Here is a 112,151-nt window from a genome sequence, read left to right on the forward strand (position 1 = left end):
AAGCGGAGATCCAGGCATGAGCACCCCGAACACGACCGGCAAGCTGTACGGCGTCGGGCTCGGCCCCGGCGACCCGAACCTCATGACGGTCGCGGCGGTCAAGGCCATCGCCGCCGCCGACGTCGTCGCCTACCACTCCGCCCGCCACGGCCGCTCGATCGCACGCTCGATCGCCGCCGAGCACCTCCGCGAGGACCACATCGAGGAGCGGCTGATGTACCCGCTCACGGTGGAGACCACGGACCACCCCGGCGGCTACCGGGGCGCCCTGAACGACTTCTACGAGGAGGCCTCGGCCCGCCTCGCCGCGCACCTCGACGCCGGCCGCACGGTCGCCGTCCTCGCCGAGGGCGACCCGCTGTTCTACGGCTCGTACCAGCACATGCACAAGCGCCTCGCGGACCGCTACGACACCACCGTCATCCCCGGTGTCACCTCGGTGTCCGCCGCCGCGGCCCGGCTCGGCGAGCCGCTGTGCGAGGCGGAGGAGGTCCTCACGATCATCCCCGGCACCCTGCCGGAGGACGAGCTGACGGCCCGTCTCGCGGGCACCGACTCCGCGGTCGTGATGAAGCTCGGCCGCACCTTCCCCACCGTGAAGCGGGCCCTGGAGCGGGCCGGCCGGCTCGACGACGCCCGGTACGTGGAGCGGGCGTTCATGGCGGGCGAGCGGACGGGCACCCTGTCCGAGATCGACCCCGAGTCGGTCCCGTACTTCTCGGTCGCCGTCCTGCCCTCCCGCATCGACCAGGAGCCTCCCGTACGGGAGCGGGGCGAGGTCGTCGTCGTCGGCACCGGCCCGGCCGGCGCGCCCTGGCTGACGCCCGAGTCGCGCGGCGCGCTCGTCAACGCCGACGTCCTCGTCGGCTACACCACCTACCTGGACCGGGTGCCCGAGCTGCGGCCCGGTCAGATCCGGCACGGCTCCGACAACAAGGTCGAGTCGGAGCGCGCCGAGTTCGCGCTCGACCTCGCCCGGCGCGGCCGGAAGGTCGCGGTCGTCTCCGGCGGCGACCCGGGCGTCTTCGCCATGGCCACCGCCGTCCTGGAGGTCGCCTGCGAACCGGAGTACGCGGACGTGCCCGTACGGGTCCTCCCGGGCGTGACCGCCGCCAACGCGGCCGCTGCGGCGGCGGGCGCCCCGCTCGGCCACGACTACGCCACGATCTCCCTCTCGGACCGCCTGAAGCCCTGGGGCGTCATCGAGGCCCGGCTGCGCGCCGCCGCCGGCGCCGACCTGGTCATCGCCCTCTACAACCCGGGCTCCAGGTCCCGTACGCACCAGGTCGCCGCGGCCCGTGACCTCCTGCTCGAACTCCGTTCGCCCGAAACCCCGGTGGTCGTCGCCCGCGACGTCGGCGGCCCGGAGCAGTCGGTGCGGGTGGTGACGCTCAAGACCCTGGAGCCCTCCGAGGTCGACATGCGCACCCTGCTCCTCGTCGGCTCGTCGCAGACGCGGGCGGTCGAGCGGGCCGACGGCAGGACGATCGCCTGGACGCCGCGGCGGTACGGCTGACCGCCCCGACGTCCGGACGAGGTCAGAACTCCTGCTGCTCGGCGCCGGGCGGCAGGAGGCAGGGGGTACTCACGACGAGCACGATCAGCTGGTCGTCCAGGTCCTCCGCGGAGACGGCGAAGCGCTGCTCCGGCTGCCTGGCGTCGACCAGGTTCACGGGGTTCTTGGCCGGGTCGGACCGGTAGCCCTGGATCTCGAAGCCCTGCTTCTGCAGCTCGTCCTTGATCGCGCGGATGCCGGCGGCCTGCCGGTCGCCGGGCAGCTTCGCGCGGAGGTTGTACCGCAGCGTGAAGCGGCCGTCCTTCGCCGACTCCCCGCCCTTGCCGAGGCAGTGGGAGAAGTTCGCCTGCCGGGTCGATCCGACGGGCTCCGCCCCGGCCGTGCGCGCCATGGAACTCGTCCAGTGCTCGGCCCACTCCTCCGCCTTCTGCTTGCTCATGCGGGGCAGCGGATCGTTCTTCGCTTCGTCGGACACACAGCCCCCCAGGAGCAGTACGAGAACAGGTACGAGGGCGAGCGAAGCCCTCCGGATGACGAGCCGGGTCACGGAACTCCTCAGGGTCACGGGTGTCATGATGCGGGACCGCCCTCCGGCTGCTTCCCGGCGATGATCCGTCCCTGATTCGCCAGGCTCTGGCTGTCGTCGTCCCAGTAGCCGCTGTGGCCGCTGGTGTCGACGTACATCTGCTGCCCGCCGAACGCGGGGTCGGCCGGGTTCTCGCCGAGGGTCTTGTCCGCGGCCCAGTTGATGACCTTGTCGTCCGGCGCCGCGCCGACCCAGAGCCGGTCGGGCGAGACGGTGAGCTGGTCCGCCCGGTCCACGTTGAGGCCCGGACTGCCGACGACGATCATGTCGTCGGTGTCCAGTCCCCGGCCGCCGGAATCGGCCGTGCCCACCATGGTGGAGCCGTAGCTGTGACCGATGACGGTCATGTGGGTCCGCTCGCCCTCGTGCGAGACGCGCAGACCGTGCGTGAAGTCGCGGAGGGTCTCGGCGTCGTCCTCGGCCCGGCCCGTCGTGGCGACGCTGCCGTCCACTTCGGGGGCGTCGTAGTCGAGCCACGCGATGACGGCGACGTCCTTGCCCTGGCCCGGGGTGCGCTCACCCGCCGCGTCCTGCATCTTCTCCGCCCGGCCGATCGAGTCGGTGAAGTTCTCGAGCTGGTTGTCCGTCCCCGGCACCGACACCGCCGTGTGCGCCGCCTTGTCCGGGTTTCCGACCGCGACGATCGCCCTGCCGTCCCCCTCCGTGCTGAAGCCCAGCAGGTGGAGCCGCTTGTGCTCCGGGGCCGAGTCCGACGCGTCCAGCCGGTCCTTCATCGCCTGCAGGCCCCGGTAACTGGAGCGGTCGTGGTAGCCGAGGCTCCCCTCGCGCAGCGCGTAGTCGTTGAGGCGCATGTCGAGCACGGTCCGGTTGGCCTGGTCGCGCGTGGTCACGGGCAGGCCGTCGAGACCGCCGACCTGCTCCGGGTACGCCGCCAGGTAGAGGCGCTGCTCCTCCTCGTCCAGACCCTTCCACCAGTCCGCCGAGCGCTGCGGGTCCGTGCCGTCGGGGATGTCCTTCTTGTCGATGCCCGCGAAGGCGGCGACACGGGCCGCGTCCTCCTGGGCATGGGCGCCGCCGTACCGCTTGTCGAGGTCGAAGGGGTCGATCTGGCGCAGCACTTCGGCGCCCTCGTTGCTCGCCGACTCCGCCTCCGCCACGGCCGCGTCGATCCGGGCGCGGAAACCGCCGAGCCCGGAGTTGGCGTCGCGCTGGATGTCCGCGTAGTCCGGGTCGTTGTGGTACTTCGGGTCCACGGCCTGCTTGGGCTCGACCCAGCCGTCGTCGCGGACCGTGTGGCCCGCGGCCTCCGCGTCGGCGACGGCGGCACGGAGCTTGCGCTGTGCCGCCTGCATCTTGGTGTTGAGGGTGTCCAGGGTGGTGGCGATCAGCTGGGCGTTGGTGCGGCCCGTGCCGAGCTTGCTCTCCGTGGCCTCCATGGCGTCGAAGCCGTACGAGGCGCTGGTGCCCGTCCAGCCCGCCCGGTGCAGCGGTCCGGTGACCCGCCTGCCGCTGCCCGTCTGCGTGTTCGTCAGGGCGCCGGCGAGCTTCTTCCACGAGCCGACGGCACTGTCCAGGTCCGCGAAGTCCTGCTTCATCAACTGGGCGAAGTGCTCCGTCACGGCGCCGTCACCAGCCCTGGAAGCAGGAGATGACGTCCTGCTCCATGACGTCGCGCCCGTCGGCGAGATGACGCATGCCCTGGGCGTGCTCGGAGAGCCTGCCCCGCAGGGTCTCCAGGGCCGTGCCCCAGCCCTCGCCCGTCTGCGACATGCGCGGGCCGACGGTCCACGGCCCGAAGGCCGCGGCGGCCGACGCCAGATCGGCGCCCGCCTTGCGCAACGGCTCCTGCAGGTCCGTCGCGAGACTGTCGGCGGCGCCGGCCGAAGCCCGCAGTTCCCCCGCCGAGACATTGAGATCCCAACCCATGAGTGCCCCCCGATACGCACGCCATGCTTCCGGTACCGGGCGAGAGTAGCCGACGTGACCCGGTCATCACCAAGAGCAAAGCCGGAACTGTGATCTAGCCGCTCACCATGCGGACGGGTGCGGCGACGTCGTTCGCAACTGCACCCGGGCTGCCCGCCCTTCGAGCTTCCCGGCGGGGGTCGGGCAGCGGTCAGTCGCGGGTGAACGTGCCGAGGCCCTCCTCGTCCAGGTACTCGACGCGGAAGGTCTTGCCGTCCGCGGAGAACGTGACACCGGTGAGGCCGACGGCGTTCTCCCCGCGCGTCGCGAAGCTGAAGGTGTCGCCGTCGTAGTGCGTGAGCCGGTACGACTGGGGCTCCGGGCCCAGGCGCAGCACCAGCCCGCCGTTCTCCGCGGCCACCGTCGCCCTGCCGTAGAAGTCGTTCCCGTACGTGCCGGTGTAGGCGCTGTTCGCCTTCGCGGGCGCCGCGTCGGCCGGCGGCTTCGCGAAGTCCGTGGCGGAGCGGCCGGCGTCCGCCTCCTGCTCGTACAGGGCGTTGACGAGCGGCAGCCAGTCCCGGCTCGGCTTCCCGTTCTGCGCGGTGTCGAAGAAGTCCAGGGCGACGGTGTCGGCGACGCCGACCGGGGCGCCGTTGGTGAGGACGACGATGCCGAGCTGCTCACCCGGCAGCATCGTGACGTTGGTGTGCGCGCCGAGCGCGAACGCTCCCGTGTGCGAGAGCCGCAGCCTGCCCTCGTCGTCGTACGACACGTTCCAGCCGAGGCCGTAGAAACCGGTCCTGGCGGCCGGTGCGTGCGCCGGGTTGGAGACGGCCTCGGGGTGGTGGGTGAGGTCGAGGGCGTCCTCGGCGATGATCCGGCGTCCGTCGAGCGAACCGTTGGCGAGCTGGAGCCGCAGCCACTTCGCCATGTCGGTGGCCGAGGAGCTGACGCCGCCGGCGGGGGACTGGGCGTCCGGGTCCCGCACGAACTGCGCCTTCCAGGTCCCGTCGGCCTGCTTGACGTGGCCGTGGGCCCGGTCGGGGTTCGTGACGAAGTCCTGGAAGCGAGAACTGGTGTCGTTCATGCCGGCGGGCTTGTAGAGGGTGTCCTCGGCGAGCTTCGCCCAGGACACGCCCTTCTCCGCGGCGACGGCCTCGGCGGCCCCCGTCAGCCCGAAGTTGGTGTACGCGTAGCTCGCGCGGAACGGCGCCAGGGGCATGTACCGCAGGTGGGACAGGATGTAGTCCTGGTCGTGGCCGAGGTCCTCCAAGAGGTCTCCCGCGTGGTCGGGGAGGCCGCTGCGGTGCGAGAACAGGTCGGCGGCCGTCATGTGCGAGGTCACCCAGGGGTCCTTCAGGCGGAACTCGGGCAGTTCGGGGTTGACCGGCTTCTGCCAGCCGTCGACACCGACCGCCCCGGAGACGACCGTGGAGGCGATCGGCTTCGACACGGAGGCCAGTTGGAAGACGGTGTCGGCGTCGACCTTGCCCTCCTTGCCGACCTCGCGCACCCCGTATCCCTTGATGTGGACGACCTCGTCCTTGTACACGACGGCGACGGAGACCCCGGGCACCCCGGTCTTCCGCATCAGCTCCGTGACGCTCGGGTCGAGCCGGTCCAGCGCCCGGTCCACGTCCGCCCGGTCGAGCACGGGCGGCGGCTGGGCCGGGGGCGGCTCGGGGGTGGGGGTCGGGGTGGGGCCGGTCCCGGAGGCCAGTCCCAGAACGGACACGAGCCCCGCTGTGACCAGCCATCGGACGGTATCCATCCCTCCATTGAACGCCGGAGGACAGCCGGTGTCGCATCGGGGAGGACGTGGAGGGACCGACGGGCGGAACCCACTGTCCCGGCCGGGGAACGCGATCGGGGGGACCGATCCGCGCGTCGCCCGAGTGGCGTCAGCCCCGCAGTACCCGGGCGGCGGCCTCCTCGGGGGTCGCCGCCACCGGTACGCCCTCCGGGACCGGAGGGCGGCGGACGACCACGACCGGGATGCCCGCCTCGCGGGCCGCGGTCAGTTTCGGGGCGGTCGCGGCGCCTCCGCTGTCCTTCGTCACCAGGACGTCGATCCGGTGGCGGGCCAGGATCTCCCGCTCGCCGCCCAGGGTGAACGGCCCCCGGTCGAGGAGGATCTCCGCGCGGGCCGGCACCGGGCCGTCAGGGGCGTCCACCGAGCGGACCAGGAACCACTCCGGGCGGTCGGCGAAGGCCGCCAGGCCCATCCGGCCGGTCGTGAGGAAGACCCGCTCGCCGAGAGCGTCGAGCGCCTCCGCCGCCGCCTCCAGGGACGGCACCGACACCCAGCGGTCACCCTCCTCCGGGACCCAGCCGGGGCGGCGCAGCGCGAGCAGGGGAACATGGGCGGTGGCGGCCGCCCGGGCCGCGTTGAAGCTGATCCGCTCGGCGAAGGGATGCGTGGCGTCGATGACCGCGTCCACGGCGTGCCCGCCGATCCACTCCACGAGCCCGTCGACGCCGCCGAAGCCGCCGATCCGCACCTCGCCCTCGGGCAGCCGGGGGTTCGCCACCCGTCCCGCGAGGGAGCTGGTGACCCGGACCTCGCCGTGCAGCAGTCCCGCGAGGGCGCGGGCCTCGGTGGTCCCCCCGAGAATGAGTATGTGCACAGGAGCCTCTTCGTGACTTCAGGCGGCGGGCGTGAGGCCCAACTCAAGCACACCGGCCTCCGTCCGGGCTGGACGACGGGTGCCTGCGCGACGGCGGCCACGACGGCCGCGTACACGGCCCTCCTGACCGGCGATTTTCCCGACCCGGTGACGATCACGCTGCCGAAGGGGCAGACGCCGTCCTTCGCCCTGACGGCGGAGTCCCTCGGCTCCGGTACGGCGATGGCGGCCGTGACGAAGGACGCCGGCGACGATCCGGACGTCACGCACGGCGCCGTGATCCGCTCGACGGTACGGCTGCTGCCGGCCGGCTCGGGCGTGGTCTTCCGGGCGGGCGAGGGCGTCGGCACGGTCACCCTGCCGGGCCTGCCCCTGGAGGTCGGCGAGCCCGCGATCAACCCGGTGCCGCGGCAGCTGATGCGGGAACACGTGGCGGAGGTCGCGGCCCGGCACGGCGGGAGCGGTGACGTCGAGATCACCGTCTCCGTCGACAACGGCGCGGAGATCGCCCGTTCCACCTGGAACCCCCGGATCGGCATCCTGGGCGGTCTGTCGATCCTCGGCACGACGGGGGTCGTGGTCCCCTACTCGTGCTCGGCGTGGATCGACTCGATCCGCCGGGGCGTGGACGTGGCCCGGGCGGGCGGTCTGACGCACGTGGCGGGCTGCACGGGCTCCACCTCGGAGCGGACGGTGGCGTCCCTCTACGACCTGCCGGAGATCGCGCTCCTCGACATGGGCGACTTCGCGGGCGCGGTCCTCAAGTACGTCCGCCGCCACCCGGTCGACCGTCTGACGGTCTGCGGCGGCTTCGCGAAGCTCTCCAAGCTGGCCGCGGGCCATCTGGACCTCCACTCGGCCCGTTCCCAGGTCGACAAGGGCTTCCTGGCGGAGCTGGCCCGTACGGGAGGCGCCTCGGAGTCCCTGGCGGCGGAGATCGCCGAGGCGAACACGGGCCTGGCCGCCCTCCGTCTCTGCGAGGCCGCCGGCGTCCCCCTCGGCGACCTCGTGGCGGCCCGCGCCCGCGACGAGGCCCTGGCGGTCCTGCGGGGCGCGCCGGTGGCGGTGGACGTCGTCTGCATCGACCGGGCGGGGACGGTGGTGGGCCGCTCGGCGGTGGCGGGACCGGGGGCGTGACCCCCGGACCTCGATGACGGGACCGGGGGCGTGCCCCCCGGTCCCGCCGCCTCCGGGCCCGTCAGGCCGTCGGGTAGCCGATCTCCCGTACGTCCTCCGCGAGGTCCGCGAGCGTCACCGCGGGGTTGAGGGTGGCGACGATCTCCGCCGTCAGCGGGCGCAGGGCGAGGACGTGCCGGACCGCCTCGATGTCGACCGGCCGCTCGTAGGAGTCCTCGGCGAACTCCGTGTACGCCTCCGCCGAGCGGTCCGTCAGCAGGTGGAGAAGACGCCCGGAACCGTCCGGGTCCTCGCGGTCCTCCAGGTCCGTGAACTCCACCGGGCCCGTGTGCCAGTCCGTGTCCGCCGGCTCGCGCCACAGACAGGCGGTGGTCACGTGGACCCCGTCCTCGTCGGTGAAGGCGGGCTCCGTCAGATACTCCCGGAACGCCTCCGGGACCCCGTCGATCACCCCGGGCCACGTCAGCCCGTCCGCGAGCTCCCCGAACGGGCTCAGCGGCGACTCGTGGTCGAAGACGCGGGCGAACGCCCCGGCCGGCGACAGGACGATCGTGTACTCGTCCCCCGAACCGTTCCTCATCGACGCCAGCTGCTCGGTCTCCGACCAGTGCGCGTCGAAGGAGTAGTACCGGCTTTCCCACTCCGGGCTCAGCACGGCCTCCACCATCGCGAGCCCCCGGCTGTGGTCGCGCAGTTCCTCGATACCCGGCAGCGCCCGGGCCACGTCGTAGACAGTCACGTCTCCATGAGACCGCACGCCTCCGGCAGCCGACATGCGGCCCCCGGGTCACGAACCTAGGCTTACCAGCACATACCCCCCGGATCGAGAGGGAGCCCCATGGCCAAGCGAGGCAACAAGAGGCGCGCCCGCAAGAAGAAGAACGCGAACCACGGCAAGCGGCCCAACGCCTGACGCCGGACGCCTGGCGTCGGTCGCCCGACGCCGGACGCCCGACGTCCACGCGCCGGGGCCCCGGGGATCGGACTCCCCGGGGCCCCGGCGCGTTCGGGTGCGGAGCGGCTCAGCAGACGTGGCGGTCGCGCGCCGGGTCGTACAGGTGGCTGTCGCGGAACTCCGTGGCGGCGAGGGTGCGGCCGACGAGGATGACGGCCGTCTTCGTGATGCCGGCCTCCTTCGTCTGCGCCGCGATGTCCTCGAGGGTGCCCCGCAGCACGATCTCGTCCGGACGGCTGGCCATGGCCACGACGGCGGCGGGGCAGTCGGTGCCGTAGTGGGGGACGAGTTCGGCGACGACCCGGTCCACGTAGCGGGCGGCCAGGTGGAGGACGAGCAGGGCGCCGCTGCGGCCGAGGGTCGCCAGGTCCTCGCCCTCCGGCATGGGCGTGGCCTGCTGCGCGATACGGGTGAGGACGACCGTCTGGCCGACCGTGGGGACGGTCAGCTCCCGCTTGAGCGCGGCCGCGGCGGCGGCGAAGGCCGGGACGCCGGGGACGACCTCGTACGGGATGCCCGCCTCGTCCAGGCGTCGCATCTGCTCGGCCATCGCGCTGAACACCGACGGGTCGCCGGAGTGCAGCCTGGCCACGTCCTGCCCGGCTTCGTGGGCGGCGGCGATCTCGGCGACGATCTGGTCCAGGTCCATCCGTGCCGTGTCGACGAGCTTCGCCTCCGGCGGGCACTCGGCGAGCAGCTCGGTGGGGACGAGGGAGCCGGCGTACAGGCAGACCCCGCAGGCCGCGAGAGTCCGCGCGCCGCGCACGGTGATCAGGTCGGCGGCGCCGGGGCCCGCGCCGATGAAGTAGACGGTCATCCCTCTTCAGAACCTTTCGTTACGGACCACTGGGTCACCGGCATCGCCTGGCGCCAGCCGGTGAAGCCGCCGACGGGGACGGCGGCGGCGACGGCGAGCCGGATCAGTTCGCCGCCGTGGCGGCGGTAGCGGTCGGCGAGCAGGGCCTCGGACTCGAGCGTCACCGTGTTGGCGACGAGCCGGCCGCCGGCGGGCAGCGCGTCCCAGCAGGCGTCGAGGAGGCCGGGGGCGGTGAGGCCGCCGCCGATGAAGACCGCGTCGGGGGTCTCCAGGCCGGCGAGGGCCGTCGGGGCGGGCCCGGTGACCACGCGCAGGCCGGGGACGCCGAGGGTGTCGGCGTTCCGCTCGATCCGGGCCGCCCTTTCCGCCGACTTCTCGACGGCGACCGCCCGGCAGGAGCGGTGGGTCCGCATCCATTCGATGCCGATGGAGCCGGAGCCGCCGCCGATGTCCCAGAGGAGTTCGCCGGGCGCGGGGGCGAGGGCGGCGAGCGTGGCGGCGCGGACGTACCGCTTGGTGAGCTGCCCGTCGTGCTCGTACGCCTCGTCGGGCAGACCGGGCGCGGCGCCGAGCCGGAGGGTGTCCGGGTCGCGCACGCAGTCGAGGGCGAGGACGTGCAGCGCGTCGGTCCGCTCGTACGGCCAGTCGGCGGCGGTCGCGTCGAGGAGCCGTTCGGCGGGCCCGCCGAGCTGCTCCAGGACCCGGACGCGGGTGCCGCTCCAGCCGGTGTCCCGGAGGAGGGCCGCGACCCGGGCGGGGGTTTCGGGGCCCTCGCCGAGGACGAGCACCCGGCGTCCCGGGTGGAGGGCGGCGGAGAGCGCGGCGAGCGGCCTGGCGACGAGGGAGACGGTCTCGACGGCTTCCAGCGGCCAGCCGAGCCGGGCGCAGGCGTACGAGACGGAGGAGGGGTGCGGGTGGATCCGGAGGCGGTCGGCGCCGACGGTCTCGGCGAGGGTGCGGCCGATGCCGTAGAAGGAGGGGTCGCCGCTGGCGAGGACGGCGATCGCCCGGCCCCGGTGGGCGGCGAGCAGTCCGGGGACGGCGGGCCGCAGCGGGGAGGGCCAGGGGATCCGTTCGCCGGGGCAGTGGTCACCGGGCAGCAGGTCGAGCTGGCGGGGAGCGCCGATCAGGACCTCGGCGGTGCGCAGGGCCCGACGGGAGCTCTCGGGGAGCCCGTCCCAGCCGTCCGCGCCGATTCCGACGACCGCTATCGCACCGTTCACGTCGGCGACTCTACGTGAGGGCCGTTTTCCGGCGGTACGTGGCGGGCCCCACTCGGACACCGTCCCGAATCCCGGTCGGGCACCGCCCCGGGCCCGCCCCGGGCGCCGCGGGTTCCGCCTACTTCTGGGCGTGCTGTCCCACGTAGAAGAGGATCCAGACGAAGCCGGCGAAGGCGTGCGTCGCGAAGACGTACACGAAGACGCGGAGCATCACGCCGCGCTCTTTCCAGCTCTCCAGATCGGTCATGCGTTCCAGGGTACGGGCGGGGGCGGCCTCGTCACGGGCCGGAATAGACGGGGTGGTGGCACCGTTGAGCCAGATAGTTTAAGCTTCAACCACTAGCCGCGAGGCACCAGGAACGCGAGAGGTGAGCACGATGCAGTTCGGGATCTTCACCGTCGGCGACGTGACGACCGACCCCACCACCGGCCGCACCCCCACCGAGCACGAGCGGATCAAGAACACCGTCGCCATCGCGCTCAAGGCCGAGGAGGTCGGGCTGGACGTCTTCGCGACCGGGGAGCACCACAACCCGCCGTTCGTGCCGTCCTCCCCCACCACCCTCCTCGGGCACATAGCCGCCCGTACGGAGAACCTGATCCTCTCCACGTCCACCACGCTGATCACCACCAACGACCCGGTGAAGATCGCCGAGGACTACGCGACCCTCCAGCACCTCGCCGACGGCCGCGTGGACCTGATGATGGGCCGCGGCAACACCGGCCCGGTCTACCCGTGGTTCGGGCAGGACATCCGGCAGGGCATCCCGCTCGCCATCGAGCACTACGCGCTCCTCCACAAGCTGTGGAGGGAGGACGTGGTCGACTGGGAGGGCAAGTTCCGCAGCGCCCTCCAGGGCTTCACCTCCACCCCGCGCCCGCTCGACGACGTCCCGCCGTTCGTCTGGCACGGCTCCATCCGCTCCCCGGAGATCGCCGAGCAGGCGGCCTACTACGGCGACGGATTCTTCGCCAACCACATCTTCTGGCCCAAGCAGCACACCGAGAAGATGGTCCACCTCTACCGCCGGCGGTACGCCCACTACGGCCACGGCACCCCCGAGCAGGCGATCGTCGGCCTCGGCGGCCAGGTCTTCATGCGCAAGAACTCGCAGGACGCGGTACGGGAGTTCCGCCCGTACTTCGACAACGCGCCGGTCTACGGCCACGGCCCCTCCCTGGAGGAGTTCTCCCGGGAGACCCCGCTGACCGTCGGCTCGCCGCAGGAGGTCATCGAGCGCACCCTGTCCTTCCGCGACTACGTGGGCGACTACCAGCGCCAGCTGTTCCTGGTCGACCACGCCGGACTGCCCCTCAAGACGGTCCTGGAACAGCTCGACATCCTCGGCGAGGAGGTCGTGCCGGTGCTGCGCAAGGAGTTCGCCAACCTGCGCCCAGCCGGCGTCCCGGACTCGGCGCCGCTCCACCCCGCCGTCCTCGCGTCCCGCACCGAGAAGGAGTCGTAAGCCATGCAGACCCTCAAGCTGGTCGCCGTCTCCGCCGGCCTCAGCTCCCCCTCCTCCACCCGGCTGCTCACCGACCGGCTCCTCCAGGCCGCCCGGTACCGGCTGGCCGAGCAGGAGTACGCCGTCGACGTCCAGGTCGTCGAACTGCGCGACCTGGCCGTGGACATCGCCAACAACTTCGCGACCGGCTTCCCCTCCGGGCGGCTCCAGGACGCGATCGACACGGTGACCGGCGCGGACGGGGTCATCGCGGTGACCCCGGTCTTCACCGCCTCGTACAGCGGGCTGTTCAAGTCGTTCTTCGACCTGATCGACCCGGCCGCGCTGACCGGCACCCCGGTCCTCATCGGGGCGACCGGCGGCACCGCCCGGCACTCGCTCGTCCTGGACCACGCCCTGCGGCCGCTCTTCGCCTATCTGCGGGCCCTCGTCGTCCCCACCGCCGTCTACGCGGCCTCGGAGGACTGGGGCTCGGGCGGCGACGCTTACACGGAGGGGCTCCCCTCCCGGATCACCCGGGCGGGGAACGAGTTCGCGGACACGGTCGCGGCCCGGCCGGCCGGACGGGTGGAGGACGACGAGGTCGTCCCGTTCGAGCGCCAATTGGCCGATCTGCGACTGGATTGATCCGTTTGTTACGTTGTGGGGGAGGGTTCCCGACAACGAACGGAGGTCGGCGATGGCCGGCAGGATCGTGGTGGGCGTGGACGGATCGGAGCCGTCCCTGAGGGCGCTGAAGTGGGCGGCCGGACAGGCCGCCCTGACCGGGGACTCCCTGCAGACGGTGATCGGCTGGGAGTACCCGGCCTCATGGGCGACGCTCATGCCGGGCGTACCACCGGAGTTCGACCCCGAGCGGCTCGCGAAGCAGATCCTCGACGAGTCGATCGACCAGGCCCTCACCCCGGGGGAGGCCGCCGCCGTCATCCGCACGGTCGTCGGCGGCAACCCCACGCAGGCCCTCATCGACGCGGCGAAGGGCGCGAGCCTCCTCGTCGTCGGCGACCGCGGCTACAGCGGCTTCAAGGCGGCCGTGCTCGGCTCGGTCTCCTCGCACGTCACCCAGCACGCGTCGTGCCCGGTGGTGGTCGTACGGGGCGAGCCGACGGACGGCTAGGTCGTCTCTTTCCGGCAAGATCCGGAAGAGACGGCCCAGCCGGCGGGCCGGACCCGGTGTCCTCAGGCGGGCACCACGTCCGCCACCACACACGCCACGTTGTCCGGGCCGCCCAGGTCCCGCGCCAGGGCGACCAGGGCCTCGGCCGCGTCGTCCGGGCCGACGGCCGCGGCGAGCGCGCGGTGCACGGCCTCGGCCGGGGCGACCGCGGAAAGCCCGTCCGTGCACAGCAGATAGCGGTCCCCGGGCCGCGTCTCGTGCACTCCCAGCTCCGGCTCGGGCGGCACGCCCCCGCCGTCCAGGGCCTTCAGGAGCAGCGCCCGGTCGGGGCGGTCCGCCGCCTCGGCCGGGTCCAGTTCGCCCGCGTCGACGAGGGCCTGGACCACGGTGTGGTCGCGGGTGAGGCGCACGAGCGTGCCGTCCCGCAACAGATACGCCCGCGAGTCGCCCACATGGGCGAGGGCGAGGCGTCCGCCCGTCCACACGGCCGCGGTCAGTGTCGTACCCGAGTCGGCCAGACCGGAGACCGCGCCGTCGGCCGTGCGCACCGCGTCCTCCAGGGCGTTGAGCACGTCCCCGGCACGTGCCGACGGCGCCGGCGGCGGTACGGCCCCCAGCGCGGCGACCGCGGCGAGCGCCGCGCGCGCCCCCTCGGGGCCGTACCCGTCGGCGACCGCCAGCAGATGCGGGCCCGCGTGGGCCGCGTCCTGCTGGGTGTCGCGGACCGAGCCGCGGTCGAGGCGTACCGCGGTCCGCAGCGCGAACGCGGGCGGGGCGGTCGGCCCGGCACCCGCTCCGGGCCCCGGCCCGGTGGCCGTCCCGTCGGTCGTCTCGTCGAACATCTCGTCGGTCGTCCCGTCGGTCATCTCGGTGGGTCCCTTCAGCCGGTCCACCAGGGAGGCCGCCAGGTCCCGGCGCGCCGCGGTCTCCGACTCGATCCGCGCCCAGTGGCCGCGGATCGCACGGGCCGCGGCCGCCGCGTCGGACCCGTACAGCTCGCAGACGCGTCCCACCTCGGCGAGCGGCATGTCGATCCGCCGCAGCCAGGCGATCAGCCGGGCCCGTTCGAGCTGCTCCGCGGCGTAGTAGCGGTAGCCGGTGAACGGGTCGACGCGGGCGGGCGGCAGCAGGCCGAGTTCGTCGTAACGGCGCAGCACCTTGGCGGAGAGCCGGGAGGCACGCGCGAAGTCCCCGATGGTCAGCATCGGCCCGGACACGGGCGGGGACATGGGCTCTTCGTCGCGCACGGCTCGATTCTCCTCCCTGAGCCGGGCTTTCCGCCCGGCACGGCCGATGCTGGGCCTTCCCCGCGGGGGAAGGTCAACCGACAGGGCCTGGGGGCGGCGCACGCCGTGCGCCCGGCCGACGCCCGGCGCATGATGCCCTCATGGACATCAAGCTGGAACTGATCGGCGTGCCCGTCACCGACATCGACCGGGCCAAGGCCTTCTACGAGCGGGTGGGGTTCCTCGCCGACCACGACATCCCGGTCAGCGAGGACATCCGCTTCGTGCAGATGACCCCGCCCGGCTCGGCCTGCTCGATCGCCTTCGGCAAGGGCATCACCGAGATGGCCCCGGGCTCCCTCGACAACATGCAGGTCGTGGTCACGGACATCGAGGAGGCGCACCGCGAGCTGACGGCCCGCGGGGTCGAGGTCAGCGGCATCGACGACCAGCCCTGGGGCTCCTTCGTCTACTTCGCCGACCCGGACGGCAACCGCTGGGCGGTTCAGCAGACCACTCCGCGGAACTCCTGATCACTTGCGGTTGTAGAGCCGCATGGTGACCGCGCCGAAGACGACCACGAGCACCGCCGACCAGCCGAGTGTCCAGGCGATGGCCGCGGCCGGCCAGTTGCCCGCCATCAGTTCCCGCACCGCCGTCGCCAGATGGGTCACGGGGTTGTTGTTGACGAAGGCCTGGAGCCAGCCCGGCATCGTCCTCGGGTCGACGAAGACGTTGGACAGGAACGTCAGCGGGAAGATCACCATCATCGACACGCCCATGACGGACTTCTCGCTGCGCAGCAGCAGACCGAACATGGTCCAGATCCACGAGAACGAGAACGAGAACACCAGCAGCAGCACGACCCCGAGCAGCACGCCCACGGCCCCGCCGGCCGCCCGGTAGCCGATGATCATGCCGACGGTCAGCATCACGGCGGAGGCGATCAGATAGCGCACGACGTCACCGAGGAGATAGCCGACCATCGGCGCGGGCCGCCAGATCGGCAGCGTGCGGAAGCGGTCGAAGACGCCCTTCTCGATGTCGGTGTTGACCGAGACCCCCGTGTACATCGTGATCATCACGACGCTCATCACGAGGATGCCCGGCAGCAGGAACTGGATGTACGAGGAGACCGAGCCGGCCAGCGCGCCCCCGAAGAGGTACGTGTACATCAGCACCATCATGATCGGGAACGCCGTCACGTCGAACAGCTGCTCCGGCACGTGCTTGATCTTCAGCATGGCCCGCCAGCCGAAGGTCATCGAGGCGGACAGCGCGCCGGGGCGCGGCGGGCGGGAGTGCCCCACCAGCAGCGCCGCGAGTTCGTCCGCCTTCGGCGCGACGAAGTCGAGCGTGTCGGTCGTGCGGGTGTCCTTGCCGGTGGTGACGGTGCTCATTCCGCCGGTCCTTTCCTGTCCGTCAGCGCCAGGAACACCTCGTCGAGGCTGGGCTGGCCGAGCGCGAAGTTGTCGACCGTGATCCCGGCCCTCGACAGCTCCGCGAGCGCCCGTGCGGCCTGCTCGGCGGCGCCGAGGTCCGTTCCGTGGCCGTTGACGGTCGCGGTGAGCGCGACGGGGTCGGGTTCGAGCTGCACGGACGCGTTCAGGGCGCCCTTGAGGACCCGCTCGGCCTCCGGCCGCTGCTCCGGGTCCCGGAGCCGTACGTGCACCGAACCCGAGCCGACGGAGGCCTTCAGCTCGCCCTTCGTGCCCTCCGCGATCACCTTCCCGTGGTCGATGACGGCGATCCGGGAGGCCAGCTGGTCCGCCTCGTCCAGGTACTGGGTGGTGAGCAGGACGGTGGTGCCCTGGGCGACCACCGCGCGGACGATGTCCCAGACCTGGTTGCGGCTGCGCGGGTCGAGTCCGGTGGTCGGTTCGTCGAGGAAGAGCAGGTCGGGGGTGTTGAGGATGGACGCGGCGATGTCGATACGGCGCCGCATGCCGCCCGAGTAGTTCTTGATCTGCTTGTCGGCGGCCTCCGCGAGCCCGAACGCGGCGAGCAGCTGCGCGGAGCGCTCGCGGGCGGCGGGCCGGGTGTGGCCGAGCAGCCGGCCGAGCAGGACGAGGTTCTCGGTGCCGGTCAGGTCCTCGTCGACGGAGGCGTACTGGCCGGTGAGGCTCACCCTGCCGCGCACGGTGTCGGCGTCCTTGACGACGTCCCTGCCGAAGACGCTGGCCCGGCCGCCGTCGGGGCGGAGCAGGGTGGCGAGCATCTTGACGGCGGTGGTCTTTCCGGCGCCGTTGGGACCGAGGACGCCGTAGACGGTCCCGGCGGGGACGCGCAGGTCGATGCCGTCGACGGCACGGTTGGTGCCGAAGACCTTGACCAGGCCCTCGGTCTCGATGGCGAGGTCGGTCATACCGTGTCTCCTCCAGGAGAAGCGGGCACTCCCACCCAGTCTCCGTCGCCCGGCGCGGTACCGCCAGACCGGAGGAACCACGGGCCCGGCCGGAGAGGCGGGACCGGCCGGAGGGACCGGCCGGAGGGACCGGCGGGCCGCCCTTCCCCGGGCGGATCCCGTCTCCCCCGCCCGGCGGAGGCGGACCGGCCGCCCGGGCGACGCCCGGTGCCCGGTCCCGGCGGGACGCTGGGACACATGATGAGAATCAAGGCCCTGCCGGACGTGCCCCGTTGGGCCGTCCTCGCCGCCCACGCCGTCCCCCTGATCGTCCTCCCGTCAGGGCTGTGGCGCCTCGCGCTCGTCGCCGGTCTCCCGGTCACGCAGGACGCCGAGCTCGGCACGATGGGCGTGGGGGAGTCGGTCTACGTGGTCTCCCTCAGCGTCGTGTCCGAGCTGCTGGCCTTCCTCACCCTGGGGCTGGTCCGGGCCTGGGGCGAGGTCTTCCCCCGCTGGATGCCGTTCCTCGGCGGGCGCCGGGTGAACCCGGCCGCCGCGACGGGCGCGGCCCTGGCCGGGGCGGCCGGGCTGTGCGCGATCGCCGGGTGGGGCGTGTACGCCTCGTACGCGGACCTGGGACCCGGCATCCCCGCCACCGCGACGCAGGACGCCCTGCTGATCGCCTGCTACGCGCCGCTCCTGGCCTGGCCGGTGCTGCTCACCGCCGTGGCGGTCGCCTATCGCAGGCGCCGCCGCGACGGCGGGAGGGGTCCTGCCGGGGGCGGGCCCCGTCAGTACGGCGCGGGCCGTCCGGCCGCGTCCTCGTGGGTGTAGAAGAGGTAGTAGGCGGCGGCGCCGTTGAGCGCCCCGAAGGCCAGTCCGAGTCCGCTGGACGACAGGATGCTCGCGCCCGACAGGCTGTAGAGGAAGCCGACCGCGATGCCCGTCAGGGCTGCCCAGGCGGCGGCCCGTGCCTCACGGAACAGGGCGTGGCCGTAGCGCCGGAGGACGTAGATCCCGCCGGCGAGCACAATGGCCGAGATCAGCCCGAGCCACAGCTGGCCGAGGGTCGTGGGACCGCCTTGGCGCGCGACGGTGGCCGCGTAGAGGCCGTACAGGACGCCGATCACGATCGGGGTGGCCAGGCCGTGGGTGCTGAACGGCTTCCGGACGGGTATCGCTGCGTGTGCGGCCATGGCAGGAGCTCCTTCGTCTCTCGCCCCCCTGCTGCTTCCCGCACCCTCCAGGGCACACCCGCGCCCGGCGCCCCGCAAGTGGATCAGGCGGGCGGGCCGGGCGGTGGGCGGTGGATCAGGCGGCGGGCCGTACCGCGACCGCGTCGATCTCGAAGAGCATCCCCGGCAGGGCGAGCGCCGCGACCCCGCTGAGGGTCTGGGCGGGCAGCCGCTCGCCGAAGTGGGCGTGCAGGGCCTTGCCGAGGACCTCCAGCCGGGCCATGTCGTGCTCGACGACGTACGTGCCGAGCCGGACGACGTTCCGCAGGCCGAGGCCGACGCCTTCGAGGGCGAGCCGCAGGTTGGTGAGGGAGAGCTCGACCTGGGCGGCGAACTCGCCGGGGACGGGGGCGCCGGTGGCGTCGGAGGCGTACTGGCCGCCGATGAAGACGAGCTCGCCGGGCGCGGAGACGGCGTGGCTGTAGCCGAAGGGGGTGGGGTCGTGGAGGGTGCCGGGGTTGGTGATGACCCGCTGGTCGGCGGCGGGGCTCCCGGCGGCCGGGGTGGAGGTCTCGACGGCGGTGGCGGCGGAGGTCTCGGCGGCGGCGGTGGTCGGCTGGGCGGTCATGACTGATCGTTCCTTCCGGAGAGTGCGGCCACCGGGCAGGCGGCCAGCGTGAGCGCGGCGCCCGCGAGGAGCACCGCGGTGAGGGAGTACGCGTCGGCCAGCAGCCCGCCGAGGAGGGCGCCGAGCGCGATCGCGAGGCAGAAGACGCTGACGTTGAGGCCGGTGGCGGTCTCCACGTCGTCGGGGGCGGCGGCCATGAACCAGGACTGCAGCGCGACCGGGACCCCGCCGTAGGCGAGCCCCCAGAGCAGCAGCAGTACGGCGCCGGTGGCGGCCGAGTCGCCCAGCAGGAAGCCGGCGAGGAGGACGGCGCCGAGCGCGACGGCGAGGACCGCGAGCGTGCGGCCCGGGGAACGGGCCGCCCGGGGGCCGGCCAGGAAGTTGCCGGCGACACCCGCGACGCCGTAGCCGAGGAGCAGGGCGCCGAGCAGCGAGCCGGAGATCCCGGAGTGATCGGTGAGCAGCGGGCGGACGAAGGAGTAGGCGAGGAAGTGGCCGGTGACGAGGGCGAGGGTGAGCAGGAGACCGGCCCGGACGCGCCGGTTGCGGCGGGGCATTGCGAGGAGGGCCGCCGGACCCGTACGGGAGCGCGTCCCGGCTCCCCCGTCCGCTCCGGATCCCGCTCCGGATCCCGCTTCCGCTCCCGCCCCGGATCCGCCCCCGGTTCCCGTGCCCGGCAGGCGGGGGAGCAGGGCCCGGAGCGCCGCCGCCGCGAGCAGGGCGAGGACTCCGGTGGCGGCGAACGCCCAGCGCCAGCCCATCCGTTCGGTCAGCAGGGTGCCGGCGGGGACCCCGATGACCGAGGCGGCCGAGACGCCGCCGAAGATCACGGCGGTGGCCCGTCCCACGGCCCCGGCGGGCACGAGCCGGGGTGCGAGGCCGCCCGCGAGCGCCCAGAAGCCGCCGATCGCGATGCCGAGCAGCACCCGGGCGGCGAGGACGGTCCCGAGGTGTCCGGCGAGGGCGGACACCAGGTGGGCGACGGCGGCGAGGAGCAGGAGTGCGACGAGGAGCGCCCGGCGGTCGGCGCCGGCCGCGCGGGCGGTGACGAGCGGTGCGGCGAGGGCGGCGACGAGGCCGGGCACGGTCACCATGAGGGCTGCCGCGCCCTCGGAGACGGAGAGGTCGGCGGCGGCCGGTGTGAGCAGTCCGACCGGCAGCAGTTCGGCGGTCATGACGGTGAAGACGCCGAGTGCGACGGCGGCGACGGCGCGGTGTCCGTTCCCCGCGTCCGGCACGCTCTCCCGTCGGCCCCCGTCGTTCTCGCGGCGGCCTCCGTCGCTCTCCCGTCGGCCGCTCTTCCGACCCTTCGCTAACTGGACATCAGACATCCAGAATATCCCCCTTCAGAAGCCCTCCCCGTGCGGTGAGGGCGGCCGTGTCAGACGTTGGCGAACCAGCGGCGGATCCGTTCGGGCGCGGCCGGCGCCTGGACCTCGGCCCGCTCCCGGACGTCGGCCAGGGTCTGGGCCATGAGCTCCATGCGCCAGGCGAGCTCGGCCCGGGCCATGGCCCCGGCGATGGCACACTCGGCGGCGTACGTCTCCGGCGCCCCCGCGCCGGGGCCCTGCTGCCGGATCTCGGTGCAGCGAAAGGCCTCGCCGGGGCCCTCGATCGCGGCGACGACATCCATGAGCGTGATGCGGTCCAGGGTGCGCGCCAGCCGGAAGCCGCCCTTGGGTCCGGAGACCGAGGTGACGATCCCGGCACGGGCGAGCGCCTGGAGCTGCTTGTTGAGATAGGCGGGGGGCAGCTCGTGATAGGCCGCGAGGCGCGCGGCGGTCACCGCCCGCTCGGGCCCGATCCAGGCCAGGTTCAGGCAGCTGTGCAGTGCCCATTCCACGCCGTCGCTCATCTTCATAACCTGGACTCTACATATCCAGAATAGAGCAGACAAGTGACCGGATGAGACCCCTGTCACACGCCCGTGACATGACCACGAAAGTCCCGTCGCACAAGATCCGTAACTTTGTTCTCACAGCCCGCCGAACCTCCAACGGCCCCACCCGAACGAGCAGACGGCATGCGGCTCTCCTCTTCCACACCTGCCTTCCAGGAGTCGTCATGCGCACCGCCCTCCGCACCGCCATCACCACCGCCGCCCTCGCCGGCGCGGTCCTCGCCCCGGCCTCCGGCGCCTTCGCCGCGACGCAGCCGGCCCCGGCCGCGACCCCCGCGGCGACGGGGACCCCCGTCGCCGCGGCCACCAGCGGGGCGCCCACCGCCAAGACGCCCGCCGGCGGGGCGCCGAAGGCCGAGAGCACCAAGGCCCCGGCGACGGAGACCACCACGCCGTCCAAGGACCGGGCCAAGGGCGAGGACGAGGGCAAGGGCAAGGACCAGGGCAGGGACGAGGCCGGCGGCACCGGGAACGGGGAGCTCGGCGAGCAGGGACCGGAGGTCACGGCCGGTGAGAGCCTCGGCCGCCGCCCGCTCGCCGACGGCGGCTACGCCGAGCTCTACCGCAAGAGCGAGGGCGTCTACCTCGCCGACCTCCACTCCCCCCGGGGCGAGGTCACGGGCCGTCTGAAGGCCGACGGCAGCGGCGCGGGCGACCAGTTCGGCACCGTCTTCGTCATCCTGGAGGCCGACGGCACCATCGCCTCGTGGCGCAACCCCCAGCCGGGCGGCGGCGACTTCAGCGAGGTCCGTGAGGGTTGCTCGGTGACCCGGTACGCCGCCGCTCCCTTCGAGGGCGTGTCCATGGCCCTGACGAACAGCCCCAAGGGCCCCGTCGCCAAGCTCAGCCAGAACGGCAAGGTCATCGCGGTCCTCGACCGCGCCCACGACACGGCCCTCTACGGCGGCGCCCGCATCAAGGGCCTGCTCGACCCGGCTCCGGAGCTGCCCATGCTCCAGATGCGGGTGCACGGCGGCCCGATCCCGTGGGACGGCCTGCGCTTCCCGGCGGTCCCGAAGGGCTGCGGCACCGGCTCGGACACCGGCTCGGGTACGGGCACGGGCTCGGGCTCGGGTACGGGCACCGGCACCGGCACCGGCACCGGTCAGGGCGGCACGGCACAGCACGCGACCCAGACCGGGGAGCAGGCGGCCACCGCCCCGCAGACCTCCGTCGTGCCCAAGGGCTCCGTCGCCGCCGGTGTCGAGCCGGTCGCCGCCGACCACACCCTCGCCTTCGCGGGCGGCGCCGCCCTGGCGGGCGCGGGCGCGGCCGGTGTCGCCCTGGCCCTGTTCCGCCGTCGCGGAATCGCCGCCTGACCCCGTACCGGGGCGCGGGCCGCACGCCCACGCCCCGGACCACGGACCGGTGCCCCGCCCTTCCCCGGGCGGGGCACCTCGCGTTCACGCCCTGTCGGCGCCACCCGCCCCGGCCGGCCCGGCCGCCGCGAGGGCCGCGAGCCGGGACAGGGCCTCGTCGAGCACCGCGCGCGGGGGTGAGGCGAGCCCGACCCGGATCGCGTCCGGGGCCGTTCCCGTACCCACCGCGAAGGCACTGCCCGGGGTGACCGCCACGCCCGCGCGTTCGGCGGCGGCGGCCGTGAAGGTCTCCGCCCGCCAGGGCGCGGGCAGCTCCCACCAGCAGTAGTACGCGTGCGGGGAGGTCCGCAGGACGTGCCCGGCGAGCCGCCGCCCGACCAGGGCGTGCCGGGCCGCGGTGTCCGCCCGCTTGGCCGCGACCGCCTCGGCGACCGTGCCGTCCCCGGTCCAGCGGGTGGCGGCGGCGAGCGCGAGACCGCCCGCCGTCCAGGCGCCGGAGCGCAGGGCCTCCGCCACGGCCGCGCGCAGCCGTCCGGGCACCACCAGGTAGCCGACGGTCAGGCCGGGGGCGAGCCGCTTGGAGAGGCTGTCGACGAGAAGGACCCGTTCGGGGGCGTGCGCGGCGAGCGGGGCCGGCGCGGCCGGTGCGAGGAAGGCCCAGGTGGTGTCCTCGACGGCCGTCAGGTCCAGCCCGCGCAGAAGCTCGGCGAGCTCGGCCCTGCGCCCCTCCCCGGCGGTCGAGGAGAGCGGGTTGTGCAGGGTCGGCTGGAGGTAGACGGCGGACAGCGGCGCCGCCCGGTGGGCCGCCGCGAGCGCCTCCGGCCGTACCCCCTCGGCATCGAGACCGAGCGGGACGAGCCGGATGCCGAGCCGCTCGGCCACCGCCTTGACCAGGGGATACGTGAGGGCCTCGACGCCCAGTCGGCCGCCGGGCGGGACGAGTGAGGAGAGCGCGGCGGCGATGGCCTGCCGGCCGTTCCCGGCGAAGAGCACGCTCTCGGGGTCGGGTGCCCAGCCGGGCCGGGCGAGGACGGTCACCGCCGCGTCGCGGGCCTCCGGGGTGCCGGTCGCGGCGGCGGGCCGGGTCACGGCCTCGGCCAGCACGTCGGGCCGGGCGAGGGCCGCGAGCGCCCGTGCCATCAGCTCCGCCTGGCCGTCGAAGACGGGGTAGTTGAGCTGGAGGTCGACGGGTGCGGCGCCGGTCGCCTCGGCGAGCGCGGGCCCCGGCAGCGGGGGCGCCGCCCGGACGAAGGTGCCGCGCCCGACCTCCCCGACGACGAGACCCCGGCGGGCCAGCTCCCCGTAGACGCGGATCGCCGTCGAGTTGGCGATCGCGTGCCGGCGGGCGAAGACGCGCTGCGGCGGCAGCCGGTCACCGGGGCGCAGGCGCCCGTCGCGTACGGCCGCCTCGACCCGGTCGGCGATCCTCCGGTACTCCTCCACGCTGCCCCGCCCCCGCTCGTCCCGCTCCACGCCGCTCCACGCCGCCCCACCGCTCCGTGGGCCGGCCCGCCTCGATTGCACCGAGAGCAAAGATCTTATTGCACCGAGCAGTTGGGGCTGCCTAGCCTGCGGACATGCCCGTCATCCAGACCCCCACCACCGGGATCCACTACGAGGACAGGGGCACGGGCCCCGTCCTCCTCCTCGTCCACGGCCACCCCTTCGACCACACCATGTGGCAGCCCCAGATCGACCGGTTCTCCCGCACCCACCGGGTGATCGCCCCGGACCTGCGCGGCTACGGCAGGACGCCGCTCGGCACCCCGCGGGACACCACCGGCGCGGACACCCGGCACGACACCACCGGCGCGGACACCCGGCACGACACGACCGGCGCGGACACCCGGCCGCGCGCCACCGGCCTCGGCGACTTCGCCGAGGACCTCGCCGACCTCCTCGACGCGCTGGACGTCCGGGACTGCGTCCTGGCCGGCCTCTCCATGGGCGGCCAGATCGCCATGGAGTTCCAGCGCCGCCACCCCGGACGCCTCCGGGGCCTCGTCCTCGCCGACACCTTCCCCGCCGCCGAGACCGACGAGGGCAGAGCCGCCCGGAACGCCATGGCCGACCGGTTCCTCGCCGGGGGCGCCGACGCCGTCCGGGAGTACGCCGACGAGGTGCTGGACCGGATGGTCGCCCCGTACAACACCCATGCCGCCCCGCACGTCCACCGCATGATGTGCGCCACCGACCCGGCCGGCGCCGCCGCGGCCCTGCGCGGCCGCGCCGAGCGCCCCGACTACCGGCAGACCCTCACCACCGTGCCGTTTCCCGCGCTCGTCGTGGTCGGCCGGGACGACACGTACACCCCGGTCGCCGACGCCGAGGACATGCACGCCCTGCTCCCGCACTCCACGCTCGCCGTCGTCGAACGGGCCGCGCACCTCCCCAACCTGGAACGGCCCGAGGAGTTCGACGCCGTACTGGCGAGCTACCTCCGTTCACTCATTCGGCCCATCTGAAGATTCGGAACCGCCCGAACGCTCCGACGATGGGGCCATGAGCCAGAACAGCGCACCCACCCGCCAGCCGAGCGCCTCCGGCGCCTGGGCCTCCGGCGGCACCCTCTTCGCCGGTGTCCTCATGCTGGTCACCGGCTTCCTGGACGTCTTCCAGGGAATCGCGGGTATCGCCGAGGACGACGTCTACACCCGCGTCGGCGACTACGTCTTCAAGTTCAACCTCACCACCTGGGGCTGGATCCACCTCATCCTCGGCGTCATCCTCGCCATCGTCGGCATCGGCATCCTCAAGGGCATGGAATGGGGCCGGGTCGCCGGTATCGCGCTGGCATCCCTGAACATCCTGTTCCAGTTCCTCTTCCTGCCGTACCAGCCGTGGTGGGCGCTCTTCTCGATGGCGATCTCGATCTTCGTGATCTGGGCGCTGGCCACGGACAAGGCCTACGGCCCCGACAACACGTTCTGAGGCCGGCCGATGAGACGCATCCCCACGCTCGCCCTCGGCCTCACCGTCACCGCCGCCGCGCTCACCGTCACCGGCTGCGACGCCGCCAAGGAGACGGCGGGCGGCATCATCTCCACCGCCACCGCGGCCGTGGCCTCGGCGGCGGAGCAGAAGATGAACGAGGTCAAGGACGGGGTCAACGCCACCGGTGACGTGACCGCCGGGCCGACGAGCACCGACGGAGACCGCACGGTCGCCCAGATCACGGCGACCAACCCGAAGGACCAGAACGCCGACTACACGGTCATGGTCACCTTCCGGGACACCGAGGGGAACTTCCTCGACACGGTCGTCCTCAGCATCGACGGCGTCCCGCCCGGCGAGTCCAAGACCGGTACGGCACGCAGCAATCGGACGCTCTCGGGCGATACGAAGGCAGAGATCGCGCAGGCCCTGCGACACTGACGGAGTGGACCGAGTCCTGACCGCAGAGCCCGTGAGCAGCAGCCCCGCCCCACCGACCCCCGAGCCTCCCCTCCGGCCCAGGCACCGCGTCACGGCCTGGGCCGCCGGACTGCTCCTGGTCGTCCCCGCCCTGATCGCGGCCTGCCGCGTCCTCGACACGGACGCGATCACCCCGGTCCCCCAACTCCTCTCCTTCCTCCCCTGGCTGACGGTTCCGGCGGGCCTCGCCCTGCTGCTCACCGTCGCCGCGCGGCGACGGGTGCAGGCCTTCGTGGCGGTCCTCGTCCTCGGCGCCACCGCCTGGAGCTCCGTGCCGTACATGCCGCAGGCCGTCATCCCGTACGGGCTGCCGCTGGCACAGGTGAGGGTCATCGCCTCCAACGTCGAATTCGGCCAGGGGACGAAGGCGTTGACCGAGGTGGTCCGGCGGGAGCACCCGCAGCTCGTCTTCGTCTCGGAGTGCGACCGCGCCTGCCGGGACACCCTCACGAAGACCTTCGCCACGGACCTTCCCCACTACGCCTCCGTCGACGGCGAGGGCTCGGTCGGCTCGATCCTGCTCAGCGCGTACCCGCTGCGCGACTGGCGGATGATCCCGGCGGCCATGGGCATGCCGGGCGCCACCGCCGACATCGCGGGCGTGGCCGTACGGCTCCAGCTGGCGCACCCGCTCCCGCCCCTGCCGGGCCAGGTCCACCTGTGGAAGAGGGAACTCGGCAGGATCGCGGACTTCGCCGCCGCCGACCCGGGCCCCACCCTGATCGCCGGCGACTTCAACGCCTCCCAGGACCACGCCTCCTTCCGCGCGATCCTCGACGCGGGATGGCTCCAGGACGCCTCCCGGCGGGCCGACGCCAGCCGCACCCCCACCTGGCCGATGGAGGGCCCCCTCCCCCCGTACGTCCAGATCGACCACGTCCTCGTCAGCGACTTCAGCGTCCGCGGAGTCCGCTTCCTCGACATCGCCGGCTCCGACCACCGGGCCGTCCTCGCCGATCTCGACCTGCGCGGCCCGCGCTGATCGGAGACGCTTGAGGACATGGAGAACGAGGAGATCCTGGACGACATCGGTGCCCTCGTCGAGGAGGAACGCGCCCTGCGCACGCGCGCGGGCGGCCTTCTCCCCGAGGAGCTGGCCCGTCTGGCGGACCTCGAGGTCCGCCTCGACCAGTGCTGGGACCTGCTGCGCCAGCGCCGGGCGAAATCGGAGTTCGGCGAGGATCCGGACACGGCGGCCCTCCGCCCGGCCGCCGAGGTCGAGTCCTACCGCAACTGACGGCGGCCCCCGCGGGCCCCTCCGCCGGAGGCCGGGACACCCCGGGTGACGGCGGCCCCCGCAGCCCCGGCGTCCAGCACCGGGCCCCCGCGCTCCGACGGTGACCGCCCGGCCCCGACGGCGACCGCCCGGTGCGCCCGCCGCCGAGTTGTGCCCGCAACGGTGGCGGGCGGGCCCAGTACGTTGGCCCCATGGCAAGACCCCGCTCCAGCCTGCTCGCCCCTCCCGCCTGGCTCACCGCCGGGCTCCGGCCGGCCCCCGTGCCCGTTCCCTGGGCCGCCGTCGGGCGGGCCGCCGTCGCCCTGTCCGCGCCGCTCGCCGTGGGGCTCGCCGTCGGGCAGCCCGCCTACGGGGCGCTCGTCTCCATGGGGGCGCTCTCCGGGGTCATCGGCGACACCGCCGACGCCTACCGGATGCGGGTCTTCAACATCGCCGTGCCGCAGCTCTTCGGAGCCGTCGGCGTCACCCTCGGGACCCTCGTCTTCGGGCACGGCTGGGTCGCCGTCGCCGTGCTCACCCTCGTCGCGCTCGTCTCCGGGATGATCTCCTCGATCGGGGCCGTCGCCTCCGTCTCCGGGCTCCTCCTGCTGCTCAACGCCGTCGTCGGCGCCGGACTCCCGATGCCCGACCCCTGGTGGAAGGCGCCGCTCCTGCTCACCCTCGGTGGGCTCTTCGTGCTCCTCCTCACCCTGCTCGGCTGGCCGCTGCGCCGCGCCGCCCCCGAACGCTCGGCCGTCGCCGCCACCTACCGGTCCGTCGCCGACCTGTACGAGGCCACCGGGACCTCCGCGTACGACGAGAAACGGCAGGCCGTCACCGCCTCCCTCAACCAGTCCTACGACCTGATCCTGGCCCGCCGTGCCCGACAGCACGGCCGCGCGCCCTCCCTGGTCCGGCTGCTCGCCCAACTGAACGTCGTCGTCCCGCTCGTCGAGGCCGCCCCCGCCGCCCATCTCCGGGCCCAGCTCCACGGCCCCCTGTCCGCCACGATCCCCGCCGCCGTGCGGGACCTCGCCGACGCCGTCGACGAGGGCCGCACCGGGGCGCCCGAACCGGATCTGCCGACCCCCGAGCGGCCCGCGGAGAAGGCCGTGGACCACGCCCTGCGGTACGCGGCGACCGTCGTCCACGAGGCCGAGCCCGACCCGGCCAACGTCGACGACCGGCTCGGCCGGCCCGCCGCGCTCCGGGTCCGCGTCCGCCGGACCACCCGGGCCGTCCTGTTCTCCGAGGCGTCCTGGCGGTACGGGCTGCGCCTCGCCCTGTGCATCGGGCTCGCGCAGGCACTCGTCTCGCTGATCGCCGTACCCCGCTCGTACTGGGTGGCCCTCACCGTCACCTTCGTCATGAAGCCCGACTTCGGCTCGGTCTTCTCCCGGGCCGTGCTGCGCGCCTTCGGCACCGCCGCCGGCCTCCTCCTCGCCGCCCTGGTCCTCGCCGAGGTCCCGCGCGGCTGGTGGGACGTGCCCGTCATGTGCGTGCTCGCCGCGCTCATCCCGGCGTTCTCCGCGAAGGGGTACGCCTTCCAGACCGCGGCCATCACCCCGGTGATCCTGCTGCTCTCCGACACCCTCAACCAGCAGGGCTTCGACCTGGTCATGCCCCGCCTGTACGACTCGCTGATCGGCTGCGGCATCGCGCTGATCGCCGGCTATCTGCTCTGGCCCGAGTCCTGGCACACCCGGATCGGGGACCGGCTCGCGGACGCCGTCGCGGACACCGCCGCCTATGTGGCCTGCGCCTTCACCGGGAACGGCGGGGATCCGGGGGACCAGGGCAGCCGGCTGCGGGCCCGGCGGAAGCTCTACCGCGATCTGTCGACCGTCCGCTCCGAGTTCCAGCGCGCCCTGACCGAACCGCCGCCCACCGGCACCCGCGCCGCCGCCTGGTGGCCGCTCGTCGTCGCGGCCGAACGGATCGTGGACGCGACGACGGCGGCCCGCATCCGGGTCGACCACGGCGCCCCCTCCCCCGATCCCGCGGAGGTCACCGCCGTGGAGCGCGAGTTGAGGGAACTCGCCGACGGACTACGGGGCACGGACACCCTCGTGGAGGTCCGCACGGAGCTCCACGGCGACGAGAGCGGAGTCCTGGAACCACTCCGTCAGGAGGTCCGCGCGGCCCGTGCGATCGCCGGTCCCGACCTGCGATAAACCTTCCTCCGGGGGCGTACGGGAGGACTTACCGGCGGTCACGGAACGGAACCCTCCCCACCGCCGTTACCGGAAGCCACCGGGGCGACTACGATGCGCTCGATCTCACCTGGATCCGCGCCCGCCGCCGTCGCGAACCGGCCCGGCGGACGGGCCACTTCGCCCTGCCTCACCCCCCGCGCCCCGAGGACCCCGCCATGCGCACCACGACGAACAGAGGGCTCCAGCCCAATGTCCTCGGCACCTTCGACACGATCGTGATGGCCGTCGCCGGCAGCGCCCCCGCCTACTCGATGGCCGCGACCACCGCCGTGCTCTTCGGCGCCGTCGGCTACGCCGGGCCCGCCGCCCTGCTCTACTGCGCGATACCGATGTTCGGCATCGTCCTCGCGTACGCCCGCCTCGGGCGGATCGACGTCAACGCGGGTGCCGGCTACTCCTGGGTGGGCCGCACCCTCCACCCCTTCCTCGGCTTCCTCTCCGGCTGGGCGCTGGTCTTCGCCGCCACCGTCTTCATGGTGGCCGGTTCGCTGCCCGCCGGCTCCCTCACCCTCGCCCTGATCGACCAGGACCTCGCCGACAGCACCCCGCTCGCCGCCGCCGTCGGAGCCGCCTGGTTCCTGGTGATGCTGCTGGTCGTCCTGGGTGGCGCCCGGCTCACCGTCCGGGCCCAGCTGATCATGTCGGGCGTCGAGATGGTGATCATCCTCGGCTTCGTCCTGGCCGCCCTGGCGCACCGGGGGCGGGCCACCGCCTTCGACTGGTCCTGGTTCGGCCTCGGCCAGTTCGACGGGCCGCAGGGCTTCGCCGCCGGCGCGCTGATCGCCGCGTTCTACTACTGGGGCTGGGACGTCACCAGCAACCTCAGCGAGGAGACCCGGAACAGCCGCCGCACCGCCGGACTCGCCGCGCTCGTCGGCGTCGGCTTCGTCTTCCTCCTCTTCGTGGCCGTCACCGTCGTCGTGAACGTGCTGCTGACCGCCGAGGAGATCCGCACCGCGGGACCCAACGTCCTCGCCGTCGTCGGCCAGGCGGTCTGGCCCGGCGTCGGCGGGAAACTCCTCGTCGTGGCCGTCCTGCTGTCCACCGTCGCCACCCTGGAGACCACCCTCCTCCAGGTCACCCGCTCGCTCTTCGCGATGGGCCGCGACCGGACCCTGCCGGCGCCGCTCGGCGACGTGCACCGCCGCTGGAACACCCCGTGGGTCGCGATCGTCGCCGTCGGCGGTGCCGCCCTGCTGATGTTCGCGGCCGCCGCGGCCGCCGGCTCCGTCCAGCAGATCCTCCGCGACGCCGTCTCCGCGATCGGTCTCCAGATCGCGTTCTACTACGGCCTCGCGGGCATCGCCGCGGTCGTCGCGTACAAGTCGGTGCTCTTCCGCTCCGTACGGAACCTGCTGCTCGGCGGCCTCTGGCCGCTGCTCGGCTCCGCGTTCATGCTCTGGACCTTCTACGAGTCCCTCGGCGAACTCTCCACCACCGCCCTCACCATCGGCCTCGGCGGCCTGCTCCTCGGCGTCGTGCCCCTGATCGTGTACTGGCGCAAGGGCAGCGACTACTACCGCCCGGCCCGCCTGGACGCGGTCCGCGCGATGGAGGCCGCCGAAGGCTCGGGCCCGGCCTCCCGCCCGCGTACGGGAACCCGGGACAAGAGCTACGCGACGGACTTCTGAGCACCGGACGAACCCCGGTGCACCGGATACCCCTCTCCACACTGGGGAGGACCGCACCGCGACACCCGCACCGGACGCCCCGCACGACCAGAACCACCCGCACGCCCCCGCAGGACCCGCACGCCCACGACTTCTGACGGCAGCCGAACCCGAAGGAGGCCCCCGATGGCCGTACGCCGCCGCTCCGCGCGCTCGGCACGCCAGGAGCGCTTCGCTCCCGACTTCGACCCGGACTTCGGGGACCGCGCCCTGACCGAGGCGCGCCACGACATCGTCATCGGACGCTGGCAGGGCGTACGGGACCTGCTCGCCGCCACCGGCGACCACTGGGCGCGCCGCACCCACCGACTGCGGCTCCTCTCGCACGCCGCCGCCGGCAGCTCCACCGTGGAGACCTGGCGGGCCGCCGAACCGGGCAACCCCGACGCGGCCGTGCTGCGGGCCGCGACCGAGGTGGTGCGGGTCTTCGACGCGGCCATCGCGGCCGGCCGGGGCGCCGCCGTCGAACGCGGCCGGATCGACGCCGCCGTCGACGCCTGCCGGGGCGCGGCCGAGGCCGCCCCCACCGACCCCATGCCGTGGGTGTCGCTGCTCTCGGTGGCCAGACTGTACGAGGGCGGGGTGCCGCGCCGGGAACTGCGCCACTGGTTCGACGAGTTGCGGCGCCGGGACCCGTACAACACCGAAGGCCACATCCAGGTGCTGCGCTACTGGTCGGCGCGCTGGCACGGGACGCACGGCAGCATGTACGACTTCGCCCGCGACGCGGCGGGCGTGGCACCGCCCGGCTCCCCCCTGCCCGTGCTCGTCCAGGTGGCCCGGGTCGAGGAGTACCGGTACATCGCGGACGGGGCGCTCGGGCGGGGCCCGGTGCGCGGCTTCGACCAGCACTGGAAGCACGAACTGGCGGTGACGGAGCTGCGCCGCACCCACGCCCGCTGGATCGGCGGCCGGGAGCCCGGGGCGCCGGTCGCGCCGGAGGAGGTCGGCGACCTCCACTTCCTGGTGCACGCGGCCTGTTACGCGGGCCAGGTCGAGATCGCCCGGGAGCTGCTCGGGATGCTCGGCGCCCGGGCCGCGTGGGTGCCGTGGGCGTACACGGGCGACCCGGAGGAGCAGTTCGTACGGTTCCGGGAGGGCCTGGGAGTGGAGTGACCGCGCGACCCCGCTCCCGGCCCTCGTGGCACTCAGACGCCGATGTCGCGGCCGTCCGTGCGCCACACGGCGACGACCGACGGACGGACGATCTTCCCGGGTCCGTCGGGCCAGACCGAGGCGGGCTTCTCGACGGAGGCCCCGTCGATCTCGCCCGGGTGCTGCACGGCGACCAGGACCCGGCGGTCCTGGATGATCGGGCCGCAGGTCTCGGCGCCCTTGGGCACGGTCAGGAACTGCTTGAGCTCACCGCGCCGCTCGCCCTGCGTGGCGACACCGAACAGGCCGTCGTGCGAGCCGAGCTGGGCGCCGTCCGTGGAGATCCACAGGTTGCCGTGCGGGTCGAAGGCCACGTTGTCCGGGCAGGAGATCGGGGAGACCTTCTCCTTGGGGTAGCCGGCGAAGTAGGTGGCCGGGTCGTTCGGGTCGCCCGCGACCAGGAACAGGCGCCAGGCGAAACCGTCGGAGGACGGGTCGTCCCAGTTCTCGGCGAGTTCGAGGATCTGCCCGTGCTTGTTGAGGTTGCGCGGGTTGGCCTCGTCGGCACCGGCCTTGCCGGGCTTGCCGCGGTCGGTGTTGTTGGTGAGCGCGACATAGACGCGACCGGTGCGCGGGGACGGCTCGACGTCCTCGGGCCGGTCCATCTTGGTGGCGCCGACCTTGTCACCGGCGAGGCGGGTGAAGACGTACACCTCCTCGGCGGTCATCCCGGGGACGTGCGAGACGTCACCGGTGGCGAGCGGGATCCACACACCGGAGCCGTCGAACTCGCCGTCGGCGGGGTGCTTGCCGGTGCCGTCGATCTCGGCGGCCGGGGAGTCGCCGGTCAGCTTGGCGACGTACAGCGTGCCCTCGTCGAGCAGGGTCAGGTTGTGCTCGCGGGCGGCCCGCGAGTTCCCCTTCTTCATCCGCTTGCTGGAGACGAACTTGTAGAAGTAGTCGAACCGCTCGTCGTCGCCCATGTAGACGACCGGCCGGCCGTCGTCGGTGAGCCGGGGCTGCGCGGCCTCGTGCTTGAAGCGGCCGAGCGCGGTGCGCTTGCGGGGCGTCGAGTCGGGGTCGTACGGGTCGAGCTCGACGACCCAGCCGAAGCGGTGGACCTCGTTGGGCTCCTGCTTGAGGTCGAAGCGCCTGTCGAACCGCTCCCACTTGCGCTCGGTGGCACCGGTGCCCACGCCGTAGCGCTTGTCGGTGGCGCTGGAGCCGTTGGCGAAGTACTGGTTGAAGTTCTCCTCGCCGTGGAGGGTGGTGCCCCACGGGGTGGTGCCGCCGGCGCAGTTGTTGAGCGTGCCGAGGACGATCCGGCCCTCGGGGTCGGCGGAGGTCTTCAGCAGGTCGCTGCCGGCCGCGGGGCCGGTGACCTCGAACTCGCTCGTCGTGTGGAGACGGCGGTTGAGGTAGTGGCGGGAGACCGGGGAGAGCTTGCCGGTGCGGTGCTCCTCCTGGACGACGACGACCGAGAGACCGTGCGCGGCCCAGGCGATCTCGACCTGCTCGCGGGTCGGGTTGGCGGCGTCGTAGCCGCGGAACATCAGGACTTCGTCGGTGTACTCGTGGTTGGCGACGAGGACCTGGCGGTCGCGCTCCCCGCGCAGCGGCAGCAGGGAGAGGAAGTCGTTGTTGTAGCCGAACTGACCGGCCTGGGCCTTCGCCGTCTGCTTCTCGGAGTCGAAGGCGGGGGCGCCGCGGAGGATGGGCTCGCCCCAGCGGATGACGACGTTCTGGGAGTAACCGGCGGGAACGGTGACCTTGTCGGCGGTGTTGGGCGCGACGGGCGTGAAGCGCAGACCACGGGCCCCGTCGGCCCTGCCGGAGCCGTGACCGTGGCCGTGACCGGTGCCGGGCTGCTGGGGGCGGGCGACGGCCTCCGGCGCGTTGCCGAGGGCGAGGGCTCCACCGGCGGCGGAGGCGACCGTCACGACGGCGGCGGCACGCAGGGCGGAACGGCGCGAGAGCGCACCGGCTATGACATCGCCGACGTACTCGTTGTCGCTGGTGTTGGGCACCTCGTGGAAGCAGGCGTCACCGCAGCGGTAACGGCAAGTGAGAGCGGAACGGCCGCCTCCGTGGGGGTTTGTGCTCAGCAGCGGCAGCAGTTTGCGCACTTCGTCCTCCTCCGGCGCACACTGCGCCGACATGGTGTCGGGATTCCTTCGGCGGCGACGCTATGTGCGCACATCTGCACAGGGACGGCGGCGGAGTGAACGCCGAATGAATGCCCGGCAACCGGGGGCGACCGGGTCACCGGGGAGGGAGGGGGTGGCCGCTAACCTTACGTGTCCGCCCTGGCCAGGGATGAACGTCCCGAAACGCCCAGTACGGACATTCACACGCACCCATCTCATGCGAAAGGGTTCGCCCATGGGTATTCGGAGCATGCTGCGCAAGGTATTCGGCAGGGACCGCGAGGAAACCCCGGCGACCTCCGTCCCGCCCCAGACGCGTGAGACCCCCTCAACGTCCTCGGCCTCGGGCTCGACCTCGGGCTCGGACTCCGCGCCGGAGAACGAGGCCCAGCGGGCGGCGGACGATCTGGTGGCGGCGTCCTTCGACAACCCGCAGATCCCGCGGGCACGGGCGAAGACGCGGTCGGCCGGAACGGAGGCGGAGGCGCCTGCGGCTGAAGCGGAGACGAAGGCGGCGACGTCTGCGGCTGAAGCGGCGGCGGAGCCGTCGGTGCCGGAGGCGCGCGCGGCTGAAGCGGTGGCGCCTGCGGCTGAAGCGGAGCCGGAGCCGGCCGGCGGAGCCGAGGACGCGCCTGCTGCGGCTGCGGAAGCGCCCGCTGGAGCGGAGGACGCCACCGCTGCGGGGACGGAGACGGCCCAGGACGCGGACGTCGCCACCGCTGCGGAGACGGACGACGCCGAGGCACCTGCCGCTGAGGCGGAGACGACCACCGCCGAGGCGGAGACGGCTGTTACGGCTGACGCCGAGGCGGAGGTCGCGGAAGCGCCCGCCGCGGAGGCGGAGACCGCCGCTACGGCCGACGCCGACGCCGTCGAAGCGCCCGCCGCCGACACGGAAGCCGCCGTTGCGGCCGCGGACACCGCCGCCACCGACGCCGACGCCGACACGGACGTCACGGAGGCACCCGCCGCCGACGCCGAGACCGTCGCTACGGCTGACGCCGACACGGACCTCGCGGAAGCGCCCGCCGCCGAGACGGAGACCGTCGCTACGGCTGACGACACCGCCACCACCGACGCCGACACGGACGTCACGGAGGCACCCGCCGCCGACGCCGCGGAAGCGCCCGCCGGAGCGGAGGCCACGGAGGCGCCCGCCGCCGACGCCGAGACCGCCGCTACGGCCGACGCCGACGCCGTGGAAGCACCCGCCACCGAGACGGAAGCCGCCGTTGCGGCCGCGGACACCGCCGCCACCGGCACCCACGCCGACACGGACGTCACGGAGGCACCCGCCGCCGAGGCGGAGGCCGTCGTTGCCGCTGCGGACGTGGCCGTGGGCGCCGAACCGGCGGAGGAGCCGGAGGCGGAGGTCCCGGCTGCGGAGGCGTCCGTCGTCGAGGAGCCCGTCACGGTCGAGGCCGTGGCCGACGGGTCGGAGGCGGAGCCGTCCGCCACCGCCGAGCCCGAGCCGGAGGCCGGCGCCGACGCCGACGCGGCGCCGGAGGCCGGTGAGCTCGTCACCGCCGCCGTGGAGGAGCCGGAGGCGGCTCCCGTCCCCGCGGTCGAGGCCGACCCGGCTCCGGAGGAGCAGGACGTCGAGCCCGTGGCCGTCGCGGCGGAGCCGCAGACCGGCGAAGCCGACGACGCCGACGCCGTCGGCCCCGCGCTCCCCCTCGCCCGGGTCAAGACCCTCGCCCCGCACCTCGTCGACGCCTACAAGGCCGCCGGGGCGCAGCTCAGGAAGCAGGAGCTGGCGGGGGCGCGGGCCGCCGTCTACCTTGTGGTGGACCGGTCCGGTTCGATGCGCGGGTACTTCAAGGACGGGTCGGTGCAGCGGCTCGCCGAGCAGGTCACCGCGCTGGCGGCGCACCTCGACGAGGACGCCACCGTCACGACCGTGTTCTTCTCGACGGACATCGACGGGACGGTCGACCTGACCCCCGCCGACCTCACGCCCACTCGGGTGGAGGAGGTCAACGCCGGCCTCGGCCGCCTGGGCCGTACCAACTACCACCGCGCCGTGGAAGAGGTCCTCGCGCACCACGAGAAGGCGGACCCGGCGCGCCCCGCCCTGGTCGTCTTCCAGACGGACGGCGCGCCGGAGTCGAAGACCGCCGCGGCGCAGGCCCTGGCCGAAACGGAGGGCCGCCCGCTGCACTGGCGGTTCGTGGCCTGGGGCGAGGAGGACAACAAGGCCTTCGACTTCGTCCGGAAGCTCGACGGCACTCCTCGTACCGGCACGTTCTTCGCGGGCGTGACCCCGGTCGAGACCGCGCACGCCGCCTTCTACCGCGGTCTGCTCGCGGGTCTGGAGTTCTAGGGGCCCCAGGAGGGCGCGTCCCGCCGCGTGGGCGGGACATTTCACGGCGCGGGCCGGGTCCGGGAGCTTCCCGGGCCCGGCCCGCCCGTCCGAGCGCGGTCGACACGGTCGGCCGAGCCCGGGCGCGGCGGATGCGGCGTCCCGAGGCCCCCCGTCGTCGGCAGAATCCTTTTCTCTTCCTCTGCGGCATTCGGGTGATATTCACCGTTCGCTGAGTTTCACCGCCCCTAAGATCCACTCTTGTGACAGACAGCCAAAGCCCTTACCCCGCAACGGACATGGCCGGTTCCGCCGACGTGGTGATCCTCGGCGCGGGGCCCGCCGGGCTGGTGCTCGGGAACCTCCTCCTCCGCAGCGGCATCGACTGTGTCGTCCTGGAGCGCGCGAGCCGCGAGCACGTGCAGCAGCGGGCGCGGGCCGGATTCCTCGTCCCGCACACCGCGGCGGTACTGGCCCGGAACGGCCTCGACGAGGGGTTACGCAAACGGGGACTGGAGCACAGCGTCTGCGAGTTCCGCACCGAGGACGGGCGCTTCCGCCTCGACTACGGTCTGCTCGGCAGGGGCGAGCCGCACACGGTCTATCCGCAGCACGAGCTGGTCACCGATCTCGTGGCGCTCTTCCTCGGGGCGGGCGGCCGGATCCGCTTCGACACCGAGGTGCTCGACGTGACCGGTGCGGACGAGCCGCGGCCCGCGGTGTCCGTCCGGGAGCCGGACGGGCGGACCGCCCGGTGGCGGGCGCGGTACGTCGCCGCCTGCGACGGGCGGCACGGAGCGGGCCGGCGGTCGCTGCCGCCCGGCGCGGTGCGCCGCCACCACCGTGACCACGGGGTCACCTGGCTCGGGCTGCTGGCCGAGGCGCCGCCGAGTCTCGACGCCGTCGGATACGCCACGCATCCCCGGGGGTTCGCCGGGCACATGGCCCGCTCCTCCGACGTCACCCGCTACTACCTCCAGTGCGCGCGCGGCACCGAGGCCGGGGACTGGACCGAGGAGCGGGTGTGGGACGAACTCGACCTGCGGATGCGCTCCGAGGAGTTCGGTCCGCTCCGGCGGGGGCGGATTCTGGGCCGCACGGTCGTCGACTTCGAGTCGGACGTCCTCGAACCGCTGCGCCACGGCGCGCTGTTCCTCGTCGGTGACGCCGCGAGCCTGATCAGCCCGTCCGCCGCGAAGGGCGCCAACCTGGCGGTGCTGGAGGCCGATCTCCTCGCCCGCGCGCTCGCCGACGACCTGTTGCACGGCGACTCCGGTGGCCTCGACCGGTACTCGGCCCGGTGCCTCGAACACATCTGGCGCGCGCAGGAGTTCTCGTACTGGATGATCCAGCTCCTGCACCGCGTGCCCGGCCCCGACGGAAGCGCCTCGCCCTTCCAGGAGGGCCTGCGGCGTGCCCGTATGGAGGCGTTGCGGAGCTCCCGCGGCCAGCAGGACTGGTTCGCCGAGAACTACGTCGGCATCTGACCGACCGAGGACTCCCCCTCCCCCTCCCCCTCCCCTCCCTCTCCCCTTCCTCCCCGTACCTGTTCCGGGGCCTGTCCGGCCCGCCCGTCGGCTTTGCCGTGCCCGCTTCCGAAGGATGCCCTCGCCATGAAGACCACCACCGCGAATCCGACCACAGCCCCCCACGACGTCGTGCGGCTGCGTGACACCGCCGACTTCGTCCGGGCGCAGGAGACCCCCGACCTGTTGGCGCGCGTGCTGCCCGGGCTCGACGGACCCGAGTTGCGGGCGATGACCGAGCGGTGCCGGTTCGCGCACGCCGCGCTGCTCGTCTTCCCGCCCGACGGGCGGACCCTCCGGGCGGAGCTGACCGCCGCCGGCCTCTCCCCGGACGGCGAGACGCGACCGAGCGTGGTGGTGCGGGAGCGGCTGGCGGCGCGGCACGGGCTGGGGGCCGGGGAGCTGGACGTACGGATCCTCCGGCCGGGGGTGCACGGTCCCGGCGGCGAGGGGCGTGCGGTGGAGGTGTTCGCGCTGACCGTCCCGGAGGGTTCGGAGCTGGCGGCCGTGGCCGCCGAGGAGCGGGCGGTGGACCGGGAGGCGCATCTGGCCTTCGACGTCGAGCGCCCGGACCCCCTGGTGCTGCGCGGGCTGCGGGCCGGCTTCCTCCGGCACGGGGCGGTCGCGGACGGGGGCGGTTACAACCCGCACGAGGACGGGACCGTCTTCTACTTCGCCGCGCCCGACGAGACGAAGACGCCCTACCGGCGGGTGGAGCTGTACGCGCGGGGCGACCACCGGGACGTGCTGGCCGAGCACCTCGACGGCCCCCGGGCCGCGCATCCGGCGGAAACGCTCCTTCGCCTGCTGACCGGCGCCTGGACGACTCAGGCGCTGGCGGCGTGCGCGGAGCTGCGGCTGCCGGAGGCGATGAGCCCGGGCGTCGCGAGGGGGGCCGAGGAGCTGGCAGGGGCGGTGGGTGCGCGGCCGGAGAGCCTGGCGACGCTGCTGCGGTACCTCGCGATGGTGGGCGTGGTGGTGGAGGAGCCCGGCGCGCGGGGATCGTTCCGGCTGACGGAGGCGGGGCTGCTGCTGCGCGAGGACGCCGGGGGTTCGATGCGGGCGCTGGCGCTGATGTACGGGGGGCCGTTCTACGAGTCCTTCGCACGGCTCGCGCACACCGTGCGGACGGGAGAGCCGGGGTTCGAGGACCGCTACGGCGAGAACCACTTCGACTACTTCGCGCGCCGTCCGGAGCTGGCCGCCCGGTTCGACCGCTCCATGGTGGCGAGCGCCGCGATGTTCGATCCGCTGCCGGAGCACCCGGTCGTCAGGGCCGCGGCCGCCGTTCCCGGCGGGCGTACGGTCGTCGACGTCGCCGGCGGCACCGGGGAGCTCCTGGGGCGGCTGCTGGACGCGCACCCCTCGCTGCGCGGTGTCCTCCTCGAACGCGCCCATGTGATCGAGGCGGCGCGCGCCCGCCTCGGCGCGGTCGCGGAGCGGTGCGACTTCCGGACCGGTGACTTCGCGGACGTGCCGGCGGGCGGGGACGTGTACGTGCTCTCCCGGGTCCTGCACGACTGGGACGACGAGCGGTGCCGGTCGATCCTGCGCCACTGCGCGGCGGCGATGCCGCCGGAGGCCGACCTGCTGATCGTGGAGCGGCTGCTGCCCGTGGACTCCTCGCCGTCGCTGGCGACCGCGTGGGACCTCCACATGATGTGCAACACGGGAGGGCGGGAGCGTACGGCCGCGGCGTACGCCCGGCTGCTCGCCGACGCCGGCCTGGAGCTCGTCGGCCACGGCCCGCTGCCGCTGGAGGCCCATGTGCTGCACGCCCGCCGGCGGTGACACGCTCCTAGGGGGTGTCGTAGGTCGTGACGGTGACCGGCAGGGTCACCGTCACCACCAGCCCGCCGCCCTCCCCCGCGCCGCGTGCGACCGCCCGTACGGTCCCGCCGTGCGCCACGGCGATCGACCGCACGATGGAGAGGCCGAGCCCCGCGCCGGGGCCCATCCGGTCCCGGCCCTCGCCCCGCCGGAAGGGTTCGAAGAGTCCGTCGACGTCCTCGGCGGGTACGACCGGCCCGGTGTTGGTGACGGTCAGGACGCCGCCGTCCACCCGCACGTCGACCCGGCCGCCGGGCACGTTGTAGGCGACGGCGTTCGCGACGAGGTTCCGTACGAGCTGCCCGAGGAGGACCCGGCTGCCCCGTACGACTCCGCCGTCGGCCACCACGTGGGCGTCCTCGTACTCCTCCTCGACGGTCTCGCCCAGGGGCACGTCCTCCCGGTCGGCGAGGCCGCGCTCGCTGCGGGCGAGGAGCAGCAGCCCGTCGATGAGCCGTTCGCTGCGCCGGTTGGCGTCGAGCAGCACGTCCCGTACACCGCAGTCGTCGTCGAGGCCGACCTGGATGGCGACGCGCTGGGTGGCGAGCGGGGTGCGGAGTTCGTGGGAGGCGTTGGCGATGAAGCGGCGCTGGCTGTCGAAGGCGGTCTCCAGGCGTCCGAGCAGCGCGTCGATGGTGTCGCCGAGCTCCTTGAGCTCGTCGTCGGGGCCGGTGACGGCGATCCGGTCGTGCAGATTGCGTGCGGAGAGGCGCCGGGCGCGGGCGGTCATCTCGTGCACGGGCCGCAGCACGCGACCGGCGGTCCACCACCCCACGACGACGGCGCAGCAGGCCATGACGAGCAGGGCGAGGCTCGACCACATGAGCATCTGCTCGCCGGCGGCGCGGCTGATGTCGTCCCCCAGCTCGTACGCCTCGACGACCGCCACGCTGTCGGCGCGGGCGACGATCGCGTCGGTCTCGTCGTCCGTCCCGGCGAGCACGAGCAGGTTCACGACGAGCAGCAGCACCGTCCCGAGGACCAGGAAGGCACCCCCGTACACGAGCGCGATCCGCGTCCGGATGGTGGAGCCCGCCCCCAGGTATCCCGTGTCACCCCCCGGCGTCACAGCCGGTACCCCACGCCCTGCACCGTGGTGATCAGCGCGGGCTCCGCCAGCTTCGCCCGCAGCTTGCTCATACAGACGCGTACGGCCCCGGTGAAGGGGTCCGTGTGGGCGTCCCAGGCACGGTCGAGGAGTTCTTCGGCGGAGACGGCCGCCCCGTCGGCCTCCAGCAGGATCTGGAGGACGGTGAACTCCTTCGGGGAGAGGTCGAGGTCGCGCCCGTCGCGGGTGGCGGTCCGCCGGGCGGTGTCCACGCGGAGCCCGTACCGCTCCAGGAGCGGGGGAAGGGCCGGCCGGGCGGAGCGGCGCCGCAGGGCGCGGACCCGGGAGACCAGCTCGGGGAACTCGAAGGGCTTCCCGAGGTAGTCGTCGGCGCCCAGGTCGAGCCCGGTGACGCGGTCCTCGGTGGTGGTGGCGGCGGTCAGCATGAGGATGCGGGTCGGGGAGCCTTCGGCGACGAGCCGCCGGGCGACGTCGTCGCCGTGGACGCGGGGCAGGTCGCGGTCGAGGACGAGGACGTCGTACGGGTGGAGGCCGAGGTGGTCGAGGGCCGCGTCGCCGCTGTGCACGGTGTCGACGGCGAAGCCCGCGCGCCGCAGGCCGGTGGCGACGAGCTCGGCGAGGGGGCGTTCGTCCTCGGCTACCAGTACACGCATGGGTCTCATCCTCCCGCGCGCCGGTCGCCCGGCGGCCGGGCCCCACCTCCGGCGATGTGAGTGGATCTTCGTACGGCCGTTAGGATTTCGACCATGGCGGCCACTGGATCCGAGAAGCAGGGGGCGAAGGCGTTTTACGTCACGACCCCCATCTACTACGTCAACGACGCTCCTCACCTGGGCCACGCCTACACGACCGTCGCAGGCGATGTGCTCACGCGCTGGCACCGTCAGCGCGGCGAGAAGGTGTGGTTCCTCACCGGCACGGACGAGCACGGTCAGAAGATCATGCGCACGGCAGAGGCGAACGACGTCACGCCGCAGGCCTGGTGCGACAAGCTCGTCGAGGAGGCGTGGAAGCCCCTCTGGGAGCACCTGAACATCGCGAACGACGACTTCATCCGCACCACGCAGAAGCGTCACACCGACCGCGTCCAGGAGTTCGTGCAGGACCTGTACGACAAGGACGAGATCTACAAGGGCGGGTACGAAGGCCCGTACTGCGTGGGCTGTGAGGAGTACAAGCTCCCCGGCGACCTCATCGAGGCGGAGGACGGCACCAAGCTGTGCGCCGTCCACAAGAAGCCGGTGGAGATCCTCAAGGAGGAGAACTACTTCTTCAAGCTGAGCGAGTACGGCCCGAAGCTCCTGGAGTTCTACGAGGCGAACCCGGGCTTCATCCAGCCGGAGTCGGCGCGCAACGAGGTCGTGAACTTCGTCAAGCAGGGCCTGGAGGACCTCTCCATCTCGCGCTCGACGTTCGACTGGGGCGTCCCGGTGCCGTGGGACGAGAAGCACGTCATCTACGTGTGGATCGACGCGCTCCTGAACTACGCGACGGCCGTCGGCTACAACGAGAACCCGGAGAAGTTCGACGAGACCTTCCCGGCGAACGTCCACCTCATCGGCAAGGACATCCTGCGCTTCCACGCGGTGATCTGGCCGGCGATGCTGATGGCGCAGGGCCTGCCGGTCCCGGGCCGGGTCGCGGCCAACGGCTGGCTGATGGTCGGCGGCGAGAAGATGTCGAAGTCGAACCTGACGGGCATCAAGCCGCAGGACCTGACCTCGCACTTCGGCGTGGACGCGTACCGCTGGTACTTCCTGCGGGCGATCGCGTTCGGCCAGGACGGTTCGTTCTCGTGGGAGGACTTCTCCGCCCGCTACACGTCCGAGCTGGCCAACGACTACGGCAACCTCGCCTCGCGCGTCGCCGCGATGGTCGGCAAGTACTTCGACGGCGCGCTGCCGGCCTCGACGGCCGACGGCGACGCGGAGAAGGCGATCCACGAGGGCCTGGCCAAGGCCGTCGCGACGGCGGACGCGAAGATCGGCGAGGAGCTGGACTTCCAGGGCGGCATCCTGGCGATCTTCGACTTCGTGAAGCAGGTCAACGGCTACATCACGGAGCAGGAGCCGTGGAAGGTCGCGAAGGACGAGTCGGAGGAGGGCCGGGCCCGCCTGGCGACGATCCTCTACACGGCCGCCGAGTCGCTCCGCGCCGTCGCCGTCCTGCTGAACCCGATCATGCCGGAGACCTCGCAGGCCCTGTGGGAGTCGCTGGGTGCCGAGGCGTCCCTGGGCGCCCTGGCCACCCAGCCGGTCCAGTCCTCCGGCACCTGGGGCCGGCTCCCCGCGGGCACGACGGTGACGAAGGGCGCGGTGCTGTTCCCGCGTCTGGAGGAGCCGAAGAAGGACTGACGTCCTCGACGGACCTTTCGGTACGACGCCGTGGCCGCCCACCCCACGAGGGTGAGCGGCCACGGCCGTTGTGCGGACAGGTCAGGCGGGCGGGTCGAGGGAGAACACCACCCGCTTGCCGCTGGTGTGGTTCGCCCGCTCGTTGAGCCCCCAGAGCCGACCCGAGGACGGGGCCCAGGACAGGTTCTGGGTGAGGGGCGGGGCCTGGGTGACCACGTGCGGCGCCTCTCCGGGCTTCGCGCGGTGGATGCAGTACGGCACGTCGCTGTCGGTCGTTCCGGCGTACTCGGGGCACTCACCGCTGAAGTAGTAGTACGTGCCGTCGGTCGCGGCACCCTGCACCTTCCAGATGGGCACGCGGTAGGCGGCGTTGGCCGTCACACGGCCGGTGTAGTTGTTGGCTCCGTCCGTCTCCAGGAGTCCGTCGGTGGCGTTGAGCGGCCAGCGCACGACGGGCCGGCCGCCCTTCGCGGCGAACTCGGAGGTGACCAGGCTGTCGGTGCCGTTGCGGTCGAGGCTGAGCGAGGTCAGACAGGGCGTGGCGGGAGACGTGTCGCTGCAGGGCGCGCCCGCGGCGGCGTTGGAGTAGATGCCGATCATCGGCAGGGCCCAGTTCTGGTTGGCGGCGTGCGCCTTGCCCCCGACGACCCCGACGGCCGAGGAGCTGTTGTCCATCTTCCACAGGTGCCGCAGGTCGTAGACCTGGATCTGGTGGCCGGTGGCGACGAAGAGCTTGTTGCCGTACCAGGAGATCCCGTCGGCGTGGGCCCCCGGGAAGGGCCTGGCGCCGGACGTCGGGTCACCGACGGCCCGGAAGTTCGCGGTGGTCCCGGAGCCGTAGGGGTCGACCAGGAGGATGTGGTTGTAGACGGGCGGCCCGGCCGGGCTGCTGTTGTCGACGACCGTGATGCGGGCCTTGGTGTTGTCCGGGTTGTGCCAGGAGGCGATGTAGACGTGCTTGCCGTTCCAGGTGCCGCCGGGCTGGGCGTCGTGGGATCCGGTGAAACCCTGCGGCGTCCACACGTCGGAGGTGTCGTCCGTGGTGTTCCAGCAGAAGCCGTTCGCGCCGTACGAGGGGTCGAGGTTGCTTGTGTGGCACAGGCCGGCACGGCCGGTGTGCCCGTTCCCGTCGAGGACCCGCGAGAGGGCGGGCTCGTCGGGGAAGGAGGTGACCCTGCCGGTGGCCTCAAGGGCGTTGATGGCGGCCCAGCGGCCGTTGAAGTCGCCTGCGGTGAGTGTGTACGTGGAGGCGTCCAGGGGCGCCAGCGGCGTCGCGGCGGCGGCCGGCTGCGCCGACGCCAGGGAGAGGCCGAGGAGTCCGAGCGCCGACAGGACGGCACCGACGGTGCGGGAGCCTCGGCGCGGTCCGGATGATCTTCTGTTGAGCATCGGGCGATGGTACGCGCGCGGCCGGGGCGGGAACGTCCCCGCCCGGCCCCCTCGGCCTCTCTTCACCAGGTCAGAGCGAGGGCGGCGACGGCCGGCGCCATGTAGACGAGCGGGAAGGGCACGTGGCCGTACGAACGGGCCCGGATCACGGTGACGACGGCCCCGGCGAAGTACAGGATCAGCCCGATCGCGGCGAGCGTCCCGATCACGGGCAGGAAGAACCCCGCGAGGAGTCCGAGTGCGCCGGCGACCTTGGCGGCGCCGAGCCGGTTCCACCACGAGCGCGGCACGCCGTAGGCGGCGAGCGGCTCGACGACGAACGCGGCGCGGAAGAAGATCGACGCCCCGGAGAACCCGGCCATGAACGCGGCGACGGCGGTGACGACGACTGCGGTGGTGGACATCTCGGTGAACATCGCGACGGCTCCTTCAGCCTCTCCGTGTCCGCCTCGACCGAGCCGGACACAGCACTGACGGAGCCCGGACGGGATGTGTGACGGCCCCGGCGGAATCTCTCAGGACGGTTTCCCCGGCGTGGGAGTCGCAGGCGTGCGGGACCCGCCGGTCGGCACGGTCACCGGCTTCCCGCGACGCACCGGGTGTTCGGGGTCACCGCCGCGCGTCGGCCTGGGCGCGGGCGCGTTCGATGTCGGGGACGTGACTCTCGGCCCATTCCCGAACGGCTCGTAGGGGTGTGAGCAGTGACCGCCCGAGGTCGGTGAGGGCGTACTCGACGTGGGGAGGACTCGCGTGAATCTCCGTGCGGGAGATCAGACCGTCGTACTCCATCGCGCGAAGGGTCTCGGTGAGCGCCTTCGATGTGATCCCCCGGATGTGCGCCTTGAGCTCGGTGAATCGCATCGGACCGTTGTCCAGCGCGTTGACGACGAACACCGTCCAGCGCGCTCCGATCCGGTGCAGGACGGTGCGACTGGGGCAGGTCGCGGCCATGACGTTGTAGGCGTTACCCATGCATGACTCCCGGTAGCGTTGTAGATACCGGTATAGAATCTATACCGTCCGGCTGGTGACCATTCCCGCTCGCACGATCCGCCCCTCGCCCGCTCGGCACGGCCGCTTCGTCGCGGCGATCGTCATCGACTCGATCGGCACCGGAGCCTTCGTCCCCGTTTCGATGCTGTTCTTCCTGGCCACGACGTCGCTGACGCTGGTGCAGGTGGGCGTGGCACTGACGACGGCCGGGCTGCTGGCGCTCCCGGCGGGCCCTCTGATCGGAGGACTGGCCGACCGGTACGGCGCCAAGCCGGTACTGCAGGCGGCGAACCTGGCCCAGGCGCTCGGCTTCGCCGGGTACCTCGTCGCGGACCAGACATGGCAGATCGTCATCTGCGCCTGGCTGAGCAGTGCCGGGCGGGCGGTGTCCTTCAGCTGCTACGGCGTGACCGTCACCGCGCTGGCCGCGCCTGGCCGACGCGAGCGTTGGTTCGGCCTTCTGGGTTCCCTACGCAACCTCGGCTACGCGCTCGGCGGGCTGCTCTCCGCCGTCGCGGTCGGTTTCGGCACCCACGGCGTCTGGGCCGCGATCGTGGTGGTCAACGCCTTGTCCTACGTCACCGCCTTCGTTCTGATGCGGTCCGTGCCGAACATCCGCCCCGAGGCGGGCCAGGACGCCGCCGATGGCTGGGGGCGCGTGCTCCGGGACCGGCGGTACCTGTCGCTGGTCGCGCATCAACTGTGCTTCGCGATCTCCTTGTTCGCCCTCAACATCGCGATACCCGTCTACGCCGTGGAGGTGCTGGGACTACCTGGCTGGACTGCCGGCGCGGTCTTCACGCTCAACACCCTGATGGTCGGCTTCGGCCAGGGAATCGTCCTCCGGTGGCTCGGAGGGCGAACCCGCAGCCGCGTCCTCGTCGCCGGACACGCCTGCTTCGCGGCCGGCTACCTCCTGTTCCTTGCCGCCGACCGCGTGGTCGCGCTCGCCCTCGCGGTCGGCATCGTCCTGCTCGGTGCGGTCAGCTACACCTTCGGCGAAGTCCTCTGCGGCCCCATCACCTCGACTGTCGCCGCGGAGAGCGCCCCGGACGCTCTCCGCGGCCGGTACTTGGCCCTCAACCAGCTCGCCGTGACCGTCGCGGGAGCGGTCGCTCCGGCCGCCCTCTCCGGACTGCTGTCCAGCGGGGCGACCACGATCTGGCCGACCCTGGTCGGCGTCAGCGTCCTCGGAGCCACACTCGCCACGATGATCGGCAGAGTGGTGCCGGCGGCGCGGAGCGGCATCGGAGGTGTCTAGCGCCCGGGGAACGTGCGTGATCTGCCGGACAGGGCCTGGCCGAGATGCGTCGTACGGCTCGACGGGGTGACGGACACAGCCGCCGCACAGGCGGTGGCGAGCAGGCTCCCAGGTCCGGGGCCTAGCGTGCCGCGCATGATCGGGAGCATCGGGAATCGTGAGGACGAAAGGCTGGCCCGCGCCGCTGTGGAAGCGCTGGTGGCGGGGATCGACCTGACGCCCAGGCCGGGGCTTCCGGGCGGGCGGCGCACGGACGGCGGGGACCTGCGATGGTCCGCCGAGGCGCTGGCGCCCGGGCTCGCCGCGGTGGCGGCGGTTGCACGGCGGGTCGGGGAGCCCTCGGCGGCACTGCGGATCGAACTCGGGGCGGTCGGGCGGTCCACCGAGCGGAACATGGCGCGGGCCGACGGGGGGCGGGTGCTGCACCACGGAGCCGTATGGCCGCTGGGGCTGCTCGTGGCCGGGGCCGCTCTCGCGCCGCGTGGGACGGCCGAGGAAGTAACCGCGCTCGCGGGACGGATCGCCGCTCACCCGGACCGGCGGGCACCGCGCACGCCCACCCCCGGCTCGGCCGTCTCCGTCCGGTACGGCGCCGCCGGCGCGAAGGGCGAGGCACGGGCCGGGTTCCCGCACGTGCGACGGGCCTTGGCGGCACTGGACACTGCGCGGCGCGCCGGGGCGCGCGAGCCGGAGGCACGGATCAACGCCCTGCTCGCCGTCATGACGACCCTCCAGGACACCGGCCTGCTGCACACGGCGGGGCCGTACGGCCTGCGCGAGGTGCAGGACGGGGCCCGGGACGTCGCCGAGGGCCGTCTGTCCCTCGACGACTTCGACCGGCGCCTGCGGGAACGCGGTCTCCGGCCCCGGGGCAGCGGCCACCTGCTGGCCGCCGCCCTGTTCCTGGACGGCCGCCGCTAGGCGGAGGTCCCCGTGTGGGTCTCGTCCGGGTCGACGCCCATCGTCAGGGTGGCGTGGACCCCCTTCGCGATCTTCCCCTTCGGGTACGTGAGGGTGAGCAGGCCGCCCTCGGCCCCGTTGCCGGGATAGATGGTGTCGTCGTCGAGGGTCGTCCGCTCGGTGGTGCTCGTGGAGTACGGGGCGACCTTCGCGGAGTCCAGAACGGCGGCCTCCGCGAAGAACAGCTGCCCGGTGTGGCAGGTGTGGCCGCCCTCGTACCCGGCACTCGTCATCTTCCCGCCGACGTGCACCTTGGTGTGGACGTGCACGCAACGCCCCCGGTACCAGCCGGGGAACACCGTCCGGAACTCCACGTACCCGTGCTTGTCGGTGAGCTGGGTGCCGCGCAGATACCGCTTGTCGTCGGTCGGCTCCTCGTGCCCGCCGCCTCCGCCGCCACCCGGTCCGCCCGTCGGGGGCGTACCGGTGGGCGGGGTGCCGGTGGGCGCGTCGGTGGGCGGCGTACCGGTCGGGGGCGTACCGCCCCCGGGGGCACCGCCTCCGCCGCCCGTGCTCAGGCTCTCGTACCCGGAGTAGATGCCGAGCGCGTCGCAGTGCCAGATGTCGACGGCGGCGCCGCGCAGCGGCTTGCAGGTGTCGGAGTCGATCACCTTGAGGCGGACGGTGAGCGGGATGCCCTCCCGGTCCTCGGTGATGTCCTTCCGGATCTTGTCCGCGTCGATGTAGTACGGACCTTCGGTGGTCTCCGAGGTGAGCCGGTAACAGGCCTCACCCGTCGTGGGCTTCGCGGCCGGCTTCTTCCCGGCGGCTCCGCCCGCCGAGGCGGCGGAGACGACCCCGACGCCGATCCCCGCCGCGACCACGACCCCACCACCGGCGACGAGTGCCCGCCGCCGGGTCATGTCCCGCCTGTGCTTCTGGTTTTCGCTCATGGGCGAGGACCCTAGGAACCGGGCCTGTCAGGGACGTGGGAGCGGGCTGTGGGTTCCTGTGTACGTGTACCCGTGCGAGCGCGTGTACGTCAGCTGCCGACGGCGTACGAGACGAAGCCGGCCCAGGCGGCCGGCGTCAGCGCGAGCTGGGGACCGCCCAGGTTCTTGGAGTCGCGGACGTGGACGGTGGCGGGGGTGGGGGCGATCTCGATGCAGGAGTCACCCTCGCTGCCGCTGCTGTAGCTGCTCTTGAACCACGCCAGATCGGAGGAGTCCCCGGCCGAGGTGTTGCGGATCATGTCTCTCCCAGCAGTTGCTCGATGAGGGCCGACGACTCACGGGGAGTGAGAGCCTGAGCCCGGATGATGCCATACCGCAACTCCAGGATATGGAGCTGCTTCCGCTCGGTCACGGGCCGACCGTTGGCCACCACCGGCGAGCGCCCGACCACCGTTCCGTCATCGAACTTCAGCACCTCGATCCCACCATCCACTCCGGCGTGCTCCTCACGGTCCATAGGCATGACCTGAAGCTCGACGTTCCGCATCCGCCCGACCTCCAGCAGGCGTTCCAATTGGGGGCGCCGCAGGCTTCGCCCGCCCAGCGGACGACGAAGCGTCCACTCCTCCAGTACGAAACTGATCTCAGGCGCGGGATCGCGCAGGAAGATGGACTGCCGGGCCACCCGCCCGGCCGCCATCCGCTCCACCTCGTCCTGCGTATACGCCGGACGTCGCATGAGCAGCAGCCCGCGCGCGTACTCCGGCGTCTGCAGCAGGCCATGGATGTTGAGCGGGTCGTACAGCTGGATCTCGACCGCCTTCGCCTCCATCTTCGCCAACGCCCGAACCTTCTTCGGGTACCGGACCTTGGCCACGTCCTCCTTCATGGCGGAGAGCAGCCCGCCCGCCCCCAGCACCTCGTCCGCCTTGTCCAGGAACTCGGGGCGCGGGATCCTCTTCCCGCTCTCGATCTTGTAGATGAGGTCCTCGCCGTAACCGGTGGCGGCACCGAGCTCGGCGGCCCGCATGCCCACCGCCTCCCGCCGGAGCCTCAACTGCCGCCCCACGGTGGCGACCACGGCCACACCCCAGTCGTCGTCCGGGTCGACCTCCCACCCCGGCTCGTCCGCCTCGGTCTTGAGCCGCTGCGCCCCACCGTCCACCGACATGCCGCACCCTTCCGTCGCCCCGCTTCATGGTGCGACGCCCCTACCCGTCGCAGGGGTCCGGACAGGCCGGACAGCAGTGGACAAGCTCCGGACAGTCACCCTACGCATCGTCATCGTCACTGTTCACGGTAGCCAGCGGCGGCCACGCTCGGTGACGTGAATCAGAAGAGCACCACCCAAGTACCGGTACCAGCGCACGACTTCGGGGTACTGCTGTCGCCTACGGCACGCGGGGCCCGGCTCGCACGGCTGCTCGCCGTCGAGTGGCTGCGGTCGCGGGAGCTCCCGTACGGCGTGGCGGAGGCGGCGGCGCAGATCGTCGCGGAGCTCGCGGCGAACGCGGCGACGCACGGCCGGGTGGGCGGCCGGAACTTCCGTCTGGCGCTGCGGATTTCGCCGAAGGTGCTTCGGATCGAGGTGACGGACACCCGGGGTGAGCGACTGCCCCGAGCCCAACCGGCCTCGCCGACGGGCGACTCGGGGCGGGGGCTGCTCCTGATCGAGGCGCTGGCCGACCGGTGGGGCGTCGAGCTCGGTCCGGTACCCGGGAAGACCGTATGGGCCGAACTCGCTCTCTCACGCCTCTGACCTGCGAAAACGACGCACGCACCGGAACCCGGAAACGCGGGTTCCGGTGGGTCGGGCGGTCTTTCCAAGGAACGACGAGAGAGAAAGAAACCTCTCCAAACCCCACCCTTTCCCGCCCCGGGGCACAGACTCACTCATGCGAGTGAAAGACACCAACTCGGTTGGAGTCGGGACGGGTTACCTGCAATACGCTCAGCCCGATCGGCATATGCCGCCAGACATGAGTCAGCCCTCGCCGGGACTGCAATCCCAAAGGCGAGGGCCTGACCACAAGGAAGTTCGGAGCTTCCCGATGGGTAGTCACGACACTAGCGCGCACTCCACCGCCTCGTCCCGTAAGGGCGCGGAAAACCACCCTCGCTCGCGCACCCGTGTCGCCGGAGTCGTTCACGACAACGTCCGGCACACGACGCGGTTCACGGTGGTCGGCAACCACCTCACGCAGCACGCCTCGCTGTCGCTGCTGGCCATCGGCCTCGCCGTGCACATCCAGTCGCTGCCCGCGGGGGCTCCCGTCGACATCAAGACCCTCGCCGCCCGGTTCCCCGAGGGGACCGTGCGGATCGCCGCGGGGCTGCGCGAGCTGGAGGTGCACGGCTACCTGCGCCGTACGCGGGAGCGCACGGGGAACGGGCGGGTGGTGACGCGTACGGTCTCGTGCAACCAGCCGGGCAGGAGCGGGGGCGAGGAGGGCCCGGCGGAGCCGGAGTCCAGGCCGCCGGCCCGCCGCGCGGAGCCGCGCCGACGGGCCCTGCCCGCCGTGCCGCAGCCCGCGTACCCGGCGCCGGACGTTCTCGCCACGGCCCTCGACGTCCTCTCCGGCCTGCGCCGCGAGGACCCCCGCCTGCACCTCTCCGCCGCCGACGCCGAACACCTCGCGCCGGGCGTCGCGACCTGGCTGGAGCGCGAGCTCACGCCCGCCGAGGTCCGCCGCGTCCTCACCTTCGACCTGCCCGGCGAGCCCCTGCGTCGCCCGGCCGCCCTCCTGGCCCACCGCCTGAACGCCCAGCTCCCCCCGCTGCCGCCCTTCCGCACCCCGAACGAGACCCCGGCCGTCCGCCACCCCCTCCAGAACTGCGAAACCTGCGACCACGCCTACCGCGCCCCCCACCCGGGCACCTGCGACTCCTGCACGCCGTGACGTGACGAAATCGAGCCTTAGTTCGTTGCCCGTGCGAATGGGGATGGGGATGGGGAGCATAGTGACGCGTCGCAAATGAAGTCCGCAGCGCAATTGAGCTACTGGGCGATCTCAGACGACGAGCGCTGGAGGAGGCGGGTGGCGAGGTACCCGAAAGTGCGCCAGACCCCGAGAGGGCGATTGTCGCCGTGACAGGAGGCTTCATTGAGCCCACAGTCGGGGTCCCCCACTCGGATCCTGCCGCGACGGATCGCCTGGACGCCCTCTGGCACGAGAAGGGCCCGAAACGTCGTGACTGGCCCTCGGCGGAACCGTCCTGGATCGCGGTACACCTGAAGTAGCGCCCCACAGGGAGATCAGGAGTTCATATGCCGCCCAAGCTCGCCGGCACCCTCGAAGCACTGGGAGCCGAAAGCAGCCCGGAGATGTTCGACGAGTTCGTTCGAACCATCGGTGGGTCCTTGAGCGACCTGGTCAGGATTCGCCGCGACGCGGAGGGACGGATCGACCTGTCGGAGGCGACCGTTCCGGAGCTTCGTGCCGCGCTGGAGGATCGTCTCCCGGGCGCCGGTACGACCGTGCTGGTCGCCTGGCCGGCGGACCGAGTTGCCGCGAGACTCCACGTAGCACTGCTGCTTCAGTCGATCGACGACCTCTGGTATCCCGCAATGGACGACCTCGTCGTCATCGCTGACGAACCCGAGGTCACAGTCATGGTTCTGGATCACGAAGAGCAGCTCACCTGCACACGGATTCGGACTTCTCCGAAGTGGTACAAGAGGCTGGAAGCCAGTGGGCTCACGGTGCTCGATCGCGAGGTTCCCGACGGCTTCCCCGACGTCATGTCCGCGATTTACGCGGTCAATGGCCTCGAGGTCGAACCCGCGGTCAGCGTCAGTGATTCCCTGCCCGACGCCCCCACCCAGGTGGATCGCGCATGGGCTGCCCAGGCCGCCGCCCACGAACTCATCGGAGACGACGGCGCCTTCTACATTCTCGCGCCGGACGCACGCGGGCACGAAGTGGGCTGGATTCACGTACGGGACTCCATCGGAAGCGAACTCCCGTCCCGCATTCGCGTTGGCACAGGAAACGCCGAGTTTCTGACGGTGTCGGAGAGCGGCCGCGTCATGTGCGCGGTCTCCACGGAAGAATCGGATACGTGGATCGTCGTCCACCGATTCTCCTGACCGGCCCGCGCCGACGTCTTGGTTCTTGAGCATCCCGTGGCCTCCCAAGCACCCCGATCGAGATCGACGAACTGGAGAACCGGCTGTGACCGGCGCCGAATTCCTCGCCTCATTCATCGCCACCGGAGAGCTGCACGGCCTCCGCATCGGGGCGGCGCTCAACGAGGTCGACCGGGCGTTCCGTCATCCCTTCGTCGATGTCGTCGGAGAGGAGAGGGAGTGGCTGCGGCGGGACTACGGGGTCGTCGAGTTCGCCTTCGACCCGGAGCCGGAGCCGGAGCCGGAGCCGGAGTGGATCATGGCCTCCGCGTCGATCCAGTTGCACCGCCCCGCGGCGGACGACGGCCTGGCTCGGTCCTGGGCACGGAGCACGGGCGTCGAGTTTCCCCGGTACACCTCCTGGGAGGAGTTGCGCGACGAGCTCTGCCGCACACACGGTGTCCCGGAGCTGGAAGTCACCGACCAGGGCGGGTTCCTCCAGTACCGGGCCGTGTCCTCGAACGTATCCGTCCTCGTCGTGGACGGTGAGGACGAGGAGCGCGGTCACCGCGCCGGTGACGGCGACGAGTGGGGTCTCGATCTGTGGGCGCCGTTCCGGGCGGGCTGACGAGCCGGCGAAAAGCTGAAGGGCCCGGAACCGTCGTACGGTTCCGGGCCCTTCAGTGCTCAAGGCGAGTGACTACCGCGCCGCGTCCGGGTGCACCGCGTCCGTCACCGGGCGGTCCTCGGACGGCTTCGGGGCGGCCTTCTCGACCGGCTTGCGGAGCTGGATGTTCAGCTCGCGCAGGCGGGACTCGTCCAGCTCCGTCGGGGCGCCCATCAGGAGGTCCTGGGCGTTGCCGTTGAGCGGGAAGGCGATGGTCTCGCGGATGTTCGGCTCGTCGGCCAGGAGCATCACGATGCGGTCCACGCCCGGGGCGATGCCGCCGTGCGGCGGGGCGCCGTACTCGAAGGCGCGGAGCATGCCCGCGAACTCGTGCTCGACCGTCTCACGGGAGTAGCCCGCGATCTCGAAGGCCTTGAACATGATCTCGGGCTCGTGGTTCCGGATGGCGCCGGAGGAGAGCTCGATGCCGTTGCAGACGATGTCGTACTGCCAGCCGAGGACGTCCAGCGGGTCCTGGGTCTCCAGGGCCTCCAGGCCGCCCTGCGGCATCGAGAACGGGTTGTGCGAGAAGTCGATCTTGCCGGTCTCCTCGTCCCGCTCGTACATCGGGAAGTCCACGATCCACGCGAAGCGGAAGACGTTCTCCTCGAACTGGCCGGCGCGCTTGGCGGCCTCGACCCGGACCGGGCCCATGATCTTGGAGACCTCGTCGAACTCGCCCGCGCCGAAGAAGATCGCGTGGCCGGGCTCCAGGCCGAGGCGCTCGGTGAGGACCTTGACGTTCTCCTCGGTGAGGAACTTGGCGATCGGGCCGGTGAGGGCGTTGCCCTCGCCGACGCGGACCCAGGCCAGGCCCTTCGCGCCGAGGGAGACCGCGAAGTCGCCGAGCTGGTCGAAGAACTTGCGCGGCTGGTCACCGGTGTTCGGGACGGCGAGCGCGCGGACGTGCTTGCCGGCGAACGCCTTGAACTCGGACGCCTCGAAGACGTCGGAGATGTCGACGAGCTCCAGCGCGGTGCGCAGGTCGGGCTTGTCGTTGCCGTACTTGAGCATCGACTCGCGGAAGGGGATCCGCGGGAACGGCGAGGTGACGTGGCGGCCGCCGCCGAACTCCTCGAAGAGCTCGGTCATGAGCTTCTCGATCGGCTGGAAGACGTCCTCCTGCTCGACGAAGCTCATCTCGACGTCGAGCTGGTAGAACTCGCCCGGCGAGCGGTCGGCGCGGGCGTCCTCGTCGCGGAAGCAGGGCGCGATCTGGAAGTAGCGGTCGAAGCCGGAGATCATCAGCAGCTGCTTGAACTGCTGGGGCGCCTGCGGCAGCGCGTAGAACTTGCCCGGGTTCAGACGGGACGGGACGACGAAGTCGCGGGCGCCCTCGGGGGAGGTCGCGGCGAGGATCGGGGTCGCCATCTCGTTGAAGCCGAGGGCCACCATCTTGGAGCGGATGGCGGCGATGACGGCGGAGCGCAGCATGATGTTGCGGTGCATGCGCTCGCGGCGCAGGTCGAGGAAGCGGTACTCCAGGCGCCGCTCCTCGTTCACGCCGTCGTCGGCGTTGATGGTGAAGGGGATCTGCTTCGCGGCACCCAGGACCTCGACCGTGGCGGCCTCGATCTCGATCTCGCCGGTGGCGAGCTCCGGGTTGACGTTGTCCGCGCCACGCGAGACGACCTTGCCGTCGACGCGGACGACGGTCTCCTTCGTCAGCTTGTCGAGGACCTCGGCGGCGGCGGTGCCGGGCCGGGCGACGAGCTGCGTGATGCCGTAGTGGTCGCGCAGATCGATGAAGAGGATGCCACCCAGGTCGCGCCGATTGTGCAGCCAGCCGCTCAGCCGGACGTCGGTGCCGACGTCAGAGGCGCGGAGCTCGCCGCAGGTGTGGGACCTGTACCGATGCATCGTCGTTCATCCAGTCTTCGGGATCTTGGGGTAGGTCGCCGCGGCCCGTACACGCGGAACTCCCGGAACGGAGTCACGCACGTCACAGAGAACGCGGGCAGACCCACCCAGCGTACCGGCCGGGCCAAGATCGCTTTTCGAATACTCTCGGATGCGACCTGGTGTCCGATATTCATAAAGTGGGGCAATGCGCACCGAGGACGTCCTGGCCGCGATCGCGACCGGCCTGTGGCGCTGGGACAACGCGTCCGGGATCGTCTCGCTCGACGCCGAGGCCGCCCGGCTGCTCGGGCTGCCCGCGGAGCCCGTCAGCCTCAGCGAGGCGGCGGTGCGCTCGCGCTTTCACCCGGTCGACTGGAACGAGATCGACGGGGTCGTCAACCTCGCCGTCGCCGAGGGGACCCTCGCCGAGGCGCGGCTGCGGATCATGGACGAGCACGGCCGGGTGATCCGTACCGTACGGAGCAGGTCCAAGCCACTCGTCCAGGGGAACGACTACCAGCTGGTCGGCACCATCCAGGAGGTCGCCGAACAGCAGCCGGGGACCGCCGCGCGGACCCCCATCACCGGTGACTGGCGCCGCTCCCGCGAAGCCTTCCTGCTGGACGCGGGGCGGGCGCTCGCGGAGGCGCGGTCCACGGCCGAGGTGCTGCGGGTGGCGGCCTCGCTGTCGATGCCCGGGTTCTCCCCGGACGGTCTCGCGGTCTTCGGGGTGGCGGGCGACCGGCTGACGGTCATCGGCCACCACGGGCACAGCGAGGGCGACGAGGGACCGTTCACCTCCATGGCCCTGGACACCGACTATCCGGCGGCCGAGGTCGCCCGGACGGGCCGGGCGATCTATCTCCCGACCCCCGACGAGTACCTGCGCCGCTTCCCCGTGACCTGGCCGCTCGCGCAGCGCTTCGGGCGCCGTTCCTGGGCCTTCGTGCCGCTGGTCGTCGCCGGCCGCACGATGGGGGCCTGGATGGCGGCCTTCAAGCATCCGGTGGCCTTCACGCCCGACGAACGCTCGGTACTGACGACGGTCGCCCGGATGCTCGCCCAGGCCCTGGCACGCGCGGGCGTGGCCGAGTCCGAGCGGGAACTGTCCCTCGGACTCCAGCGGACGATGATGCCGGTCCTGGGGCCCGGGATCCCCGGCATCCAGGTCGCCGCCCGGTACGTGCCGACCGGCGGCGGTCTCCAGGTCGGCGGCGACTGGTACGACATGATCCGGCTGCCCGGCGGCACCTCCCGCACGGGAGGGCGCGGCGCGGGCCGCATCGCCCTCGTCATCGGCGACGTCCAGGGCCACGACGTCCGGGCGGCCGGTCTGATGGGGCAGCTGCGGATCGCCCTGCGCGCGTACGCCTCCGAGGGCCACCGGCCGGACGCCGTCCTCTCCCGCGCCTCGCGCTTCCTGTACGGGATCACCGACGGCGACGACGGGGAGGGCGAGGCGGGTCCGCGCTTCGCGACCTGTCTCTATCTGGAGGTCGACCTGGAGACGGGGACGGTGGACATCGCGCGGGCCGGACACCCGGACCCGGCGGTACGGATGAACGACGGGACGGTTCTCCTCCGCCCCACCGCCGGCGGCCTGCCGCTCGGCATCGACCCCGACACCGACTACCCCACCACCCGGCTGACCCTCGAACCCGGTGAGACCCTGATGATCTGCACCGACGGTCTCCTGGAGACCGGCGGGCACGACCTCGACACCGGCTGGGAGCGCGTCAGGGGTCTTCTGGAGTCCCACGACGGCATGGACCTGGAGGAGCTCGCCGACAGCCTCGTGGAGGCCGTGCACGGCCCCGGCTCCCACCACACGACCGGGCCGCTCGCCGACCGCCGCGAGGACGACATCGCCGTCCTGCTGCTCTCCCGCCGGCCCGTCGGCGTACTCCCGGAGGCCCCGCGCCGCACCCTGATGACGATCGCCCAGGCCGAGCCGGAACGGATCGCCGAGGCGCGCGAGCAGGTGCGGCAGCTGCTGCACGACTGGGACGACGAGGACCAGCTGGACTCGGCGGTCCTGATGGTCTCCGAGATGGTCACCAACGTCCTCGTCCACACGGACGGCGACGCGCTCCTGGTCGCCGAGGTCGCCTGCGGCGAGAAGGCACGACGGCTGCGCGTCGAGGTCTCCGACGCGAGCGACGAACTGCCGCACAAGCGCCACCCGGGCGAGATGGCGTCGAGCGGCCGCGGTCTGGTGCTGATGGAGATGCTGGCGGACGCGTGGGGCGTCGACCCGCGCGGCGAGGGCAAGGCGATCTGGTTCGAACTCAACGAGCCGGACTCGGGCAAGGGCTGCTGCGGGTAGCCCCGGCGGGAGGCGGACACGGGGGCCCGACCTCCGCGCGTGTCGAGCGTCCGCGTGAGAGGTCGCGCGTTCCGCGCGGCGTGGTGCGTCCGCGCGCCTCGTGCGTGCCACGTGCGTCGCGCGCCTCACGCGTTCCGCGCGCGTCGTCCCCTCGTACGGCGCAGACTGGTGTCGTACGGCCGCCGGGGGGACCACGGAGCGTGCCATGGACACCCACAAGGTCGGCAGCGACACCACCGTGCTGGCCGACAGCCTCGAAGTCCCGGGCATCGGGCACCTGCCGATCAACGCCTATGTCGTCACCGCCACCGAGCCCGTCGTCGTCGACACCGGCGTCTCCCTCCCCGACCGGGACTTCGTCGCCGCGCTCGGCGAGGTCGTCGACCCGGCCGACGTGCGCTGGATCTGGCTCACCCACCCCGACCGGGACCACACCGGCGGCATCTTCGACCTCCTGGACGCCGCGCCGCACGCGCGCGTGGTCACGACGTTCCTCGGGGCCGGGGTGATGAGCACCGAACGTCCGTTGCCCATGGACCGGGTGTACTTCCTCAACCCCGGCCAGTCGCTGGACGTCGGCGACCGCACCCTGCGGGGCTTCCGTCCGCCGCTCTTCGACAACCCGGCCACCGTCGGCTTCTACGACGACCGGACGCGTATCTGCTTCAGCTCCGACTGCTTCGGCGGGCCCATGCCGAGCGCCGAGGTAGCGGAGAGCGGGCACGCGAGCGACCTCAAGCCGGAGGACCTGCGGCAGGCCCAGCTGCTGTGGGCGACGATCGACAGCCCCTGGGCGCACCTGGTGGACCCGGAGAAGTACCGGGCGACGATCGAGCCGATACGGGAGATGGCGCCGGAGATCGTGCTGTGCACGCATCTGCCGCCGGCCGTGCGGATGCTGGACCGGATGATCGAGACCATCGCGATGGTCCCGGACTCCGACCCCTTCGTCGGGCCCGACCAGGCGGCCCTGGAGCAGCTCCTGGCCTCCTTCGAACCGGGTGGCATGGCGACGGCCTAGGTCTCCGCCGGAGGGGCCGGCGCCCCGTACCGGGTCCGCAGCTCGCCGAGGATCCCCGTCGCCGCCGCCGTCAGCGGGACGGCGAGCAGCATGCCGAGGATGCCCGCGACGGACGCCCCGGCCGTGATCGCCAGCATCACCGCGGCCGGGTGCATCTGCACGGTCCGGCTCTGCACCATCGGCTGGAGCACGTAGCCCTCGATCATCTGGACGGCGAGGACGATCGCGAGCGCCCACAGCGCGATCGCGAAGCCCCGGTCGGCGAGCGCGACGAGCACGGCGACCGCACCGGAGAGGAAGGCGCCGAGGTACGGGATGTAGGCGGTGACGAAGACGAGCGCGGCGAGCCCCACCGCGCCGGGCACGTCGAGGACGACGAGCCCGAGGCCGATGAGGATCGCGTCGACGAGGGCGACGAAGGTCGTCCCGCGCATGAAGCCCTCGACGGCCTCGAAGGCACGGCGCGCCATGGCTTCGACGAGGTCGCCGGTGGTGCGGGGCGCGAGGGCGCGCAGGGCGCCGACGGCCCGGTCCGAGTCCCGCAGGAAGAAGAAGATCAGCACCAGGGCGAGGGCGGCGGTGGCGAGCATCCCGCCGACGACGCTGAGCCCCGTGAGGACGCCGGACGCGGCGGTTCCGCCGAACTGCTTGAGGAGCCCCTCGGCGTTCTTGGCGAGGTCGTCGAGGGAGGTCCCGGCCGGGCCGAGGTGCTCGGCGATGTCGTCGGCGGCCTGCCGGAGCGAGGCGATGATCTGGTCGCCGGTCTCGATGAGCGCGGCGACGACGATGTACGTGGCTCCGCCGACGACCGCGAGGACGGCGACGACGGTGAGCGCGGCGGCGAACGACTTGCGGACCTTCAGCTGGAGCAGGCGCCGGTAGAGGGGCCCGAGGAGGGCGGTGCCGAGGATCGCGAGGAGGACGGGGGTGACGACCGTCTCGAAGACGACGCACAGCCAGATGCCGACGGCGGCGACTCCGGCGGCGAGGAGCAGGACGACGCACCAGGCGGCGACCCGGCGGGCGGGTTCGGGGAGGAGCGGGGACGACGTCTGCACCCGACCACCGGACCACGCCCGTCGGCGTGTCGTCGCGCGTTGCCGGGCCGTACGGGTGACGGAGCGTCAGCGGACGTGTCCGTACGGACCTCCCGCCCGCCGCGCACCCCGCACGGCCCCACACGCGAGTACGGGGCCGGGCGCGCGTACGGGGCCGGGCGCGCCGCCCGACCCCGTACCGGATCCTGCCGTTCCTGCCTACTCGCCCATCCCGTGAACCGCCGGGATCGTTCCGAGGCGGCCTGCCTGGAAGTCCTCGAAGGCCTGGCGGAGTTCGGCCTGGGTGTTCATGACGAACGGGCCGTAGTGGGCCATCGGCTCACGGATCGGCTGCCCGCCGAGGAGGACGACCTCCAGGTCCGGGGTGTTCCCGTCCTGCTTCTCGTCCGCGCGCACGGTCAGCGCGCCGCCCTTGCCGAAGACGGCGGTCTGGCCCACGTGCACGGGGCGCCGTTCCGCTCCGACGGTGCCGCGTCCGGCCATGACGTACGCGAGGCCGTTGAAGTCCTCGCGCCACGGCAGGCTGATCTCGGCGCCGGGCCGCAGGGTCGCGTGGATCATCGTGATCGGGGTGTGGGTGATGCCCGGCCCGTCGTGGCCGTCGAGCTCGCCGGCGATGACGCGGAGCAGCGCGCCGCCGTCGGGGGAGGTGAGCAGCTGGACCTGGCCGCCGCGGATGTCCTGGTAGCGGGGGGCCATCATCTTGTCGGCGGCGGGCAGGTTCACCCAGAGCTGGAGGCCGTGGAAGAGGCCGCCGCTGACGACGAGGGACTCCGGCGGCGCCTCGATGTGGAGGAGGCCGGAGCCGGCCGTCATCCACTGGGTGTCGCCGTTGGTGATGGTGCCGCCGCCGCCCTGGGAGTCCTGGTGGTCGAAGGTCCCGTCGATGCCCGAGGGAGCCGTGGTCACGGCGAGTACCGGGCGCGGAGTGGCGTCGGCCGGGGCGGCCACGCGCGGCAGGGTGAGCGGGTTCTCGACAGTCACTGCGGGCATGACGGACCTCCTAGAGCGGCCTTCTCCGACCTTGTGCGTCCACTTTAGTTGAACGATGAACTTCTTGCCACCTGGAACACGGAACGCCCGGGAGGAATTCCTCCCGGGCGTTCTCCCACGTCTTCGGCCGTACGTCTCCAGCCTGCGTCAGCCGTACATCCGCCGCATCGCGAAATCGACCATCTGCTCCACGGCCTTCGCGTCGAAGACCATCCGGTGGTCGCCCTCCATGTCGAGGACGAAGCCGTACCCGGTGGGCAGCAGGTCGATCACCTCGGCACCGGTGATCACGAAGTACTTGGACTCCTTGCCCGCGTACCGCCGCAGCTCCTTGAGCGAGGTGAACATCGGGATGACCGGCTGCTGCGTGTTGTGCAGCGCCAGGAAGCCGGGGTTGTCACCACGCGGGCAGTAGACCTTGGAGGTCGCGAAGATCTGCTGGAAGTCCTCGGGGGCCAGGGTGCCGGTCGTGAAGGCGCGGACGGCGTCGGCGAGGGAGGGCGGCGAGGGCTCCGGGTAGAGCGGGGGCTGCTGCCCGTATCCGCCCTGCATGCCTCCCTGCATCCCACCCTGCATGCCGGCCTGCATCCCGCCCTGCTGCGGCGGGGCGTACTGCTGCTGGGCACCCGGATTCTGCTCGTAGCCGTACATGGGGCCAGCCTATCGACCCCCGGCCGGCCGCAGCACGGCCCGTCGGCCGAAAACGGACCTGCCGCCCACCCGGCCACCACCCGCCGCACACCACCCGACGGCGCCCCGAGGCTCCGCCCGGCCCGACGGCGCCCCCCGGCCGCACCAAGTCCCGCCCCACTCCGCCCCACCCCACCCGATCACGACCCGTCGCACACTCTCCGATCACGACCCGTCGCACACCCTCCGATCGCAACCCTCCGCACCGCCCGAACCCGGACCACCGCCCGGCAGACCCCCGCCCACCTCACCCTTCGCGCTCGTTTTCGTGCGCGCCCCGGTCTCTTGCTAGGTTCGCGTGAGCAATTTCCGGCTGCCACGGGGGTAGAAGATGGCGCTGAACGCCGCCTGGGAAGAGCTGTTCGGCGGGACCGCACCGCCAGGACAGCCCGCGACGATGACCCTCGCGGGGGTACCCGCGCCCGACTCCGGCGGAGGAGGCGGCGGCAGCGCGAACCTGAAGGCCGATGTGAGCCCGTGGCACGAGGCCGGGAACACCGCCGGTGAGCTGCGCACCTCCACCGCCACCTCGCTCACCGACCTCGACACGGCGAACGACGGCGTCGGCGGCGGCACCGCCGGCTTCGACTCCTCCGGCGCCCTCACCGAGATCCTCGGCACCTGGAAGGCCCGCCTCACCGCCGTACGCGACGAGTGCGGCCGCCTCGAAGGCGCGCTGAAGAGCACCGGCCGGGACTTCGGCGAGCGCGAGACCGCGACCCGGAACAAGATCGCCGCCGGGGCGCCGGCTCCCGCGCGGAAGGAAGGCTGAGCCCCGTGCCCACCTGGCAACAACTGCGCGACGCGAAGCTCGACGAGTACGCGGACGCCGCCGACGGCTGGGGCAAGGTCAGCTCCCGTGCCAACTCGGACAAGGACCGTGTCGACAACGGCATGTTCGCGAAGGTCCACCACACGCAGAAGGGTGAGGCCGCCACGAAGGCGGGCGGCGACATCCAGCAGCTCTCGCGCAACTACCAGTACCTGCACACCGAGTGCGGACTGATCCGGACGGCGCTCAACGGACTTGCCACCGAACTCGCCTCCCCGCAGAAGAAGTTGAAGCAGGCACTGGAGGACGCGGAGAACCTCCGGTTCACCGTGAAGCCCGACGGCTCGGTCGAGTACCCGACCGATTCCCTCGTCCTGTCGCCCGGCACCCACAGCGCCGAGCACGGCGCTCCCGTCCCGCTCGCGCCCGGCAAGGGCGAGGGGGTCGGCAGCGCCGACGCCAACAAGGGCAAGGCCGAGGACATCGCCGAGCGCATCGGCGACGCCGTCCGCGAGGCCGCCGAGATCGACGGCCGGTACGCGGCCGCCCTGCGCAGGCTCAAGGCCGAGCCCGGCCTCACCGTCAGCGACGAGACCCTCGCCGACACCGCCAAGGACACCAGGGCCCTCCAGCAGGCCGCCGGGAAGTACGCCGACGACGACAGGATCCCGAAAGGCAAGTCCCCCCAGGACAACGCCGAGTGGTGGAAGTCGCTCACCCAGGAACAGCGCGATGAGTACGCCACGCTCTACCCGGCCTCCGTCGGGGCCCTGGACGGCCTGCCCTCCGCCGTTCGCGACGACGCCAACCGGATGGTGCTCGCGGAGACCCGCGCCCAGACGCAGCTGGAGCTCAACGCGATCCCCAAGCCGCCGCAGCAGTACCTCCCCAACCCCGGCGGCTCCTATCCCGCCGTGATCACGAACCCCGCGTACCGGGAGTGGCAGGAGAAGTACGGCAACCGGAAACCGGAGCTGGAGCGGATCAGGAACGGCATCGACGCCGTCCAGGGCCGCTTCGACGCCACGGGCAAGGACGGTCTGCCCGAGGCGTACCTCCTCGGCTTCGATCCGCACACCAACAACGGCGACGGCCGGATCATCCTCGCCAACGGGAATCCGGACACGGCCGACCACACCGCCGTCTACGTCCCGGGGACGGGGACCGAGATCGGGGGCATCGGGGGCGACTTGGAGCGGGCGAACAGGCTGTGGACGGCGTCCCACCGGCAGGGGGCCGACGTGTCGACCATCATGTGGTTCGACTACGACGCCCCGCGGTCGGCCTACCCGACCGACAAGGGCGACGCCTTCCCCGAGGCGGCCCGCAACGAGTACGCGGAGAAGGGCGCCCCGACCCTGCACACGTTCATGGAGGGCACCCGGGCCGCGCACGAGGCGGCGAGCGGCTCCGGCGGGCACACCACGCTCATCGGCCACAGCTACGGGTCCACGCTGATCGGTGAGGCCGCGCAGGCCGGCCGGATCTTCGACGGTCCGATCGCCGACGACATCGTCGTCGCCGGAAGCCCGGGCATGCAGGCGGACCGCGCGGCGGACCTCGGTGTCTCCGGTGAGCACATGTGGGCCATGGGCGCCGAGGGGGACAACGTGCCCCTCGGCGGCAGCCTCGTGGGACTCGGTGAGGACTGGGTCGTACCGACGGACCCCGAGTTCGGGGGCAACGTCATGAAGACGGACACCCAGGGCCACAGCGACTACTGGAACGAGGGCACCCTCAGTCTGGACAACCAGGCCAAGGTGATCGTCGGCGACTACGAAGGTGTGACTCTTGACTAACAGGCGCAGTCTCACGGCCCTGGCCGGCGCCGTCTCCGCGGCCCTTCTGATGACGGGATGTTCCAGCATGTCCGAGAAGACTCCGGAGGAGATCCTCGGCTACGAGCCCGAGGTCCGGGAGTACGAGCCCGCGAAGCAGCAGGTCAACGACGCCTCCAGCAGGCTGCTCGACTGGATGGCCGTCAAGGGGGCGCCGACGCGGGTCAGCGCACGCGTCACCCTCTGCGAGTCCGTGGATCCCGACTTCAAGACCCACTACCTCGTCGAGCACCCCTGGGCCGTCTACGACCTCACCAAGGGCTCCTTCGAGCAGGCGATGCAGAACCTCAGGGAGCAGCTGCCCCGCAACGGCTGGAAGATCGTCAAGGACGGCTTCACCGAGTCGAAGCGCAAGGACCCGCAGATCACGGCCGAGAACGGCACCCTGCGCCTCGGGCTCAACGTCGAGTGGATGCGTAACCGCTCGGGCGACCTCAAGGACGGCATCGCCGTCACGGTCGTCTCCCGCTGCTACCGGGCACCGGAGGGAACGACACCCTACGGCCGGTGACGCCGGATGCCTGACGAGTCAAGGGCCCGTGGAGGGGTACAGCCCCTCCACGGGCTCCTTTCATGCGGCTCGGGTCACATGAGGCGGCTCAGGGGTTGCTTATATTACTGATGGGTAGCATCATCGGAGAGAGCGTTTTGCTACTCGCTGGTACGTGTACGAGGAATCCACCTCCCCGAGCCTTACGGAGCCGTCGCCATGGGGCACTACAAGTCGAATCTCCGCGACATCGAGTTCAACCTCTTCGAGGTCCTCGGCCGCGACAAGGTGTACGGCACCGGTCCGTTCGAGGAGATGGACGTCGAGACCGCCAAGAGCATCCTCGACGAGATCCGCCGCCTCGCCGAGAACGAGCTCGCGGAGTCCTTCGCCGACGCGGACCGCAACCCGCCGGTCTTCGACCCGGAGACCAACACCGCCCCCGTCCCGGCCACCTTCAAGAAGTCGTACAACGCCTTCATGGAGTCCGAGTACTGGCGCCTGGGCATCCCCGAGGAGATCGGCGGCACCGTCTCCCCGCGCTCCCTGATCTGGGCGTACGCGGAGCTGCTCCTCGGCTCGAACCCGGCCATCTGGATGTATTCCTCCGGCCCGGCCTTCGCCGGCATCCTCTACAACGAGGGCAACGAGGCGCAGAAGAAGGTCGCGCAGATCGCCGTCGAGCGCCGCTGGGGCTCCACGATGGTCCTGACCGAGCCCGACGCCGGTTCGGACGTCGGCGCCGGCCGCACCAAGGCCACCCAGCAGGAGGACGGCTCCTGGCACATCGAGGGCGTGAAGCGCTTCATCACCTCCGGTGAGCACGACATGGAGGAGAACATCCTCCACTACGTCCTCGCCCGCCCCGAGGGTGCCGGCCCCGGCACCAAGGGCCTCTCCCTCTTCCTCGTCCCGAAGTACGAGTTCGACTGGGAGACCGGCGAGCTCGGCGCCCGCAACGGCGCCTACGCCACCAACGTCGAGCACAAGATGGGCCTCAAGGCCTCCAACACGTGCGAGATGACCTTCGGCGACCAGCACCCCGCCAAGGGCTGGCTCATCGGCGACAAGCACGACGGCATCCGCCAGATGTTCCTCATCATCGAGTTCGCCCGCATGATGGTCGGCACGAAGGCGATCTCCACCCTCTCCACGGGCTACCTCAACGCCCTGGAGTACGCCAAGGAGCGCGTCCAGGGCACCGACCTGGCCAACTTCATGGACAAGGCCGCGCCCAAGGTCACCATCACGCACCACCCCGACGTCCGCCGCTCGCTGATGACGCAGAAGGCGTACGCCGAGGGCATGCGCACCCTCGTCCTCTACACGGCCTCCGTGCAGGACGAGATCGCGATCAAGGAAGCGGCCGGCGAGGACGCCAAGGCGCTGCACGGCCTGAACGACCTGCTGCTCCCGATCGTCAAGGGATACGGCTCCGAGAAGGGCTACGAGCAGCTCGCGCAGTCGCTCCAGACCTTCGGCGGCTCCGGCTTCCTCCAGGAGTACCCGATCGAGCAGTACATCCGGGACGCCAAGATCGACACCCTCTACGAGGGCACCACGGCCATCCAGGGCCAGGACTTCTTCTTCCGCAAGATCGTCCGCGACCAGGGCGCGTCCCTGAACGCCCTCTCCGAGGAGATCAAGAAGTTCCTCGCGGTCGGCACCGGCGGCGAGGACCTGGCCGGCGCCCGCGACTCGCTCGCCAAGGCCGCCGTCGACCTGGAGAGCATCGTCGGCACGATGATCACCGACCTCACCGCCACCGGCGAGGACGTCAAGAACATCTACAAGGTCGGCCTCAACACCACCCGCCTGCTGCTCGCCTCCGGCGACGTCGTCGTCGGCTACCTGCTCCTCAAGAGCGCGGCCGTCGCCGCCGAGAAGCTGGCCGCGGGCGCCACCGGCAAGGACGTCGCCTTCTACCAGGGCAAGATCGCGGCCGCGAAGTTCTTCGCCGCCAACATCCTGCCCGGCGTCAGCGCCGAGCGCGCCCTCGCCGAGGCCGTCGACGGCTCGCTGATGGACCTGGACGAGGCCGCGTTCTAAGAACGCCCCTCGCCCATGCAAGGAACGGCCCGTCCCCGGGGAGGGGGGCGGGCCGTTCCGTATTTCCCGGGCCCGGTTCGCCTCCGCGGCACCCGAACCGGGCCCACGGACCCGCCCGCGCCCGCCTCCGGCGTTCCGTCTGCGGGGCCCCGTATTCGTATTCCGGTCCCTGCGTAAGGTGGAACCCATGAGCAGCGCAGCTTCCCGTCCGACCGCCGGCGCCTTCGACCGCGGACACACCGACGACCTCATGGCCTTCCTGACGGCCTCGCCCTCGCCGTACCACGCGGTCGCGAGCGCCGCCGAACGGCTCGAGAAGGCCGGCTTCCGCCGGGTCGAGGAGACCGCGTCCTGGGACGGGACGAGCGGCGGGAAGTACGTGATCCGCGGCGGCGCGATCATCGCCTGGTACGTGCCGGAGGGCGCCGCCCCCCACACCCCGTACCGCATCGTCGGCGCGCACACCGACTCCCCCAACCTCCGCGTCAAGCCCCGGCCCGACATGGGCGCGCAGGGCTGGCGCCAGGTCGCCGTGGAGATCTACGGCGGCACCCTCCTCAACACCTGGCTCGACCGCGACCTCGGCCTCGCCGGGCGCCTCACCCTCCGCGACGGCAGCCACCACCTCGTCAACGTGGACCGGCCGCTGCTGCGCGTCCCGCAGCTCGCCGTCCACCTCGACCGGGGCGCCAACGACGGCCTCAAGCTGGAGCGCCAGCGCCACATGCAGCCCGTCTGGGGCATCGGCGACGTCCACGAGGGCGACCTGATCTCCTTCGTCGCCGCCGAGGCCGGGGTCGACGCCGAGGACGTGACCGGCTGGGACCTGATGGTCCACGCCGTCGAGGCGCCCGCCTACCTGGGCCGCGACCGCGAACTGCTGGCCGGCCCGCGCATGGACAACCTGCTCTCCGTCCACGCCGCCGTCGCCGCGCTCGCCTCCCTCGCGGGCCGCGACGACCTCCCGTACATCCCGGTCCTCGCCGCCTTCGACCACGAGGAGAACGGCTCCGAGGCAGACACCGGCGCCCAGGGCCCCCTGCTCGGCAACGTCCTGGAGCGCTCGGTGTACGCCCGCGGCGGCGCCTACGAGGACCGGGCGCGGGCCTTCGCCGGCACCGTCTGCCTCTCCTCCGACACCGGCCACGCCGTCCACCCGAACTACGCGGAGCGCCACGACCCGACGCACCACCCGCGCGTCAACGGCGGCCCGATCCTCAAGGTGAACGTCAACCAGCGGTACGCCACCGACGGCAGCGGCCGCGCGGTCTTCGCCGCCGCCTGCGAGAAGGCTGGCGTGCCCTGGCAGTCGTTCGTCTCCAACAACGACATGCCGTGCGGCACGACGATCGGCCCGATCACCGCCGCCCGCCACGGCATCAAGACCGTCGACATCGGCGTCGCGATCCTCTCCATGCACAGCGCCCGCGAACTGTGCGGCGCCGAGGACCCGTACCTCCTCGCGAACGCCCTGGTCGCCTTCCTGGAGGGCTGACCCGACCGCCGGCCGGGCCGCCCAGGCGCGCGAAACATCCGCGAAAGGGCCCGGTCGGCAGGCTCTTCCCCATGCATCGTCATGAGGGTCCCCCGAGGGGGAAGTTCGCCGCCGGGCTGGCCGGTGCCGTCGTGCTCGCCACGACGGCGACGGGGGTTCTGATCGGTACGTACAACGACCGGCCCCCGTGGGGCACCGACATCGCCTACGAGGGCGGCTTCGTCCAGGCCTCCCGCATCCGCGGCTACGACGTCGACGGCTCACGCACCAGGGCGCTGCTCGACGGGGAGTGCGCGCTCATGGAGCGGCAGGGAAGGGGCGGCCCCCGGGCCGTCCACGACCCGGCGGCCTGGGTCGCCGGATGCCTGGACGGGGCCGCGGGGCGCCCGTCCAGGAACCAGGGAATCGTCCGCTGACCGGCGCCGACGGACCGCCGGGCCCATCAGTCGCCGGCCGCCATGGCGGCGAGGCCCTTGGCCAGCTCCTCCCGGTTCATGACCGGCGTGTACGAGACCTTGGCCCCGAGCTGCAGGAAGAAGGGCTCGGAGAGCTTCGGCATGTCCGAGGAGTCCATCAGCTCGAAGAAGATGAATGCCGTCCGGCAGCCGTCCTGGGTGGTGAAGTACGCGGCCTCGGGACGGAGCGCTCCCATCGCCTTCTCCACGATGCCCGGCAGAGTGCCCTGCTTGATGGCCTCGTTGGAGGCCGTGGTGTCCATCTGAACCTTCAGCAACATGCGCATGACGCGGCCCTTCCGACCGGGCAGACGCTCCGTTCGGTACGCCTCGGCACCCGGACGCGCTCACTTCCAGGCTCCTCCTCCCTCTCCCCCCGGGCCACTCGGAGGAGAGGGAGGACGGCCCGGGACCCGGGCCGTCCGGCCCGGGACCCGGAAGGGACGGCCTAGCCGTCCAGCCCGGCGAGGATCAGCGGCAGCCTCGCCACACCCGTCTCCGTGACCTTCACCGGCACACCCCAGTCCTGCTGGTGGACGTGGCAGGCCGGGTACTCGTTGGCCGGGTCGTCGTCGCAGGACGCGGCCATCGCCGAGACGTGCAGGACGCCCTCGGTGAGCTCCGGGTTCAGGTCGAGCTCCCGGAAGAGGTCCGTGCCCGTGCCCTCGCCGCCGAGCAGCAGCTCCGGCGGGGTCGAGGAGACCAGGAGCCGGGTCGAGGGACCGTACCGCTCGTCCAGCTTCTGCCCGGTCGGCGCCTGGAAGACGACGTCGAGCCGGAGGCGGCCGGGGGCGACGTCGGTGGCCTCGCGCCGGGTGCGGTGGGCGACGGCCTCGACCTGGACGGCCTCCTCGGGGAGGCGCAGCCGGGTCAGCCGGTGCCGGGCGGACTCGACGACCACGATGTCGCCGTCGACGAGGACCGCGTCGCTGGGCTCGCGCAGATCGGTGGCGAGGGTGCTGACTTCGCCGGTGGCGGGGTCGTAGCGGCGCAGGGCGTGGTTGTACGTGTCGCTGACGGCGACCGAGCCGTCGGGCAGGGCCGTCACGCCCAGCGGGTGCTGGAACAGAGCCTGGCCGGCGGCGCCGTCACGGTGGCCGAAGTCGAAGAGTCCGGTGCCGACGGCGGTGCGGACGACATATCCGCCGGCGTCCGGCTCCCGCTCGACCCAGCGCAGGGCGCTCGTCTCGGAGTCGGCGATCCACAGCCGGTCCTCGGTGGCGGCGAGCCCGGACGGCTGCGCGAACCAGGCCTCGGCGGCCGGGCCGTCGACGAGCCCTTCGTTGGTGGTGCCGGCGGCGACCTCGACGGTGCCGCTCTCGGGGTCGTACGTCCACAGCTGGTGGACACCGGCCATGGCGATCCACACCTTGCCCTGCCACCAGGCGACGTCCCACGGCGACGACAGGTCGACGTCCAGGGCGGGCCCGGAGGTCGGGGACCCCTGCCACCACTGCTTCCCGGTACCGGCGACGCGCTCGATCGCGCCCGTCTCCGGGTCGAGGACACGCAGGGCGTGGTTCACTGTGTCGGCGACGACGACCCTGCCGTCGGGCAGCTGCGCGAGGCCCTGCGGCTCACGGAAGACGCCCTCGCCGATGCGCCGCACGACGGTCTCGCCGTCGGCGGCCAGCTCGACGAGCTGGTGCCGGGTGGTGTCCGAGACCAGGAGGTTCCCGGACGGCAGCAGGATCGCCTTGCCGGGGAACCGCAGATCGGTGGCGACGGGCTCGGGCGCCACGTACGGCCCGTCGCCGCGCCGCAGCGTCCCCTTGGCCTCGTGCTCGGCCTCCAGCTCCTCGACGAGCGTCCGAATGGCGTTGGCGTGCCCCTCACCGGCGTGCTGGGCGACGACGTAGCCCTCGGGGTCGATCACGACGAGCGTCGGCCACGCGCGCACGGCGTACTGCTTCCAGGTCGCGAGCTCAGGGTCGTCCAGTACGGGGTGGTGCACCTCGTACCGCTCGACGGCGTCGACGACGGCCTGGTGCTCGGCCTCGTGCACGAACTTCGGCGAGTGCACACCCACGATGACGAGCGTGTCGCGGTGCTTCTCCTCCAGATCGCGCAGCTCGTCGAGAACGTGCAGGCAGTTCACACAGCAGAAGGTCCAAAAATCGAGAAGAACGACTTTGCCCCGCAGGTCGGCGAGGGTCAGTTCGTCTCCTCCCGTGTTGAGCCAGCCGCCCTTGCCGATCAGCTCGGGGGCACGGACACGGGCACGGCGGGGCGCGGGCGCGGAGGTGGGCGCCGGGACGGCATCGTTCATGCTTCAAGCTTGCCATCCTGGTGTGAATGCCGGATCACGCGTGTACGTCGCGAGGGGCGACCTCAGGGACGGCCTCGGAGGCGAGCTCAGGGACGAAGCGAGGAGAGACCTAGGGGGACGGTCAGGGGTCTCTGGGGGGTGAAGCGGGTGAGATGTGCCGATCCGCCGGGCATCCATACCCTATGAAATACCTCGTACGGGACAAGATCTTCGCGATCGGTGACGACTACTGGATCGAGGACGAGCAGGGCCGCCACGCCTTCCTCGTCGACGGCAAGGCCATGCGGCTGCGCGACACCCTGGAGCTGAAGGACCCCGACGGCCAGGTCCTGATCACCCTGCGGCAGAAGATGTTCAGCCTGCGGGACACCATGACGATCGAGCGCGACGAGAGACCGCTCGCGACCATCCGCCGCAAGCGGCTCTCGCTGCTGCGCAATCACTACCGGGTGACCCTCGTCGAGGGCACGGAGCTGGACGTCAGCGGCCGGATCCTGGACCGGGAGTTCACCGTCGAGTACGAGGGCGAGCTCCTGGCCCACATCTCCCGGCAGTGGTTCCACGTCCGCGACACCTACGCGGTGAACGTGGTCCGTGAGGACGCGGACACGGCGCTGCTCGTGGCCGTGGCGGTGTGCGTGATCCGGATGGCCGAGCGGGAGGACTGACGGGGCCCGTCCCACCGCCCCGCCGGCGGGGTCGCCGCGTCCTGCCGCCCGGCCTGCGGACAGGGCTCTAGGCCGCCTTCGTCAGCGCCTGTTCCAGGTCCGCCCACAGGTCCTCGACGTGCTCGATGCCGACCGAGATCCGGACCGTGCCGGGGCCGATCCCGGCCGCCGCGAGGGCCGCCGCGTCGAGCTGGTGGTGGGAGGTGGAGGCCGGGTGCATCACGAGGGTCTTCACATCGCCGAGGGAGACGCTGAGGGAGGCGAGCCGTACGGCCTCGACGAAGGTACGGCCCGCGTCCCGGCCGCCCACGAGGTCGACGGAGACCACTCCGCCGCCGCCACGGGGCAGCAGCCGCGCGGCGATCTCCCGGTCGGGGTGGCTCGACAGGGCGGGGTGGCGCACGGCCGCGACCGCCGGGTGCGTGGAGAGCCGGGCGGCCAGGTCGGCGGCGCTCGCGCACTGGCGCTCCATGCGCAGGGACAGGGTCTGCATGCCGCGCAGGGTGAGCCAGGCGGCGAACGGGTCGGTGGACGCGCCCTGTTCGACGGAGTGGCGGCGGATGCGGCGGTACAGCTCGTCGTCCTTGAAGACGGCGACGCCGCCGAGGACGTCCGCGTGCCCGGCGAGGTACTTGGTGGCGGAGTGGACGACGATGTCGGCGCCCTGGTCGAGGGGCCGGCAGAGGAGCGGGGAGGCGAAGGTGTTGTCGACGGCGACGGGAACGCCGGCCCCGGCGGCGACGGCGGCGAGCGCGGGCAGGTCGGAGACGCGGGTGGTCGGGTTGGCGATGGTCTCCAGGTAGAGGAGCCGGGTCTCGGGGCGCAGGGCGGCGCGCACCTCCTCCGGGTCGGTGCCGGAGACATAGGTGACGTCGACGCCCCAGCGGGTGGCGAGGTCGGTGAGGACCGCGTAGGTGCCGCCGTACAGACAGGTCTGGGCGATGACATGGCCGCCGCTGCCGAGCAGGCCGAGGAGGACGGCGTTCACGGCGCCCATGCCGGAGGCGAAGGAGAGTCCCGCGGTGCCGCCCTCGAGGCGGGCGACGGCGTCCTCCAGGGTGCGGACGGTGGGGTTGCCGAGGCGGCTGTAGAGGAAGGCGTCCGTGGAGGTGAAGGCGGTGGCGAGGGCGTCGGCCGAGTCGAACGCGAAGACATGGCCCTGGTGGAGGGGGACACCGAGCGGCCTGCTGCCCGTGATCTCGACATGAGGCGGGTGCACGGCAAGGGTCTCGGGCCGGACTGCGCCGAGGACGGAGGGAACGGCGGGGGCGGGGGAGGGGACGGGGGAGGAGGGGACGGAGGGGGCGGGGGCGGGGGCCGGGGAAGGAGGGGTGGCGTCGGCGGCGGCGTGGCTCATGAACTCAGTCTGTGGACAGGGCGTTTGCCTTCCCAGGTCCAATCCCGGCAGATTGGTTCGGCGATGAAGCCAATCGATCGGTCCCCCGACATGTACGACCCCCGCGACCCCCACCCCGACGAGCTCGTCTCCCGACTCGGTCGCTGGTCCGCCGGCCGTGGCCCCCTGTATCTGCTGCTCGCGGCCCGGTTGCGCCGGCTGGTCGACGAGGGCGCGCTGCCCCCGGGTGCGCTTCTGCCGCCGGACCGGCGGCTGGCGAAGGCGCTGGCCGTGGGGCGTACGACGGTGGTCGCCGCGTACGACACGCTCCGCCAGGAGGGACGGCTCGTACGGCGGCAGGGCAGCGGAACCAGGGTCGCGCGGCCCGCGCTGGCGCCGGAGGCGCCCGGGGGAACGGACACGCTCCCGGGGGCGGAGACGCATCGGGGAACGGAGACGGCCCGGGTGTCGGAGACCTCGAACCCGTTGTTCCTGCACCTTCTGGAGGCGCCGGACGATGTGATCCTGCTGAGCTGCGCGGCCCCGGCGCAGCCGCCGCCCGAGCTGGCGGAGGCGTATCGCTCGCTCGTCCTGCCCGACGGGGACCTCGGCTACCACCCGGCCGGTCTGGGGGTGCTGCGGGCGGCCGTCGCGGCGCGGTACACGGCGCGCGGGGTGCCGACGGACCCGGAGCAGGTCCTGGTGACCACCGGTGCGCAGCAGGGCCTTTCGCTGCTCACCCGGCTGCTGCTGGCGCCGGGGGACGGGGTCCTGGTGGAGGCGCCCTCGTATCCGGGGGCGCTCGACCTGTTCCGGGAGGCGGCGGCCGTGCCGCTGCCGGTGGCGGTGGGGCCGGACGGTCTCGACGTGGCGGAGGCGGTGCGGGTGATGGAGCGTCATCGTCCGGCTCTGGCGTATGTGGTGGCGCGGTTCCAGAACCCCACGGGGACGGTGCTCCCGCCGCTGGCCGGGCGCCGGCTGGTGGCGGCGGCGAACGCGCTGGGGGTGCCGCTCGTCGACGACGAGGTTCTCGGCGACCTGGCGTTCGACACCGCTCCGGACTCCGCCTCCCCCCTCTCGTCCGAAGAACCCTCGTCCGAAGAAACCTCGTCCGGGGAATCCCCCTCCCTCTCCGCGTACGGCGAGGTGATCGCGGTGGGTTCGCTCAGCAAAGTCGTGTGGGGCGGGCTGCGGATCGGCTGGGTGCGCGGCCCGGTGTCCCTCGTCGCCCGCCTCGCCCGGTTGAAGGCCCTGCACGACCTGGGGTGCGACGTGCCGTCGCAGCTGGTCGCCGCCCGGCTCCTCGACGACTTCGCGGCGGTACGGGCCGCCCGGCTGCGTGCGCTGCGCGCGGGTCACGCGCATCTCCGTGCCGAGTTGGCCCGGCTGCTTCCGTCCTGGTCCTGCGCCCCGGCGACCGGTGGCCAGACGCTCTGGGTGCGGCTCCCCCACGGCGACGGTGTCTCCTTCGCCCAACTCGCCCTCCGTCACGGGGTGGCCGTCCTCCCGGGCGCGACGGCCGACGCGTTGGGCGGCAGCGTCCGCCGGCTGCGTCTGCACTTCCTGCTGCCGCCGGAGACACTCACCGAGGCGGTACGGAGACTGGCGGCGGCGTGGGCGGAGTACACGCCGGGGCCGGGGCCGGAGCGGTCGTCCCTGCGGGGCTTCACCGTCTGATCAGGCACGCAGCATCCGGCCTTGCGTCTCGGCCGTCACCACGGAAACATACGGTGCACCTGCAAAGTGATGATCATTCTTTCATGGGGGCGCAGCGGCATGGGTTTTGACGAGGACTGGGCAGGAATACGGTCCGGCACGACGGCGGAGGCCTCCGTCGGCATGCGGTTGAACCAACTCGACGGCGGCGGCGGAGGTGGGCCGTCGGGCGGTGCGCCCCACCTCGCCACCGCACCAGCAAAGAAGAAGGCCGCGGCAAACACGATCGAGACCGAGCTGGAGCCGGACACCGCGAAGGCCGCCAAGGTCGCGGACGCCGCCACGACCGCCGCCGTCGGCGGCTTCGAGGGCTGGGCGACGGCGGCCGGTCTGAAGACCGTCGAGACCACCTGGGACAGCCAGGTGAAGGGTCTTCTCGCCCGGCTGTCGTCCGAGAAGACCGCGTTGCGCGGTACCGCGGTGGCGTTCGGTCAGCAGGAGCTCGACACCCGTGCCCGGATCGCGGGGGTCCGGCCGACCTCGTCCATCGAGCGGTACTGAGGGGCGGACGGACATGCTGACGTACTCCGAGATCATGACGACCGACCTGGGCAAGCTCGCCACGACCGCCGACAAGTGGAACGAGATGGCGGGCGATCTCCACAAGGTGGAGGAGCGTTACCGGGACAGCGTGCAGTCGCTCACGACGGCGCAGAGCTGGCTGGGCGAGAGCGCGACCGCCGCCCATACCAATTTCGCCGCGACCCGCTACGAGTACCAGGCGGCGCAGACCCAGGCGAAGGCCACCGCGACGCTGCTGCGCAACGCCCACGAGCAGTTCACCGAGCTGAAGAAGCAGTTGGACAACGCCCGCGCCGACGCCGTCAAGGCCGGGATGAAGGTGTCCGAGCAGGGCAGGGTGGCCTACGACTACGAGCGGCTGTCGCCGGGCGAGCGCAGTGCCCTGCACCACGACCCGGACGGCGCCAAGAGCGTCCGGGAGGCCGAGACGGCCTGGGCCGAGCACCTCGACGGCTGCGTGAAGGCCTTCGACCTCGCGGACCAGGACCTGAAGAAGGACCTGGAGGCCGTGGTCAAGGACGGCTACGGCAACAAGAACGACGCGACGCTCGGCACCGGGTTCAACGGTGACGCGGGCAAGGTCGCCTCGGCCGACGACAAGGCCAAGGACGACCGGATGAACCTGGCCTGGCTGAAGATGAAGGACGACGAGACGCTCGACGACTACGTCCAGCGGCTCCAGCGCGACGGCATCGCGAAGCTCACCGGCAACGAGAAGCTGGCCGATCTGGTCGACAAGTTCACCAAGGGCACCATCACGGCGGGCGCGTTCGCGGGCGCTCTGACCGCGGCCGGTCTGTACTCGTACAAGCTGTCCAAGGCGATCCGGCCGCCGTTCGTCCACCCGACCGCGCCCGGCACCTTCCTGTCCCGGCAGTTCAACATGCGGCTGGCCGGGGCGGCTCCCGGCAGCCTGCTCACCAAGGTGCCGCCGGGTCTGGCGACGGCGCTGACCGGCTCCGACGAGGCCGCCATGTTCGGCGGGTTCATGCGCAACGGCGCCTTCTTCATGCCGACGGCCGCCGAGGCCAACCTCGTGAAGGTGGCGCAGAACGGTGGTCTCGCCAACGCCGCCAAGGCGGCGGGCTGGATTCGGGGCGCCGGTGTCGTCGGCGGTGTCGCGGCGACCGCGTACGGGGTGGCCAACCTCGCCACGTACAACACGGACATGATCAAGGCCGATCCGGCGAAGTTCGCCTCGGACCTGACGGGGACGGCGTTCAGTGCCTCGATGACGGCGCTGACCGTGGCCCCGAACCCGGTCACCCTCGGTCTCGCCGTCGGTACGGGTGTGGCGTACGGGGCGGCGTTGATCTGGGACAACCACGAGGCCATCGGGAAGGGTATCGAGGAGGCCGGGGACTGGATCGGTGACAAGGCGTCCGACGTGGGGTCCGGCATCGCGAGCGGGGCGAAGAAGCTGGGCAGCGCGCTGAACCCCTTCGACTGAGTCCGCCCGCCGAGTCCGTCCCTCCTGTCACCGAAAAGGATCCGTCCATGCACACCCAGGTCAGCCCGTTCGAACTCCATGCGTGGAAGGAGGGGAACCGGCACGACTACAGCGCGGGCTGGAAGGGGGTCTCGCCGGAGTTCGGCGAGATCCTGCTGACCTGCCCGCTCCCCCGCACCAGCCCCGAGTCGCTCGTCTCGGAGGTGCGCGGCGGGCGTCTTCCCGTCGCCTCCTTCGAGACGCGGGGGATGCATGCCGAGGGGCTGAAGCTGCCGACCCTGAACCGGTCGACGCTGCGGGTCGGCGACCGCGTGGTGTACGTGGAGCGGAACCGTTTCGGTGCCACTCTCGAGCAGCGCGCGCTGACGATGCGGTACGCGGGCGACCGCTACCGGCTCGCGGCCCTCGACAAGAACGGCTATGTCCTGACCCGCGAGCCCGACGACGAGGACCCCGGGGTCGAGATCACCGTGCGGGAGTCGGGGCGGGGCAGGAACCGCAGGCTCGGTGTGCGGGTCGGCGGGCGCGCCGAGGGCGGGGACCTGGCGCTGGCGCTGATCTTCGCGGGGGTCGACCGTTCCGTGCTGACGCGGGTCGGCGCGGTGAAGGCGGGCATCTCCCGCGTGACCCATTTCTGGACCGAGTCCCAGTACTGACGGCCGGGCCGCCGACCGTTCCACCCACCATCCGTCTACCCGAGTGAGCGACACATGCCTTCCTTCGACGTGACCCGATCCCGTTTCCGGCTGGCCGACGACGAGGTCTTCGTCCTCGCCCAGCTGGCGACCGGGCAGCCGGTCCCGGAGTCCATGGCGCCCGCCGAGGCGCGGCTGCGGGACTGCGGGCTGATGAACGGGGCCGGGGAGCTGTCCACGCTCCTGCTGCCCCTGATGCGGACCCTCGTGCAGCCGTCCGTGATCGTCTCCCTGGAGGCGGGCGGCCGGCAGGGCACGCTGCACCACGGTCTGCTGATCGGCGACGACCACGTCGTCTGCCACGAGACCTGGCCGGGCCAGGAGGAGGCGGAGTACCGCCTCGTGGAGCCCCGGACGCTGGTGTGGACGCTGGCCGATCTGGTCGGGCTGCGCCGGTCCGGTGTCCCGGATGCCGGGGAGCGGGTCGTCGAGACGACGGTGGGTGTCCTGGAGGCGGGGCTCGCGGCCCTGGAGAAGGCCGCGTCGACGCCCGGCGCGGACGACCGGACGCTGGTCGTCGAGGCGCTGCGGGCGGCGGGCACGGCGGACGACACCGCCGCGCTGCTCGGGGAGCTGATCGTGGAGGTGCGCTCCAACTGGCGCATGACGGCGGCCTGGCAGGGCCGTCAGGAGGGGGTGCGGGGTGTGGCGGCCCGTGCGGTCGCCGCCTGGGACTGCGGCCCGCTCGGCTATTGGCTGCGGGAGCTGCCGGCCGAGCCGCTTGCGGAGGGCGGGGCGTCGGCGGACAGCCCGTTCCGGCTGCGCCGCGTCGCTCCGAAGCGGATCTGGGAGGAGCTGACGGGCCTGCTCCCGGACGCGTCGGAGCTCGTACGGGAGCAGGCCCCGCCGGAGGCGTGATCGGGGGCCCGGCGGGGGCGGGGCGGAAAACCGCCCCCGGGCCCGGGAGCCCGGCGGGGGGCGGAGCCGCTCGGCCCTGCCCGGCTGATCGGACCCGGCGGGGCCGGTCGGACCCGGAAGGCCCGGAAGGCGGAAGCCCGGAAGCCCGGAAGCCCGGGAGCCCGGGAGCCCGGCGGGGCCGGTGTCGCTCAGCCCCGCTTCGGTGTCGCGATGCCGAGGACCCGGTCCTTCAGGGCCGGGAACTGTTCGCGGGTCGTGGTGATCTTGGCCGGGTCGAGGACGGCTCGGAGGATCTCCTCGTCCGGGCCGGCCTCGGCGAGGGTCTCGCCCCAGGGGTCGACGACGATCGAGTGGCCGGCCTGTTCGACGCCCGCGTGGGTGCCCGCCGTACCGCAGGCGAGGACGTACGCCTGGTTCTCGACGGCGCGGGCGCGGGCGAGCAGGCTCCAGTGGGCGCGGCGGCGGGCGGGCCAGCCGGCGGGGACGACGAAGGCCTGGGCGCCGGCGTCGACGAGCCCGCGGAAGAGTTCGGGGAAGCGCAGGTCGTAGCAGGTGCCGACGCCGACGGTGAGGTGGGGCAGGTCGACGGTGACCAGGTCCTCGCCGGCGGCCATCATCACCGCCTCACCCTTGTCGAAGCCGAAGCGGTGGATCTTCCGGTAGGAGGCGGCGAGTTCGCCGTCGGGGGAGAGGACGAGCGAGGTGTTGTAGAGGGCGCCGCCCTCGGCCTCGACGAAGGAGCCGGCGTGCAGCCAGACCCCGGCGTCGCGGGCGGCGGCGGCCATCGCCCGGTGGGTGGGGCCGTTGAGGGGCTCCGCCTCGGCGGCGAAGGACTCGTAGGCGAAGGCTCCCATGGGCCACAGTTCCGGCAGGACGACGAGGTCGGCGCGGCCGGATTCCTCCCGTACGAGGCGCCCCACACGGGCGCGTCGGGCGTCGACCGGTTCGTCCGGGTCTACCGCGATCTGGATCAGCGAGGCGCGCACACTACCACCGTCCTGGCATTCGAGCCGTCAACACAGGCCTACGATCGTCACACGAAAGCACTGCCGGGGTGCCTTCGGGCAGCGTAACTTAGCGTCCGAGCCTCCCACCCAGTCGTGTTTTGAGCCCGCGCACCGAAGAACCGCCGAGGGGTCCCGTGACCGTCCATCCCAGCCTCCAGAACTATGCCGACGCCTGGACCCACTCCATCGAGGCGATAGCCGAGCTGGTGCAGCCGCTCGTGGAGGGCGAGTGGAACCGGCCGACACCGTGCCCCGGCTGGTCGGTTCGGGACATCGTGTCCCATGTGATCGGCATGGAGACGGAGATGCTCGGCGACCCGCGGCCGATCCACTCCCTGCCGCGCGATCTCTACCATGTGCGCAGTGACTTCGCGCGCTACATGGAGGTTCAGGTCGATGTGCGGCGGCACCACACCGCGCCGGAGATGACCTCGGAGCTGGAGTACATCCTGATCCGCCGGGCCCGGCAGCTGCGCAACGAGAACCGCTCCCCCGAGCATCTGATCCGCGCCCCTCTCGGTGCCGAGCAGTCGCTGGAGCTGGCGTACCGGATGCGTGCCTTCGACGTGTGGGTGCACGAGCAGGATCTGCGGGCGACGCTCGGTGTGCCGGGCAACGTGGACTCGGCGGGTGCTCATGTGACGCGGGACGTGCTCCTGGAGGCGCTGCCCAAGGTGGTCGCCAAGGACGCGGGCGCGCCGGCCTCTTCGGCGGTGGTGCTCGATGTGAGTGGTCCGGTGGAGTTCCTGCGGACCGTGCGGGTCGACGCGGAGGGCCGGGGTTCGATAGACGGTGCCCCCTCGCTCGGTCCCGCGGTGACGCTGGCGACGGACTGGGAGACGTTCGTGCGTCTGGCCTGTGGCCGGGTCCGGCCGGCCGATGTGGCCGACCGGGTCAAGACGGAGGGCGACGAGGCGCTGGCGCGGGCCATCCTCGAGAACTTCGCGGTGACGCCCCGGTAGGTCCCCGTACGGGGGCGTCGGGTCCTCGCACGGGACGTCGGGGGCCGGTCGGGGTCGTCGGGGCCGGTCGGGGTCCGTCGGGGCCCTGCATCCCTACACGGGCACGTGTACGGCCTCCACGCGGCTTGCGACGAGCCGTTCGCGTTCCCTGCGGTGGGTGCGGGCCTTGAGGCGCAGGATCTGGACGACGCCGAGAGCCTCCAGGACGAAGACGGACGAGAACGCGATCCGGTAGTTGTCGCCGGTCGCGTCGAGCAGCACGCCGACGGCGAGCAGCGTCGTCATCGAGGCGACGAATCCGCCCATGTTGACGATGCCGGACGCGGTGCCCTGACGCTCGGGCGGGTTCGCCGGGCGGGCGAAGTCGAAGCCGATCATCGAGGCCGGGCCGCAGGCGCCGAGGACCAGGCAGAGGGTGACGAGCAGCCACATCGGGGCGTGGTCGCCGGGGTACGCGAGGGTCGTCGCCCAGAGCAGGGCGGTCGCGGCGACGGTGCCGAGGGCGAGCGGGGCGCGGGCCGTGTGGTGGCGGGCGATGATCTGCCCGTACGCGAGGCCGATGACCATGTTCGAGAGGACGACCAGGGTGAGCAGCCCGCCGGCGCTCGACCGGGAGAGGCCCTGTGCCTCGACGAGGTAGGGCAGTCCCCACAGCAGCAGGAAGACCATCGCGGGGAACTGGGTGGTGAAGTGGACCCACATGCCGAGCCGGGTGCCGGGTTCCCGCCAGGATGCGGCGATCTGACGGCGGACGAAGGCCGCGCCGGCGTGGGTGGCGGGCTGGGGTTCGTACCCCTCGGGGTGGTCCTTGAGAAAGAGCAGCAGCAGGACGAGGACGAGGACGCCGGCGAGGGAGCTGCCGACGAAGGTGGTCGTCCAGCCGAGACCGTGCAGGGCGCGGGCGATGAAGACGGTGGAGACGAGGTTGCCGGCCATGCCGAAGAGGGCGGCGACCTGGCCGATGAGGGGGCCTCGGCGGGCCGGGAACCAGCGGGAGCCGAGCCTCAGGACGCTGATGAAGGTCATGGCGTCGCCGCAGCCGAGCAGGGCCCGGGAGGCGAGCGCGGTGCCGTACGAGGGGGAGAGCGCGAAGCCGAGCTGGCCGAGGGTGAAGAGGACGACGCCGAGGGCGAGGACCTTCTTGGTGCCGAGCCGGTCGACCATGAGGCCGACGGGTATCTGCATGCCCGCGTAGACGAGCAGCTGGAGTATGGAGAAGGTGGAGAGCGCGGAGGCGTTGACGTCGAAGCGGTCGGCGGCGTCGAGTCCGGCGACGCCGAGGGACGTGCGGAAGATGACGGCGACGAAGTAGACGGCGACGCCGACGCCCCAGACGAGGGCGGCGCGGCGGCCTCCGGGCGGGTCGCCGGGGAGGGTGACGGCGGAGCCGTATCCGTTGCGGCCGCTCACCGGTCCTCACCCCGGACCAGGATCTTGACCCAGCTGAGGTGCTGGCGGACGCAGTGGGCGGCGCCCTCGACGTCGCCGGCCTTGATGCGGTCGAGGATCTCGGCGTGTTCGGTGATGTTCTTGGCGACGCGGTCGGGCTGGGACTGCATCACGGCGACGCCCATGCGCAGCTGGCGGTCGCGGAGCTGGTCGTAGAGGCGGGAGAGGATCTGGTTGCCGGCGTGCTGGACGATCTCGGCGTGGAAGCACCGGTCGGTGACGGCCACTTCCGCGAGGTCTCCGGCGGCGGCCCGTCGCTTCTGTTCCTCCAGGAGCTCTTCGAGTCGTTCGACGAGCGAGGCGGGGGCGGGTACGGCGCGGCGGACGGCGAACTCCTCGACGAGCAGCCGGGTCTCGACGACGTCGGCGATCTCCTGGGCGGAGACGGCGAGGACGAGGGCGCCCTTCTTCGGGTAGAGCTTGAGCAGCCCTTCCATCTCCAGCTTGAGCAGTGCCTCGCGGACCGGCGTCCTGGACACCCCTACGGCGAGGGCGAGTTCGCCTTCGGTGAGGAGGGTGCCTCCCTCGTAGCGCCGGTCGAGTACGGCCTGCTTGACGTGCATGTAGACACGGTCGGCTGCGGGGGGTGCGGATGCCATGAACACAGCATAGATACAACAGAGGTGCAACAGGGGCCCTGTCCGCATCCTGGACGAGGGCGCCTACGGGAACCGGTGGCCGTGGCAGTCCGCGCCGCCGACCGGGAAAGACGTCCGGCGGTGGCCGAAGCCACCGCCGGACGTTTCACGTGAAACAGGCCGAGCCGGCCGTCACGCCCAGGTGATCAGGCGCTTCGGCTGCTCCAGGACCGCGGCGACGTCCGCCAGGAACTTGGAGCCGAGCTCGCCGTCGACCAGTCGGTGGTCGAAGGAGAGAGCCAGCGTGGTGACCTGACGCGGCTTCACCTTGCCCTTGTGGACCCACGGCTGGAGCTTGATCGCACCGACCGCGAGGATCGCGGACTCGCCGGGGTTCAGGATGGGCGTACCGGTGTCGACGCCGAAGACGCCGACGTTGGTGATGGTGAAGGTCCCGCCCTGCATCGCCGCGGGGGTCGTCTTCCCCTCGCGGGCGGTGGAGACCAGCTCGCTCAGCGACGCCGAGAGCTCGGGCAGGGTCTGCGCGTGCGCGTCCTTGATGTTCGGCACGAGCAGACCGCGCGGCGTGGCCGCGGCGATGCCCAGGTTCACGTAGTGCTTGAGGACGATCTCCTGTGCCGCCTCGTCCCAGGCCGCGTTGATCTCCGGGTTGCGCTTCACCGCGACCAGGACGGCCTTGGCGATGAGGAGCAGCGGGTTGACCCGCAGGCCCGCCATGTCCTTGTCGGACTTGAGCTCCTCGACCAGCTTCATCGTGCGGGTGATGTCGAAGGTCACGAACTCGGTGACGTGCGGGGCGGTGAAGGCCGAACCGACCATCGCCGCCGCCGTGGCCTTCCGTACGCCCTTGACGGGCACACGGGTCTCCCGGGCGTCGGTCGACACGACGGCCGCGGGTGCCACGACCGCGGCCGGTGCCGGGACCGCCGCGGGCGCAGGGGCCGGAGCGGGGACGGGGGCGACCGGCGCGGGCGCCGGAGCGGCGGCCGCGTGGACGTCCTCACGGGTGATGATGCCGTCGGGACCGGTCGGGGTGACCGTCGCGAGGTCGACGCCGAGGTCCTTGGCGAGCTTCCGGACCGGCGGCTTGGCCAGCGGCCTCGCGCCGGCCGGCGCGTGCCCGTTGAGCTGCTCCGGTACGGAGACCGCGACGGGCGCGGCCTGGACCGGAGCCGCCGGGGCGGCCTGGGCCGTATCCGTCGCCGGCTTGCGCGGGCGGCGCTTGGTGGAGCTGGCGGCCACGCCGTAGCCGACGAGGACCGGCGTACGGCCCTGCGGCTCGGCCTCCTCCTCGACGGCGGCCGGGGCCACCGCGGCCGGAGCGGGCGCCGCCGCCGGAGCGGCCTCGGCGACCGGGGCCGCCGGGGCCTCGGGCGCGGCACCGCCGCCGACGTTCACCGAGATGATGACCTGGCCGACGTCGACCGTCGTCCCCTCGGGGAAGCGCAGCTCGTGGACCGTGCCGTCGAAGGGGATCGGCAGCTCGACCGCGGCCTTGGCCGTCTCGACCTCGCACACGATCTGACCGTCCTCGACCGTGTCACCGGGCTGGACGTACCACTTGAGGATCTCGGCCTCGGTGAGGCCCTCGCCCACATCGGGCATCTTGAATTCGCGGATCGTCACGGTGCTCTCCTCAGTACGCCAGCGAGCGGTCGACGGCGTCGAGCACGCGATCGAGACCCGGCAGGTACTCCTCCTCCAGGCGCGCCGGCGGGTACGGCGCGTGGTAGCCGCCGACCCGCAGGACGGGGGCCTCCAGGTGGTAGAAGCAGCGCTCGGTGATCCGGGCGGCGATCTCCGCTCCGGAGCCGAAGAACACCGGCGCCTCATGGACGACGACCAGACGGCGGGTCTTCTCGACCGAGGCCTGGATCGTGTCGAAGTCGAGCGGGGAGATCGAGCGCACGTCCACGACCTCGATCGACTTGCCCTCTTCGGCGGCGGCCGCGGCCACCTCCAGGCAGGTCTTCACCATCGGGCCGTAGGCCGCCAGGGTGAGGTCCGTGCCCTCGCGGGCGACCCGGGCCTTGTGCAGCTCGCCGGGGATGGCCTCGGTGTCGACCTCGCTCTTGTCCCAGTAACGGCGCTTGGGCTCGAAGAAGATGACCGGGTCGTCGCTCTGGATCGCCTGCTGGAGCATCCAGTAGGCGTCGTTGGAGTTGGCCGGGGTGACGACCTTGAGGCCCGCGACGTGCGCGAAGAGCGTCTCGGGGGACTCGGAGTGGTGCTCGACGGCGCCGATGCCACCGCCGTACGGGATGCGGATGACGATCGGCATCTTCACCGTGCCGAGCGAACGGGCCCGCATCTTCGCCAGCTGGGACACGATCTGGTCGTACGCCGGGAAGACGAAGCCGTCGAACTGGATCTCCACGACCGGGCGGTAGCCGCGCAGGGCGAGACCGATCGCGGTGCCGACGATGCCGGACTCGGCGAGCGGGGTGTCGATGACCCGCTCCTCGCCGAAGTCCTTCTGCAGCCCGTCGGTGATCCGGAAGACACCGCCGAGCTTGCCGACGTCCAGGCCCATGATCAGGACCTTGGGGTCGGTCTCCAGGGCCTTGCGCAGCGACTCGTTGAGCGCCTTCGCGAGGGGAAGCTTCTGAACAGCCATGATTACTCGGCCTCTCCGCCCTCGAAGGACGCCTGGTAGGCGGCGAACTCAGCCCGCTCCTCGTCGACGAGCGCGTGCCCGTCCGCGTACACGTTGTCGAAGATCGCCATGTGCTCCGGGACGGGCATGGCGCGGACGACCTCGCGGACGTGCTTGCCGAGCGTCTCGCTCTCCGTCTCCAGCTCCTCGAAGAAGGCCGCGTCGGCGTGACCCTCGTTCTCCATGTACGTCTTGAGGCGCTGGATCGGGTCCTTGGCCTCCCACTCCTCGCGCTCCGCGTCCCGGCGGTAGCGGGTCGGGTCGTCGGAGGTGGTGTGGGCGGCCATGCGGTAGGTGTACGCCTCGATGAGCGTCGGGCCCTCGCCGCGGCGGGCGCGCTCCAGCGCCGACCGGGTCACGGCCAGGCACGCGAGGACGTCGTTGCCGTCGACGCGGACACCGGGGAAGCCGAAGCCGCGGGCGCGCTGGTAGAGCGGGACGCGGGTCTGCTTCTCGATGGGCTCGGAAATGGCCCACTGGTTGTTCTGACAGAAGAACACGACCGGGGCGTTGTACACCGCGGAGAAGACAAACGACTCGTTCACGTCACCCTGGCTGGAGGCGCCGTCACCGAAGTACGCGATCACGGCGGAATCCGCGCCGTCCTTGGCGATGCCCATGGCGTAGCCGGTGGCGTGCAGGGTCTGCGCGCCGAGAACGATCGTGTACAGGTGGAAATTGTTGGTGCTCGGGTCCCAGCCGCCGTTGTTCACACCGCGGAACATGCCGAGAAGGTTGGTGGGGTCGACCCCGCGGCACCACGCGACGGCGTGCTCACGGTAGGTGGGGAAGACGTAGTCGTCGTCCCGCAGGGCGCGGCCGGAGCCGATCTGGGCGGCCTCCTGGCCGAGCAGCGAGGCCCACAGGCCCAGCTCGCCCTGGCGCTGGAGCGCGGTGGCCTCGGCATCGAAGCGACGGCTGAGGACCATGTCGCGGTAGAGACCGCGCAGCTCCTCGGCGCTCAGGTCGATGTCGTAGTCGGGGTGCTGAACGCGCTCTCCCTCGGGCGTCAGCAGCTGGACGAGCTCGGGCTCTGCGCCCTGCGCCGCCGGTGCCTTCTTCGCGCTTGCGGCGCTGGTGGTGCGCTTGGCGCCGCTGCTGCGTCGCGTCGTCTTGCGCGCGGCAGTGCTCTCCACGGTCACGTGCGTGCTCCTCCGTCGGTCCGGCCTCCGGGTTCGCCGGTAAGCCAGTGCGGCTCCGCCTTATCCGTACCCTTCGCACGGGGTGGGTGCGACGCGGCCGGAGTCGGGCGTGACAGGTGCCCCGGCGAGCGCCGTCATAGGCACGTTACCCATAGTGCAGCATTCCCGCGAAACCCCATTTGACCTGCGATTTTGCTTGGATTTCCAAGTAAATCGAGAAAAGGGGGACTCTCCGCTGGTCAGCGCATGGACAACGGCCCGACGCCTTCGTCGGAACATCCGGCACGTTATCCCGCGCACCCCGGGCGCGGGAAGAGCCAATATGTGAGACTGACTGGGTGCGCGAAGAAGGAAAAATCCGGGTATTTCTGTTGGACGACCACGAAGTCGTCCGGCGCGGCGTCCACGAGCTGCTCTCCGTGGAGGACGACATCGAGGTGGTCGGAGAGGCCGGAACGGCGGCGGACGCGCTGGTCAGGATCCCTGCGACCCGCCCGGACGTGGCCGTGCTCGACGTGCGGCTGCCGGACGGCAGCGGGGTCGAGGTGTGCCGCGAGGTCCGTTCGCAGGACGAGGACGTCAAATGCCTGATGCTCACCTCGTACGCGGACGACGAGGCCCTCTTCGACGCGATCATGGCCGGTGCCTCGGGATACGTCCTCAAGGCCATCCGCGGCAACGAGCTGCTGAACGCGGTGCGGGACGTGGCGGCCGGCAAGTCGCTGCTCGACCCGATCGCGACCGCCCGCGTCCTGGAGCGGCTGCGCGACGGCAACAACCCGAAGGGTGACGACAAGCTCGCCAACCTGACGGACCAGGAACGCAAGATCCTCGACCTGATCGGCGAGGGCCTGACCAACCGGGTCATCGGCGAGCGGCTCCACCTCGCGGAGAAGACCATCAAGAACTACGTCTCCAGCCTGCTGTCGAAGCTGGGCATGGAGCGTCGCTCCCAGGCCGCGGCGTATGTCGCGCGGCTCCAGGCGGAGCGTCACTGACGGTCGTCCGAGCGAGGCGCGGACCGCGCCCGCGGTCGCGGCCCGCGCCTCACCCGTACGGCCCAGAGCGGGGCCGCCGGCCCCGGTTCGGGACCTACGTCCCGCCGAAAGCGGGGCAGGGGCCCCTTTTCCGACAGGGTGCCGGTGGCGGAGAGTGGATGCCATGTCCACCGAGGAGAGCCGCGCCGTCGAGTTGATCAGCCGTGTGTCGTACGGCCGGGTGGCGACGAGCATGCGGGCGATGCCGTTCGTCGCCCCCGCCCGGCACATCGTGTCCGACGGCCGGGTCCTGCTCCGGCTGCACCGGGGACTCGGCTACCACCGCGCCTGCAACGGCAGCGTCGTCGCGTACGGTGCCGACAACCTCAACTCCGGGTCCGAGAAGCTGTGGTCCGTGCAGTTCACCGGCACCGCCGAGATCGTCGAGCCGACCGAGGACGAGCTCGCGGCCTTCGGGACCGAGCCGGAACTGGTGGACGGCGAGCCCTTCGACCCGGTCTACATGCGGATCGAACCGCAGTTCGTGACGGTCCACGCGCTCGACTACGCGAGCGAGACCCCGGCGACCCGTCCCGGCCCCCGTTCCGTGCGGCGACACCTCCACCACGTAGCGTGATCTAACATCTGGCGGGTGCCGCGCTCATTTGAAACGCTGACTCCGCCGACCGCGTCGCCGCTCCCCCCGGCGGAGTCCCACGCCGGTGCCCCACGCCCGGCACCCCGGCCGCCCGCCGCCCCGACGGCCCGCCGGGCGACAACCGTGCCCATCGGACCCGCGGGAAGCGTGCCCGCCCGACCGGCGGGAGCCGTACCCACCCAGCCCGGCGGCTCCAGGCCCACCGGCTCCCGGCCGATCGCCACCCGGCCCGGCGGCTCCCCGCCCACCGGCTCCCGGCCCGTCGGCTCCCCGCCCGTAGGAGCCCTGCTGCGCCGCCACCGGCACGCCGGAGAGCCCCTCTCCTGCGTGCCCGTCACCGAGGGCCTGCTCAACCGCGGCTTCCGCCTCTCCACCACCCGCGGCACCTACTTCCTCAAGCAGCACCTCGACGCCCCCACCGCCGACCGCGCCACCATCGCCCGCCAGCACCGCGCCACCCAGCGACTGCACGCCCTCGGCCTCCCCGTCGCCCCGCCGCTGCCCGACGCCACCGGACGCACCGTCGCCGTCATCGACGGCCACTGCTACGCCCTGCACCCGTGGATCGACGGCCGGCACCGCGACGGCACCCAGCTCTCCACCGGCTGCTCCCGCCGCCTCGGCACCCTGCTCGGACAGGTCCACACGGCCCTGGAACGGGTGATGGAGCCCTCGGGGCCGGACGGGACGCCCGGGACCGCCGACGACGGCGTCTGCGCGAGCGCCGACCTCCTGGACACCTTCCGGGCCATCGACGAACTGATCCGCCTCGCCCGCGCCCACCGCCCCCGGGACAGCTTCGACGCCCTCGCCGAGCACCGGCTCAGGGAACGGCGCCGGCTGCTCGCCCAGCACGCCCACCACCGGCCGCCGCCCGCCCGCGCCGCCGGCTGGGTGCACGGCGACTTCCACCCGCTGAACCTGCTCTACCGGGGGGCCGAGCCCGCCGCGATCGTCGACTGGGACCGGCTCGGGGTCCGCCCCAGGGCCGAGGAGGCCGTCAGGGCCGCCGCGATCTTCTTCGTACGGCCGGAGGGCGAGCTGGCCCTGGAGAAGGTCCGGGCGTACGCGCGCGCGTACCGGCGGGCGACGGGCGCCGACCGCGCCGAGCTGGCGGCGGCGGCGCACCGGGTCTGGTGGGAGCGGCTCAACGACTTCTGGACCCTGCGCTGGCGCTACCAGCTGCACGACCGAAGGGCCGACCCGCAGTTTCCTGCGGTGTCGGCCCTGGCGGTCTGGTGGACCCGCGAGTACGAGGCGGTGCGCGACGCCTTCACGGGGTGAACCCGATCCGGACGGTCCCGCGGATCAGCCCGTCTCGGCGTTGCCCGACGGGGGCGTGTCCGGATTGCCGTCGTCGGTGGGATCGGTGACCGGATCGGTCGACGGCGTACCCGTGGGCTCGGTGGGCGGCGCGGTCGTCTTCGTCGGCGTACCGGTGGGATCGGTCGGCGGCTCGGTCGTGTGCGACGGCTCGCCCGTGGGGTCGACGGTGGTCGGCGGGATCGTCGTCGGGGGGACCGTCGTCGGGGGCGTCCACGGCTCCTGCGTGCTGCCGCCGTTCGACGTGCCCGGGTCCGTCGACGTCTCCTCGGAGGGCTCCTCCGAGGGCGTGGGCTCCTCGGGGGTCTTCGACGAGGAGTTGCTGACGGTCGGCGTCGTGCCGCCCGTCGTACCGTTCTTGTCGTTCAGGTTGTCGATGGCGAAGACGACACCGGCGACGACCGCGATCAGCGCGAGGGCGGCGAACAGCCACACCTTGCCGCGGCCGCCGTTGCCCTGCGGGCCGTAGGACCCGTCCTGGCCGTAGCCGTTTCCGCCCGTGCCGCCGTAGCCGCCGTACCCGCCGTCGTCGGGGTTCATCGGCGGAAGGATCGGGCCCTGCGCGGTCTCGCCGTGCATCGGGTGACCCATCGCGGTCGTCGCGGCCATGCCGCCGCCCGGCGTGTGACCGCCCTCGTGCATCTCGACCGGCCCGGTGTTCCACGTGCCGGTGTGGCCGCCCTGCTGCTGGAGCATCTGCAGGCCGTACTGGATGAGGCCGCGCATCTCCTCGGCGCTCTGGAACCGGTCGTCCGGGTCCTTCGCGAGGGAGCGCATCACCAGGCCGTCGAGCTCCGGCGGCACGGAGTGCGTGACGTCGGACGGCGGGACCGGCACGTCCTGGACGTGCTGGTACACGACGGACAGTGGGGTCTCACCGGTGAACGGGGGCCGCAGCGCGAGCAGTTCGTAGAGGAGGCAGCCCGTCGCGTACAGGTCGGAGCGGTGGTCGACGGCCTTGCCCAGCGCCTGCTCGGGGGAGAGGTACTGCGGGGTGCCCATGACCATGCCGGTCTGGGTCATCGTCGACTGCGCGCCGTGCAGGGCGCGCGCGATGCCGAAGTCCATGACCTTCACGGCGCCGGCGTGGGTGATGATCACGTTCGCCGGCTTGATGTCGCGGTGCACGATGCCGTGCTGGTGCGAGTAGGCCAGCGCCTCCAGGACTCCGGAGACGATGATCAGGGCCTGCTCGGGCCCGGGGGCCTCGGCGCTGAGCAGCAGATCGCGGATGGTGCGGCCCTCGACCAGCTCCATCACGATGTACGGCACGGGCCGGCCCGCCACGAGGTCCTCGCCGGAGTCGTACACGGCGACGATGGCGTGGTGGTTGAGCCCGGCGACGGACTGGGCCTCACGGGTGAAGCGCGCCTTGGAGACCGGGTCCTCGGCGAGATCGGCGCGCAGCAGCTTGACGGCGACCGTGCGGCCGAGCCGTACGTCCTCCGCGGCGAAGACCTCCGCCATGCCGCCGCGGCCCAGACGGTGCGTCAGCCGGTAGCGGCCGTCGCCGACGACTCCGCCGACGCCCCAGGACTCCGCCGACGAGTCGGGCACACCGCCGCCTGCTCCGGATTCGGGTGCCATCAGTCCTCGCCGTCGTCTGTTGTGCCGTGTCCAGTCGTCACGCTACAGGCTCCGTACGACATCACGGTCCGAGATGGACCGGCCATCCAACCCCTTCCGCGTACACCTGTGCAAATTCGGCGGGATTGCTCCACCCCTTCGGAAACACTTCGGAGAAGCTTCCTGTGCGGAGGGTCACGGAACGGGCACCCGGCTTGACGTGTCAGGGCCCTCGGGCAGACTTGGCCAGGAAATTCCGGATCAACGCCGCCACGCGCGCGTAGGGGGAAGCACAGATGAGCCAGGACGGCGCACAGGGCCGCTATGCGGGCGGTTCGGTCGCGGGCGGCCGGTACCAGCTGCGCGACCTTCTCGGCGAGGGCGGCATGGCGTCGGTGTACCTGGCCTACGACAGCGCCCTCGACCGCCAGGTCGCGATCAAGACGCTGCACACGGAACTCGGCCGGGAGCAGTCCTTCCGCGAACGGTTCCGGCGCGAGGCGCAGGCGGTCGCGAAGCTGTCGCACACCAACATCGTCTCGGTCTTCGACACCGGCGAGGACACCCTCGACGGCGCCGTCATGCCGTACATCGTCATGGAGTACGTGGAGGGGCAGCCGCTCGGCTCGGTCCTCGCCTCGGACATCCAGCAGTACGGCGCGATGCCGACGGACAAGGCGCTGAAGGTCACGGCCGACGTCCTGGCCGCCCTCGAGGTCAGCCACGAGATGGGCCTGGTCCACCGCGACATCAAGCCCGGCAACGTGATGCAGACCAAGCGCGGCGTGGTCAAGGTCATGGACTTCGGCATCGCGCGGGCCATGCAGTCCGGGGTGACGTCGATGACGCAGACCGGAATGGTCGTCGGCACCCCTCAGTACCTCTCCCCCGAGCAGGCCCTCGGCCGCGCGGTGGACGCCCGCTCCGACCTTTATTCGGTCGGCATCATGCTCTTCCAGCTGCTGACGGGCCGCCTGCCCTTCGACGCCGACTCCCCGCTGGCCATCGCGTACGCACACGTGCAGGAGGAGCCGGTCGCCCCGTCCTCCGTCAACCGGGCGGTGACCCCGGCGATGGACGCGCTCGTCGCCCGGGCGCTGCGAAAGAACCCGAACGAGCGGTTCCCGAGCGCGGCGGCGATGCGCGACGAGTGCCTGCGGGTGCTCTCGGCCGGTCAGACCGGTGCCCCGGTGATCGTCCAGGGCGGTCCGGTCAGCAGCGGCGCGGGGGTCGGCTCCGCCGTCTTCCCGCCGATCGGCCAGACCCCGCCGCCCGGCCCGCACGGGGTGCACCAGCCCTACCAGCCGCCGACGCCGCAGCCGGGGCCGTACGGACACGCGACCCCCGCGCCCGCCCCGTCGTACGGCTACCCGCAGCAGGCCCCGACGCCCGCACCGGCCTACCAGAGCCCGGCGCCGGCGTACCAGGCGGCGCCCACGCCCGCGCCGTACTCCTCGGCGCACACACCGGCGCCCACCTCGTCGGGCGGCGGTTCGCGGCGGAACACGCCGGTGCTCGTGGGCGCGATCGTCGTCGCCCTGCTCGCGGTGGGCGGCCTGCTCGTGGCGCTGAAGCTCGACAAGGACAAGGACCCGGACCCCAACGCCGGTGGCACCGGTGGCACCGGCACGCAGCAGAGCCAGACCGCGGCCCCCGGGCACAAGGGCCCGGACCTGACCAAGACCATCGACCAGAAGAAGTGCAGCCAGCCGACGGAGTCGAGCGACGACCCGGAGAAGTTCGAGGTCCCGAACTTCACCTACAAGAACATCCAGTCGGTGAAGGACTGCGTCCAGGCCGCCGGCTGGAAGATCATGACCCAGACCCCGGTGGACGAGTCCACGTACGGCGAGGGCACGGTCCTCGAGCAGTACCCGCCGGCCGGTGAGGACATCACCGACAAGGACGCCGAGTTCACCCTGAAGGTCTCGACGGGCAACCCGCCGCAGTAGTCCCGAGGCCTCCTGACACCCCCTTACGCCTGCTGCCCCCGTCCCGGATGCCGGAAACGCCCCGTCATGTGACGCTGAGTTGACCACCTCGGCGGCTCGGTACGGGAGGGGGGTCACCCGGTGACTCCAGCACTCCGCAGGTCCCGGGCGCGGGCTCTCGGCCCCGCGCTCACCTGCGTGTTCGCCTGCACGTGCCTCTTGTTCGGCACTCCCCTCGGGTACGGAGCGGAGCGGGCCCACGGGGCGGAGCGGCCCGGCACGTCGGCGGATACCGCGGCCCACCGGGCGGAGGCACCCCGCACCTCGGCGGGAACCGCGGCCCACCGGGCGGAGGCGCCCCGCACCTCGATGGGGACCGCGGCGGCCGCGCCCACGGCCACCGGCACCACTCCGGGGGTGCCGTCGGCCCCGGCCACGGACTCTCCGGTCCCTTCCGCCCCTTCGGTCTCCTCCGCCGCGGCCTCCCCGGCCGTCACTCCCCCTCGCTCCTCCTCCGTTCCCGTCCCGCCGGGGCCGAGCGGGGGCGCAGGCATGCCCGCGCCCCCGGCTGCCCCGACCCACGGCACCGGGGCGCCCACCTCCGCGTCGACCGCCGAACCCACCGACGCCCCCGCCCCCGCCGGCTCCGCCTCCCTGGCGGGCCGGCCCGCCGGCGAAGGCCGGCCGAGGCCCGGACGGCCCGAGGCGCCGAGCGCCCCGGAGAGCGACGGGAGCGGGCCGTCCGAGGAGTCTCGTACCGAAACCGCTACAGAGCCGGGTGGCCGCGAGGCCGCCGAGGAGGAGGGCGGGGCGGTACGCGAGGAGGACGCCGGCCTGCCGGAGATGGCGCCCGCCAGCCGGCCCGCCGCCGCGCCGCACATGGCGTCCGAAGCCGCACCCACCCTCGTCGACCAGCGGATTCCCGTCCTCACCCTGGGAGTGGGGCTGGCCCTGATGGGGCTCGGGATCGGTTTCCTCGGGCTCCGGATGCGGCGCCGCTGAGCCCTCCGGCCCGCCCGTGTCCCCCTTGAGGCGGACCTCCCGCTTCCGTCTCAGGGCGGTTGTTCGCGACGGCATACCCGGTATACATACTGAGTATGTCGATTCGCCACGGGCTCCTCGCCCTCCTCGAACGCGGCCCTCGGTACGGCTCCCAGCTCCGTACGGAGTTCGAGTCCCGCACCGGTTCCACCTGGCCGCTGAACGTCGGTCAGGTCTACACGACCCTCAGCCGGCTGGAGCGCGACGGCATGGTCGCCCAGGGCGGCGAGGACGCCGCCGGGCACGCGCTCTACGCGATCACCGACAGCGGCCGCACCGAGCTCAGGACCTGGTTCGGGAAGCCGGTGGACCGCACCAGCCCCGCCCGTGACGAGCTGGCCATCAAGCTCGCCATGGCCGTGGGCGCGCCCAGCGTCGACATCCGCGATGTCATCCAGTCCCAGCGCCGCCACACCGTGAAGGCGATGCAGGACTACACCCGGCTCAAGGCCCAGGCGCTCGTCGCCGTCGAGAGCGGCGGGGCCCGGGAGCGCGACGACGTGGCCTGGCTGCTCGTCCTGGAGCAGCTGATCTTCCAGACCGAGGCCGAGGCGCGCTGGCTGGACCACTGCGAGTCCCGGCTGATCCGCCTCTCGGCGACGGCCGCGAACTCCGGGTCCGGAGCCGACGCGCCGGCCCCCGCGACCGCGCCCCGTGCCGAAGAGGCGGCCCCGGCCGAAGCCCCGAAGGCCGCCGACCGGCAGGGCACCGACGCGTCCCCGCCCGTGGCCGGGGCGCGCTGACCGTACCGCCGCGCCCCACCCGTACCGCCCGCACACGATCTTTCCCGCCGTCCCCGCGCAGTGCCTCCCTTACCGCCTGCGCACGACCTTCCCTATCGCCTTCGCACCGCCTTTCCACCGCTCGCTCCCGTACCCGGCCGACCGCCGCGTACGCCCAAGGGGGGACCCCTCATGTCCGCACAGCAGCCCGTGCTGCAACTCCAGAACCTGACCCGCGTCCACGGCGCGGGTGCCACCGAGGTGCATGCCCTGCGCGGTATCGACCTCGCCGTGTACCCCGGTGAACTCGTCGCCGTCATGGGCCCGTCCGGCTCCGGCAAGTCCACGCTGCTCACCATCGCGGGCGGTCTCGACACCCCCACCTCGGGCCGGGTGATCGTCGAGGACACCGACATCACCGCCGCGAGCGTGAAGGAGCTCGCGGCCCTGCGCCGCCGCAGCATCGGCTACGTCTTCCAGGACTACAACCTCATCCCGGCCCTCACCGCCGCCGAGAACGTGGCCCTGCCACGCGAACTGGACGGGACCTCCGCCCGCAAGGCGCGCGTCGAGGCCCTGAAGGCCCTGGAGGAGATGGGGCTCGGCCATCTCGCCGACCGGTTCCCCGACGAGATGTCCGGTGGCCAGCAGCAGCGCGTGGCCATCGCCCGCGCCCTCGTCGGCGACCGCCGGCTCGTCCTCGCCGACGAGCCGACCGGCGCCCTCGACTCCGAGACCGGCGAGTCCGTCCTCGCCCTGCTCCGCAGCCGCTGCGACGCCGGTGCCGCCGGTGTCCTCGTCACCCACGAGCCGCGGTTCGCGGCCTGGGCCGACCGGGTCGTGTTCCTGCGGGACGGTGCCATCGTCGATCAGACGGTGCGCAGCGAGGCCGATTCCCTGCTGTCGGGCCAGGTGGCTGAGGCGTGAAGACCTGGTTCCACTCCTGGCGGGCCGCGATCCGTATCGCCCGCCGTGACGCCTGGCGTTCCAAGGGCCGCAGCGCCCTCGTCCTGGCCATGATCGCCCTGCCGATCCTGGGTGTCAGCGCCCTCGATCTGACCCTGCGCAGCTCCGAGTTGTCCCCGGCCGAGCGCGCGGACCGCACGATCGGCGCGGCGGACGCCCGGTTCTCGGACCCCACCTACGGCGGGGTGCCGATCTTCCAGGACCCCGTCGGCGACATGAACACGCCGGCGAAGGACTACGGCGACACGGCCTGGCCGAGCGGCCCCACCGATGTCTCCAAGGCCATCCCGGCGGGCGCCACGGTCCTCACGGACACCTCCGGCTCCGCGAAGCTGACGACGGCCCACGGTCTGCTCTCGACCGACGTACGTGAGCTGAAGGCCGCCGATCCGGTCGCGCGGGGCATCATGACGCTCCTGGAGGGGCGTTACCCGGAGAAGAACGACGAGGTGATCGCGACCTCCCACTTCCTGGAGGCCAGCGGCCTGTCGATCGGCTCGACCCTTTCCGCCCGCAACTTCGACCGTCCGTATCGGATCGTCGGCGCCTACGAAATTCCCGACGCGCTCAAGGCCGACCAGGTCAACGCGCTGCCGGGGGCCTTCCACGTGCCGTACGCGAAGGCCGTCGCGAAGGCCGGGCTGCAGCCGCCCGGCGCCACCACCACGTACCTCGTGCGCAAGTCCGGTGGTTTCACGTGGAACATGGTCAAGGAGATCAACACCAAGGGTGTGGTCGTCACTTCGCGTGCCGTGCTCCTCGACCCGCCGGCCGATTCCGAGGTCCCGCTCTACCAGAAGGACGGCTGGGGCAACTTCGAGTCCAGCGCGGCGGGCAACGCCGCCGAGCTCGCCGCCCTCGGCACCGTCGTCGGCCTGGCGATGCTGGAGATCTGCCTGCTCGCCGGACCCGCCTTCGCGGTCGGCGCCCGGCGCTCGCGCCGCCAGCTCGGTCTGGTGGGCGCCAACGGCGGTGCCCGCAGCCACATCCGGGCCATCGTGCTGAGCGGCGGTCTGGTCATCGGTGTCGCCGCCGCGGTCACCGGCACCGTCCTCGCCCTGATCCTCACCCTGGCGCTCCAGCCGGTCCTCGAGGAGACCATGGGCCAGCGGTTCGGCGCCTTCGACGTCCGGCCGCTCGAACTCCTCGGCATCGCGCTGCTCGCCGTGCTGACCGGCCTGCTCGCCGCCATCGTGCCGGCCGTCACCGCCTCCCGGCAGACCGTCCTCGCCTCGCTCACCGGCCGGCGCGGAATCCGCCGCAGCAGCCGGGTACTGCCCCTGATCGGTCTCACGGCCGTCCTGATCGGCGGCGCGATCGCGCTCTTCGGCTCGATGGTCAGCGAGCAGTTCATCGTCGTGGCGGGCGGCTCCGCCATCGCCGAGCTGGGCGTCGTCGCGATGACCCCGGCCCTGGTGGGCCTGTTCGGCCGGACCGGCCGCTGGCTGCCGCTGTCGCCGCGGCTGGCGCTGCGGGACGCCGTGCGCAACCGGGGCCGTACGGCACCCGCCGTCGCCGCCGTCCTCGCCGCCGTCGCGGGAACGGTCGCCGTCTCCACCTACATGGCCAGCACGGAGGCCCAGTACGAGGCCGAGTACGAGGCCCGGCTTCCGTACGGGGCGGTCTCCGCCTTCGTCATGGAGGAGGGCGGCCGGGACGTCCCCGCGGTCCGCGAGGCGCTCCAGCGCCACTTCCCGGTCGACGTCCGCGCCGACGTCGAGCGCGTCTCGGTCGGCAAGCCCGGCTGCGAGCCGTGGTCGAGCGAGGCGGGCTGCGGCCGGTACGAGGTCGTCATCCCGCCGGGGAACGAATGCCCGCTGTACGTCAGCGTTCCCGGCGGCGGCGACCCCTCGGAGAAGTTCACCCCCGAGCAGCGCCGCAAGCTGCTCACCGACGACTGGCGGTGCAACGAGACCGGCAGCAACGGTGTGATCTACGTCGACGGCGGCCTGATGGTCGGTGACGCCAAACTCCTCGAGGTCCTCGGCATCAAGGACGCGGGAGCCGAGAAGGCCCTCGCCGAGGGCAAGATCGTCAGCTTCAGCCGTACCCAGATCGACAAGAACGGCGCCATCGGGATCCGTCAGATCACCGATGTCGCCGCCGCCGACAAGGCCTCCGAGGAAGGCCGTCCCGCGCCCGGCAAGGTCAGCTCCATCCCCGCCTACCGAGTGCCCGGCGACCCGAAGACCTACGGCCTCCAGGCCCTGATGACCCCGGCCACCGCCAAGGCCGCCGGCCTCTCCACCGTGCCGCTGGGGGCGTACGCCAGCACCGACCGGATGCCGGAGAGCGAGGCGCGCCAGAAGCTCGACGGCGAGTTCAACAAGCTTGGCAGCAACGTCGAGTTCCACCTGGAGGAAGGTTTCGTCAACGAGAACAGCATCATCCTGCTGGCGCTGGCCATCTTCGCGGGCCTCGTCACCATCGGCGCCGCCGGCATCGCCACCGGGCTCGCCCAGGCCGACGCCGAGGCCGATCTGAAGACGCTCGCCGCCGTGGGCGCCCCGCCCCGGGTCCGCCGCACGCTCAGCGGCTTCCAGTGCGGAGTCGTGGCCGCGATGGGTGTCGTCCTCGGCTCGGCCGCGGGCCTCCTGCCCGCGATGGGCCTCCGGCTCACCGACGAACGGGAACGGATCCGCTACCACGAGCAGTCCGTCGCCGAGGGCTGGTCCACCGACCTGACCCCGCCCGACCTCCCGATCGTCATCCCCTGGGAGACCCTGGCGGGCCTGCTCGTCGCCGTACCGCTCGGTGCCGCTCTGCTCGCCGCCCTGGTGACCCGCTCGCGCGGCGCCCTGGCCCGGCGCGAGGCGACCTGACGGTCGCGGCGAACGGCGCTTCGACACCGACCTGACGGTCTTCGTTGCCGTCCTGTGCCCCTGTACGAGGGTGGATCACCCTCGTACAGGGGCACACCTCGTGATGACGCGTGTGTACGAGAGAATGGCGGCATGGAGATGCCGAGGAATGACAGGTCGCAGGAGAGCCCCCAGGTCCTCATCGTGGGACAGGACGGTATGGCGCTCGGCGGCACTCAGGGCGACGACGAACCCCGCGAGGTCCCGGTGACGGAAATGGTCGAGCAGCCTGCGAAGGTCATGCGGATCGGCAGCATGATCAAGCAGCTCCTGGAGGAAGTACGCGCGGCACCTCTCGACGAGGCCAGCCGGGTCAGGCTCAAGGACATCCACGCCAGCTCCGTGAAGGAGCTGGAGGACGGGCTCGCGCCCGAGCTGGTGGAGGAACTGGAGCGTCTGTCCCTGCCGTTCACGGACGAGGCGATCCCCTCCGAGGCGGAGCTGCGCATCGCGCAGGCGCAGCTGGTGGGCTGGCTGGAGGGCCTCTTCCACGGCATCCAGACCGCGCTGTTCGCCCAGCAGATGGCGGCCCGCGCGCAGCTGGAGCAGATGCGCAGGGCGCTCCCGCCGGGTGCGTCCCACGACGATGACGACGACGACCGCGGCCACGGCGCGATCCGCTCGGGGCCGTACCTGTAGGAGACGGCCCGGAACCGTATCCGCAGGAGACGCGAGACGACACGAGGGGCCCGGCACAGGGTGTGCCGGGCCCCTCGCGCGCGGGTCTCAGTCCTGGGGCGCCAGCAGCAGCACCTTGCCGACATGGCCGCCGGACTCCAGCACCCGGTGGCCCTCGGCGGCGTCCGGCAGCGGCAGCGTCCGGTCCACGACGGGCCGGACCGTGCCCGCGCCGATCAGCGGCCAGACATGCTCCCGTACGGCCGCGACGATCGCCGCCTTCTCCTCCGCCGGGCGGGCACGCAGCGTGGTCGCCATGACGGCGGCGCGCTTCGCGAGCAGCGCCCCGAGGTTCAGCTCGGCCTTCACCCCGCCCTGGAGCCCGATGACGACCAGCCGGCCGCTCACGGCCAGCGCCTTCACGTTCCGCTCCAGGTACTTCGCGCCGACGATGTCCAGGATGACGTCCGCGCCGGCCCCGTCCGTCGCCTTGTGGAGCTCCTCGACGAAGTCCTGCTCGCGGTAGTCGATGAGGATGTCCGCGCCGAGCTCGGCGCACCGTGCCAGCTTCTCGGGCCCCCCGGCGGTCACCGCGACGCGGGCCCCGACCGCCTTCGCCAGCTGGATCGCCATCGTGCCGATCCCGCTCGCACCCCCGTGCACGAGCAGTGTCTCGCCCGGCCGCAGGTGCGCGATCATGAAGATGTTGGACCAGACGGTGCAGGCGACCTCGGGGAGCGCGGCGGCCGTGGCCAGGTCGACGCCCTCCGGAACGGGGAGCAGCTGACCGGCCGGGACGACGACCTTCTCCGCGTAGCCGCCGCCCGCGAGCAGCGCGCACACCTCGTCGCCGACGGACCAGCCGGAGACCCCCGGGCCGAGTGCCGAGATCCGGCCCGAGCACTCGAGGCCGGGGTAGCGGGAACTGCCCGGCGGCGGGTCGTAGAAGCCCTGGCGCTGGAGCAGATCGGCGCGGTTGACGGCGCTCGCCACCACCTCGACGAGGACCTCGCCCTCGCCGGGTACGGGATCGGGCACCTCGGCCCAGACGAGGGCCTCGGGGCCACCGGGTTCCGGAATCGTGATCGCATACATGGCGGCGAGGCTACTCCCGGCTCCGGGGCCGGGCCCCCGGGGTCAGTCCTTCGGCTCAGTCCTCCGGAGGTGTGCTGAGCGGGGTGACGGGCGCGGCGCGCACGATGGTGATCACCCGGTCGGTGAGCTGGAGCGGGCTGGCCGCGGGGTCGTCGTACCCGAGCAGCCGGTGGCCGCGGAGCACGCTCACCACCAGGTCGCCGGTCTCCCGCACGCTCTTCCCGGCCTCGCTCTTGGTCACCGGGCGCTCCACCAGGTCGAGGCCGGAGCCCTGCTGGATCAGGTCCTCCATCACCGTGCCGGCGCTGGGGCTCAGCACGGAGAGGCCGAGCAGTCGCCCGGCGGCGCTCGCACTGGTGATGACCGCGTCCGCGCCGGACTGGCGCAGCAGCGGCGCGTTCTCCTCCTCGCGGACCGCGGCGACGATCTTCGCGCCCCGGTTGAGCTGGCGGGCCGTGAGGGTGACCAGGACGGCCGTGTCGTCGCGCTGGGTGGCGATGACGATCTGCCGGGCGCGCTGCACCTCGGCGCGGAGCAGCACGTCGCTGCGGGTCGCGTCACCGACGACGCCGACGAATCCGTCCGCGTTCGCCGTCTCGATCACCTTGTTGGAGGGATCGACGATGACGATCTGCTCCTTGCTGAGACCGGTCGCGCAGAGCGTCTGGATCGCGGACCGCCCCTTGGTGCCGAAGCCGACGATGACGGTGTGGTCGCGCAAGGTGGACCTCCAGCGGTTCAGTCGGAACTCCTCGCGGGTCCGCTCGGTGAGGACCTCGAGGGTGGTCCCGACCAGGATGATCAGGAACAGCACGCGCAGGGGCGTGACCAGCAGAATGTTGGCGAGCCGCGCCGTGTCGCTGTACGGGACGATGTCGCCGTATCCGGTCGTGGAGAGCGTCACGGTCGCGTAGTAGGCGCAGTCGAGGAAGTCGAGCGTCCCGTTGGCGTTGTCGTGGTAGCCGTCGCGGTCGACGTAGACGATGAGGATCGTCACCAGGAGCACGCCGAGCGCCATGAGCAGCCGCTTGCCGACCTGGCGCAGGGGACGCTCGACCTCCCGGCGGGGCAGCTTGATCTGCGGACCGGAGATCCGTTCGTCCGCCTGACGTGCCATCACGTCACGACTGGGAAGTTTCACGTGAAACACGCTCCTTGGGCCGGGGCGGCCCCCGCCGCCTTCGGCCAGGGAAGATCGAGGATGTCCAGCTCCCGGCCGGCGTGCGCGCCACCGGGCGGGACGACGGCCAGGCCGTCCGCGGCGGCGATGCCCCGCAGCATGGCCGGGCCGTTGTAGCGCAGCGGTACGGCCCGTCCGTCACGGTGGACGACCGGGACGAGCCGGGTGTCGTACGGATGACCGTGCACCTCGTCCCGGACGGGTACGCGGTGCGGGGTGCCGTCGCCCTCGCCGGAGAGCGCGCGGAGCAGCGGCTCGGCCAGTGTCAGCAGGCCGGAGACGGCGGCGAGCGGGTTGCCGGGGAGCCCGACGAGATGCCGGACGTGCCCGGGCCGGCCGGGGTCGGCGGCGAGGCGGGCGAGCAGCATCGGGTGGCCGGGCCGGACCTTCACCCCGTCGACGAGGAGGGTGGCACCGGCCTTGCCCAGAACGCCGTGGACATGGTCCACGGGCCCGGCTGCGGTCCCACCGGTCGTGAGCACCAGGTCTGCGGTGGAGCCGGTGACGGCCGCGTACAGCTCCTCGGCGTCGTCGCCGATCCGGCGGGTGGCGAGGACGTCGGCGCCGAGCGCCGTCAGCCAGGGGCCGAGCATCGGGCCGAGGGCGTCGCGGATGAGTCCCTCGTGGGGGAGTCCCGTCGTGAGCAGTTCGTCTCCGAGGACCAGGATCTCCACCCGTGGGCGGTGCGGTACGGGCAGCTCGTCGTAGCCGGCGGCCGCGGCGAGGCCCAGCACGGCGGGGGTCACGCGGGTGCCCGCGGGAAGCAGCTCGTCGCCGGAGCGGCACTCCTGGCCCCGGGGGCGGATGTCCTGTCCGGGCACGACCTCGCGCAGCGCGTGCAGCAGGGTCCCGACCGGCTCGCTGAGCGGGTGCTCGGTGCGGGAGTGCTCGGTGTGGGAATGCTCGGTGCGGGAGTGCTCGGTGCGGAGGACGGCGGTGGTCCCGGTGGGGACACGGGCGCCGGTGGCGATCCGTACGGCCTCGCCGTCGCCCGCCACGGCCGTGGGCGCCTGCCCGGCGAGGACGGCGCCGTCCTCGCGTACGGTCCAGGGCCCGGGACCCGCGACCGCCCAGCCGTCCATGGCGGAGGTGTCGAAGGGCGGCAGGTCGGTGAGGGCGAGCAGCGGCTCGGCCAGGACCTGTCCGAGCGCCTGACCGAGGGGTACGCCGAGCGGCGCCCGGCCGGCCCGCGCGAAGTGCCCGGCGCGGACGGCGGCGGCCCGCGCCTCGGGCCAGACGGTGGCCCGGTGCGGCTGCTCGGCCCGGGGGCCGGTGGCGGTTCCCGGGGCCACCGGGAGAGGCTCCTTCAGGCTCATCCGGCCTCGTCCTGCTCGGCCGCCCAGCGCTGGGCCAGCGCGGCGGCCTTGCGGGCGGCCTCGGCGACCGCCTCCGGTCCGCCCTCGGTACCCGCGCGGGCCGCCGCGTATCCGACCAGGAAGGTGGTCAGGGGCGCGGCGGGGCGGGCCACTCCATGAGCGGCGTCACGGGCCAGATCGAGCAGCACGCCGGTGTCGACGTCCAGCTCGATGCCCAGTTCGTCCTTGACTGCGGTGATCCATTCATCCAGCACGGTCCCATGCTCCCTGATGCGGGCCCGGGCCGTGGCGATGTCCTCCCAGGTGTCGCAGTCGAAGGAGGCGAGGGGGCCGGCGGAGACCCGGGTGAGACGCAGTGCCCCGGTGAGCCTTCGCAGCGGGCCGCCGGCGAGCGTGCCGCGTTCCTCGGCGACACGCGCCAGCTCCCGCCGGAGCGGGGCACGGCGGTACGCGGCGACGAGCGGCTGGTCGCGCCCTTCGGCGTCGGTGAGGAGCGCGGCCTCCGCCTCGGGATCCTCGGCGAGGGCCCCGAGCAGGCGCCGGACGGCGTCCTCGTCGAGGAAGGGGAGGTCGGCGGAGAGGACGAGCAGGACCTCGGCCCCGGTCTCGCGCACGCCTGCGCCGAGGGCGGCGAGGGGCCCTCCGCCGGGCGGATCCTCCCTGGTCCAGTGGACGGGGCGGGTGGTCGCACGGGGGTCCCCGACGACCACGGTCCGGTCCGCGCCCCGGCAGGCCGTCAGGACCCGGTCGAGGAGCGCCCGGCCTCCGATCCGTACGCCGGGCTTGTCGGCGCCGCCGAGGCGCTCGGCGGCACCTCCGGCGAGTACGACGGCGTCGTGTGCGGTGGTCACCCCAGCAGTATGGTCCGCCCCCGCCCCGCGCCGTCGGGCGCGTCTCCCTGGGTGAGACGGCCCGGACGGCCGGCTCGTACGGACCGGGGGCGGACCCGTACGAACCGGTCGGTGATCAGCCGGCGATCAGTCGCTGATCCGCGGCTGCTCCGTGGCCGATCAGTCGCTGATCCGCGGCTGCTCCGTGGCCGATCCGTGGCCGATCCGTCGTTGCTCCGTGGCTGCTCCGTGGGCTGATCAGGTGGGTCCGATCAGCCCGCGGATCAGCCCGCGGATCAGAGCGTGCGGAGCAGGACCGCTGGCTGCTCGACGCAGTCCGCCACGTACCGCAGGAAGCCGCCCGCCGTGCCGCCGTCGCAGACGCGGTGGTCGAAGGTGAGCGAGAGCTGCACCACCTGACGGACGGCCAGTTCGCCCTGGTGGACCCAGGGCTTGGGGATGATCCGGCCGACGCCGAGCATGGCGGCCTCGGGGTGGTTGATGATCGGCGTGGACCCGTCGACCCCGAACACCCCGTAGTTGTTCAGGGTGAACGTGCCACCCGTCAGATCGGCCGGGGTGAGCGCGGACTGCCGGGCGGACTCCGTCAGCCGGGCGAACTCCGCCGTCAGGGACTCGGCCGTCCGCGCCCCCGCGTCCTTGACCACGGGAACGACCAGGCCACGCGGGGTCTGGGCGGCGAAGCCGAGATGCACGGCCGGCAGCCGGACGATCTCCCGGGCGGCGGTGTCCACGGTCGAGTTGAGCTCGGGGAACCGGCTCAGGGCGTGGACGCAGATGCGGGCGAGGAGCGCGAGCAGCGAGATCTTCGGCCCGCCCGCCGCGTTCATCGCGGTCCGCGCGGCCATCAGCTCGGTGGCGTCCGCGTCGACCCAGCAGGTCGCGTCGGGGATCTCCGTACGGCTGCGCGACAGCTTGTCCGCGACGGCGCCGCGGACACCGCGCAGCGGAACCCGCTCGGCGGCCGGGGCGGCCGCCGAGACCGGTGCGGCGGCCGGCGCCGGGGCGATCGCGGTCTCCTGAGCGGCGACCGGACCCTCCAGCGCCGCGATGGCCAGCTCCACATCGGCCCGCAGGATCAGGCCCTCGGGCCCCGATCCGCGGACGTCGCGCAGATCGAGTCCCCGGTCCCTGGCCAGCTTTCGCACGAGCGGCGAGATGACCGGCACCGGGCCCTGGTGACCCGCGGCCACGGCGACAGGTGCCACGGCGACGGGCGCCGGAGCGGCCACCGGGGCCGGTGCGGGGGCCGCCTGGGCAGCGGCGAGGGGATTCGCCACGGCGGGGCTCTCGTGCCGCACCCGGCGGCGCCGGGCGGCGGGCCCGGCCGTCCCGTACCCGACGAGCACATTGCCCGAGTACTCGGACGACACGGCGGACTCGGCCGCGGCCTCACCCACCGTGGGAGCGGCTCCCGGAGCCGCCTCCGCGCGCTCCTCCGGCGCGCCCGTGCCACCCACGGCGACCGTCAGGAGCGGCGCGCCGACGGGCAGTTCGGTGCCCTCCTCGCCGTACCTGGCGGTGACGACACCGCCGTACGGGCAGGGCACCTCGACCATGGCCTTGGCCGTCTCGACCTCGACGACCGGCTGGTCGATGGCGACGACGTCGCCGACGCTGACCAGCCAGCGGACGATCTCCGCCTCGGTGAGTCCCTCACCGAGGTCGGGCAGCTTGAACTCGAGCACCTGCGCCATCAGCTTCCCGCCTCCCACTGCAGCCGCGCCACCGCGTCCAGGACCCGGTCCACGCCCGGCAGATGGTGTCGCTCCAGCATCGGCGGCGGGTACGGGATGTCGAAGCCCGCGACCCGCAGCACCGGCGCCTCCAGGTGGTGGAAGCAGCGCTCGGTCACGCGCGCGGCGATCTCCGCGCCGGGCCCGCCGAAGCCGGTCGACTCGTGGACCACGACCGCGCGGCCGGTGCGTCGCACCGAGGCGCAGACGGTCTCGTCGTCGAAGGGAACGAGCGAGCGCAGATCGACGACCTCCAGGTCCCAGCCCTCGGCCTGCGCGGCCTCCGCCGCCTCCAGACAGACGGGTACCGAGGGACCGTAGGTGATCAGGGTGGCGCCGGTGCCCCGGCGCCGTACGACGGCCTTGCCGATCGGCTCCACGGGCGCGGGCGCCTCGGGGGACCAGTCGGACTTGGACCAGTAGAGCCGCTTGGGCTCCAGGAAGACCACCGGGTCGTCGGAGGCGATGGCCGCGCGCAGCAGCCCGTAGGCGTCCTCGACGGTGGCAGGGGTCACGACATGCAGTCCGGGGGTGGCCATGTAGTAGGCCTCGGACGAGTCGCTGTGGTGCTCGACTCCGCCGATCCCGCCGCCGTACGGGACACGGATGACGATCGGCATCGGCATCGCGCCCCGGGTGCGGTTGCGCATCTTCGCCACATGGGAGATCAGCTGCTCGAACGCCGGGTAGGCGAACGCGTCGAACTGCATCTCGACGACCGGGCGCAGGCCGTACATGGCCATGCCGACGGCCGCGCCCAGGATGCCGGCCTCGGCCAGCGGGGTGTCCGTGCAGCGGTCCTCGCCGAACTCCTTGGCCAGCCCGTCGGTGACCCGGAAGACACCGCCGAGCGTGCCGACGTCCTCGCCCATCACATGGACGGTCGGGTCCTCGGCCATCGCGTCGCGCATGGCGCGCTGGAGCGCCTGCGCCATCGTGGCGGGCTTGGACTTCGCGGCCTTTCCGGCGGTCCTGTCCGCCGTGGGTCCGGTTGTCGCGGTCGTCATCACGCCTCACCCTCGGCTTCGAGCTCGGCGCGCAGCTGCGCCGCCTGTTCGCGCAGCTGCGTCGTCTGCTCCGCGTACACGTGGGAGAAGAGGTCCATCGGGTCGAGGACCGGCTCGGCGTTCATGCGTTCGCGCAGCTCCGCGGCCATCGCCTCGGCGGCCTCGGCGGCCGCCCGCCTGCCGTCCTCGTCGAGCAGGCCACGCTCCGTCAGTTCCCTTTCGAGGATCAGGATCGGGTCGTGCGCACGCCAGGCCTCGACCTCGCCGGCCGCGCGGTAGCGGGTGGCGTCGTCGGCGTTGGTGTGGGCGTCGATCCGGTACGTGATCGCCTCGACCAGGGTGGGGCCGCCACCGCGCCGTGCGCGGGCCACGGCCTCGGTCAGCACCTGGTGGACGGCGACCGCGTCGTTGCCGTCGACGAGCCGGCCGGGCATCCCGTATCCGACGGCCTTGTGGGCCAGGGAGGGGGCCGCGGTCTGCTTGGCGAGCGGCACGGAGATCGCGAAGCCGTTGTTCTGGACGAGGAAGACCACGGGGGCCTGCCAGACGGCCGCGAAGTTCAGTGCCTCGTGGAAGTCGCCCTCGCTGGTGCCGCCGTCTCCGACCATGGCGAGCGCGACCACGTCGTCGCCCTTGAGCCGGGCGGCGTGGGCGAGGCCCACCGCGTGCGGGAGCTGGGTGGCGAGCGGGGTGGAGAGCGGCGCGATGCGGTACTCGCGCGGGTCGTACCCGGTGTGCCAGTCGCCGCGCAGAAGGGTCAGCGCCTGCACGGGGTCGAGGCCGCGGGCGACGGCCGCGAGGGTGTCGCGGTACGAGGGGAAGAGCCAGTCCCGCTCCTCCAGGGCGAGGGCGGCGGCGATCTCGCACGCCTCCTGGCCGGTGGTGGACGGGTACACGGCGAGCCGGCCCTGCTTGGTGAGGGCGGTGGCCTGCGTGTTGTACCGGCGGCCGCGGATCAGCTCCGTGTAGAGCCGGAGCAGCAGCGCGGGGTCGGCGTCGGCCACGGCGTCCGTACCGAGCACGCGCAGCGGCTCGGTGTCGGGCAGCAGCGGCGTGGGGTCGGTACGCGGCTGCCACGCGGGCGGCGGGGTGGGCCGGTGGGCGGAAGCGGCACCGGGCGGCTCTTGGACTGTCGAACTGCGCTGTTGCAACGAGTCCACCTCCTCGTGGGAGCGGGCATAAGACCCGAAGGCGGGTGGCGCGAGTGTGGCGCGCCTCACCTACCGATTGTTCGGTCGTGGAGGCATTTTGGCTACAGGCACCTCCAGCCTGTGGACAAACGGTTCTCCACAGCCTGGGATATGTGCAGGTCGTCCACCGGAGAGAGGCGGGGGGACATGGCGGATGAACAAATGGCCGTCGACCGGAACGAGGTTCCGGGCGACGACACGGGCGGCGCGCCCGACAAGGCCGGGAGCGAGCCGCCCGGCGAGGTCCTGAGCGCCCCGGTCGGCGTGCCGACGGGCGCGCTTCCGGCACGCCCGCTGGACGCGATCGACCGGGACATCCTGCGGTTGCTGCAAACGGACGGTCGCGCCTCGGTACGCTCCGTGGCCGAGCGGGTGCACGTCTCGCGTGCCAACGCCTACGCGCGCATCAACCGGCTCATCGACGACGGGGTGATCCGCGGCTTCAGCGCCCGGGTCAACCACGAGCGGGCGGGCCACGGAGCCTCCGCCTACATCACGCTCAAGATCGTGCAGAACTCCTGGCGCACGGTCCGCGAGCAGCTGAAGACGCTGCCGGGTGCCACACACATAGCGCTGGTCAGCGGAGATTTCGACGTTCTGCTGCTGGTGCACACACCGGACAACCGGACGCTGCGCGAGCTGGTGCTCACCCGGCTCCAGTCGATCCCCGAGGTGCTGTCCACACGCACGCTGCTGGTCTTCGAGGAGACGGACCTCAACACGGACCCGCACGCCTGACGACGCCCGCTCTCCCCGGACGAGAGAGGACGGCCCCCGGCGGGGCCGTCCTCGTCCGCACGGGCCCGGCCGTCCTCTGTCCACCGGAGCCCGGCCGTGCACGTCCACACGGGTCCGGGGGCCGGCTCCGGGCCACCATGGGCCCGGCAGAGCCCCTCGGGTCCTCAGCGGGGCTTCTCGGTCCTCAGCGGGCCGTCCTGAGCCCGTCGAAGGCCAGGTGCGCCACGGTCTCGGCGAGCTGCTCGCGCTCCGCCGTCGCGTCCGGATGCGGCCGGTACCACTCCACCAGCGAGTTGATCATGCCGAAGAGGAGCCGGGTCGCGAGCCGGATGTCCACATCGGCCCGCAGGTCGCCCTCCTCGGCGGCGGCCTTGAGCAGCTCGGCCACCTTGTGGTCGAACTCCCGTCGCCGCTCCATGGCCCACCGCTCGGTGCCCGTGTTGCCCCGCACGCGCAGCAGCAGCGTCACGTACGGCAGCTCCGCTATCAGCACCTCGACCGTGCGGCGCGTGACGTACTCGACCCGCTCGACGGCCCGGCCGCGCACGGCCCCCGGCTCGTCGAGGATCGCGAAGAGCCCGTCGAGCGCCCGGCTCACCGCCCGCCGCAGCAGCTCCTCCTTGCCGGACACATGGTGGTAGATCGACGACTTGGAGATCCCGGCCGCCTTGGACAGATGCTCCATGGAGGTGCCGTCGTAGCCCCGCTCGTTGAAGACCCGGACGGCGACCGAGAGCAGCGTCTCGGGCGTGTAGGTGTCGCGCTTCACGGTGGTCATCCCGCGTCCTCCGCGTCCTCGGCGTAGCCCCGGCGCACCAGGCCGATGCTCGGCGCGTACCGCCCGGACGGATACCGCTCGTGCAGCTCTCCCAGGAGTGCCGTCGTACGCCGGAACCCGACCTTGCCGGCCCACTCCAGCGGGCCCGCCGGATAGTTGACCCCGAGCCGCATCGCCGTGTCCACGTCCTCGGCGGAGGCGACCCTCCGGTCGACCGCGTCGGCCGCGAGGTCGGCCAGCATGGCGACCGTACGGGCGACGATCATGCCGGGCACGTCGCCGATCACGGACACCTGCTTGCCCAGGGCCTGGAAGAGTCCCACGGCCTCGGCGAGGGTCTCGGGCGCGGTCCCCTCCTTCGTGGAGAGCACGATCCTGCTCGCGCGCGCGTAGTCGAGGGCGAGGTCGAAGTAGACGATCTCCTCCCGGTGGTACTCGAAGGAGGACTCACCGTCGGCGAGATTGAGTTCGCCGCCGCCCGGCAGCTCGATGTACCCGCCGTCCGACTTCTTGCGCCGGACCGTGATCCCGGCCGCCTCGAAGAGCTCCACCAGCGGTTCCGCGGGACCGAGGTCGCCCCGTACGACGATCCGCTTCGGCGCCTCCGCGGGCGCCGCCGTGTGCGGCTCCGGCCGCTGCGCGTCCTCCGCGTACGAGAACCAGCCGTGGCCCGTCTTCCGGCCGAGGCGCCCCGACTCCACGAGCCGCCGCTGCGCGAGCGAGGGCGTGAACTTCGGGTCCTGGTGGAAGGAGTCCCAGACGGAGCGGGTGACGGCCTCGTTCACGTCCTGGCCGATGAGGTCGGTCAGCTCGAAGGGGCCCATCCTGAAGCCGCCGCACTCGCGCAGGGCGGCGTCGATGGTGGCCGGATCGGCCGCGCCCTCCTCGAAGACCCGCAGCGCCTCGGCGTAGAAGGGGCGGGCGACCCGGTTCACGATGAAGCCGGGGGTGTCGGCGCAGCGCACCGGCGTCTTGCCCCAGCCCTTGACCGTCTCGTACGCGCGCGTGGCGACGTCCCGGTCGGTGGCGAAGCCGCTGACGACCTCGACGAGCGGGAGCAGCGGCGCCGGGTTGAAGAAGTGCAGTCCGACGAACCGGCCGGGCAGCCGGAGCCCTCCCGCGATGGCGGTGACGGAGAGCGAGGAGGTGTTGGTGGCGAGGACGGTGTCGTCGCCGACGACCTTCTCCAGATCGGCGAAGAGCTGCTGCTTGACGGGGAGCAGCTCGACGATCGCCTCGACGACGAGCGCCGCGTCCGCGAGCTCGTCGAGTTCCCGGGCCGCGTGCAGCCGTCCGACGGCCGCCTCGCGCGCGGTGGCGTCCAGGCGTCCCTTCTCGACGAGCCGGTCGAGGCGGGCGGTCAGGGCGGCCACGGCCTCCTCGGCGCGACCGGGGGCGCTGTCGTAGAGGCGTACGGGATGGCCGGCGACCAGGGCGACCTGGGCGATGCCCTGGCCCATGGTGCCCGTCCCGACGACGGCGACGGTACGGTCCCGCCCGACGGGCCCCGGGGCCCCTTCGGCTGCGGCTTCTGCGGCTTCCACTGCGGCGGCGGGCTCACTGGCGGTCACGTCGTCGCTCCCCCTGACGGTCACGTTGGCGCTCATAGGAGTGATCCTCCCCGATGGGTTTTCCACAGGATCGACAGGCCCCCTTGTCCCGACCGATCGTTCGGTTACTCTAACTCCGTACGTGTCTCCCTGCCCAGCTCGACGAGGAGTTGGTCCATCCATGGCCACCGTTCTGCCGACCACCGACCGACTGGCCGAGAAGCACCGGTCCACGCTCGATCAGGCGCTCGACACCATCCGGACCCGTGCCTACTGGTCGCCGTACCCCGAGCACCCGAAGGCGTACGGGACGGACGGCTCGCTCGACGCGGCCGCCGGCCTCGCCGCCCACCAGGCCCTGCTGAACACCCGCTTCGAGCTCGACCAGCCCGGCACGGACGGCTGGACCGGCGGCGAGACCTCGCCGTACGGCCCCGAGCTCGGCATCGAGTACCCGCACGCCGACATCGACGTCCTGCTCCCCGCGATGCGCGCGGGCACGGCCGCCTGGCGCGACGCCGGCGCCGAGACCCGTGCCCTGGTCTGTCTGGAGATCCTCACCCGGATCTCCGCCCGCACCCACGAGTTCGCCCACGCCGTCATGCACACCAGCGGACAGGCGTTCATGATGGCGTTCCAGGCCGGCGGCCCGCACGCCCAGGACCGCGGCCTGGAGGCCGTGGCGTACGCGTACGCGGAGCAGACCCGCACCCCCGCCGGGCGGGCCGACTGGTCCAAGCCCCAGGGCAAGCGCGACCCCCTGGAGCTGAGCAAGGAGTTCACCCCGGTCGGCCGCGGCATCGCCCTGGTGATCGGCTGCAACACCTTCCCCACGTGGAACGGCTACCCGGGCCTGTTCGCCTCCCTCGCCACCGGCAACCCGGTCCTGGTCAAGCCCCACCCGCGCGCCGTGCTCCCGCTCGCGCTGACCGTCCAGGTCGCCCGTGAGGTGCTCGCCGAGACCGGCTTCGACCCGAACCTGGTGGCGCTCGCCGTCGAGCGGCCGGGCGAGGGAATCGCCAAGACCCTGGCGGTCCGCCCCGAGATCCGGATCATCGACTACACCGGCTCCACCGCCTTCGGCGACTGGCTGGAGGCCAACGCCCGCCAGGCGCAGGTCTACACCGAGAAGGCCGGCGTCAACACGGTGGTGGTCGACTCCACCGACAACTACAAGGGGATGCTCGCCAACCTGGCCTTCTCGCTGTCCCTGTACAGCGGCCAGATGTGCACCACCCCGCAGAACCTGCTGATCCCCCGTGACGGCATCACCACCGACCAGGGCCCCAAGACGTACGACGAGGTCGTCTCCGACCTCGCCGCGGCGGTCGGCGGTCTGCTCGGCGACGACGCCCGGGCGAACGGTCTGCTCGGCGCCCTGGTCAACCCGGACGTGAAGGCGCGTCTGGAGGCCGCCGCCGGTCTCGGTGAGGTGGCACTCGCCTCCCGCGAGGTGGTCAACCCGGAGTTCCCGGACGCCGTGGTCCGTACGCCGGTCATCGTGAAGCTGGACGGCTCCAAGCCCGACGCCCAGGCCGCGTACTTCTCGGAGTGCTTCGGCCCGGTCTCCTTCGCCGTCTCGGTGGACTCCACCGACGACGCCCTGGAGCTGCTGCGGCGCACGGTCCGCGAGAAGGGCGCGATGACGGTCGGGGCGTACACGACCTCGGCCGACACCGAGCGTGCGGTGGAGGAGGTCTGCCTGGAGGAGTCGGCCCAGCTCTCGCTGAACCTCACGGGCGGGGTCTATGTGAACCAGACGGCCGCGTTCTCCGACTTCCACGGCTCCGGCGGCAACCCGGCGGCGAACGCCGCCCTGTGCGACGGCGCCTTCGTCTCGAACCGCTTCCGGGTGGTGGAGGTCCGCCGCCAGGCCTGATCCACGCGCGCGTGGAGGCTCCCCGGAGCCTCCACGCGGCTTCCCGGAGGGAGCTCTCACTCCCTACGGCGTCTCGATCTCCGCATAGCGCTGGACCCAGGCGTGCATGGCGATGGCCGCAGCCGCTCCCGCGTTGATCGAGCGCGTCGAGCCGAACTGGGCGATCGAGCAGACCATCTCCACATGGGCGCGGGCCTCCTCGGTGAGCCCCGGGCCCTCCTGCCCGAAGAGCAGCACACAGCGGCGGGGCAGCACGGTCCGCTCCAGCGGCACGGCTCCCGGCAGGTTGTCGATGCCGATGACGGGCAGGCCCTCGGCCGCCGCCCACGAGGTCAGCGACTCGGTGTCCGGGTGGTGCCGGACGTGCTGGTAGCGATCGGTGACCATGGCACCGCGCCGGTTCCAGCGCCGTCGGCCCACGATGTGGACCTCCTTCGCCAGGAAGGCGTTGGCGGTGCGCACCACCGAGCCGATGTTGAAGTCGTGGCCCCAGTTCTCCACCGCCACGTGGAAGTCGTGACGCCGGGTGTCCAGGTCGGCGACGACCGCCTCCCGCGTCCAGTACCGGTAGCGGTCCACGACATTGCGCCGGTCGCCGCCGGCGAGCAGCTCGGGGTCGTACCGCTCGCCCTCGGGCCACGGCTCCGGGTGCGGCCCGACGCCGATCTCGGGAGCGAAGCCCTCGTCGTACTGGACCGGCTCGGCGGCCCCGGCTTCCGCTTCGGCCGCGACCCCGGCTGCGACTGCGGCCCCGGCAACGGCCTCGGACTTCTCTTCGGTGGTGCTCACCCGACGAGGGTACGGGGGCCGTGCTCCTCACCCGTAAGGCGCTGCTCG

Annotated in this window: 106 protein-coding genes (2 of these 106 running past the window's edge); 54 read left to right on the forward strand and 52 right to left on the reverse strand. The window is 72.4% G+C overall.

The window, feature by feature from the left end:
* Nucleotides 1-20, forward strand: the final stretch of a protein-coding gene (locus IE311_RS19460) for a precorrin-8X methylmutase (protein WP_189833102.1). The gene continues 616 nt to the left of window position 1, outside the view; only the last 20 of its 636 coding nucleotides appear in the window; the start codon falls outside the window, past its left edge; it ends in the stop codon at nt 18-20.
* Nucleotides 17-1,516 (forward strand): precorrin-3B C(17)-methyltransferase, encoded by a 1,500-nt coding sequence (gene cobJ / locus IE311_RS19465; protein WP_189833003.1) that lies wholly within the window; start codon nt 17-19, stop codon nt 1,514-1,516. The genes IE311_RS19460 and cobJ overlap by 4 nt, the downstream gene beginning before the upstream one ends.
* 22 nt (nt 1,517-1,538) lie before the next feature.
* Here cobJ and IE311_RS19470 read toward each other — a convergent pair whose 3' ends face one another.
* From IE311_RS19470 to IE311_RS19490, 5 genes are all read right to left on the reverse strand, one after another.
* A complete protein-coding gene (locus IE311_RS19470) occupies nt 1,539-2,081 on the reverse strand; it encodes a hypothetical protein (RefSeq protein WP_229902021.1) in 543 nt (180 codons plus the stop codon).
* A gap of 5 nt (nt 2,082-2,086) precedes the next feature.
* Entirely contained in the window at nt 2,087-3,682 is a 1,596-nt protein-coding gene (locus tag IE311_RS19475; protein ID WP_229902022.1) for an alpha/beta hydrolase, read from the reverse strand.
* A gap of 7 nt (nt 3,683-3,689) precedes the next feature.
* Nucleotides 3,690-3,989, reverse strand: a complete 300-nt coding sequence (locus IE311_RS19480; protein ID WP_189833004.1) for a hypothetical protein — start codon at nt 3,987-3,989, stop codon at nt 3,690-3,692.
* A gap of 190 nt (nt 3,990-4,179) precedes the next feature.
* Entirely contained in the window at nt 4,180-5,739 is a 1,560-nt protein-coding gene (locus tag IE311_RS19485) for a serine hydrolase (protein WP_189833005.1), read from the reverse strand.
* A 130-nt stretch (nt 5,740-5,869) separates the two neighbouring features.
* Nucleotides 5,870-6,595 carry a cobalt-precorrin-6A reductase gene (locus IE311_RS19490; protein WP_189833006.1) on the reverse strand — a complete coding sequence of 242 codons (726 nt, stop codon included), beginning with the start codon at nt 6,593-6,595 and terminating at the stop codon, nt 5,870-5,872.
* A gap of 12 nt (nt 6,596-6,607) precedes the next feature.
* Between IE311_RS19490 and IE311_RS19495 the strand changes: the two genes are divergently transcribed.
* On the forward strand, nt 6,608-7,732 hold the full coding sequence (locus IE311_RS19495; RefSeq protein WP_189833007.1) for a cobalt-precorrin-5B (C(1))-methyltransferase: 1,125 nt from the start codon (nt 6,608-6,610) through the stop codon (nt 7,730-7,732).
* A 61-nt stretch (nt 7,733-7,793) separates the two neighbouring features.
* On the opposite strand, the gene IE311_RS19500 is transcribed toward IE311_RS19495, so the two are convergent.
* The gene (locus IE311_RS19500; protein ID WP_189833008.1) at nt 7,794-8,507 is read right to left on the reverse strand and encodes a hypothetical protein; all 714 of its coding nucleotides are present in this window, start codon (nt 8,505-8,507) and stop codon (nt 7,794-7,796) included.
* A gap of 63 nt (nt 8,508-8,570) precedes the next feature.
* On the opposite strand from IE311_RS19500, the gene IE311_RS37335 reads away from it, so the two are divergent.
* The gene (locus IE311_RS37335) at nt 8,571-8,645 is read left to right on the forward strand and encodes a 50S ribosomal protein bL37 (protein WP_015034725.1); all 75 of its coding nucleotides are present in this window, start codon (nt 8,571-8,573) and stop codon (nt 8,643-8,645) included.
* 109 nt (nt 8,646-8,754) lie between these two features.
* Here the strand turns inward: IE311_RS37335 and cobM are convergent, their stop codons facing one another.
* The 3 genes from cobM to IE311_RS36750 form a co-directional block, all read right to left on the reverse strand.
* Entirely contained in the window at nt 8,755-9,504 is a 750-nt protein-coding gene (cobM, locus tag IE311_RS19505; RefSeq protein ID WP_189833009.1) for a precorrin-4 C(11)-methyltransferase, read from the reverse strand.
* Nucleotides 9,501-10,727 (reverse strand): precorrin-6y C5,15-methyltransferase (decarboxylating) subunit CbiE, encoded by a 1,227-nt coding sequence (cbiE, locus tag IE311_RS19510; RefSeq protein ID WP_189833010.1) that lies wholly within the window; start codon nt 10,725-10,727, stop codon nt 9,501-9,503. The genes cobM and cbiE overlap by 4 nt, the downstream gene beginning before the upstream one ends.
* A gap of 118 nt (nt 10,728-10,845) precedes the next feature.
* A complete protein-coding gene (locus tag IE311_RS36750) occupies nt 10,846-10,974 on the reverse strand; it encodes a DUF6126 family protein (RefSeq protein WP_229902023.1) in 129 nt (42 codons plus the stop codon).
* A gap of 130 nt (nt 10,975-11,104) precedes the next feature.
* Here IE311_RS36750 and IE311_RS19515 point away from each other — a divergent pair, with 130 nt between their 5' ends.
* Genes IE311_RS19515 through IE311_RS19525 form a run of 3 tightly spaced genes read left to right on the forward strand, consistent with a single transcriptional unit; the run spans nt 11,105 to nt 13,310 of the window.
* The gene (locus tag IE311_RS19515; RefSeq protein ID WP_189833105.1) at nt 11,105-12,193 is read left to right on the forward strand and encodes an LLM class flavin-dependent oxidoreductase; all 1,089 of its coding nucleotides are present in this window, start codon (nt 11,105-11,107) and stop codon (nt 12,191-12,193) included.
* Nucleotides 12,194-12,196: 3 nt separating this feature from the next.
* Entirely contained in the window at nt 12,197-12,820 is a 624-nt protein-coding gene (locus IE311_RS19520; protein ID WP_189833011.1) for an FMN reductase, read from the forward strand.
* Nucleotides 12,821-12,872: 52 nt separating this feature from the next.
* Nucleotides 12,873-13,310 carry a universal stress protein gene (locus IE311_RS19525; protein ID WP_189833012.1) on the forward strand — a complete coding sequence of 146 codons (438 nt, stop codon included), beginning with the start codon at nt 12,873-12,875 and terminating at the stop codon, nt 13,308-13,310.
* A 62-nt stretch (nt 13,311-13,372) separates the two neighbouring features.
* Here the strand turns inward: IE311_RS19525 and IE311_RS19530 are convergent, their stop codons facing one another.
* Nucleotides 13,373-14,515, reverse strand: a complete 1,143-nt coding sequence (locus IE311_RS19530) for a MerR family transcriptional regulator (RefSeq protein WP_189833106.1) — start codon at nt 14,513-14,515, stop codon at nt 13,373-13,375.
* Between the two features lie 182 nt (nt 14,516-14,697).
* On the opposite strand from IE311_RS19530, the gene IE311_RS19535 reads away from it, so the two are divergent.
* Nucleotides 14,698-15,069, forward strand: coding sequence for a VOC family protein (locus IE311_RS19535; protein WP_189833013.1), 372 nt, complete (start codon nt 14,698-14,700; stop codon nt 15,067-15,069).
* Here IE311_RS19535 and IE311_RS19540 read toward each other — a convergent pair whose 3' ends face one another.
* Both IE311_RS19540 and IE311_RS19545 read right to left on the reverse strand, forming a co-directional pair.
* Nucleotides 15,070-15,936 carry an ABC transporter permease gene (locus IE311_RS19540; RefSeq protein ID WP_189833014.1) on the reverse strand — a complete coding sequence of 289 codons (867 nt, stop codon included), beginning with the start codon at nt 15,934-15,936 and terminating at the stop codon, nt 15,070-15,072.
* Nucleotides 15,933-16,901, reverse strand: a complete 969-nt coding sequence (locus tag IE311_RS19545; protein ID WP_189833015.1) for an ATP-binding cassette domain-containing protein — start codon at nt 16,899-16,901, stop codon at nt 15,933-15,935. The genes IE311_RS19540 and IE311_RS19545 overlap by 4 nt, the downstream gene beginning before the upstream one ends.
* Before the next feature lie 237 nt (nt 16,902-17,138).
* Here IE311_RS19545 and IE311_RS19550 point away from each other — a divergent pair, with 237 nt between their 5' ends.
* On the forward strand, nt 17,139-17,714 hold the full coding sequence (locus IE311_RS19550; RefSeq protein WP_189833016.1) for a hypothetical protein: 576 nt from the start codon (nt 17,139-17,141) through the stop codon (nt 17,712-17,714).
* On the opposite strand, the gene IE311_RS19555 is transcribed toward IE311_RS19550, so the two are convergent.
* From IE311_RS19555 to IE311_RS19570, 4 genes are all read right to left on the reverse strand, one after another.
* On the reverse strand, nt 17,672-18,076 hold the full coding sequence (locus IE311_RS19555; protein WP_189833017.1) for a hypothetical protein: 405 nt from the start codon (nt 18,074-18,076) through the stop codon (nt 17,672-17,674). The two genes, IE311_RS19550 and IE311_RS19555, sit on opposite strands and share 43 nt — an antisense overlap.
* A 115-nt stretch (nt 18,077-18,191) precedes the next feature.
* Nucleotides 18,192-18,683: a RidA family protein gene (locus IE311_RS19560; RefSeq protein WP_229902024.1), complete on the reverse strand. Its 492-nt coding sequence runs from the start codon at nt 18,681-18,683 to the stop codon at nt 18,192-18,194.
* On the reverse strand, nt 18,680-20,014 hold the full coding sequence (locus tag IE311_RS19565; RefSeq protein WP_189833018.1) for an MFS transporter: 1,335 nt from the start codon (nt 20,012-20,014) through the stop codon (nt 18,680-18,682). Before IE311_RS19565 ends, IE311_RS19560 begins: the two co-directional genes overlap by 4 nt.
* A gap of 50 nt (nt 20,015-20,064) precedes the next feature.
* Nucleotides 20,065-20,538 carry an RrF2 family transcriptional regulator gene (locus IE311_RS19570; RefSeq protein WP_189833108.1) on the reverse strand — a complete coding sequence of 158 codons (474 nt, stop codon included), beginning with the start codon at nt 20,536-20,538 and terminating at the stop codon, nt 20,065-20,067.
* Nucleotides 20,539-20,747: 209 nt separating this feature from the next.
* Between IE311_RS19570 and IE311_RS19575 the strand changes: the two genes are divergently transcribed.
* Nucleotides 20,748-21,902 carry a hypothetical protein gene (locus IE311_RS19575; RefSeq protein WP_189833019.1) on the forward strand — a complete coding sequence of 385 codons (1,155 nt, stop codon included), beginning with the start codon at nt 20,748-20,750 and terminating at the stop codon, nt 21,900-21,902.
* Nucleotides 21,903-21,986: 84 nt separating this feature from the next.
* Here IE311_RS19575 and IE311_RS19580 read toward each other — a convergent pair whose 3' ends face one another.
* Complete coding sequence (locus tag IE311_RS19580; protein WP_189833109.1) at nt 21,987-23,345, reverse strand: aminotransferase-like domain-containing protein; 1,359 nt, start codon at nt 23,343-23,345, stop codon at nt 21,987-21,989.
* Nucleotides 23,346-23,479: 134 nt separating this feature from the next.
* Between IE311_RS19580 and IE311_RS19585 the strand changes: the two genes are divergently transcribed.
* The 8 genes from IE311_RS19585 (at nt 23,480) to IE311_RS19620 (ending at nt 31,534) form a co-directional block, all read left to right on the forward strand.
* Entirely contained in the window at nt 23,480-24,367 is an 888-nt protein-coding gene (locus IE311_RS19585; RefSeq protein WP_189833020.1) for an alpha/beta fold hydrolase, read from the forward strand.
* A 37-nt stretch (nt 24,368-24,404) separates the two neighbouring features.
* Nucleotides 24,405-24,833, forward strand: a complete 429-nt coding sequence (locus tag IE311_RS19590) for a DUF7144 family membrane protein (RefSeq protein WP_189833021.1) — start codon at nt 24,405-24,407, stop codon at nt 24,831-24,833.
* Between the two features lie 9 nt (nt 24,834-24,842).
* On the forward strand, nt 24,843-25,277 hold the full coding sequence (locus IE311_RS19595; protein ID WP_189833022.1) for a hypothetical protein: 435 nt from the start codon (nt 24,843-24,845) through the stop codon (nt 25,275-25,277).
* A 4-nt stretch (nt 25,278-25,281) separates the two neighbouring features.
* A complete protein-coding gene (locus IE311_RS19600) occupies nt 25,282-26,298 on the forward strand; it encodes an endonuclease/exonuclease/phosphatase family protein (RefSeq protein ID WP_189833023.1) in 1,017 nt (338 codons plus the stop codon).
* An 18-nt stretch (nt 26,299-26,316) separates the two neighbouring features.
* The gene (locus IE311_RS19605; protein ID WP_189833024.1) at nt 26,317-26,553 is read left to right on the forward strand and encodes a DUF2630 family protein; all 237 of its coding nucleotides are present in this window, start codon (nt 26,317-26,319) and stop codon (nt 26,551-26,553) included.
* Between the two features lie 191 nt (nt 26,554-26,744).
* Nucleotides 26,745-28,706: an FUSC family protein gene (locus IE311_RS19610; protein WP_189833025.1), complete on the forward strand. Its 1,962-nt coding sequence runs from the start codon at nt 26,745-26,747 to the stop codon at nt 28,704-28,706.
* Between the two features lie 197 nt (nt 28,707-28,903).
* The gene (locus IE311_RS19615) at nt 28,904-30,379 is read left to right on the forward strand and encodes an APC family permease (RefSeq protein WP_189833026.1); all 1,476 of its coding nucleotides are present in this window, start codon (nt 28,904-28,906) and stop codon (nt 30,377-30,379) included.
* Nucleotides 30,380-30,544: 165 nt separating this feature from the next.
* The gene (locus IE311_RS19620; protein ID WP_189833027.1) at nt 30,545-31,534 is read left to right on the forward strand and encodes a hypothetical protein; all 990 of its coding nucleotides are present in this window, start codon (nt 30,545-30,547) and stop codon (nt 31,532-31,534) included.
* A gap of 32 nt (nt 31,535-31,566) precedes the next feature.
* Here the strand turns inward: IE311_RS19620 and IE311_RS19625 are convergent, their stop codons facing one another.
* On the reverse strand, nt 31,567-33,639 hold the full coding sequence (locus IE311_RS19625) for a PhoX family protein (RefSeq protein WP_189833028.1): 2,073 nt from the start codon (nt 33,637-33,639) through the stop codon (nt 31,567-31,569).
* Between the two features lie 271 nt (nt 33,640-33,910).
* On the opposite strand from IE311_RS19625, the gene IE311_RS36755 reads away from it, so the two are divergent.
* The 3 genes from IE311_RS36755 to IE311_RS19640 all read left to right on the forward strand — a co-directional run bounded on the left by IE311_RS36755 (nt 33,911) and on the right by IE311_RS19640 (nt 39,279).
* Entirely contained in the window at nt 33,911-35,983 is a 2,073-nt protein-coding gene (locus IE311_RS36755) for a VWA domain-containing protein (protein ID WP_229902025.1), read from the forward strand.
* 278 nt (nt 35,984-36,261) lie between these two features.
* A complete protein-coding gene (locus tag IE311_RS19635) occupies nt 36,262-37,449 on the forward strand; it encodes a 4-hydroxybenzoate 3-monooxygenase (protein WP_189833029.1) in 1,188 nt (395 codons plus the stop codon).
* Nucleotides 37,450-37,575: 126 nt separating this feature from the next.
* Nucleotides 37,576-39,279, forward strand: a complete 1,704-nt coding sequence (locus tag IE311_RS19640) for a methyltransferase (RefSeq protein WP_189833030.1) — start codon at nt 37,576-37,578, stop codon at nt 39,277-39,279.
* A gap of 7 nt (nt 39,280-39,286) precedes the next feature.
* On the opposite strand, the gene IE311_RS19645 is transcribed toward IE311_RS19640, so the two are convergent.
* Together IE311_RS19645 and IE311_RS19650 are read right to left on the reverse strand one after the other, a co-directional pair.
* Complete coding sequence (locus IE311_RS19645; protein WP_189833031.1) at nt 39,287-40,387, reverse strand: ATP-binding protein; 1,101 nt, start codon at nt 40,385-40,387, stop codon at nt 39,287-39,289.
* Nucleotides 40,384-41,040, reverse strand: coding sequence for a response regulator transcription factor (locus tag IE311_RS19650; RefSeq protein WP_189833032.1), 657 nt, complete (start codon nt 41,038-41,040; stop codon nt 40,384-40,386). Before IE311_RS19650 ends, IE311_RS19645 begins: the two co-directional genes overlap by 4 nt.
* A 93-nt stretch (nt 41,041-41,133) precedes the next feature.
* Here IE311_RS19650 and metG point away from each other — a divergent pair, with 93 nt between their 5' ends.
* Entirely contained in the window at nt 41,134-42,741 is a 1,608-nt protein-coding gene (metG, locus tag IE311_RS19655) for a methionine--tRNA ligase (protein ID WP_189833033.1), read from the forward strand.
* An 81-nt stretch (nt 42,742-42,822) separates the two neighbouring features.
* Here metG and IE311_RS19660 read toward each other — a convergent pair whose 3' ends face one another.
* From IE311_RS19660 to IE311_RS19670, 3 genes are all read right to left on the reverse strand, one after another.
* A complete protein-coding gene (locus tag IE311_RS19660) occupies nt 42,823-44,130 on the reverse strand; it encodes a hypothetical protein (RefSeq protein WP_229902026.1) in 1,308 nt (435 codons plus the stop codon).
* Between the two features lie 62 nt (nt 44,131-44,192).
* Complete coding sequence (locus IE311_RS19665; RefSeq protein WP_229902027.1) at nt 44,193-44,546, reverse strand: DoxX family protein; 354 nt, start codon at nt 44,544-44,546, stop codon at nt 44,193-44,195.
* A gap of 193 nt (nt 44,547-44,739) precedes the next feature.
* Nucleotides 44,740-45,102, reverse strand: a complete 363-nt coding sequence (locus IE311_RS19670; protein ID WP_189833034.1) for a winged helix-turn-helix transcriptional regulator — start codon at nt 45,100-45,102, stop codon at nt 44,740-44,742.
* A 55-nt stretch (nt 45,103-45,157) separates the two neighbouring features.
* Between IE311_RS19670 and IE311_RS19675 the strand changes: the two genes are divergently transcribed.
* Nucleotides 45,158-46,384, forward strand: coding sequence for an MFS transporter (locus IE311_RS19675; protein ID WP_229902028.1), 1,227 nt, complete (start codon nt 45,158-45,160; stop codon nt 46,382-46,384).
* Nucleotides 46,385-46,531: 147 nt separating this feature from the next.
* Nucleotides 46,532-47,305 (forward strand): triphosphoribosyl-dephospho-CoA synthase, encoded by a 774-nt coding sequence (locus tag IE311_RS19680; protein ID WP_189833114.1) that lies wholly within the window; start codon nt 46,532-46,534, stop codon nt 47,303-47,305.
* Here IE311_RS19680 and IE311_RS19685 read toward each other — a convergent pair.
* From IE311_RS19685 to IE311_RS19695, 3 genes are all read right to left on the reverse strand, one after another.
* On the reverse strand, nt 47,302-48,237 hold the full coding sequence (locus IE311_RS19685; RefSeq protein ID WP_189833035.1) for an intradiol ring-cleavage dioxygenase: 936 nt from the start codon (nt 48,235-48,237) through the stop codon (nt 47,302-47,304). The two genes, IE311_RS19680 and IE311_RS19685, sit on opposite strands and share 4 nt — an antisense overlap.
* 89 nt (nt 48,238-48,326) lie before the next feature.
* Entirely contained in the window at nt 48,327-48,536 is a 210-nt protein-coding gene (locus IE311_RS19690; protein ID WP_189833036.1) for a DUF397 domain-containing protein, read from the reverse strand.
* Complete coding sequence (locus IE311_RS19695) at nt 48,533-49,408, reverse strand: helix-turn-helix domain-containing protein (protein ID WP_189833037.1); 876 nt, start codon at nt 49,406-49,408, stop codon at nt 48,533-48,535. The genes IE311_RS19690 and IE311_RS19695 overlap by 4 nt, the downstream gene beginning before the upstream one ends.
* 156 nt (nt 49,409-49,564) lie before the next feature.
* Here IE311_RS19695 and IE311_RS19700 point away from each other — a divergent pair, with 156 nt between their 5' ends.
* The 4 genes from IE311_RS19700 (at nt 49,565) to IE311_RS19715 (ending at nt 52,934) form a co-directional block, all read left to right on the forward strand.
* Nucleotides 49,565-49,996, forward strand: coding sequence for an ATP-binding protein (locus IE311_RS19700; protein ID WP_189833038.1), 432 nt, complete (start codon nt 49,565-49,567; stop codon nt 49,994-49,996).
* 292 nt (nt 49,997-50,288) lie between these two features.
* The gene (locus IE311_RS19705) at nt 50,289-51,137 is read left to right on the forward strand and encodes a helix-turn-helix domain-containing protein (protein WP_189833039.1); all 849 of its coding nucleotides are present in this window, start codon (nt 50,289-50,291) and stop codon (nt 51,135-51,137) included.
* Nucleotides 51,138-51,505: 368 nt separating this feature from the next.
* Entirely contained in the window at nt 51,506-52,327 is an 822-nt protein-coding gene (locus tag IE311_RS19710; protein WP_189833040.1) for a hypothetical protein, read from the forward strand.
* Nucleotides 52,328-52,412: 85 nt separating this feature from the next.
* Nucleotides 52,413-52,934: a hypothetical protein gene (locus tag IE311_RS19715; protein ID WP_189833041.1), complete on the forward strand. Its 522-nt coding sequence runs from the start codon at nt 52,413-52,415 to the stop codon at nt 52,932-52,934.
* 72 nt (nt 52,935-53,006) lie between these two features.
* Here the strand turns inward: IE311_RS19715 and aspS are convergent, their stop codons facing one another.
* Entirely contained in the window at nt 53,007-54,833 is a 1,827-nt protein-coding gene (gene aspS, locus IE311_RS19720; RefSeq protein ID WP_189833042.1) for an aspartate--tRNA ligase, read from the reverse strand.
* Nucleotides 54,834-55,020: 187 nt separating this feature from the next.
* Between aspS and IE311_RS19725 the strand changes: the two genes are divergently transcribed.
* Nucleotides 55,021-57,141, forward strand: a complete 2,121-nt coding sequence (locus IE311_RS19725) for an ATP-binding SpoIIE family protein phosphatase (protein ID WP_189833043.1) — start codon at nt 55,021-55,023, stop codon at nt 57,139-57,141.
* A gap of 205 nt (nt 57,142-57,346) precedes the next feature.
* Nucleotides 57,347-58,162, forward strand: coding sequence for an MBL fold metallo-hydrolase (locus IE311_RS19730; RefSeq protein ID WP_189833044.1), 816 nt, complete (start codon nt 57,347-57,349; stop codon nt 58,160-58,162).
* Here the strand turns inward: IE311_RS19730 and IE311_RS19735 are convergent.
* From IE311_RS19735 to IE311_RS19745, 3 genes are all read right to left on the reverse strand, one after another.
* On the reverse strand, nt 58,159-59,220 hold the full coding sequence (locus tag IE311_RS19735) for an AI-2E family transporter (RefSeq protein ID WP_189833045.1): 1,062 nt from the start codon (nt 59,218-59,220) through the stop codon (nt 58,159-58,161). The genes IE311_RS19730 and IE311_RS19735 overlap by 4 nt on opposite strands.
* Before the next feature lie 198 nt (nt 59,221-59,418).
* Nucleotides 59,419-60,213, reverse strand: a complete 795-nt coding sequence (locus tag IE311_RS19740; protein ID WP_189833046.1) for a pirin family protein — start codon at nt 60,211-60,213, stop codon at nt 59,419-59,421.
* A gap of 147 nt (nt 60,214-60,360) precedes the next feature.
* On the reverse strand, nt 60,361-60,864 hold the full coding sequence (locus IE311_RS19745; protein ID WP_030321391.1) for an SseB family protein: 504 nt from the start codon (nt 60,862-60,864) through the stop codon (nt 60,361-60,363).
* Between the two features lie 370 nt (nt 60,865-61,234).
* On the opposite strand from IE311_RS19745, the gene IE311_RS19750 reads away from it, so the two are divergent.
* The 6 genes from IE311_RS19750 to IE311_RS19775 all read left to right on the forward strand — a co-directional run bounded on the left by IE311_RS19750 (nt 61,235) and on the right by IE311_RS19775 (nt 67,963).
* Nucleotides 61,235-61,675, forward strand: coding sequence for a hypothetical protein (locus IE311_RS19750; RefSeq protein WP_189833047.1), 441 nt, complete (start codon nt 61,235-61,237; stop codon nt 61,673-61,675).
* Nucleotides 61,676-61,680: 5 nt separating this feature from the next.
* Nucleotides 61,681-63,474, forward strand: coding sequence for an alpha/beta hydrolase (locus tag IE311_RS19755; RefSeq protein ID WP_229902029.1), 1,794 nt, complete (start codon nt 61,681-61,683; stop codon nt 63,472-63,474).
* Between the two features lie 67 nt (nt 63,475-63,541).
* The gene (locus IE311_RS19760; RefSeq protein ID WP_229902030.1) at nt 63,542-64,024 is read left to right on the forward strand and encodes a hypothetical protein; all 483 of its coding nucleotides are present in this window, start codon (nt 63,542-63,544) and stop codon (nt 64,022-64,024) included.
* A 198-nt stretch (nt 64,025-64,222) separates the two neighbouring features.
* Complete coding sequence (locus IE311_RS19765; RefSeq protein WP_189833049.1) at nt 64,223-66,052, forward strand: acyl-CoA dehydrogenase; 1,830 nt, start codon at nt 64,223-64,225, stop codon at nt 66,050-66,052.
* A gap of 187 nt (nt 66,053-66,239) precedes the next feature.
* Nucleotides 66,240-67,547 (forward strand): M18 family aminopeptidase, encoded by a 1,308-nt coding sequence (locus IE311_RS19770; RefSeq protein WP_189833050.1) that lies wholly within the window; start codon nt 66,240-66,242, stop codon nt 67,545-67,547.
* Between the two features lie 71 nt (nt 67,548-67,618).
* The gene (locus IE311_RS19775; RefSeq protein ID WP_189833051.1) at nt 67,619-67,963 is read left to right on the forward strand and encodes a hypothetical protein; all 345 of its coding nucleotides are present in this window, start codon (nt 67,619-67,621) and stop codon (nt 67,961-67,963) included.
* Nucleotides 67,964-67,989: 26 nt separating this feature from the next.
* Here IE311_RS19775 and IE311_RS19780 read toward each other — a convergent pair whose 3' ends face one another.
* Together IE311_RS19780 and IE311_RS19785 are read right to left on the reverse strand one after the other, a co-directional pair.
* Nucleotides 67,990-68,289, reverse strand: a complete 300-nt coding sequence (locus tag IE311_RS19780; protein ID WP_189833052.1) for a hypothetical protein — start codon at nt 68,287-68,289, stop codon at nt 67,990-67,992.
* Nucleotides 68,290-68,450: 161 nt separating this feature from the next.
* Nucleotides 68,451-70,271, reverse strand: coding sequence for an NHL domain-containing thioredoxin family protein (locus IE311_RS19785; RefSeq protein ID WP_189833053.1), 1,821 nt, complete (start codon nt 70,269-70,271; stop codon nt 68,451-68,453).
* A 182-nt stretch (nt 70,272-70,453) separates the two neighbouring features.
* Between IE311_RS19785 and IE311_RS19790 the strand changes: the two genes are divergently transcribed.
* On the forward strand, nt 70,454-70,939 hold the full coding sequence (locus IE311_RS19790) for an LURP-one-related/scramblase family protein (RefSeq protein WP_189833054.1): 486 nt from the start codon (nt 70,454-70,456) through the stop codon (nt 70,937-70,939).
* A 67-nt stretch (nt 70,940-71,006) separates the two neighbouring features.
* Here the strand turns inward: IE311_RS19790 and IE311_RS19795 are convergent, their stop codons facing one another.
* A complete protein-coding gene (locus tag IE311_RS19795) occupies nt 71,007-72,296 on the reverse strand; it encodes a trans-sulfuration enzyme family protein (RefSeq protein ID WP_229902031.1) in 1,290 nt (429 codons plus the stop codon).
* A gap of 63 nt (nt 72,297-72,359) precedes the next feature.
* On the opposite strand from IE311_RS19795, the gene IE311_RS19800 reads away from it, so the two are divergent.
* The 5 genes from IE311_RS19800 (at nt 72,360) to IE311_RS19820 (ending at nt 77,516) form a co-directional block, all read left to right on the forward strand.
* Nucleotides 72,360-73,952, forward strand: coding sequence for an aminotransferase-like domain-containing protein (locus IE311_RS19800; protein ID WP_229902032.1), 1,593 nt, complete (start codon nt 72,360-72,362; stop codon nt 73,950-73,952).
* 99 nt (nt 73,953-74,051) lie between these two features.
* Nucleotides 74,052-74,492 carry a hypothetical protein gene (locus IE311_RS19805; protein WP_189833055.1) on the forward strand — a complete coding sequence of 147 codons (441 nt, stop codon included), beginning with the start codon at nt 74,052-74,054 and terminating at the stop codon, nt 74,490-74,492.
* A 13-nt stretch (nt 74,493-74,505) separates the two neighbouring features.
* Nucleotides 74,506-75,963 (forward strand): hypothetical protein, encoded by a 1,458-nt coding sequence (locus IE311_RS19810; RefSeq protein ID WP_189833056.1) that lies wholly within the window; start codon nt 74,506-74,508, stop codon nt 75,961-75,963.
* Between the two features lie 47 nt (nt 75,964-76,010).
* Complete coding sequence (locus IE311_RS19815; protein ID WP_189833057.1) at nt 76,011-76,619, forward strand: hypothetical protein; 609 nt, start codon at nt 76,011-76,013, stop codon at nt 76,617-76,619.
* A 54-nt stretch (nt 76,620-76,673) separates the two neighbouring features.
* Nucleotides 76,674-77,516: a histidine kinase gene (locus IE311_RS19820; RefSeq protein WP_189833058.1), complete on the forward strand. Its 843-nt coding sequence runs from the start codon at nt 76,674-76,676 to the stop codon at nt 77,514-77,516.
* 188 nt (nt 77,517-77,704) lie between these two features.
* On the opposite strand, the gene IE311_RS19825 is transcribed toward IE311_RS19820, so the two are convergent.
* Entirely contained in the window at nt 77,705-78,502 is a 798-nt protein-coding gene (locus IE311_RS19825) for a carbon-nitrogen family hydrolase (RefSeq protein ID WP_189833059.1), read from the reverse strand.
* Nucleotides 78,503-78,657: 155 nt separating this feature from the next.
* On the opposite strand from IE311_RS19825, the gene IE311_RS19830 reads away from it, so the two are divergent.
* On the forward strand, nt 78,658-79,485 hold the full coding sequence (locus tag IE311_RS19830) for a maleylpyruvate isomerase family mycothiol-dependent enzyme (RefSeq protein ID WP_189833060.1): 828 nt from the start codon (nt 78,658-78,660) through the stop codon (nt 79,483-79,485).
* Between the two features lie 93 nt (nt 79,486-79,578).
* Here IE311_RS19830 and IE311_RS19835 read toward each other — a convergent pair whose 3' ends face one another.
* The 5 genes from IE311_RS19835 to pdhA (IE311_RS19855) form a co-directional block, all read right to left on the reverse strand.
* On the reverse strand, nt 79,579-80,895 hold the full coding sequence (locus IE311_RS19835) for an MFS transporter (protein WP_189833061.1): 1,317 nt from the start codon (nt 80,893-80,895) through the stop codon (nt 79,579-79,581).
* Complete coding sequence (locus IE311_RS19840; RefSeq protein WP_189833062.1) at nt 80,892-81,533, reverse strand: GntR family transcriptional regulator; 642 nt, start codon at nt 81,531-81,533, stop codon at nt 80,892-80,894. The genes IE311_RS19835 and IE311_RS19840 overlap by 4 nt, the downstream gene beginning before the upstream one ends.
* 171 nt (nt 81,534-81,704) lie before the next feature.
* The gene (locus tag IE311_RS19845; protein WP_189833118.1) at nt 81,705-83,138 is read right to left on the reverse strand and encodes a dihydrolipoamide acetyltransferase family protein; all 1,434 of its coding nucleotides are present in this window, start codon (nt 83,136-83,138) and stop codon (nt 81,705-81,707) included.
* Between the two features lie 31 nt (nt 83,139-83,169).
* A complete protein-coding gene (locus IE311_RS19850) occupies nt 83,170-84,150 on the reverse strand; it encodes an alpha-ketoacid dehydrogenase subunit beta (protein ID WP_189833063.1) in 981 nt (326 codons plus the stop codon).
* Nucleotides 84,151-84,152: 2 nt separating this feature from the next.
* Entirely contained in the window at nt 84,153-85,331 is a 1,179-nt protein-coding gene (gene pdhA / locus IE311_RS19855; RefSeq protein WP_189833064.1) for a pyruvate dehydrogenase (acetyl-transferring) E1 component subunit alpha, read from the reverse strand.
* Between the two features lie 338 nt (nt 85,332-85,669).
* Here pdhA (IE311_RS19855) and IE311_RS19860 point away from each other — a divergent pair, with 338 nt between their 5' ends.
* The 3 genes from IE311_RS19860 (at nt 85,670) to IE311_RS19870 (ending at nt 88,250) form a co-directional block, all read left to right on the forward strand.
* Entirely contained in the window at nt 85,670-86,329 is a 660-nt protein-coding gene (locus tag IE311_RS19860; protein ID WP_189833065.1) for a response regulator, read from the forward strand.
* A 163-nt stretch (nt 86,330-86,492) separates the two neighbouring features.
* On the forward strand, nt 86,493-86,945 hold the full coding sequence (locus IE311_RS19865) for a pyridoxamine 5'-phosphate oxidase family protein (RefSeq protein ID WP_189833066.1): 453 nt from the start codon (nt 86,493-86,495) through the stop codon (nt 86,943-86,945).
* Between the two features lie 237 nt (nt 86,946-87,182).
* A complete protein-coding gene (locus IE311_RS19870) occupies nt 87,183-88,250 on the forward strand; it encodes a phosphotransferase (RefSeq protein ID WP_189833119.1) in 1,068 nt (355 codons plus the stop codon).
* Between the two features lie 24 nt (nt 88,251-88,274).
* Here the strand turns inward: IE311_RS19870 and IE311_RS19875 are convergent, their stop codons facing one another.
* Nucleotides 88,275-89,876 carry a protein kinase domain-containing protein gene (locus tag IE311_RS19875; protein ID WP_189833067.1) on the reverse strand — a complete coding sequence of 534 codons (1,602 nt, stop codon included), beginning with the start codon at nt 89,874-89,876 and terminating at the stop codon, nt 88,275-88,277.
* Between the two features lie 275 nt (nt 89,877-90,151).
* On the opposite strand from IE311_RS19875, the gene IE311_RS19880 reads away from it, so the two are divergent.
* A complete protein-coding gene (locus IE311_RS19880; protein WP_189833068.1) occupies nt 90,152-91,807 on the forward strand; it encodes a protein kinase domain-containing protein in 1,656 nt (551 codons plus the stop codon).
* Between the two features lie 113 nt (nt 91,808-91,920).
* On the opposite strand, the gene IE311_RS19885 is transcribed toward IE311_RS19880, so the two are convergent.
* The gene (locus tag IE311_RS19885) at nt 91,921-92,283 is read right to left on the reverse strand and encodes a hypothetical protein (protein ID WP_189833069.1); all 363 of its coding nucleotides are present in this window, start codon (nt 92,281-92,283) and stop codon (nt 91,921-91,923) included.
* A gap of 55 nt (nt 92,284-92,338) precedes the next feature.
* On the opposite strand from IE311_RS19885, the gene IE311_RS19890 reads away from it, so the two are divergent.
* From IE311_RS19890 to IE311_RS19910, 5 genes are all read left to right on the forward strand, one after another.
* A complete protein-coding gene (locus IE311_RS19890) occupies nt 92,339-92,788 on the forward strand; it encodes a hypothetical protein (protein WP_189833126.1) in 450 nt (149 codons plus the stop codon).
* Nucleotides 92,789-92,883: 95 nt separating this feature from the next.
* Complete coding sequence (locus tag IE311_RS19895) at nt 92,884-93,570, forward strand: PadR family transcriptional regulator (RefSeq protein WP_189833070.1); 687 nt, start codon at nt 92,884-92,886, stop codon at nt 93,568-93,570.
* 171 nt (nt 93,571-93,741) lie between these two features.
* Nucleotides 93,742-94,476, forward strand: coding sequence for an ABC transporter ATP-binding protein (locus IE311_RS19900; protein WP_189833071.1), 735 nt, complete (start codon nt 93,742-93,744; stop codon nt 94,474-94,476).
* Complete coding sequence (locus IE311_RS19905) at nt 94,473-97,337, forward strand: FtsX-like permease family protein (protein ID WP_189833072.1); 2,865 nt, start codon at nt 94,473-94,475, stop codon at nt 97,335-97,337. The genes IE311_RS19900 and IE311_RS19905 overlap by 4 nt, the downstream gene beginning before the upstream one ends.
* 132 nt (nt 97,338-97,469) lie before the next feature.
* A complete protein-coding gene (locus IE311_RS19910) occupies nt 97,470-98,015 on the forward strand; it encodes a bacterial proteasome activator family protein (protein ID WP_189833073.1) in 546 nt (181 codons plus the stop codon).
* 87 nt (nt 98,016-98,102) lie between these two features.
* Here IE311_RS19910 and IE311_RS19915 read toward each other — a convergent pair whose 3' ends face one another.
* The 7 genes from IE311_RS19915 to pdhA (IE311_RS19945) form a co-directional block, all read right to left on the reverse strand.
* Nucleotides 98,103-99,089 (reverse strand): NAD(P)H-quinone oxidoreductase, encoded by a 987-nt coding sequence (locus tag IE311_RS19915; RefSeq protein WP_189833074.1) that lies wholly within the window; start codon nt 99,087-99,089, stop codon nt 98,103-98,105.
* Between the two features lie 55 nt (nt 99,090-99,144).
* Nucleotides 99,145-100,206 carry a potassium channel family protein gene (locus IE311_RS19920; RefSeq protein ID WP_229902037.1) on the reverse strand — a complete coding sequence of 354 codons (1,062 nt, stop codon included), beginning with the start codon at nt 100,204-100,206 and terminating at the stop codon, nt 99,145-99,147.
* Nucleotides 100,207-100,226: 20 nt separating this feature from the next.
* Complete coding sequence (locus IE311_RS19925) at nt 100,227-101,585, reverse strand: molybdopterin molybdotransferase MoeA (RefSeq protein ID WP_189833076.1); 1,359 nt, start codon at nt 101,583-101,585, stop codon at nt 100,227-100,229.
* Nucleotides 101,582-102,436, reverse strand: coding sequence for an NTP transferase domain-containing protein (locus tag IE311_RS19930; protein WP_189833077.1), 855 nt, complete (start codon nt 102,434-102,436; stop codon nt 101,582-101,584). Before IE311_RS19930 ends, IE311_RS19925 begins: the two co-directional genes overlap by 4 nt.
* Before the next feature lie 275 nt (nt 102,437-102,711).
* A complete protein-coding gene (locus tag IE311_RS19935; protein ID WP_229902033.1) occupies nt 102,712-104,133 on the reverse strand; it encodes a dihydrolipoamide acetyltransferase family protein in 1,422 nt (473 codons plus the stop codon).
* Nucleotides 104,133-105,179 carry an alpha-ketoacid dehydrogenase subunit beta gene (locus tag IE311_RS19940; protein ID WP_189833079.1) on the reverse strand — a complete coding sequence of 349 codons (1,047 nt, stop codon included), beginning with the start codon at nt 105,177-105,179 and terminating at the stop codon, nt 104,133-104,135. Before IE311_RS19940 ends, IE311_RS19935 begins: the two co-directional genes overlap by 1 nt.
* Complete coding sequence (pdhA, locus tag IE311_RS19945; protein ID WP_189833080.1) at nt 105,179-106,339, reverse strand: pyruvate dehydrogenase (acetyl-transferring) E1 component subunit alpha; 1,161 nt, start codon at nt 106,337-106,339, stop codon at nt 105,179-105,181. Before pdhA (IE311_RS19945) ends, IE311_RS19940 begins: the two co-directional genes overlap by 1 nt.
* 177 nt (nt 106,340-106,516) lie before the next feature.
* Between pdhA (IE311_RS19945) and IE311_RS19950 the strand changes: the two genes are divergently transcribed.
* Nucleotides 106,517-107,107, forward strand: a complete 591-nt coding sequence (locus IE311_RS19950; protein ID WP_189833081.1) for an Lrp/AsnC family transcriptional regulator — start codon at nt 106,517-106,519, stop codon at nt 107,105-107,107.
* 184 nt (nt 107,108-107,291) lie between these two features.
* On the opposite strand, the gene IE311_RS19955 is transcribed toward IE311_RS19950, so the two are convergent.
* On the reverse strand, nt 107,292-107,885 hold the full coding sequence (locus IE311_RS19955) for a TetR/AcrR family transcriptional regulator (RefSeq protein WP_189833082.1): 594 nt from the start codon (nt 107,883-107,885) through the stop codon (nt 107,292-107,294).
* Nucleotides 107,882-109,492, reverse strand: a complete 1,611-nt coding sequence (locus IE311_RS19960) for a 3-hydroxyacyl-CoA dehydrogenase (protein ID WP_189833083.1) — start codon at nt 109,490-109,492, stop codon at nt 107,882-107,884. Before IE311_RS19960 ends, IE311_RS19955 begins: the two co-directional genes overlap by 4 nt.
* A 124-nt stretch (nt 109,493-109,616) precedes the next feature.
* On the opposite strand from IE311_RS19960, the gene paaN reads away from it, so the two are divergent.
* A complete protein-coding gene (paaN, locus tag IE311_RS19965; protein ID WP_189833084.1) occupies nt 109,617-111,314 on the forward strand; it encodes a phenylacetic acid degradation protein PaaN in 1,698 nt (565 codons plus the stop codon).
* 63 nt (nt 111,315-111,377) lie between these two features.
* Here paaN and IE311_RS19970 read toward each other — a convergent pair whose 3' ends face one another.
* Together IE311_RS19970 and IE311_RS19975 are read right to left on the reverse strand one after the other, a co-directional pair.
* Nucleotides 111,378-112,103, reverse strand: a complete 726-nt coding sequence (locus IE311_RS19970) for a TrmH family RNA methyltransferase (protein WP_373313913.1) — start codon at nt 112,101-112,103, stop codon at nt 111,378-111,380.
* A protein-coding gene (locus IE311_RS19975) for an HTTM domain-containing protein (protein ID WP_373313914.1) crosses the window boundary here: on the reverse strand, nt 112,100-112,151 show its final stretch. The gene runs 1,265 nt beyond the window's last position; the window shows 52 of its 1,317 coding nt (coding positions 1,266-1,317); its start codon lies beyond the right edge, outside the window; it ends in the stop codon at nt 112,100-112,102. The genes IE311_RS19970 and IE311_RS19975 overlap by 4 nt, the downstream gene beginning before the upstream one ends.

The sequence above is a fragment of the Streptomyces zaomyceticus genome, assembly GCF_014656215.1.
Taxonomy (GTDB): Bacteria; Actinomycetota; Actinomycetes; order Streptomycetales; family Streptomycetaceae; genus Streptomyces; species Streptomyces zaomyceticus.

What these genes read in the sequence shown, in the direction of transcription:
- cobJ (WP_189833003.1), top strand. Translation starts at nt 17, where the DNA reads ATGAGCACCCCGAACACGACCGGCAAGCTGTACGGCGTCGGGCTCGGC.
- IE311_RS19480 (WP_189833004.1), bottom strand. Translation starts at nt 3,989, where the DNA reads ATGGGTTGGGATCTCAATGTCTCGGCGGGGGAACTGCGGGCTTCGGCC.
- IE311_RS19485 (WP_189833005.1), bottom strand. Translation starts at nt 5,739, where the DNA reads ATGGATACCGTCCGATGGCTGGTCACAGCGGGGCTCGTGTCCGTTCTG.
- IE311_RS19500 (WP_189833008.1), bottom strand. Translation starts at nt 8,507, where the DNA reads ATGTCGGCTGCCGGAGGCGTGCGGTCTCATGGAGACGTGACTGTCTAC.
- cobM (WP_189833009.1), bottom strand. Translation starts at nt 9,504, where the DNA reads ATGACCGTCTACTTCATCGGCGCGGGCCCCGGCGCCGCCGACCTGATC.
- IE311_RS36750 (WP_229902023.1), bottom strand. Translation starts at nt 10,974, where the DNA reads ATGACCGATCTGGAGAGCTGGAAAGAGCGCGGCGTGATGCTCCGCGTC.
- IE311_RS19515 (WP_189833105.1), top strand. Translation starts at nt 11,105, where the DNA reads ATGCAGTTCGGGATCTTCACCGTCGGCGACGTGACGACCGACCCCACC.
- IE311_RS19520 (WP_189833011.1), top strand. Translation starts at nt 12,197, where the DNA reads ATGCAGACCCTCAAGCTGGTCGCCGTCTCCGCCGGCCTCAGCTCCCCC.
- IE311_RS19525 (WP_189833012.1), top strand. Translation starts at nt 12,873, where the DNA reads ATGGCCGGCAGGATCGTGGTGGGCGTGGACGGATCGGAGCCGTCCCTG.
- IE311_RS19530 (WP_189833106.1), bottom strand. Translation starts at nt 14,515, where the DNA reads ATGCTGACCATCGGGGACTTCGCGCGTGCCTCCCGGCTCTCCGCCAAG.
- IE311_RS19535 (WP_189833013.1), top strand. Translation starts at nt 14,698, where the DNA reads ATGGACATCAAGCTGGAACTGATCGGCGTGCCCGTCACCGACATCGAC.
- IE311_RS19540 (WP_189833014.1), bottom strand. Translation starts at nt 15,936, where the DNA reads ATGAGCACCGTCACCACCGGCAAGGACACCCGCACGACCGACACGCTC.
- IE311_RS19545 (WP_189833015.1), bottom strand. Translation starts at nt 16,901, where the DNA reads ATGACCGACCTCGCCATCGAGACCGAGGGCCTGGTCAAGGTCTTCGGC.
- IE311_RS19550 (WP_189833016.1), top strand. Translation starts at nt 17,139, where the DNA reads ATGATGAGAATCAAGGCCCTGCCGGACGTGCCCCGTTGGGCCGTCCTC.
- IE311_RS19555 (WP_189833017.1), bottom strand. Translation starts at nt 18,076, where the DNA reads ATGGCCGCACACGCAGCGATACCCGTCCGGAAGCCGTTCAGCACCCAC.
- IE311_RS19560 (WP_229902024.1), bottom strand. Translation starts at nt 18,683, where the DNA reads ATGACCGCCCAGCCGACCACCGCCGCCGCCGAGACCTCCGCCGCCACC.
- IE311_RS19565 (WP_189833018.1), bottom strand. Translation starts at nt 20,014, where the DNA reads ATGTCTGATGTCCAGTTAGCGAAGGGTCGGAAGAGCGGCCGACGGGAG.
- IE311_RS19570 (WP_189833108.1), bottom strand. Translation starts at nt 20,538, where the DNA reads ATGAGCGACGGCGTGGAATGGGCACTGCACAGCTGCCTGAACCTGGCC.
- IE311_RS19575 (WP_189833019.1), top strand. Translation starts at nt 20,748, where the DNA reads ATGCGCACCGCCCTCCGCACCGCCATCACCACCGCCGCCCTCGCCGGC.
- IE311_RS19585 (WP_189833020.1), top strand. Translation starts at nt 23,480, where the DNA reads ATGCCCGTCATCCAGACCCCCACCACCGGGATCCACTACGAGGACAGG.
- IE311_RS19590 (WP_189833021.1), top strand. Translation starts at nt 24,405, where the DNA reads ATGAGCCAGAACAGCGCACCCACCCGCCAGCCGAGCGCCTCCGGCGCC.
- IE311_RS19595 (WP_189833022.1), top strand. Translation starts at nt 24,843, where the DNA reads ATGAGACGCATCCCCACGCTCGCCCTCGGCCTCACCGTCACCGCCGCC.
- IE311_RS19605 (WP_189833024.1), top strand. Translation starts at nt 26,317, where the DNA reads ATGGAGAACGAGGAGATCCTGGACGACATCGGTGCCCTCGTCGAGGAG.
- IE311_RS19610 (WP_189833025.1), top strand. Translation starts at nt 26,745, where the DNA reads ATGGCAAGACCCCGCTCCAGCCTGCTCGCCCCTCCCGCCTGGCTCACC.
- IE311_RS19615 (WP_189833026.1), top strand. Translation starts at nt 28,904, where the DNA reads ATGCGCACCACGACGAACAGAGGGCTCCAGCCCAATGTCCTCGGCACC.
- IE311_RS19620 (WP_189833027.1), top strand. Translation starts at nt 30,545, where the DNA reads ATGGCCGTACGCCGCCGCTCCGCGCGCTCGGCACGCCAGGAGCGCTTC.
- IE311_RS36755 (WP_229902025.1), top strand. Translation starts at nt 33,911, where the DNA reads ATGCTGCGCAAGGTATTCGGCAGGGACCGCGAGGAAACCCCGGCGACC.
- IE311_RS19635 (WP_189833029.1), top strand. Translation starts at nt 36,262, where the DNA reads ATGGCCGGTTCCGCCGACGTGGTGATCCTCGGCGCGGGGCCCGCCGGG.
- IE311_RS19640 (WP_189833030.1), top strand. Translation starts at nt 37,576, where the DNA reads ATGAAGACCACCACCGCGAATCCGACCACAGCCCCCCACGACGTCGTG.
- IE311_RS19650 (WP_189833032.1), bottom strand. Translation starts at nt 41,040, where the DNA reads ATGCGTGTACTGGTAGCCGAGGACGAACGCCCCCTCGCCGAGCTCGTC.
- metG (WP_189833033.1), top strand. Translation starts at nt 41,134, where the DNA reads ATGGCGGCCACTGGATCCGAGAAGCAGGGGGCGAAGGCGTTTTACGTC.
- IE311_RS19660 (WP_229902026.1), bottom strand. Translation starts at nt 44,130, where the DNA reads ATGCTCAACAGAAGATCATCCGGACCGCGCCGAGGCTCCCGCACCGTC.
- IE311_RS19665 (WP_229902027.1), bottom strand. Translation starts at nt 44,546, where the DNA reads ATGTTCACCGAGATGTCCACCACCGCAGTCGTCGTCACCGCCGTCGCC.
- IE311_RS19670 (WP_189833034.1), bottom strand. Translation starts at nt 45,102, where the DNA reads ATGGGTAACGCCTACAACGTCATGGCCGCGACCTGCCCCAGTCGCACC.
- IE311_RS19685 (WP_189833035.1), bottom strand. Translation starts at nt 48,237, where the DNA reads ATGAGCGAAAACCAGAAGCACAGGCGGGACATGACCCGGCGGCGGGCA.
- IE311_RS19690 (WP_189833036.1), bottom strand. Translation starts at nt 48,536, where the DNA reads ATGATCCGCAACACCTCGGCCGGGGACTCCTCCGATCTGGCGTGGTTC.
- IE311_RS19695 (WP_189833037.1), bottom strand. Translation starts at nt 49,408, where the DNA reads ATGTCGGTGGACGGTGGGGCGCAGCGGCTCAAGACCGAGGCGGACGAG.
- IE311_RS19705 (WP_189833039.1), top strand. Translation starts at nt 50,289, where the DNA reads ATGGGTAGTCACGACACTAGCGCGCACTCCACCGCCTCGTCCCGTAAG.
- IE311_RS19710 (WP_189833040.1), top strand. Translation starts at nt 51,506, where the DNA reads ATGCCGCCCAAGCTCGCCGGCACCCTCGAAGCACTGGGAGCCGAAAGC.
- aspS (WP_189833042.1), bottom strand. Translation starts at nt 54,833, where the DNA reads ATGCATCGGTACAGGTCCCACACCTGCGGCGAGCTCCGCGCCTCTGAC.
- IE311_RS19725 (WP_189833043.1), top strand. Translation starts at nt 55,021, where the DNA reads ATGCGCACCGAGGACGTCCTGGCCGCGATCGCGACCGGCCTGTGGCGC.
- IE311_RS19730 (WP_189833044.1), top strand. Translation starts at nt 57,347, where the DNA reads ATGGACACCCACAAGGTCGGCAGCGACACCACCGTGCTGGCCGACAGC.
- IE311_RS19740 (WP_189833046.1), bottom strand. Translation starts at nt 60,213, where the DNA reads ATGCCCGCAGTGACTGTCGAGAACCCGCTCACCCTGCCGCGCGTGGCC.
- IE311_RS19745 (WP_030321391.1), bottom strand. Translation starts at nt 60,864, where the DNA reads ATGTACGGCTACGAGCAGAATCCGGGTGCCCAGCAGCAGTACGCCCCG.
- IE311_RS19750 (WP_189833047.1), top strand. Translation starts at nt 61,235, where the DNA reads ATGGCGCTGAACGCCGCCTGGGAAGAGCTGTTCGGCGGGACCGCACCG.
- IE311_RS19760 (WP_229902030.1), top strand. Translation starts at nt 63,542, where the DNA reads ATGTCCGAGAAGACTCCGGAGGAGATCCTCGGCTACGAGCCCGAGGTC.
- IE311_RS19765 (WP_189833049.1), top strand. Translation starts at nt 64,223, where the DNA reads ATGGGGCACTACAAGTCGAATCTCCGCGACATCGAGTTCAACCTCTTC.
- IE311_RS19770 (WP_189833050.1), top strand. Translation starts at nt 66,240, where the DNA reads ATGAGCAGCGCAGCTTCCCGTCCGACCGCCGGCGCCTTCGACCGCGGA.
- IE311_RS19775 (WP_189833051.1), top strand. Translation starts at nt 67,619, where the DNA reads ATGCATCGTCATGAGGGTCCCCCGAGGGGGAAGTTCGCCGCCGGGCTG.
- IE311_RS19780 (WP_189833052.1), bottom strand. Translation starts at nt 68,289, where the DNA reads ATGCGCATGTTGCTGAAGGTTCAGATGGACACCACGGCCTCCAACGAG.
- IE311_RS19785 (WP_189833053.1), bottom strand. Translation starts at nt 70,271, where the DNA reads ATGAACGATGCCGTCCCGGCGCCCACCTCCGCGCCCGCGCCCCGCCGT.
- IE311_RS19790 (WP_189833054.1), top strand. Translation starts at nt 70,454, where the DNA reads ATGAAATACCTCGTACGGGACAAGATCTTCGCGATCGGTGACGACTAC.
- IE311_RS19795 (WP_229902031.1), bottom strand. Translation starts at nt 72,296, where the DNA reads ATGAGCCACGCCGCCGCCGACGCCACCCCTCCTTCCCCGGCCCCCGCC.
- IE311_RS19800 (WP_229902032.1), top strand. Translation starts at nt 72,360, where the DNA reads ATGAAGCCAATCGATCGGTCCCCCGACATGTACGACCCCCGCGACCCC.
- IE311_RS19805 (WP_189833055.1), top strand. Translation starts at nt 74,052, where the DNA reads ATGGGTTTTGACGAGGACTGGGCAGGAATACGGTCCGGCACGACGGCG.
- IE311_RS19810 (WP_189833056.1), top strand. Translation starts at nt 74,506, where the DNA reads ATGCTGACGTACTCCGAGATCATGACGACCGACCTGGGCAAGCTCGCC.
- IE311_RS19815 (WP_189833057.1), top strand. Translation starts at nt 76,011, where the DNA reads ATGCACACCCAGGTCAGCCCGTTCGAACTCCATGCGTGGAAGGAGGGG.
- IE311_RS19820 (WP_189833058.1), top strand. Translation starts at nt 76,674, where the DNA reads ATGCCTTCCTTCGACGTGACCCGATCCCGTTTCCGGCTGGCCGACGAC.
- IE311_RS19840 (WP_189833062.1), bottom strand. Translation starts at nt 81,533, where the DNA reads ATGGCATCCGCACCCCCCGCAGCCGACCGTGTCTACATGCACGTCAAG.
- IE311_RS19845 (WP_189833118.1), bottom strand. Translation starts at nt 83,138, where the DNA reads ATGCCCGATGTGGGCGAGGGCCTCACCGAGGCCGAGATCCTCAAGTGG.
- IE311_RS19850 (WP_189833063.1), bottom strand. Translation starts at nt 84,150, where the DNA reads ATGGCTGTTCAGAAGCTTCCCCTCGCGAAGGCGCTCAACGAGTCGCTG.
- IE311_RS19865 (WP_189833066.1), top strand. Translation starts at nt 86,493, where the DNA reads ATGTCCACCGAGGAGAGCCGCGCCGTCGAGTTGATCAGCCGTGTGTCG.
- IE311_RS19875 (WP_189833067.1), bottom strand. Translation starts at nt 89,876, where the DNA reads ATGGCACCCGAATCCGGAGCAGGCGGCGGTGTGCCCGACTCGTCGGCG.
- IE311_RS19880 (WP_189833068.1), top strand. Translation starts at nt 90,152, where the DNA reads ATGAGCCAGGACGGCGCACAGGGCCGCTATGCGGGCGGTTCGGTCGCG.
- IE311_RS19890 (WP_189833126.1), top strand. Translation starts at nt 92,339, where the DNA reads ATGCCCGCGCCCCCGGCTGCCCCGACCCACGGCACCGGGGCGCCCACC.
- IE311_RS19895 (WP_189833070.1), top strand. Translation starts at nt 92,884, where the DNA reads ATGTCGATTCGCCACGGGCTCCTCGCCCTCCTCGAACGCGGCCCTCGG.
- IE311_RS19900 (WP_189833071.1), top strand. Translation starts at nt 93,742, where the DNA reads ATGTCCGCACAGCAGCCCGTGCTGCAACTCCAGAACCTGACCCGCGTC.
- IE311_RS19910 (WP_189833073.1), top strand. Translation starts at nt 97,470, where the DNA reads ATGGAGATGCCGAGGAATGACAGGTCGCAGGAGAGCCCCCAGGTCCTC.
- IE311_RS19915 (WP_189833074.1), bottom strand. Translation starts at nt 99,089, where the DNA reads ATGTATGCGATCACGATTCCGGAACCCGGTGGCCCCGAGGCCCTCGTC.
- IE311_RS19920 (WP_229902037.1), bottom strand. Translation starts at nt 100,206, where the DNA reads ATGGCACGTCAGGCGGACGAACGGATCTCCGGTCCGCAGATCAAGCTG.
- IE311_RS19925 (WP_189833076.1), bottom strand. Translation starts at nt 101,585, where the DNA reads ATGAGCCTGAAGGAGCCTCTCCCGGTGGCCCCGGGAACCGCCACCGGC.
- IE311_RS19935 (WP_229902033.1), bottom strand. Translation starts at nt 104,133, where the DNA reads ATGGCGCAGGTGCTCGAGTTCAAGCTGCCCGACCTCGGTGAGGGACTC.
- IE311_RS19940 (WP_189833079.1), bottom strand. Translation starts at nt 105,179, where the DNA reads ATGACGACCGCGACAACCGGACCCACGGCGGACAGGACCGCCGGAAAG.
- IE311_RS19950 (WP_189833081.1), top strand. Translation starts at nt 106,517, where the DNA reads ATGGCGGATGAACAAATGGCCGTCGACCGGAACGAGGTTCCGGGCGAC.
- IE311_RS19955 (WP_189833082.1), bottom strand. Translation starts at nt 107,885, where the DNA reads ATGACCACCGTGAAGCGCGACACCTACACGCCCGAGACGCTGCTCTCG.
- IE311_RS19960 (WP_189833083.1), bottom strand. Translation starts at nt 109,492, where the DNA reads ATGAGCGCCAACGTGACCGTCAGGGGGAGCGACGACGTGACCGCCAGT.
- paaN (WP_189833084.1), top strand. Translation starts at nt 109,617, where the DNA reads ATGGCCACCGTTCTGCCGACCACCGACCGACTGGCCGAGAAGCACCGG.